The 96,014-nt window shown below is 42.4% G+C and carries 81 protein-coding genes and 1 pseudogene (1 of these 82 only partly in view); 23 read left to right on the top strand and 59 right to left on the bottom strand.

What is annotated here, in order from left to right; all coding sequences use genetic code 11:
• Positions 1 to 149: 149 nt before the first annotated feature.
• The 6 genes from ACYQ28_RS01835 to ACYQ28_RS01810 all read right to left on the bottom strand — a co-directional run bounded on the left by ACYQ28_RS01835 (position 150) and on the right by ACYQ28_RS01810 (position 4,147).
• Positions 150 to 863, bottom strand: a complete 714-nt coding sequence (locus ACYQ28_RS01835; RefSeq protein WP_460052655.1) for a leucine-rich repeat domain-containing protein — start codon at positions 861 to 863, stop codon at positions 150 to 152.
• A 748-nt stretch (positions 864 to 1,611) separates the two neighbouring features.
• A complete protein-coding gene (locus tag ACYQ28_RS01830; RefSeq protein ID WP_460052652.1) occupies positions 1,612 to 1,758 on the bottom strand; it encodes a hypothetical protein in 147 nt (48 codons plus the stop codon).
• Positions 1,759 to 2,088: a hypothetical protein gene (locus ACYQ28_RS01825; protein WP_460052651.1), complete on the bottom strand. Its 330-nt coding sequence runs from the start codon at positions 2,086 to 2,088 to the stop codon at positions 1,759 to 1,761.
• Positions 2,089 to 2,491: 403 nt separating this feature from the next.
• Entirely contained in the window at positions 2,492 to 2,824 is a 333-nt protein-coding gene (locus tag ACYQ28_RS01820; protein WP_460052648.1) for a heterodisulfide reductase-related iron-sulfur binding cluster, read from the bottom strand.
• Positions 2,825 to 2,910: 86 nt separating this feature from the next.
• On the bottom strand, positions 2,911 to 3,855 hold the full coding sequence (locus ACYQ28_RS01815) for a (Fe-S)-binding protein (protein ID WP_460052645.1): 945 nt from the start codon (positions 3,853 to 3,855) through the stop codon (positions 2,911 to 2,913).
• Between the two features lie 13 nt (positions 3,856 to 3,868).
• Complete coding sequence (locus ACYQ28_RS01810; RefSeq protein WP_460052642.1) at positions 3,869 to 4,147, bottom strand: DUF6156 family protein; 279 nt, start codon at positions 4,145 to 4,147, stop codon at positions 3,869 to 3,871.
• Between the two features lie 271 nt (positions 4,148 to 4,418).
• Between ACYQ28_RS01810 and ACYQ28_RS01805 the strand changes: the two are divergent.
• Positions 4,419 to 5,012: pseudogene (locus ACYQ28_RS01805) on the top strand (IS1595 family transposase).
• Positions 5,013 to 5,061: 49 nt separating this feature from the next.
• On the opposite strand, the gene ACYQ28_RS01800 reads toward ACYQ28_RS01805, so the two are convergent.
• Together ACYQ28_RS01800 and ACYQ28_RS01795 are read right to left on the bottom strand one after the other, a co-directional pair.
• Positions 5,062 to 6,216, bottom strand: coding sequence for a hypothetical protein (locus tag ACYQ28_RS01800; protein ID WP_460052640.1), 1,155 nt, complete (start codon positions 6,214 to 6,216; stop codon positions 5,062 to 5,064).
• A gap of 346 nt (positions 6,217 to 6,562) precedes the next feature.
• Positions 6,563 to 7,123 (bottom strand): YceI family protein, encoded by a 561-nt coding sequence (locus ACYQ28_RS01795; protein WP_460052638.1) that lies wholly within the window; start codon positions 7,121 to 7,123, stop codon positions 6,563 to 6,565.
• Between the two features lie 281 nt (positions 7,124 to 7,404).
• Here ACYQ28_RS01795 and ACYQ28_RS01790 point away from each other — a divergent pair, with 281 nt between their 5' ends.
• Positions 7,405 to 8,715, top strand: coding sequence for an MFS transporter (locus tag ACYQ28_RS01790; protein ID WP_460052635.1), 1,311 nt, complete (start codon positions 7,405 to 7,407; stop codon positions 8,713 to 8,715).
• 2 nt (positions 8,716 to 8,717) lie between these two features.
• Here ACYQ28_RS01790 and epmA read toward each other — a convergent pair whose 3' ends face one another.
• On the bottom strand, positions 8,718 to 9,662 hold the full coding sequence (gene epmA / locus ACYQ28_RS01785; RefSeq protein ID WP_460052633.1) for an EF-P lysine aminoacylase EpmA: 945 nt from the start codon (positions 9,660 to 9,662) through the stop codon (positions 8,718 to 8,720).
• A 149-nt stretch (positions 9,663 to 9,811) separates the two neighbouring features.
• Positions 9,812 to 10,387 carry an elongation factor P gene (gene efp, locus ACYQ28_RS01780; protein ID WP_460052630.1) on the bottom strand — a complete coding sequence of 192 codons (576 nt, stop codon included), beginning with the start codon at positions 10,385 to 10,387 and terminating at the stop codon, positions 9,812 to 9,814.
• A gap of 167 nt (positions 10,388 to 10,554) precedes the next feature.
• Here efp and epmB point away from each other — a divergent pair, with 167 nt between their 5' ends.
• The 3 genes from epmB (at position 10,555) to ACYQ28_RS01765 (ending at position 16,498) form a co-directional block, all read left to right on the top strand.
• The gene (gene epmB, locus ACYQ28_RS01775; protein ID WP_460052627.1) at positions 10,555 to 11,574 is read left to right on the top strand and encodes an EF-P beta-lysylation protein EpmB; all 1,020 of its coding nucleotides are present in this window, start codon (positions 10,555 to 10,557) and stop codon (positions 11,572 to 11,574) included.
• A gap of 609 nt (positions 11,575 to 12,183) precedes the next feature.
• Complete coding sequence (locus ACYQ28_RS01770) at positions 12,184 to 13,806, top strand: hypothetical protein (RefSeq protein ID WP_460052625.1); 1,623 nt, start codon at positions 12,184 to 12,186, stop codon at positions 13,804 to 13,806.
• A gap of 532 nt (positions 13,807 to 14,338) precedes the next feature.
• On the top strand, positions 14,339 to 16,498 hold the full coding sequence (locus ACYQ28_RS01765; RefSeq protein ID WP_460052622.1) for an EAL domain-containing protein: 2,160 nt from the start codon (positions 14,339 to 14,341) through the stop codon (positions 16,496 to 16,498).
• A 137-nt stretch (positions 16,499 to 16,635) separates the two neighbouring features.
• Here ACYQ28_RS01765 and serB read toward each other — a convergent pair whose 3' ends face one another.
• On the bottom strand, positions 16,636 to 17,823 hold the full coding sequence (serB, locus tag ACYQ28_RS01760) for a phosphoserine phosphatase SerB (protein WP_460052620.1): 1,188 nt from the start codon (positions 17,821 to 17,823) through the stop codon (positions 16,636 to 16,638).
• 155 nt (positions 17,824 to 17,978) lie between these two features.
• On the opposite strand from serB, the gene ACYQ28_RS01755 reads away from it, so the two are divergent.
• The 3 genes from ACYQ28_RS01755 (at position 17,979) to ACYQ28_RS01745 (ending at position 21,833) form a co-directional block, all read left to right on the top strand.
• Complete coding sequence (locus ACYQ28_RS01755; RefSeq protein WP_460052617.1) at positions 17,979 to 19,160, top strand: hypothetical protein; 1,182 nt, start codon at positions 17,979 to 17,981, stop codon at positions 19,158 to 19,160.
• A 227-nt stretch (positions 19,161 to 19,387) separates the two neighbouring features.
• Complete coding sequence (olsF, locus tag ACYQ28_RS01750) at positions 19,388 to 21,076, top strand: bifunctional ornithine lipid synthase OlsF (RefSeq protein WP_460052614.1); 1,689 nt, start codon at positions 19,388 to 19,390, stop codon at positions 21,074 to 21,076.
• A 226-nt stretch (positions 21,077 to 21,302) separates the two neighbouring features.
• Positions 21,303 to 21,833, top strand: coding sequence for a lipocalin family protein (locus tag ACYQ28_RS01745; RefSeq protein ID WP_460052612.1), 531 nt, complete (start codon positions 21,303 to 21,305; stop codon positions 21,831 to 21,833).
• A gap of 401 nt (positions 21,834 to 22,234) precedes the next feature.
• Here ACYQ28_RS01745 and ACYQ28_RS01740 read toward each other — a convergent pair whose 3' ends face one another.
• Both ACYQ28_RS01740 and ACYQ28_RS01735 read right to left on the bottom strand, forming a co-directional pair.
• Positions 22,235 to 23,428 carry a cytochrome b/b6 domain-containing protein gene (locus ACYQ28_RS01740; protein WP_460052610.1) on the bottom strand — a complete coding sequence of 398 codons (1,194 nt, stop codon included), beginning with the start codon at positions 23,426 to 23,428 and terminating at the stop codon, positions 22,235 to 22,237.
• 741 nt (positions 23,429 to 24,169) lie between these two features.
• Complete coding sequence (locus ACYQ28_RS01735; RefSeq protein WP_460052607.1) at positions 24,170 to 24,733, bottom strand: YceI family protein; 564 nt, start codon at positions 24,731 to 24,733, stop codon at positions 24,170 to 24,172.
• A 1,348-nt stretch (positions 24,734 to 26,081) separates the two neighbouring features.
• Here ACYQ28_RS01735 and ACYQ28_RS01730 point away from each other — a divergent pair.
• Positions 26,082 to 27,008, top strand: a complete 927-nt coding sequence (locus ACYQ28_RS01730; protein ID WP_460052606.1) for a LysR family transcriptional regulator — start codon at positions 26,082 to 26,084, stop codon at positions 27,006 to 27,008.
• On the opposite strand, the gene ACYQ28_RS01725 is transcribed toward ACYQ28_RS01730, so the two are convergent.
• The 4 genes from ACYQ28_RS01725 to ACYQ28_RS01710 form a co-directional block, all read right to left on the bottom strand.
• Positions 27,009 to 27,692: an alpha/beta hydrolase gene (locus tag ACYQ28_RS01725; RefSeq protein ID WP_460052603.1), complete on the bottom strand. Its 684-nt coding sequence runs from the start codon at positions 27,690 to 27,692 to the stop codon at positions 27,009 to 27,011.
• A gap of 195 nt (positions 27,693 to 27,887) precedes the next feature.
• On the bottom strand, positions 27,888 to 29,258 hold the full coding sequence (gene ppnN, locus ACYQ28_RS01720) for a nucleotide 5'-monophosphate nucleosidase PpnN (protein ID WP_460052601.1): 1,371 nt from the start codon (positions 29,256 to 29,258) through the stop codon (positions 27,888 to 27,890).
• 178 nt (positions 29,259 to 29,436) lie between these two features.
• On the bottom strand, positions 29,437 to 30,009 hold the full coding sequence (locus tag ACYQ28_RS01715; protein WP_460052599.1) for an NUDIX domain-containing protein: 573 nt from the start codon (positions 30,007 to 30,009) through the stop codon (positions 29,437 to 29,439).
• A gap of 121 nt (positions 30,010 to 30,130) precedes the next feature.
• Positions 30,131 to 30,727: a uracil-DNA glycosylase family protein gene (locus ACYQ28_RS01710; protein ID WP_460052596.1), complete on the bottom strand. Its 597-nt coding sequence runs from the start codon at positions 30,725 to 30,727 to the stop codon at positions 30,131 to 30,133.
• 1,920 nt (positions 30,728 to 32,647) lie between these two features.
• Here ACYQ28_RS01710 and ACYQ28_RS01705 point away from each other — a divergent pair.
• Positions 32,648 to 33,331 (top strand): cupin domain-containing protein, encoded by a 684-nt coding sequence (locus ACYQ28_RS01705; RefSeq protein ID WP_460047623.1) that lies wholly within the window; start codon positions 32,648 to 32,650, stop codon positions 33,329 to 33,331.
• A gap of 153 nt (positions 33,332 to 33,484) precedes the next feature.
• Here ACYQ28_RS01705 and ACYQ28_RS01700 read toward each other — a convergent pair whose 3' ends face one another.
• The 12 genes from ACYQ28_RS01700 to rpsF all read right to left on the bottom strand — a co-directional run bounded on the left by ACYQ28_RS01700 (position 33,485) and on the right by rpsF (position 43,814).
• Positions 33,485 to 34,273, bottom strand: coding sequence for a hypothetical protein (locus ACYQ28_RS01700; RefSeq protein WP_460047622.1), 789 nt, complete (start codon positions 34,271 to 34,273; stop codon positions 33,485 to 33,487).
• 82 nt (positions 34,274 to 34,355) lie between these two features.
• Positions 34,356 to 35,276, bottom strand: a complete 921-nt coding sequence (locus ACYQ28_RS01695) for a hypothetical protein (protein WP_460047620.1) — start codon at positions 35,274 to 35,276, stop codon at positions 34,356 to 34,358.
• Positions 35,277 to 35,347: 71 nt separating this feature from the next.
• Positions 35,348 to 35,590 carry a hypothetical protein gene (locus tag ACYQ28_RS01690; protein WP_460047619.1) on the bottom strand — a complete coding sequence of 81 codons (243 nt, stop codon included), beginning with the start codon at positions 35,588 to 35,590 and terminating at the stop codon, positions 35,348 to 35,350.
• A gap of 73 nt (positions 35,591 to 35,663) precedes the next feature.
• Positions 35,664 to 36,242 carry a DNA endonuclease SmrA gene (smrA, locus tag ACYQ28_RS01685; RefSeq protein WP_460047635.1) on the bottom strand — a complete coding sequence of 193 codons (579 nt, stop codon included), beginning with the start codon at positions 36,240 to 36,242 and terminating at the stop codon, positions 35,664 to 35,666.
• A 312-nt stretch (positions 36,243 to 36,554) separates the two neighbouring features.
• Positions 36,555 to 38,492 (bottom strand): acetate--CoA ligase, encoded by a 1,938-nt coding sequence (gene acs / locus ACYQ28_RS01680; RefSeq protein WP_460047617.1) that lies wholly within the window; start codon positions 38,490 to 38,492, stop codon positions 36,555 to 36,557.
• Between the two features lie 312 nt (positions 38,493 to 38,804).
• Complete coding sequence (gene panD, locus ACYQ28_RS01675) at positions 38,805 to 39,185, bottom strand: aspartate 1-decarboxylase (RefSeq protein WP_460047616.1); 381 nt, start codon at positions 39,183 to 39,185, stop codon at positions 38,805 to 38,807.
• 62 nt (positions 39,186 to 39,247) lie between these two features.
• Complete coding sequence (gene panC, locus ACYQ28_RS01670) at positions 39,248 to 40,111, bottom strand: pantoate--beta-alanine ligase (protein ID WP_460047615.1); 864 nt, start codon at positions 40,109 to 40,111, stop codon at positions 39,248 to 39,250.
• Positions 40,112 to 40,387: 276 nt separating this feature from the next.
• Positions 40,388 to 40,987, bottom strand: coding sequence for a glutathione S-transferase N-terminal domain-containing protein (locus ACYQ28_RS01665; RefSeq protein WP_460047614.1), 600 nt, complete (start codon positions 40,985 to 40,987; stop codon positions 40,388 to 40,390).
• Between the two features lie 103 nt (positions 40,988 to 41,090).
• Entirely contained in the window at positions 41,091 to 42,512 is a 1,422-nt protein-coding gene (dnaB, locus tag ACYQ28_RS01660) for a replicative DNA helicase (RefSeq protein WP_460047612.1), read from the bottom strand.
• 160 nt (positions 42,513 to 42,672) lie between these two features.
• Complete coding sequence (rplI, locus tag ACYQ28_RS01655; RefSeq protein WP_460047611.1) at positions 42,673 to 43,122, bottom strand: 50S ribosomal protein L9; 450 nt, start codon at positions 43,120 to 43,122, stop codon at positions 42,673 to 42,675.
• A 15-nt stretch (positions 43,123 to 43,137) separates the two neighbouring features.
• Positions 43,138 to 43,365, bottom strand: a complete 228-nt coding sequence (rpsR, locus tag ACYQ28_RS01650; protein ID WP_460047610.1) for a 30S ribosomal protein S18 — start codon at positions 43,363 to 43,365, stop codon at positions 43,138 to 43,140.
• Between the two features lie 11 nt (positions 43,366 to 43,376).
• Positions 43,377 to 43,814: a 30S ribosomal protein S6 gene (rpsF, locus tag ACYQ28_RS01645; protein ID WP_460047609.1), complete on the bottom strand. Its 438-nt coding sequence runs from the start codon at positions 43,812 to 43,814 to the stop codon at positions 43,377 to 43,379.
• A gap of 470 nt (positions 43,815 to 44,284) precedes the next feature.
• On the opposite strand from rpsF, the gene ACYQ28_RS01640 reads away from it, so the two are divergent.
• From ACYQ28_RS01640 to ACYQ28_RS01630, 3 genes are all read left to right on the top strand, one after another.
• Positions 44,285 to 44,731 (top strand): hypothetical protein, encoded by a 447-nt coding sequence (locus ACYQ28_RS01640; protein ID WP_460047608.1) that lies wholly within the window; start codon positions 44,285 to 44,287, stop codon positions 44,729 to 44,731.
• 101 nt (positions 44,732 to 44,832) lie between these two features.
• The gene (locus ACYQ28_RS01635; RefSeq protein WP_460047606.1) at positions 44,833 to 45,453 is read left to right on the top strand and encodes a hypothetical protein; all 621 of its coding nucleotides are present in this window, start codon (positions 44,833 to 44,835) and stop codon (positions 45,451 to 45,453) included.
• A 105-nt stretch (positions 45,454 to 45,558) separates the two neighbouring features.
• Positions 45,559 to 48,996, top strand: a complete 3,438-nt coding sequence (locus ACYQ28_RS01630) for a CHAT domain-containing protein (protein WP_460047605.1) — start codon at positions 45,559 to 45,561, stop codon at positions 48,994 to 48,996.
• 37 nt (positions 48,997 to 49,033) lie between these two features.
• Here ACYQ28_RS01630 and ACYQ28_RS01625 read toward each other — a convergent pair whose 3' ends face one another.
• Positions 49,034 to 49,930 carry a hypothetical protein gene (locus ACYQ28_RS01625; protein ID WP_460047603.1) on the bottom strand — a complete coding sequence of 299 codons (897 nt, stop codon included), beginning with the start codon at positions 49,928 to 49,930 and terminating at the stop codon, positions 49,034 to 49,036.
• Positions 49,931 to 50,759: 829 nt separating this feature from the next.
• Between ACYQ28_RS01625 and ACYQ28_RS01620 the strand changes: the two genes are divergently transcribed.
• Positions 50,760 to 50,969, top strand: coding sequence for a cold-shock protein (locus tag ACYQ28_RS01620; RefSeq protein ID WP_460047602.1), 210 nt, complete (start codon positions 50,760 to 50,762; stop codon positions 50,967 to 50,969).
• Positions 50,970 to 51,776: 807 nt separating this feature from the next.
• Here the strand turns inward: ACYQ28_RS01620 and ACYQ28_RS01615 are convergent.
• The 3 genes from ACYQ28_RS01615 to ACYQ28_RS01605 all read right to left on the bottom strand — a co-directional run bounded on the left by ACYQ28_RS01615 (position 51,777) and on the right by ACYQ28_RS01605 (position 55,891).
• Positions 51,777 to 52,691: a Dyp-type peroxidase gene (locus ACYQ28_RS01615; protein WP_460047600.1), complete on the bottom strand. Its 915-nt coding sequence runs from the start codon at positions 52,689 to 52,691 to the stop codon at positions 51,777 to 51,779.
• A 386-nt stretch (positions 52,692 to 53,077) separates the two neighbouring features.
• Positions 53,078 to 54,649: a methyl-accepting chemotaxis protein gene (locus ACYQ28_RS01610; RefSeq protein WP_460047599.1), complete on the bottom strand. Its 1,572-nt coding sequence runs from the start codon at positions 54,647 to 54,649 to the stop codon at positions 53,078 to 53,080.
• Between the two features lie 645 nt (positions 54,650 to 55,294).
• Positions 55,295 to 55,891: a rhomboid family intramembrane serine protease gene (locus tag ACYQ28_RS01605; RefSeq protein ID WP_460047597.1), complete on the bottom strand. Its 597-nt coding sequence runs from the start codon at positions 55,889 to 55,891 to the stop codon at positions 55,295 to 55,297.
• A 157-nt stretch (positions 55,892 to 56,048) separates the two neighbouring features.
• Between ACYQ28_RS01605 and ylqF the strand changes: the two genes are divergently transcribed.
• A complete protein-coding gene (ylqF, locus tag ACYQ28_RS01600) occupies positions 56,049 to 56,999 on the top strand; it encodes a ribosome biogenesis GTPase YlqF (RefSeq protein WP_460047596.1) in 951 nt (316 codons plus the stop codon).
• 250 nt (positions 57,000 to 57,249) lie between these two features.
• Here ylqF and ACYQ28_RS01595 read toward each other — a convergent pair whose 3' ends face one another.
• The 12 genes from ACYQ28_RS01595 to rlmE form a co-directional block, all read right to left on the bottom strand.
• Positions 57,250 to 57,714 carry a GNAT family N-acetyltransferase gene (locus ACYQ28_RS01595; protein ID WP_460047594.1) on the bottom strand — a complete coding sequence of 155 codons (465 nt, stop codon included), beginning with the start codon at positions 57,712 to 57,714 and terminating at the stop codon, positions 57,250 to 57,252.
• An 8-nt stretch (positions 57,715 to 57,722) separates the two neighbouring features.
• Positions 57,723 to 58,379, bottom strand: a complete 657-nt coding sequence (locus ACYQ28_RS01590; protein ID WP_460047593.1) for a hypothetical protein — start codon at positions 58,377 to 58,379, stop codon at positions 57,723 to 57,725.
• Positions 58,380 to 58,646: 267 nt separating this feature from the next.
• Complete coding sequence (locus ACYQ28_RS01585) at positions 58,647 to 59,171, bottom strand: Rid family detoxifying hydrolase (protein WP_460047591.1); 525 nt, start codon at positions 59,169 to 59,171, stop codon at positions 58,647 to 58,649.
• Positions 59,172 to 59,369: 198 nt separating this feature from the next.
• The gene (locus ACYQ28_RS01580) at positions 59,370 to 59,879 is read right to left on the bottom strand and encodes an O-acetyl-ADP-ribose deacetylase (RefSeq protein WP_460047589.1); all 510 of its coding nucleotides are present in this window, start codon (positions 59,877 to 59,879) and stop codon (positions 59,370 to 59,372) included.
• A 34-nt stretch (positions 59,880 to 59,913) separates the two neighbouring features.
• Positions 59,914 to 61,089 (bottom strand): glycosyltransferase family 2 protein, encoded by a 1,176-nt coding sequence (locus ACYQ28_RS01575; protein ID WP_460047587.1) that lies wholly within the window; start codon positions 61,087 to 61,089, stop codon positions 59,914 to 59,916.
• Positions 61,090 to 61,091: 2 nt separating this feature from the next.
• Positions 61,092 to 62,294: a glycosyltransferase family 4 protein gene (locus tag ACYQ28_RS01570; RefSeq protein ID WP_460047585.1), complete on the bottom strand. Its 1,203-nt coding sequence runs from the start codon at positions 62,292 to 62,294 to the stop codon at positions 61,092 to 61,094.
• A gap of 354 nt (positions 62,295 to 62,648) precedes the next feature.
• Positions 62,649 to 63,098: a preprotein translocase subunit SecG gene (gene secG / locus ACYQ28_RS01565; protein ID WP_460047584.1), complete on the bottom strand. Its 450-nt coding sequence runs from the start codon at positions 63,096 to 63,098 to the stop codon at positions 62,649 to 62,651.
• A 105-nt stretch (positions 63,099 to 63,203) separates the two neighbouring features.
• Positions 63,204 to 63,938, bottom strand: a complete 735-nt coding sequence (gene tpiA, locus ACYQ28_RS01560) for a triose-phosphate isomerase (RefSeq protein WP_460047582.1) — start codon at positions 63,936 to 63,938, stop codon at positions 63,204 to 63,206.
• A gap of 111 nt (positions 63,939 to 64,049) precedes the next feature.
• Entirely contained in the window at positions 64,050 to 65,396 is a 1,347-nt protein-coding gene (gene glmM / locus ACYQ28_RS01555) for a phosphoglucosamine mutase (RefSeq protein ID WP_460047580.1), read from the bottom strand.
• Between the two features lie 87 nt (positions 65,397 to 65,483).
• Positions 65,484 to 66,338: a dihydropteroate synthase gene (gene folP / locus ACYQ28_RS01550; RefSeq protein ID WP_460047578.1), complete on the bottom strand. Its 855-nt coding sequence runs from the start codon at positions 66,336 to 66,338 to the stop codon at positions 65,484 to 65,486.
• 105 nt (positions 66,339 to 66,443) lie between these two features.
• Positions 66,444 to 68,339: an ATP-dependent zinc metalloprotease FtsH gene (ftsH, locus tag ACYQ28_RS01545; protein WP_460047577.1), complete on the bottom strand. Its 1,896-nt coding sequence runs from the start codon at positions 68,337 to 68,339 to the stop codon at positions 66,444 to 66,446.
• A gap of 424 nt (positions 68,340 to 68,763) precedes the next feature.
• The gene (gene rlmE / locus ACYQ28_RS01540) at positions 68,764 to 69,393 is read right to left on the bottom strand and encodes a 23S rRNA (uridine(2552)-2'-O)-methyltransferase RlmE (RefSeq protein ID WP_460047575.1); all 630 of its coding nucleotides are present in this window, start codon (positions 69,391 to 69,393) and stop codon (positions 68,764 to 68,766) included.
• 166 nt (positions 69,394 to 69,559) lie between these two features.
• On the opposite strand from rlmE, the gene ACYQ28_RS01535 reads away from it, so the two are divergent.
• Both ACYQ28_RS01535 and ACYQ28_RS01530 read left to right on the top strand, forming a co-directional pair.
• A complete protein-coding gene (locus ACYQ28_RS01535; protein WP_460047573.1) occupies positions 69,560 to 71,020 on the top strand; it encodes an ATP-binding protein in 1,461 nt (486 codons plus the stop codon).
• A gap of 3 nt (positions 71,021 to 71,023) precedes the next feature.
• The gene (locus ACYQ28_RS01530) at positions 71,024 to 71,719 is read left to right on the top strand and encodes a response regulator (protein WP_460047572.1); all 696 of its coding nucleotides are present in this window, start codon (positions 71,024 to 71,026) and stop codon (positions 71,717 to 71,719) included.
• Between the two features lie 142 nt (positions 71,720 to 71,861).
• Here ACYQ28_RS01530 and ACYQ28_RS01525 read toward each other — a convergent pair whose 3' ends face one another.
• The 3 genes from ACYQ28_RS01525 to ACYQ28_RS01515 are packed head-to-tail and all read right to left on the bottom strand — an operon-like array spanning position 71,862 to position 74,590.
• Positions 71,862 to 72,368, bottom strand: coding sequence for a RidA family protein (locus ACYQ28_RS01525; protein ID WP_460047571.1), 507 nt, complete (start codon positions 72,366 to 72,368; stop codon positions 71,862 to 71,864).
• 25 nt (positions 72,369 to 72,393) lie between these two features.
• On the bottom strand, positions 72,394 to 73,002 hold the full coding sequence (locus ACYQ28_RS01520) for a c-type cytochrome (protein ID WP_460047570.1): 609 nt from the start codon (positions 73,000 to 73,002) through the stop codon (positions 72,394 to 72,396).
• Positions 73,003 to 73,027: 25 nt separating this feature from the next.
• Positions 73,028 to 74,590 carry a flavin monoamine oxidase family protein gene (locus tag ACYQ28_RS01515; RefSeq protein ID WP_460047569.1) on the bottom strand — a complete coding sequence of 521 codons (1,563 nt, stop codon included), beginning with the start codon at positions 74,588 to 74,590 and terminating at the stop codon, positions 73,028 to 73,030.
• Positions 74,591 to 75,183: 593 nt separating this feature from the next.
• Here ACYQ28_RS01515 and ACYQ28_RS01510 point away from each other — a divergent pair.
• Together ACYQ28_RS01510 and yhbY are read left to right on the top strand one after the other, a co-directional pair.
• Entirely contained in the window at positions 75,184 to 75,603 is a 420-nt protein-coding gene (locus ACYQ28_RS01510; protein WP_460047568.1) for a hypothetical protein, read from the top strand.
• A gap of 292 nt (positions 75,604 to 75,895) precedes the next feature.
• Positions 75,896 to 76,207: a ribosome assembly RNA-binding protein YhbY gene (gene yhbY / locus ACYQ28_RS01505; protein ID WP_460047566.1), complete on the top strand. Its 312-nt coding sequence runs from the start codon at positions 75,896 to 75,898 to the stop codon at positions 76,205 to 76,207.
• 145 nt (positions 76,208 to 76,352) lie between these two features.
• Here the strand turns inward: yhbY and greA are convergent, their stop codons facing one another.
• The 8 genes from greA to grpE form a co-directional block, all read right to left on the bottom strand.
• Entirely contained in the window at positions 76,353 to 76,829 is a 477-nt protein-coding gene (gene greA, locus ACYQ28_RS01500; RefSeq protein ID WP_460047564.1) for a transcription elongation factor GreA, read from the bottom strand.
• Positions 76,830 to 76,882: 53 nt separating this feature from the next.
• Positions 76,883 to 80,098, bottom strand: a complete 3,216-nt coding sequence (gene carB, locus ACYQ28_RS01495; protein WP_460047562.1) for a carbamoyl-phosphate synthase large subunit — start codon at positions 80,096 to 80,098, stop codon at positions 76,883 to 76,885.
• Positions 80,099 to 80,214: 116 nt separating this feature from the next.
• Positions 80,215 to 81,354, bottom strand: a complete 1,140-nt coding sequence (carA, locus tag ACYQ28_RS01490; protein ID WP_460047560.1) for a glutamine-hydrolyzing carbamoyl-phosphate synthase small subunit — start codon at positions 81,352 to 81,354, stop codon at positions 80,215 to 80,217.
• 620 nt (positions 81,355 to 81,974) lie between these two features.
• Positions 81,975 to 83,507 (bottom strand): methyl-accepting chemotaxis protein, encoded by a 1,533-nt coding sequence (locus ACYQ28_RS01485; RefSeq protein WP_460047558.1) that lies wholly within the window; start codon positions 83,505 to 83,507, stop codon positions 81,975 to 81,977.
• 787 nt (positions 83,508 to 84,294) lie between these two features.
• A complete protein-coding gene (gene dapB / locus ACYQ28_RS01480) occupies positions 84,295 to 85,110 on the bottom strand; it encodes a 4-hydroxy-tetrahydrodipicolinate reductase (RefSeq protein WP_460047556.1) in 816 nt (271 codons plus the stop codon).
• A gap of 15 nt (positions 85,111 to 85,125) precedes the next feature.
• On the bottom strand, positions 85,126 to 86,244 hold the full coding sequence (dnaJ, locus tag ACYQ28_RS01475) for a molecular chaperone DnaJ (protein WP_460047554.1): 1,119 nt from the start codon (positions 86,242 to 86,244) through the stop codon (positions 85,126 to 85,128).
• Between the two features lie 233 nt (positions 86,245 to 86,477).
• Positions 86,478 to 88,400, bottom strand: coding sequence for a molecular chaperone DnaK (dnaK, locus tag ACYQ28_RS01470; RefSeq protein WP_460047552.1), 1,923 nt, complete (start codon positions 88,398 to 88,400; stop codon positions 86,478 to 86,480).
• A gap of 318 nt (positions 88,401 to 88,718) precedes the next feature.
• Entirely contained in the window at positions 88,719 to 89,291 is a 573-nt protein-coding gene (gene grpE / locus ACYQ28_RS01465; protein WP_460047550.1) for a nucleotide exchange factor GrpE, read from the bottom strand.
• Positions 89,292 to 89,585: 294 nt separating this feature from the next.
• On the opposite strand from grpE, the gene recN reads away from it, so the two are divergent.
• Complete coding sequence (gene recN / locus ACYQ28_RS01460) at positions 89,586 to 91,253, top strand: DNA repair protein RecN (RefSeq protein WP_460047549.1); 1,668 nt, start codon at positions 89,586 to 89,588, stop codon at positions 91,251 to 91,253.
• Positions 91,254 to 91,280: 27 nt separating this feature from the next.
• On the opposite strand, the gene fur is transcribed toward recN, so the two are convergent.
• A complete protein-coding gene (fur, locus tag ACYQ28_RS01455) occupies positions 91,281 to 91,688 on the bottom strand; it encodes a ferric iron uptake transcriptional regulator (RefSeq protein WP_460047634.1) in 408 nt (135 codons plus the stop codon).
• 75 nt (positions 91,689 to 91,763) lie between these two features.
• Between fur and ACYQ28_RS01450 the strand changes: the two genes are divergently transcribed.
• On the top strand, positions 91,764 to 92,201 hold the full coding sequence (locus ACYQ28_RS01450) for an outer membrane protein assembly factor BamE (RefSeq protein WP_460047547.1): 438 nt from the start codon (positions 91,764 to 91,766) through the stop codon (positions 92,199 to 92,201).
• Positions 92,202 to 92,767: 566 nt separating this feature from the next.
• Here the strand turns inward: ACYQ28_RS01450 and ACYQ28_RS01445 are convergent.
• Together ACYQ28_RS01445 and ACYQ28_RS01440 are read right to left on the bottom strand one after the other, a co-directional pair.
• Positions 92,768 to 93,094, bottom strand: a complete 327-nt coding sequence (locus tag ACYQ28_RS01445) for an RnfH family protein (protein WP_460047545.1) — start codon at positions 93,092 to 93,094, stop codon at positions 92,768 to 92,770.
• Between the two features lie 62 nt (positions 93,095 to 93,156).
• A complete protein-coding gene (locus ACYQ28_RS01440) occupies positions 93,157 to 93,588 on the bottom strand; it encodes a type II toxin-antitoxin system RatA family toxin (RefSeq protein ID WP_460047543.1) in 432 nt (143 codons plus the stop codon).
• Positions 93,589 to 93,999: 411 nt separating this feature from the next.
• Here ACYQ28_RS01440 and ACYQ28_RS01435 point away from each other — a divergent pair, with 411 nt between their 5' ends.
• On the top strand, positions 94,000 to 95,421 hold the full coding sequence (locus ACYQ28_RS01435; RefSeq protein WP_460047542.1) for a sodium-dependent transporter: 1,422 nt from the start codon (positions 94,000 to 94,002) through the stop codon (positions 95,419 to 95,421).
• 55 nt (positions 95,422 to 95,476) lie between these two features.
• Positions 95,477 to 96,014: the 5' portion of a sodium-dependent transporter gene (locus ACYQ28_RS01430; RefSeq protein WP_460047541.1), read on the top strand. It continues 809 nt past the right edge of the window; 538 of the gene's 1,347 nt are visible here — the first part of the coding sequence; the start codon lies at positions 95,477 to 95,479; its stop codon lies off the right edge, out of view.

The following is a 96,014-nucleotide window of genomic DNA, read 5'->3' as shown; positions in this document are numbered from 1 at the left end:
TTCTCTTGGTCGGGAGAGGTGCTGACTCTACCAGCTGGCCTCTCAACTACCAATTGCACTTATTATCTGAAACCGCGAATTAATCAAAATTAATTACACAGCAGATATTTCTAGATAAATTAATTTTACGAACACCTAGCTGCTTTAACTTAACTTTTAACGAACTGAACATCACTTGAACTTAAATATTGCTTAGTAGACTCGGTAAACACTTGAGCCCTACCGATATTAACGAGCTTGAGATTTGGTAAATCTCTAGACGTAATGTCTAATTTTTCCAAACTTTTGACATTACCAAAATGCAACTCCTCCAACGAGTGCAACGTTAACAATGGTTTTAATTCATCAAATACCTGCTTTTTGTAATCACCACCAATCAATGACAAGTATTTAAGATTTCCACTTAGAGCTTCAATAAATTCGACATTATTAATTTTAGGAAAATTGCAAATAGTTAACCCTCTCAACTTTTTTAAATAACTGATCGACTCAAGGCTTTCTATTTTTGAACCATGCCCTAAACTCAAATGAGTTAAGTTAGTCAAGCACTTTAAATTTTCAACATTGTGCGCCGAAACAACATCGATAGCTAATCGTTCTAACGTAGTTAACGTACAAATAGCATCAAATAAATTTTGATTGGCCCTACCCTTCGCCCATAACAATTTTACGCGATTTAATTTTGGTAGAACTTTGGCCCAACGTTTTGGCCATTCACCCATCGCAGGAATATAAATGTATTCGGGCTGCTCCTCGATTGCTTTTTCTGGTTCTCCATATCCCATCCAAAAACTGTAATCAACTTCATTTTCCCACATAGTATAAGCGGCGGCATTACATTTATTATAAATTACATAAGTCATTCATATTTGCTCATAGTAAAAATTGTACATTGGCGGTTTTTTCTCAACAGACTGCTTGAGCTTTTAAACGATTATAGGAACCTCTGATTAACTCATCTTCGATTTAATCAGACGGCGGAAATTGACAAAGTGATTTCCAATTTCTTCACAATTTCAATCACTTACCGTTCTGGAAATTGGCGACACCTTCTTATGTCGCAAGAAATTCTAAGTTAATCAGAGTTTCCTATAATATGATATTTGAAAACCCATTGACCTATCATCTTCAGGCTAATCCCATCTTTAGGGCTGACTTTATCCACCACAGAAATATCATGAATAACATCCTCGCGCCGGTATAGCTCTGGAATGGTAACGCAAGGGCATACTTTTCGTTCATGGGCTATTTCGGTGATAACATTTGCTAAATTGTAGTAGTTTAAACGCTATACCGTCATAAAGAGATTTTTTATAAAAAAATATGCCATCACTACAATCTAATAGATCTAGATTTATCCTTATCAAGAAATTATCTCCCAGTAAGATTTTCAAAAAAATCGATAGGAGTAATTGAACTCCAAATTGAATGATCTTTTCAAGACAGAGATATAAGGAACGGATCAGAAAAGGAGAAAGAGTTAACAGACAGAGGAGAAGTTGGACGAAAATTATTCTAATTGTTATATCTTTATTTATCTGTTAAACGACTTAACAAGAAAACATCACACAGTTACTCGGCTCAGCCTGAATAACAAATCATTAAAAACAATTATTTACGGCTTTTTTGTTCAAATTCTGCTTTTTTCGCTGTTTCAATCTCAATTTTACGTCGAGCATTTTCTTCAGCTTGGCGTACAATTTCTGGATTGGTCCTTCTATCGAAATCTTCCAAGGGCTTGGCTAATTTCTTAACCATTTAATGACTCATACTAATCCTCATTAGCGAGGGGATTACCGGTGTATTTCTCACGTTTGGCTGACCATTAACGATGGAAAAAGCATGTTGGGGTTTAGGACAACCTGGTGTAAAACCTATTTTTGCAAGGTCTGCTAGAACCCGCTTTCGTCTCATTTTCGCGATAACAATATGCTCACCATCAGTAAGATACCCATCTGGGTTATCACTGATTTCTTGTTCACTCATAAAGTACTGATTTTCGGCCAATAAAGCTTGGTCAAAATCATCTATTTTTTCAAATTTAATTTTATATTTTTCATCAATAGTGAAAAGTACGCCACTACTCATAAATGTTCCTCTTACATTTTTACTGGCGATAGAATAGCGTTGGTTTTATATAAGGTGAATACCAAATTTTGACTCTAATCGGCTTTATAGCGATGAGCGTTATAAAAATAGACTTAAATCACACCCAAGATATACCAATCCAAATAATTGGGAAAATAAATCAGAAACTAAAGTGTTAAGCATCTCTCCAAAAGGAGAATTTTTCGAATTTATATCAATCAATTTGCTGAAATTTAGCTTTTACATTGTGTATAATTGATCCACCATTTATCAAAGTCGTTTAAAAAGTAGGTTTTTTAAAACCTACTTCCAACCTGTTTCAGCTGTTTACAAACACCTCTGTAACGTTAATGTGCTATTTAAAAATTAGCATCAACTAAAACATCTTTAATCCTAAAAATATTCACGAACACAAATGCCGCCGTAATACTTCGGCCAAATGCACGGGTTTATTGCGTGAATAATTTTTGATTTGTTGCCGACATGAAAATCCATTAGCAACCACCCATTGATCTGGATTTGTATCTAAGGCGGGAATTAATCTTTGCCGCGCCATTTTTTCGCTCAGTTCTTGATGTTCAGTTTCCAAGCCCAAAGTCCCGGCCATGCCGCAGCAACTGGAATCAATATTCGTAAATGTCTGCTGATCTAAAAGCTTTAACACCCGGCGCACAGACTTCATGGCGCCAGTAGCTTTTTGGTGACAATGCCCGTGAACAAAATAGTCACCAGCCAAATTATTACCTTGCAAACGAAAGCGTTTGGCTTTAATTTCGCGAGCAATAAATTCTTCTAATAAAAAGGTTTTTTCGGCTACGGTTTTTATTTTTTTTTAATATCAGCATCAGAAAATAACGCCAAGGCATCATCACGTAAACCTAATACGCAAGATGCTTCTAACCCAATAACAGAGATACCCGCATTCACTTTTTCGTACAAAGTAGCAACCAATGCAAGAGCCTTTGTTTGAGCCTCTTTAATCATGCCTTGCGCTAGGTAAGTTCTACCGCAACATAAATTCTCCTGTTTTGCAGCATTGACCAAACTGACTTTATAGCCCGCCTGCGATAAAACAATTACAGCGTCTAAAACAATATTAGGTTCAAAGTTTTTGCAAAAGGTATCAACAAATAAACAGACTTCAGCCACAACTGGCTCGACAGTTTTTATTGAATAACTGGACAATAAAATTTCTAAAGGTGAATCACTGCTTGAAACTGGTTCGGGTAAATTTATTTTGTGAGAAATACCCACTAGCTTCTCAGCCCAGAGAGCAATTAATTTCGATGAATTACGAAGCCGAACGGCCGAATTTAACCAGCGAGAAGAATTTATCAAATCAGGAATTTTCGCGAATACTTTAGAGCGAAAAGACATTTTTTTAAGTTGATTTCTTTGTGCCAAAAATTCGGATTTAATTAACGCCATATCAACGTTATTTTCACATTCGCGCTTGCAGCCTTTACAACTTACACAAAGCTCTATAGCGTCTTGTAAGTCAGTCTCTAAAAATTGAGCGTTATTTTCATCTAAATTATTCAACGCATGCTTTAAAAGCTGTACCCGCCCACCAGTTGATAAATGTTTATCGCCGGTAACGCGAAAGCTCGGGCACATTACCTGTTTGTCGTGTTCCTCACATTGTCGGCTATTAATACATACTGCAACAGCCTTAGCATAATCGCCGCCGTTTTTAGGAATATCCGCGTAGACATCGCCCATTCCCGCGTCTTTGTATGCCGACCAATCCAGTAAAGTTTTTAACATAAAACAACCTACATTAAACGCGAGGCTTCACTACCTGAACCTCACCATCAAGGTTGGTAATTTTCGCCTCTAATAACTGACCTTGATCGTCGTAGGAATATTCGTGCCGTAACTCAACCTCACCGTAAACCTTTTTAACCACCTGCAGCAAAAGACCGGAATCATTAAAGCTTGCCACAAAATAGGTATTTCGATTCTCGATACTTTCACTTTCAATGGGTGAAACCAACTTTAATGGCAGTCGAACACCGGAATAACTCAGAAAATACTTCTCTTCACACACTTCGCTCACAACCTGCTCCTAAGGGCTAATGTTAATAATCAAGAGCCCTCAGAAAGCTTTGTACCAAAAATGAAGCGTCTTAAAGATAATTGAAAAGAATTTGATTTTTATCAGAACATATCACCAACATGTTACTCAGCAGTCAATATTAGCGACGCATCTGGCAACAACAGTACTTTCAAAATAAGGGGCTGAAGTAGCTAAGAGTAGCCATAAAGGCTACTCTTAGCTCATGTACATAAGAAAAATCCGGTTAACACCTAGGCAATAAAGTAGACTTATTGAATATTTTGTCGTGGGTCGGCGGCTGAAATACTTGGAATACAACCCAATACAGCCATTCGCGTTTTTATGCGATTGAGACAGCTGATAGCCAATAAATTGCCGAGATACGATTTATCCGGTAAAGTCGAAATCGATGGAAGCCATTTTGGAGGAGTACGTAAAGGCAATAGAGGTCGAGGCGTAAAAGGTAAAATAACAGTTTTTAGCCTATTAAAAATAGGGCGAAAGGTTTTTTCCGTTATTATCCCCAATGCCAAAACTGAAACACTGTTGCCTATTATCAATGAGAAAGTTGCACCTGATAGCTTTATCTACACCGATACATTTAAATCTTACAACGCTTTGGATGTGAGTGATTTTCATCATCAGCGGATTAATCATTCGAAATTATTTGCTGATAATACAAATCACATTAATGAAATCGAGAATTTTTTGGAATCAGGCTAGACGCCGTTTACGAAAGTTTAATGGAATTAAACAAGATGATTTTTATTGATTTCTTAAAGAGAGCGAATGGCGCCTCAATGGAGGAGATCACCAAACGCTACTAAAACAGCTAAAATGCTGGTATAAAACTACAAAATACTAGTTCTTAGCTACTTCAGACCTTTAAATAAAGTAACGGCATTATATAATGCTTATTTTTTTAGTTTTTCTAACAAAGCGTCTTTTATATTCACCGATGGAGGCAACTCATCCAAAATACTAAGCATATGTTTATAAGCTTCTAATTGAACTTGAGGTACATCATAATCTTTGTACCCATCTTCGCCATGAAATCGTATGATCACTTTATCAAATTGCGTAATCAGTGGATTGATTTTAAGATAATAATCTTGATAGTTTATCAATGTTTCGTCCCAGATTAGACCACGCTTGGGTTTACTCCTTAAAAATAGAAGGTCAGGTGAATGCCAAGATTGATCCCCAGCTATAATTTCAAAAGATTTAACCAGTAAATCATTGTCCCCACCATACCCCACTTTTAATCTTGGTACATAGTTCTTACCTAACACACTCAAAGAGAGATCAATACCCCCATAAGAAGGCCTGTACTTTTCAGCTGAAATTCCATCTTCGCTGGTCTTAAAAAACAATGATTCATCTGCTTCTATGCTATATGTGCCGGATTTTCTTTCTCGTATACTTGTTTTAACAAGAAGATCTGCCAACTCAGTGTTCTCACCAAACAATTCATACGTATGTCTAATCTTATTCAAATGCTCTTGCACTAACCTATTACCATCGCTGAGGACATAGACTTCATACCCTGATTGAATCTCCACAGCTATCAGCATTATTTTAGAGCCTTTAACAAGTGGCTCAGGTTTAAATGCTTTTATATCAACGTAACGTTCCATGGGGATAATACTTGATAAGGAGTATTTATCTCTTTTACTTGCGCTCTCTAGAAAATAGTAGTTTTGGCCGTTTTCTAATACAACCAAATGAAATTTATTCCCGAATTTATCTGTGGTGGTTGGACTTTGCGACGAAAAATAGCCTTTAGCTTCTGAATACTGTTCATAGGGTAATTTTTTAGAACATTTCTTAATAGATGCTTTGGTACAAAATCCGTCAAAACCATATTCCTTTGTAAACTCTCTATCACTATATATTACAAATTGCTCTTTACCTTCAGGTTCATAGATTTCAGAGGCTAAAGATGTATTTCCTCCTGAAGCTAAAAAAACAGCAAGTAATGTCGAGTTCAATTTGCCAATCCGAGTCTTCATTAGGAACTTTTTCTCGAAATCCCATTTAATGAATAAATTATTTACATCTAGTTTCATTAGTCAAATCTTCTTCTAAAATATTATTAAAATAAAATACCTGTTAAAATCAAAAAAATGCCCCGCTTTTCCCTAAAACATTTTTAAAAACATCAAATTCAAAACTTCATAACATACCCCAAAAGCATCCAGTTAATATCGAATATAATTGACGTGTATTTAATCACCAATGTTACTCTGTAACCATAACTCCATTAATTACCATGGTATTGGTGCAGCCTACTCAACAATTATCTCGGACTAAATACTCTTCAATTTTTCTCAGAGACTAAAGCCATCATTACAAATTGTCCCTAATTACACGACCTCAGAACAATTTTTATACGACCAACAAATAACATTAAACCTAACCTTTTTGAAATTCCGCATAAACTTCTATATTCACTTGGTCACTTACAAAATCTTTGTATTTATCCATACCAAAATCGGAGCGATTAAACTGACCAACGGCACTTACGCCGATTGTGTATTTTCCGGTGAGCCAATTATTTGCACCGCCATTGAAGGTAACGATGAATTGAACCGGATTGGTGTAACCTCGCCAATTTAATTGGCCGTTAAATTGATATTTTTGGCTGGATGCTTCGGAGCTAGTAATTTTCTGGATACTTTTACTGGTAAATTCCGCTTGTGGGTATTCGTTCGAATTTAACCAACCCTTACCGGCAAGTTGTTCTTCAAAATTGGTGTTGTTGACATCAAGTGATGTCATATCAATTAATGCGTGCAGTTGTGTAGACTCAATATTATTAGGATCAAAATCCAGAGCAACAGAAAACCTATCAAAGCTGCCAACAAAATCCGATAAGCCCAAATGCTTAACTTTAAACAGTAGTGTGGCGTGGTCTGGGTCTAGCTCGTAGGCTCCAGGCTTGAGCTGCGCGACATTTTGTTCAACTTTGGGCACCAACCAACTCACACACCCTTGTAAAAATACAGAAATGGTTATTATAAAAGTGATAAGCAAAAGTTTTGTCTTTTTCAGGTTATAATTTATCAACATTGAATACGTCTCTTTTTTATGTTTTTGTTGTCTGGGGTTAAACCGCTTTAATTAGCTAGTATCAACCGGCAATACTATTTTTAAAGAAGCTCTTTTTAAAGAAGCTCTGATGATCTCATCCATGTTTTAATCGGAAGTTCTTAAAGTTACGCTAATTAGTACCTTAATCAGATGAAAATATTTACATGAAACCATCAAACACAAAATCTCTAGAAAGTTTGTATCAACGCCTGGCCGATGAAGAAGACGCGAGAGTTTGCAAAGATATTCCCGAGTCGGCCTGTAGGGTGGTTCCGGGTAATTTTTTCAAAATATTGATCGCTCAGTTTGTTAATTCTATCGCCGATACGCTCTCTAGCGCTAAGCTTATCTTACCTTGGCTTATGGCGAGTGCTGGAGTGCCTGCGTTTTTCAGTGGTTTGCTGGTTCCCATTCGTGAATCGGGCTCTTTATTACCTCAATTAATATTTGCAGGCTATATTCGCAAATTTGCAAAACGAAAATGGTTTTTCGCTTTCGGTGCCGCTGCGCAAGGGATTGGCGCCTTGTGTTTGGCTTGGGTGGCGTTTTCTCTGGACGGATTTAGTGCCGGTCTTGCCATCGTCAGTTTACTGGTTGTTATTAGCCTCGCGCGCGGCATCTGCTCGGTAGCGTCTAAAGATGTTCTAGGTAAAACCATTCCCAAAACCCGTCGCGGATTGGTGTCTGGTTACAGTTCTAGCAGTGCCGGATTTGTTACGCTTATTTTGGGTATTGTGCTCTATTTAAACTGGACGCAGCAATTAAATAACTACGCGATTTTATTATTTATAGCTGCCGTTCTTTATTTTCTTGCCGGTGTTTTTTACGGCACAATCGACGAGCAAGAAGGCGAAACCGATGGCGGCGCTAATGCCTTTAGTTCGGCAATGAAAAGCGCGAGCTTATTAAAAACCGACAAAAATTTCAGGCGCTTTGTTATTACGCGCGCATTAATGATGAGCTCGGGTTTAAGTGCACCGTTTTTTATTACCTTGGCACACAGCAGCATGGCCGAAGCCAATCAATCGGCTTTGGGTTTATTTATTTTGGTGGGCGGTTTGGCGAGCTTATTAAGCGCCGTGGTTTGGGGTAAGTTTGCCGATCGCTCCAGCCGAAAAGTCATGCTCACCACCGCCGGGCTTACGGCGTTATTTTGCACTGGTGCTTGTGTGGTTTCTCTAATGGCCGAATCTCCCAGTTTTTACATCATGTTAGTTTTGTACTTTTTATTAGCCATCACTCACGAAGGCGTGCGTTTGGGTCGCAAAACCTATGTTATTGATCTCGCCGGTGGCAACCGCCGAACCGATTACGTTGCCGTTAGCAATACCGCAATCGGAGTTTTACTGCTGGTTTGGGGATTAATTAGCGCGGCCATCGCGCAATTATCGATAAGTTTGGTATTGGGTTTATTTGCCGCTTCGGCAATTCTGGCGGTATTTATGAGCCTAAAATTGCCGGAAGCTCAAGATTAAAATTAGGCACCATCAAGTTTAAACGGCAAAACCTCAGCAATATTGCTAACGCCCAGTTTTAACATCAACATGCGATCAACACCCATGGCAATGCCCGAACATTCGGGTAAGCCATGCTCAATGGCGGCGAGAATACGTTCGTCGTAATTTAAGCTGCGAGCACCAATATTTTGGCGCTGAATTAAATCGGCTTCAAAGCGTTCACGCTGTTCTTTAGCGTCGGTTAATTCCCAGTAACCGTTACCGATTTCAATGCCATCGCAATAGAGTTCAAACCGTTTTGCGACCTTCTCGCCATGTTCGTTGTAGGCTTTTTTTGCTAAGGCACCTTGCGATTCTGGGTAGTCGTAAATAAATACCCAATGGCGCAAGTTAGGCTCAATTAGGTGCGTAAATAATACGTCCAGCCATAGGTCTTTATGATCGCTTTCGAAAGAACAATCGATATGTTGTCGGGCGAGGTGTTCTATTTGTTTTGCCGTTGCGGTGTGCGGATTAATTGCGAACGTTTCTAAAAATACATCTCGATAACTAACTTTACGCAGCGGCACATTTTTTACCTGCGAAAGAATCAGTTCGCTCACTTCATCCATTAAATCCTGATCGGTAAATCCTTCTCGATACCACTCCAGCATGGTGAATTCTGGGCTGTGTTTGCGTCCACGTTCGTTATCTCTAAACACTTTTCCCAGATAATAAATATCACCGCTACCAGCGGCTAATAATCGCTTCATAAAGTATTCGGGCGACGTTTGTAAATAGGCGTTGCCGTCGTTACAAATCACCTGCACCGATTCGATATTGGGATCGCTGACGGTCGTCGATGACAATACCGGTACATCAACTTCCAATACGTTTTTATCCGCAAAAAACCGTCGTAACTGCGCAAGAAATTCTGCACGCTCACGCAAAGAGGCAATGGATGCGCTTGGTCGCCAATCGGACATTTTTGTACTCATTTTTCAAAAAGATAAGATCTGTAAAAACAAAAAAACCAAGCATAAGCTTGGTTTTTTTGATCATTGAAATCAGCTGATTTATTCTGCTTTTTCAAGGAAATGTCGTTCAACATTGATTGAACGAATGCACTGGATGCTTATTTAGCGCCAGTAGCACGACCTAGGTATTCACCGGTACGAGTATCAACACGCACGATTTCACCAATCGACATAAATAAAGGCACTTTGATTACTGCACCAGTTACTAGAGTTGCTGGCTTAGTACCACCGGTGGCAGTGTCACCTTTGATACCTGGATCGGTTTCAACAATTTCTAGCTCCACGTGGTTAGGTGGGGTAACCGCAAGAGGTGAACCGTTGTACAAGGTTACGGTACAAAGGTCTTGCTCTTTTAACCATTTAATAGAATCACCTACGGTTTTCTGGTCAGCGGCGTGCTGCTCGAAGCTGGCAGGGTTCATGAAATGCCAAAACTCACCATCGGAGTAGAGGTATTCCATCTCTTGATCGACAACGTCTGCCGAATCCAATGAGTCCCCAGACTTGAAGGTTTTTTCTAGAACACGGCCAGTTGCCAAGTTACGTAATTTAACGCGGTTGAATGCTTGGCCTTTACCGGGCTTAACAAATTCGTTTTCTAGAATGGAACATGGGTCTCCGTCTAGCATTACCTTCATGCCGCCGCGAAACTCATTGGTGGAATAGCTTGCCATAAAATCCTCGAATCAAACTGACTGAACTAATAATCAACTGACACAGCCAGTATCGCGAGAATGTGACGCTGCTTTCACAAAAAGTTATTAATTTACAAACAATTTGCTACGAAAGTCAGTAGAATCACCGGCCCGTTAAAACTGGAACTGCGTTTGGTTTATAAAAAGTGCACATAATACCTCAGCTCGACCTTTCTGGGCAGACCGAAGACTGGCAAAGTGAATTCAATCATCTAATTACCAGCGGCCAGCAGCTCTTAGAGGCTGTTGGACTCGGCTGCGACACAGCACTTTTAGAACAAGCGGCCCAGGCCGAGAAATTATTTCCGGTGCGGGCACCTTGGCCTTTGGTGCGAAAAATCAAACCGGGCGATGCAAACGACCCTATTTTAAAGCAATTGTTGGCCAGTGGTCCTGAGCTTTTAGACGTTGCCGGTTATGTTGCCGATCCTTTGGAAGAGACCGCCGCAACCCAAACTCCGGGATTGATCCACAAATATCACGGCAGAGTGCTACTAACCTTTGCCAGCCAATGCGTCACTAATTGCCGCTACTGTTTTCGCCGACATTTTGATTACGAAAGTAATCGGCTCAACCAGCAGAAACTTCGACAGATTAGCGAATATCTCGCAAGTGACACTTCGATTAAAGAGATCATCCTAAGTGGAGGTGATCCGTTAAGTGTCGGTAATGGTCAGTTTCAGCGCTTTTTTGACGCTTTAGAAAAAATTGAACACATAGATAAAGTAAGGATTCACACACGTGTACCGGCTGTAATTCCGGCAAGAATCGACAAGGAATTCGTCAATATACTCGCCAGGAGTAAACACAAAATTGTGGTAGTGGTTCACGTTAATCACGCACAGGAGCTTGATGAGCACTTTGATTTTGCTATGCAACAACTGCGACAACAGGGTGTGACCTTGTTAAATCAAAGCGTTCTATTAAAAGGAGTCAATGACTCTGCCGACGCACTAATAAACTTAAGTGAGCGCTTATTTACGGCGGGAGTATTACCTTATTACCTGCACCTATTAGATCAGGTGAGCGGCGCTGCTCATTTTTACGTACCACAGAAATTGGCTACAAATCTGCATAAGCAGATGCAGTCAAAATTACCAGGATATCTAGTACCGCGCTTGGTTAGAGAGATTGCTCAAGAAAAATCCAAAACTTGGATACTTTGATAAGACTAAAACAAGCCCAACACACTATTTGCTGAATTTTAATCAATTCCGCAAAACCCAAACACGTTCTAGCCTTGTGGAATATGGCCACCCTGCTAGTGAGTGTAATAGAAATATCAAAAGCATTGTGGCATCTTTGTTTAGGTAAGACTTAAGTAGGTTTTACCTAAATTAAAAATATTGAAGAACCTAAAGCACCTTTGATTAACTGCATCATGATTTAGTCAGAGAACAGAAATTGACGGGAAGTTTCCAATTTCTTTGTAATTTCAATAACTTAACGTTATTGACATTGGCGACACACCCTTGTGCTTCAGCGGTTGGCGACTCTGAGTTAGTTGGAGTTTGGTTAACTCGAGCTCTATGTATAACGATTTCGTGAAATCCAACATCTAATTGATAAATTAAAGAAAATAATGTCGATCGGTTTGGTAAATCCAACCAGCGAAAGCAAGCAACTAGAGACTAAAATAACTATAGAGATCGAAGAAACTCACACAAGAGATGCAATCCCATAAAGCAGCGTTGGCTATAACAACGTTAGTCACTACGTATTTTGCATCTGAGAGTGATAACTACTAATTACGACTGATTCTTATTGAGTGATTTATGCTTTTTGGTCGCGCGTCATCCAAACTGACTACCTGCAACTACGTTAAAGCCCTTCAGCTGCCCGAAGCAAACGAAACCAAGTTTAGCTTTTGCGCATCCGCTAAGCCTGCTCGCGTGAAAATTTGGATTGATGAGCTGCCGGTCACGAATGCTGCGAACACCAGTGCCTTGTTGTACAAAGCCTTGCCAGAGTTTGCCAAAGTCCAGATGACCCCAGCAACCCGCGCGGAGCTATTGGAATATGTGCGTCAACCTATTGTTAACTGCAACGAAACCATTTTAACGCCGCTGGCGCAGTCTCCGCTTAATCTGTCGGAGACTCAAAAGAAAGCCGTGGTTATTGCTCAGGCACTGCAAAAATACATGGTCATAGCCTATTGCCGCTGCGCCATTGATTTAAGTCTTGAAAAGAAGCCCAACCCCGCAGTACTAGCGAGCTATCTGCATCGCGCCATGACGGGCCTGTGCGCGTTGATGAAAAGTAACTATCAGTTCTACACGCCGGTGCCATCAGAGCTTTGGGCCATGACCAATGCCTTGTTTCGCATAGCCATGAACGCACAAGTTAAAGATATCAATGTTGTTGATCCCATAAATCACAAGGCTTCCGGCACAGTCGCACACGCTTACGGCGCCACCTTGGCGCTGGCCTGCGCAAATCCATTCCAGTTACGCCCGGTTGAAATTAATCAGGTCTACAACATTCTTTTGGAATGGTCTAAGTTCATCGATATTCATGTCCACCAAGACGGTGAAAAATCGTTATTTTCGGTGCTGAGCTGTTCAGACCAGGAACCGGATTACAGCTCAACCTTTGATCCGCAAAACCTCAGCGACGACGGTTTGACCATTGATTTTTCAAACCTGATCAACTTACTGAATAAAAGTGATGACGCCGAGTTCTCGACCCAGCGCAACCGAACCCTTACCCTGCGCACAAGCCTGAAAGACCACCTCAGCCACTGTTGGGGGCAGCGCATTCAACGCCTGCAACAGCGGGAAGAATGCGATAAGAATATTGAGGTCTGCTTGGGCATTTCTCGTATTCATAGCCTGCTATTAAACGGCGCCAGTTTTGATTCGTTTATCTATGGATCGAACGACGAAGCCGATGTCTATTCAACCAGCTGGGTCGATAATCAAGATAAGGGCAATCGCTTTGAGACGCCCGATCTTTATCTTATGGAAATGACCAATACCGGCGATAACGGTTTTCAACTCAGGTGTAATGATTCAATCCCGCCCAATCTACAAGCGGGCGAACTGATTGCGTACCGAGAGCCCGGCAAGCGAAATTGGCACGTAGGTGCAGTGCGCTGGGTTAGACGTAGCGATAAAAGCGGTGTGCAGTTTGGTGTACAGACCTTAGCCGAAAAAGTAGAAGCTCTTGGAGCCTGTACCGTCACCGACAACGGTAACGAATCCGACTTTATGCGCGTGTTAATGGTTAGAAACTCACTGACCGATGGCACGGAAAGTCTCGTTATACCGCATCTGCCATTCAGTGAGCGCTACCCAATAACTCTGGCTAAACGTGGTCAGCAGCGCAAAGTACAGCTCGGTCAAATGGTTATGGCCACTGGCGCCTTTAGTCAATTCTTCTTTCGAGAACTTAAATAGCGACAAATTCTGTTGAATCTTCAAACAAATCTCTCAAATAAACACCGAATGTAGGGTTTTATGAGAGATTTCCTTTAAAAGCAGTTCACGGTCTCTACACTTTTGCCTAAAATAAACTTTCAAATGGAAAAAGTTGTAAAAACACCACCCTTTATACTTAATTTTCGTCATAACTTATTGTGCAATGACACCTTTTCGAGATCGCTCAAGGATAGCTTGTCTCAGTAGTTGATCAAACCTCGTCAAATAAGCACAAAAATGACAAGTTTTGTTAAATCTTGCTACGCATTTATTAGGTTTGAATCAATAAATCTATTAGGATTAAGACTTTACCGATACAGCTTAAAGCAAAACTCAAAGAGCAGTTGTCTTAGCAAAACGGCCGTTAGGATTCTGCCATCGCAGGTCAACGCATATGTAAGCACACTCTCTTTTTTGGTCTGCTTAATACCGTCGTAAAACACGACTTAAAATTAAACCCACGAATCTGACTCTGGGTTTACATTTACTCAAACTGCGCTACAAGATTTATATGAGCCGAAGCGATACCATAAAACTGTTAATACTGAACGATTCTCGATCTGAAGTTGAGCGTCTTGCCAGCATGTTAAGAAACTCAGGTGTCAGTGTTCGAGCTCAACACGCTGAATCCCAAGAAGCATTGTCTAAGTTGTTGCAAGAACAATCGTGGGATCTGCTTATCGGTCACGACCAAACTGCCAACCTTCCTCTGGTCAATGCAATCAAAGAAATTCGTAAACTCAATCTCGATCTTCCTGTCATTGCTGTTACCGAAGAAGAAGGATCAAAACCGGTAGTAGAAGGAATTAGAGCGGGTTGCCGGGACGTGATCTTACTCGACGACGACCAGCATTTACTGTTGATTATCGAACGTGAAGTTGCAAACCGTAATCACCGCCAATCCCAACGCCAGGCAGAGCGCAAGCGCCGCGAAGCAGAACAACGCGCCATGCGACTTTTAGATAGCTCACGCGATGCCATCGCCTATGTGCAAGACGGTATGTTCTTATACTGCAACGAGACTTTTGCCGAAATACTGGGTTACGAAGATAAAGATGACCTGGAGGCTATGCCGTTTATCGATGTCATTGCCGACGCCGACCAAACGCTTTGCAAAGAAGTTTTGAAAAAATTCAACTTCAAAGGTCAGCAAGCTCAGGCACAAAAAATCACTCTGAACATGCCCGGCCTTCAAGGCAATTCTCAACCCGTTGAGATCGAAGTTAGCCAGGCCACCTTTGAAAACGAAGCCTGCATTAATTTTCACGCGCCCTATCAAGCGCTTAAAAGTCTAATGACCGCAACCGCTCCGGCAGCAAGCACAGCAGCGGTTGCAGGTCCTTCGGCGGAAGAAGTTGCCGCGGAAAAAGCCAAGGACAACGCCGCCAAACTGCGCGACAGCACTACCGGCTTGTACAATCGTAATGCCCTTTATCAGCAAATCGAAAAAGCCTTAGATGGCTCCGCCGACCATCAATCAACCCATGCACTGTTGTTAATTCACATCGCCGACTTCAATCAACGCATTATTAATGTTTTAGGCTATCGCCAAGCCGATATGGCCATGCGCGAAATTTCCAACAACATACGTACTTGGTTGAATGGCAAAGAATTCTTCGCGCGCTTTAACGACTCAACCTTTGCGGTCTTGCTGCCAAATTGCTCAGCAACACCCGCGCAAGAACGCGCCGGTAAATTGGTTGAGCAGGTTAATGAGCACGTATTTGAGGTTAAAAGTAAGACTATTCTGGTGAGATTGCAGATTGGTGTCAGTTTGATTACCGAAACCAGCCAAAATAGCGACCAATGTATTGAACGAGCACGCATGGCCATGGAAGCGTTGCGTAATGAAGACATTGATAACGACGGCGGTTACAAACTGTATGAAGAAAAAGAGAAATCGTCTGTTGGCGACGCAACCATGGCGGCCAAGCTTTCTCAGGCTGTAGAAAACGACAACATTTATTTGCTGTATCAACCCATTATTGGCCTTCGCGGCTCGGAAGAAGAGCAGTACGAAGTGTTGGCGCGCATCAGGGACGAAGACGGCCACGAACTGGCCAATACCGATGTTTTCAAAGAAGTCTCCGATCCTGATGTATTGAACAAGTTTGATCGTTGGGTGGTGTTAGAGGCCGCTAAGCAATTGTCAAAACACCGTCAAAAAGGCAACAACACGCGTTTAGTCGTTAACCTTAGCCAAGCAATTTTTGAAGATACCAATATTTCATCTTGGTTAAAAATTGCACTCAAAGCCGCCGAGCTACCACCAGACGCAATTATTTTCCAATTGCGCGAGGTCGATGTAACCACGCACATTTCCAAAGCCAAGCTGTTTACCGAATCGGTTGCTGCTAATGGCACTCCTATTTCGCTCACTAACTTTGGCTGTGTGTTAAATCCGTTGAATACGCTCAAACATGTTCACGCCGATTATATTAAGTTGGATCGCTCCTATACCCAGGAGCTGCAAGAAAATCCTGAATCAACAAGCCTAACCAACTTAGTACGTGAGCTGCACAGTGTGAAAAAGATTACCATCGTGCCGTTTATTGAAAATGCCTCGGCGCTATCTAAGCTTTGGCAGGCCGGTGTGCACTACATTCAGGGCCACTATCTGCAAGAACCTCACGCCATGATGAACTACGACTTTAACGCTGATCCTAATTAACGTAATGACTCAGCCAGTAAAGTGCTTGATACCATCCTTCACGAAATCTAAGTCGCGATGCCAATAAACGTGATACCAATAAAAAAAGGGCGATTAATTCGCCCTTTTTTACGTCTTCAAATTTCGCTTCGCAAAGACTAATCACGATAACCAATCAAATACAGGATCGCATCTAAGCCGAGCGTTGAAATCGACTGCTTAGCTTTCTCGCGCACAATGGGTTTGGCTCTAAATGCCACCCCCAAACCGGCTGCCGATAACATAGGAATATCATTAGCCCCATCGCCAACAGCAATCACTTGCTCAGGCAGAATTCCTTCTTGTTGAGCCATCTGGCGCAACAAAAACTCTTTGCGCTCGCCGTTAACCACTTCGCCCACCACACGACCGGTAACCTTGCCATCTTCAATTTCAAGCTCGTTAGCATAAACGTAATCGAAACCCATTTTTTGCTGAAGATAACGAGCGAAATAGTTGAATCCACCCGAGAGAATCGCGGTTTTGTAACCCATTTTCTTCAGTGTGCTAACCAGTCTTTCAGCGCCTTCGGTAATGGGTAAGTTTGCAGCGATTTCGGCTAAAACGGATTCATCAAGACCCTTTAAGGTACCCAGGCGATTGGCAAAGCTTTCGTTGAAATCCAGCTCGCCACGCATTGCCGCTTCGGTGATTGCGGCAACCTGTTCACCAACACCGGCGGCTTTTGCGAGCTCATCAATGACCTCAACCTTGATTAGGGTTGAGTCCATATCAAAACACACGAGCTTGCGGGTACGGCGATAAATATCTTCGGCTTGCACGGCAATATCAATCGCTTGTTCATTGGCCAACGACAACAAATCTGAACGCAGCGTTGCTAGATCACTAACATCGCCAGAGGCAAGGATTTCAAGGGATTCAAAAGCGTCCGCAGCAGGCTCCTGCAACGAAATACGTCCACTTAAACGCTGCATGTTTTCGACGCTGAGATTATGACCTTGCAGAACAACACACACTTGGCTCAGTTGCTGAGCGGTGATTTCGCTGGCCAAAACGGTAACGACAAACTTAGGACGGCCCGCTTCGGCAACCCAGTTTTCGTAGTCGCCAGAAGCCAGTTCACTGGTGTTCACGGTGATACTCATTCCTAGACAGGTCTTCACCAGCGAATCTAGGTTTTTCGAATCGTCGTGCAAAGCAACAATGGCCAGTTGCAGCTGGTCGAGGGTCACCGAATGATCGACATCCAATATCTTCGAGGTAAGGTTAGCCATTTCTGCAAGAATTTTTGGCAAAGCGGAGGGATTGTCTTTTCCGACAAAAGAAAACAAACGTAAAGCAGACACGGCAGCCTCTTAACTTGGAGTGATTAAACGGGGTTGGGGCGCTGAGTTTTCGCAGTTGACAGAAATACTGAGCAATAAAACCGAGCGCTATTATAGCTTCTCAATGGGATTACTCTACAATACCCCTAAAGTAACCGGTGTTTAGACGTTCGTGCATGCAAGCTTTTCTGTCCAATTCATTTGCTAATATTTTACATCACTCCAGGCTTCACAACTTGCGGGTCGCCGCCGTCGCGACCGTGTTAGGCATTCTTATTGGATCGGCCATTTGCTATCTGCTTTTATTTCAATCTGTAACCTCAGAGCGCAGCCAATCGGCTCAAGACGTCACCAATGAAATCGCTTCATTAGCCGCCAAAGAAAGCTCCGGGCCACTGTTTAATAACGACCTCTTAAGTCTTAGAGTCACGCTTGCAAAAATCGCCGAATTAAAATCCATTCATGGAATTACCGTTCACGATGTGGAGAATCGCCTGTTAACTCAAGTGGGCGATGTCGAACCTCATCCACACTCGATTATTGCCACCACCGAAATCACCCAAAACAGCAATATTGCGGGCTACTTATCGGTATACGCTCTACCCATTAAATCCACTCAGCACCTCAATATTTGGATGGCGGTATTTTTGTGTTTGGTGTGCGTACCCTTGGTGATTATTCTCATCAAACAGGCACCGTCAGACTTTTTAGAGGTTTTAACCTACGATCCAAAATCCGAAGTTGAAGCCATTCTTGATGACGATTCCGAAGAGTATATCGAGCCGCAAAAACAGCTCAGTAACCAACACGCCGTGGCCCTGTCATTAAAATCTGCCGAACTCGATACCCTTGCCAGCGTATTGAGCGAAACCAGTTACCAAGCCATGATTGAGAATCTGTGCGAACAAATCGACTCGGTGGCAAAGCTTTATAATGCCGATGTGCTGTATTACGGCTCGTCGTTGCCGTCGCTGCTGTTTTGCCACGCGAGCCTCGAAGACAACAGCTTTTCGGCACTGTGTTGCGGACAATTGTTACTGTCCTTAGCCTTTCGCCACCAGAGCGAGCTGAACCTGCGCGCACAAGTCGATTATGCTTTTAAAAGTCCTGTGCTTGCCGACACTGTATCGAGAACACGCGACCAAAACCCCGGTGGTTACTTATTTGTGAACCAGAATCTTTTGCCAGTACTCGACGGCAAGGTGCATTTTAAAGACAGCGAAAATTATTGGCGTGAAGCCGATGATTTTGATGCAGGCTTACAAAAACTGCTTGATAACCAACTCGATCAGCTTTTAATAGCACGCAACAAAAAAACCGCACCCGAGCCGCAAGCCACTACCGAAGAAACGTCTTAAAATTTACAGATTTCTCATCCATTCTAGTTGCAATACAACTTAACCAAAATACGCCTCGACATAAGTCACGCTTATCGACCGTAAATTCAAACAATCTGAGTGCTTAATCAGAGCGTTTGATGATTTATTTTTGAATCATTTTTAGTCACACAACTGACACACTCTATTCACGTTAGTGTCACGAACCGGTTCTATTCTCCGTCAATTAACGAATGACCGAGCAGAACATGATCGATATAGAAAGAGCCGCCAACAACCAAATTCCGATGTTTGCCCAGCAACCCGAGATTTTGAAAAAGCCTGCTTTATCGCTGCTTCGCAAGCTCACCCACGAACAAGAGGTCAATCAATTTCTGCTCAGCCATAAAGAGCTGGGGGCGATTGATTTTATCGACCAAGTCTTTGACTATTTCAACATTACCTACCGAGTTTCTGCGAGAGATCGACGTAACATTCCGGCTCAAGGACGAGTGCTGATTATCGCCAATCACCCAATCGGCTCCATGGATGGCTTGGCCATTTTAAGCTTAATATTAGAAGTGCGCCGCGATGTGAAAATTGTCGCCGATGATTTTTTAGCGGGAATCGAGAACATCGCCTCTTACGTAATAATCTCGAACAATCAAAAAGAGTCTTCAGTACAAATCAAAAAAGCGCTGGAACAAGATCAAGCGGTGATTTTATTCCCTGCTCATCGCGTGTCTAAATCAAGACCCGGTGTTAAAGATTCTCGTTGGAAACCGTCGTTATTGAATTACGCTCGCACTGCCGAAGCGCCCATTCTGCCGGTGTTTATGCAAGCCAAAAATTCGCTGCTCTTAAAGTCGGCCCAACTGTTGTTAAAACCCTTGGCAGAAATTTTAGTTACGCGCAAAATTTACGATAAGCGCCCAAGTGTTATTGAATTTCGTATCGGTGAAGCTATCGATAGCCATGCGCTGCACAGCCCACAGCTTAACGACCGAGCGCTTCTCACTCGGTTGCGTAAACATCTGTACAAGTTAAAGCGTGATTACAAGCCGCAATTTGAAACCGTAAAAACCATCGCTCATCCCGAAGATCGCAGCGATCTAAAAGCCGAGTTGAAAAAAGCGCTGTTATTAGGCGAAACCCGTGATCAGAACTCGATTTTCTTAGCCAACTACGAACAACAAGCCTTAATGCGTGAAATTGGTCGGTTACGGGAATTCACCTTTCGCAAAGTGGGCGAAGGCACGGGTTCACGCAGAGATCTCGATAAATTCGACTGCGACTACGATCATTTGATTCTGTGGAATCACGATCAGCTCGAAATTGCTGGCAGTTACCGAATTGGTAACACCAAAGAAATTAGCGAACACAAAGGCAGCAAAGGCTTATACACATCCTCGTTGTTTGAATTTAGTGAGCACTTTGAAAAATTACTGTCGCAATCCATGGAATTAGGACGCAGCTTTGTGCACCCCAAATACTGGGGCAAAAATAGCTTAGATTACTTGTGGCAAGGCATTGGCGCTTACATTCGCCACAACCCAGATATTCGCTACGTATTTGGCCCGGTTACCATGAGCGCCACCTATTCTAAGGAATTAACCGAAGAATTGGTGTTTTATTACGAGCACTATTACGGCAGCGAACAAGTTTTGGCGACAGGAAAAATGCCGTTTATTATTCGCCCTGCAACCAAAACTCAGTTGCTTAAAAAATACCAAGGCCACGACAAAGAATCTGGCATTAAATTACTTCAGCAGGCTTTTAGCGACCAAAACTGCAAAATGCCAGTGCTGTTTCGACAATACGCCTCTTTGTACGAAGACGGCGGCTTTAAGCTGCTAGCGTTTAATGTGGACCCAGATTTCTCTGATTGCATTGATGGCTTGTTTATCGCCGATCTACACACGCTAAAAGAAGCGAAACGCAAACGCTATATCGGTTAACACAATCCCTCCTCAAAGACTTCAACGAGTAATCGTTTGGAGTCTTTTTGCCTCGCTAAATATCTCGTCTTAAATACCCTACTTTGTACACTTCCTAGATTTCTACCAGCACCCCAGTGAATATAGGAACTTCTGATTAATTTCCTATAATGATCTCAAGGGCTAGGCTTTAGCGTACACAGGCAAGCACTTCTCTATTTGAGGTCATGCAAGCAAGGATTTTTTCATGAAAACACGATTATCACGCTTTTTATTCACCGCACTGCTGGCAGCATTACTCAGTAGCTGTACCAACGTTCCTGAAAATGTTGTTCCGGTTAAAAACTTTAACGTCGATCGATATCTCGGAAAATGGTACGAAATCGCCCGACTTGATCATCCCTTCGAACGAGGCTTAGAAAAGATCCACGCCCAATACAGTCTTCGCGACGACGGCGGCATTAATGTCACCAATCGCGGTTTTAATGTTAAAGATCAAGAGTGGGACGAAGCCTTAGGCAAAGCCTATTTTGTTAAAGACAGCAACATAGGTTTTTTAAAAGTATCTTTTTTCGGGCCTTTTTACAGTTCGTACATCATTGCGTATTTAGACGATGACTACCAAACCGCATTGATTTCTGGGTCGAAAAAAAACTATTTTTGGATTCTATCGAGAACACCGAATATCGATGATGCAAAACTAAAATCACTTATCAGTCGCGGTAAAGAATTGGGATTTAAAACGGATGAACTGATCTTTGTTCGCCACGAATTATAAAAGCATAGAAGTTGAAGTACAGAAACGAAGTGAAAACTCTGATTAACCTAGAATCTGCTAAGACGCAGCAAGGATCGCTAATTTCAAGAGCTGTGAGTGATTGAGCGTGTGAAAAAATTAGAAACGTCAATTTTGTCACTGCGATTAATTCAAGGATAAGTTAATCAGAAGCTCCTACAAAAAACCCAAGTACTCACGCACTTGGGTTTTTAAATAAACAATAGGAAACTCTGATTAACCTAGAGTTTCTCGCGACACAAGGATGTGTCGCCAATTTCAAGAACGGTAAGTGATTGAAATTGTGAAGAAATTGGAAATCGCATTTTCAATTTCTGTCCTCTGATTAAATCATGGGTGAGTTAATCAGAGGTTCCAATAAGTTAATCAAAGTTTGTAAAAAGCTATTCGGCCTTTGGCGTTAATACCAAATCAACATTCACGTTTACCGCAAAGCCAATGGTTTCATCTTCTGCCCAAGATCCCGAGCCAATGCCAAACTGCGTACGATCAACAACCGCATCACCTTTCAAAGCAACTTGATTCTCATTGACGGGCTGCCATGTAAAGTTAAGATCCACAGGTTGCTTCATACCTTTTAAATCCAACTCACCTTTGGCAACAAAACCGTTTTCGGTTTTCTCAAAGTTAGATGCCGTGTAGTAGGCGTACGCATATTTTTTGTAACCAAACCACTGCAAACCCGCTAAAGAACCGTCCCAATCACTGTTAAACGTTGTTACCGAAGTAGCATCAATCACCACATCAAACGACGATTCCTGTAGATTATTAGGATCAAAATACAGGTTAGCGGTAAAGGTTTTAAATTCACCGTTAAAAGGCTCACCAGAATAAGCACCCACAAATTCTAACTTGCTGCTGTCGGCAACATTTACCCACGCAGGCAATGCACTGTTTACCACGGTAGCTTCACGAATCTCAGGTGCAGTCACGGCTGCGTCATCTTCGAAATCATCTTCACCACCACCGGATAACGCAAGTTTAACCGTAGGCACTAAGAGCGCTGCAAAAATTACCACAACCACTACCAAGCTCAGCAACGATTTACCCGGTAAAATTCTCGGTAAAACATTTAGATTGTGTTTACGCTTGTGAATACCAATCATGGCCACATGGCCCACAATCAATACGGCTAATGCATAAAAGAAAAAGCCATGAGCCGCCTCTGCGGGTTCTTTTAAAGCTTCACCGAGTGGTAACAAAGGAACAGAGAATAAATTCATCCAAGCAAAAGGATAATTAGCCGCAGACGTTAAAGCCCATCCCGAAAGCGGAACCAAAATCATCACAACATAGATTAACCAATGGCCGTGACTTGCTGCCTTAGCTTGTTTTTCGGTTAAGCCATCTTCTACTTTGGGATTGGTCAGCTTCCACAGTAAGCGCAAAATCACCAAAACCAGAACGGTTATACCAACCGACTTATGAAAAACAAACATAGAAATCTTAGCCGAAGACATACCCATTTCTTCCGCCATTTTACCCATCACAATGGCCAAGAAGATTAAAATTGCAATCAACCAATGGAGAATTTGTGCAACAAGGCCATAACTGTAATTTGTGTTTTTAATTTGCATTAAACTACCACCTGTTTCGAAAAATCACATTTTTCTAAATTTAATTTTGCTAAAATTTACTACGTTAGTCGGCAGTATCAAAGTGAAACTTTCCATAAACGCACTTAAACATCGTTCGAGCAGAGACATTGAGAATCGTTATCGTAAAAGAAGCCGTGATTAACCTAGAATTACCAGCGATACAAGAATGACTTAACCAGAGACGTTTCTTAACTACGCTTGCGACACAAATACGAAAGATTTCTCCGAACAACTGCACCTGAGAAGCTCAACAACCGCGGAAATCAAACAACATCAAAACCTCAACTAAATAAAGACCGTTTTGAACCCATAAACTCACAGGCTTTTTGTTGCCAGGTTTTATAAAAAGTGTATTTGAATAATTAATTACCGAATTACTTTTTTGCGATTTAGCTTGAAGAAAAATTGTTTTTAATCAAGTTTTAAAGGTTGAAAAAAGCGAAAAAAACTAAGAATCAGCGAACATAGAGACCGCCGCAAAGAATTTAATGACCGTAAAAGCCAGACTGATTGATCAAAATTGCCATCGACACCCTAAGGCCCGGTCTAGGACAATTACGATAACCAATTGAAATTATGACGAAATTGGAAATGACATTTTCAATTTCTATGTTTCGATTAAAACTTCAATCAGCAAATCGGCGATCGACTGAAGAAATAAAAAAGCCGCCTTTTTAAGGCGGCTATAAGCTTAGGTTGCTTTGGAAAATCTACTACGGATTATAGCTTGTCGCCTTCAACTTCAATGCGTAGATCAACCTCAGCACTTACACCAGGTGCATAGGTGTCCATACCAAACTCAGTACGGTCGAACACACCAGTGGCAGAGAAACCAGCTTTCTCTTTACCGCCGAACGCTTCGCCTGCTTTGTTAAAGGTTACTTTCAAAGTAACGGGCTTGGTGGTACCTAACAAAGTGAAGTCACCGGTAACGTCCATGGTTTTGTCGCCAGTTTTGGTTACTTTGGTGCTTTTGAAGGTTGCGGTTGGGAATTTTTCAGCATTGAAGAAATCTGCGCTCTTCATGTGCTCGTTCCACTTTGGGTTGTTAGCAAAGTCGATGCTGTCGGTTTTGATGGTTACATCTACTTTAGACTTTTCAATATTTTTCTCGTCAAAAGAGAAGCTACCGTCGAAATCGGTGAACTGGCCAGTTGAGTTACTGAAACCAAGGTGACTTACAGAGAAAAATACCATGGTGTGAGAAGCGTCAATTTTGTAGTCTGCGGCAAATGCAGGAATCGATGCGGCTAAAAGTGCAGCTGTAGCGAATAATTTTTTCATGTTCATCTCCAAAATTTATAGTGTTGTAATGCAGATTAAAGAACTCGCCCGTTTGATAGGTAAGCTCTCTAAGAATTCAAATAATTAAACTTTCTCTACGTCGTTAAAGATCTGTAAAAGAAATTCTTCTGTAATGGTTTTCCCGTTAATGTATAGACAAGGTCACCAAAGACAATTGTGCAATTTGTCAAAGTTTGTTCGTCGTTTGGCTTAATTTCTTCGTCAAATATATTGATCGAAGATTAGTACATTTAAACAGCGTTAAGTTCGGCGTTATTTTTTTCGAGTTCAAAATCATTGTTTGATTTACTGAAACGCCAAGCATCAACAAACAGAGACGAACAAAATTCAAATAACCTTGTAAGCACCTATTTTCGGTTGACAACATTAGCGATGAAAATAGATTTAGCAAATTCAAAAATTTAGACAAAGCCTGTGAAACAGCGATATTCTTGAGCAAAAATTCAAGCTTTTTGCCGCTATAAAATCAAAACAACAAGTAATGCTATAGCTCTGATAACTATTTTAAAAATGAGAGGCACGTCACGCAAATTCACCTCGAAATTTATGAGGTAATTTACGGGACTAAACCTCACTACGGCACTATCATGTTTATATACAAATACGAACAATAACTTATTTAAAAAAACAGCCCCAAAACTGAAAAAATATTCACGAAACGCCTTTATTTCATTCAATTAATTTGAATAATATTCCATGAATTTTTAATAGATTTTAGCTTTCTTCACCATTAATTCTTGATAAGCTATTACTAAACTGATTGGTACATTACCGTTTATATATTTTTTGCTGTTCTAGCCAGATATTAAATCGATTTCGCTAATAGAAAGACATCTACTAAGCGTTCAAAACGATTACACTGAGATCGGATGATTATTGTTAGTTTTAAGGAAATATTCCTAGATATCGATGAGAACCACATTTGAGTTGCTAATCGAGGCTACGCAGTACATTCAAAATCGTTTTTTTGATTTGGCGGTAATATAAAAATTTAAAATATGATCAACAGTTTTTGCTTGTGTTATTAATCTGATAAAAAAGATTGTATGTAACTCTTCTTTTTTAGAGAAAAAGATCAATTCGAAGACTAACAGCCTCATCGATTTAGCTGTGTATTCTTCTGAATTTTATTTTTTAAATAAATTAAGAATCTTCGTCCTCAAAAAAAGGCAATATTGTTTTATACGTTTTTTTAAGAAAGAAAACAGGCAGAGAGAATGAGACGCGAGAAGGCCTCTTCTATTTGAGGTTGATTAGTTTGTCTAAAACACGGCTATTGGCAGTAACTGCCGTAATGTTATCGTTTTAAATTCAACAAGGACGACCAATGCATTTCACTCTTCGCCAACTGCAGGTATTTTTAGCAACTGCAAAGCTCGAAAATATTACGCGCGCCGCCGAAAGTTTGTCGATGTCACAGTCGGCCGCGAGCAGCGCCTTAAAAGAACTTGAATCGCAATACGACATTCAACTGTTCGATCGCGCCGGTAAACGACTAAAACTCAATGAACTCGGTCGTATTCTTCGCCCTAAGGCCGAAGCGTTACTCGCTCAAGCCCAAGAGATGAGTACCGCATTGGCTCGGCATCAGCAGCCTGGCGCCCTAAAAGTTGGGGCAACACTCACCATTGGTAACTATTTGGCTGTTGGCCTAATGGCCAAATATATGGCCGAAGAACCCAGCGTTAAAGTTGAACTTGAAGTTGCCAATACCAAGCGAATTGTTGAACAGGTCTTACATTTTGAACTGGATCTTGGCTTGATTGAAGGTGAGTTAACACACAGTGATCTTGAAGTTGTGGAATGGATGGACGATGACCTTGTTATCTTCACTTCGCCCAAACATCCCGCCGCCCAACTGGGTACTTTAACCGACGAACAGCTAGTAAATTTACCTTGGATTGTTCGCGAAACCGGATCTGGTACTCGCCAAGGTTTTGAACGTGCCATGCACGGTTTGCTGAGTGAAATTAACGTAGTGTTAGAGTTGCAACACACCGAAGCCATTAAACGTGCCGTTGAGGCTGGCCTTGGTGTAGGTTGTTTATCTGAAATTACCTTGCGCGACGCCTTCCGCCGTGGTGATTTGGTACCTTTAAGCGCGCCGCAAAGAGATTGGTCACGCAAGTTCTATTGGATTTTGCACAAAAATAAATATCGCAGCGCCGGTGTTTCTCGCTGGCTTGATATCTGCTGCGAATACGCGGCAACACAAACAAAAATAGCAGAGTCGGCTTTAAGCTCGGTCGAATAATTAACTTTGCAAAACGCGACGCAACCAATTAGCAATATCAACGACTTCTGGTGGAGATACCGAGTGATCAATAGGATAACTCTGGTATTCGGGTTTAAAACCGAGCTCCGCCAAGTCTTTTAACGCTTTTTGCGCAAGAGATTCAGGCACAACGTTATCGTAAACACCGTGAAAAACATGTATCGGTAAATTACGATTAGCATCGTTAATCGTAATTGAATCCACTGTTGCAAAATAGCTCGATAAAATCATCAAACCCGCCAAAGGCTTTCCGTAACTCAACGCCGCCTCGTAAACGACCGCACCACCTTGAGAAAAACCCGCTAAAACAATATTTTTAGAATCCACACCGCGCGCAATTTCGCGCTCGATTAAATCGTGTGTTGCCGCAGCCGACGCACGCAGCTGATCAACATCGACCTTACGATTGAGCGTCATGGCTAAAATATCGTACCACGCCGGTATTACAAGACCATTGTTAATGGTCACCGGAATTTTCGGCGCGTGAGGAAAAATAAAACGCACGCCTAAATCTTTGGGTAAATTAAGCACCGGAACAATTGGCTCAAAGTCGTGACCACTAGCGCCTAAACCGTGTAACCAAATCACACTGGTGGTAACAGGCGCGTTAGTTTCAATTTCTATTGTTTCAAGATAAGTTTTCGCAGTTTCTTGCGCTGCCATAATTGCATCCATTAAACGCGTTCTTGTACGGGAAAATCTGAGTAAAACCTGGAGGAATTAATCAGAGTTTCCCATACAAACAACCGTGTATTACATTCTATTTAAAACACACAACCAAAGAAGTTTCTCTACTGATTATTATTCAGTAGAGTTTGCAAGAACATCCTCAAAATCTGATTAACTCATTGAATATCATCAATCAACAATTTCGTAACAGGGAACATATTGGCTGCCCGGTAATTTCATGCGTTTATTATCCACAAAACCGCGTAATAGTTTATCCAGCGGTGCCATAATGGTTTTATCACCGGATATTTTAAACGGTCCAAAATCTTTAATGGCTTTCACGCCCGAAGGCTTAACATTTCCGGCAACAATACCAGAAAACGCGCGTCGCAAATTGGCAGCCAGCTCATGCTTAGGCAAATCGGCGTGTAAATTTAATGTCGCCATATTTTCGTGATTAGCTTCAAAGGGAATTTGAAAATTGTAATCAATCGTTAACGCCCAGTTAAAATAAAACGCATCATTTTGTTTAACGCGAAAATCACGAACTTCTTCAATGCCCCTGGCCATTTCACGAGCCGCTTGTTCGGAATCACCAATAATAACCCGATATTTTTGCTGAGCTTCAATTCCTAGCGTTTGACCAATAAATTCATGCAGCTGGGTAAAATAAGACTCGGATTCTTTGGGACCAGTAAAAATTAATGGGAATGGAATATCACGATTGTTGGGATGTAATAAAATACCCAATAAATACAGAATTTCTTCGGCGGTACCTGCACCTCCGGGAAAAACAATAATACCGTGACCCACACGAACAAACGCCTCTAAACGTTTTTCGATATCCGGTAAAATAACCAATTCGTTAACGATTGGATTCGGCGCTTCGGCGGCAATAATTCCGGGCTCGGTAATTCCCAAATAACGACCATTTTGAATACGCTGTTTAGAGTGCGCAATGGTTGCACCTTTCATTGGCCCTTTCATAGCACCGGGGCCGCAACCGGTACAGACGTTTAACTTGCGCAAACCCAATTCGTGACCCACATCTTTGCTGTAGTCGTATTCGTATTCGGGAATGGAATGACCGCCCCAACACACCACCAAATTCGGTTTTTCACCAGCGTGCAAAGCCCGAGCATTGCGTAACAAATGAAAAGTGTAATCGGTAATACCAGAGCTGGTCTCTAAATCCATCCACTTGCTGTTGCGCTCGGTTTCAGAATAAAGAATATCGCGCAAGGCGCTAAAAATCATTTCACGACTTGAGGCAATCATTTCGCCATCAACAAAAGCATTGCCAGGCGCATTTTTTAACAATAAACGAATGCCACGATCTTGTTGAATAAGGTCAATATCAAAATCTTTAAAGGTTTCAAATAATGAATTCGCATCATCGCTGTTGCTGCCCGAATGCAAGATGGCTAGTGCACACTGGCGAAATAATGCGTATAAATTATGATCTGCCGTGCTACTTCTTTGTAATTGTTCAACTTCGCGCTGACTTAATAATTCCAAACTGCGTTTGGGTGAAATACTGGTGTTAACTTTTTCTGCCATAATCTTGCCTACTCTACAACTGGTTGCTTTTTTATTAACATTTAATAACGTCAAAAAAGCTTATAAATATATCATTTTTCAAAATGCTTCTATTTAGTCAGAATTATTCTATTTAATAGATACAACATATAAGAGCTAAGTTACTCGAACATTTCTTTTTTTAATATCTCTTACAATTCTAGTTGTTAAGTTCTTGTTTTTCTAACAGCGCAATTTTAAGCAAAGCAGCAACACTTAAAGAATCCGTAATTTCTCCATCCAACACTTTTTGAATGGCTTCTTTTAAAGGTATACGGATACTGGTGATATCTTCACTGTCTTCCAGCGCCGTTTCGCCAACGGTAATGCCTCGCGCAACAAACAGAAAACCTTCTTCATTGGTGACTGAATTAGACAAGTGCATACGCATCAGCGGCTGCCAATCGGTTGCCGTAAGACCAACTTCTTCTTTTAGCTCGCGTTTCGCGGTATCGAGCGGGTCTTCGCCTTTGGGAGAGCCTCCTTCGGGAATTTCCCAAGTGAATTCTTGTAATGGATAACGACTTTGGCGCACCAACCAGGTGTAGCCTTCGTCGTCGATAGCAACAACGCCAACCGCGGCGTTGTGAAAGTGAACCAGACCGTATATGCCGTCGGTGCCCGCAGGGGTTATAACCTCACTGTGGGTGACGGTGATCCAGGGATTTGAATAGACCTCTTTACGAGACTTCTCTTGCCAGCCGCCAATCTTGGCCTCGGGTTTATCTGCCATGTGCGTCGCCTTTTTATATCAACCACTGATAATAAGCAGTGTAACTCAAGCTGAGCACTAGCGCTCAGTTTAAAGCAAGGGCGGAATACGGATAAAATTTAACCTAATATCCGTTCCAACTTTAACCTAAAACATCCAAGACTTGGGCGCGTAAAGGTTCGAGTAATTCCTGTTCAAACCAAGGATTTTTTTGCAACCAAAGCTGGTTACGAGGTGAAGGATGTACCAATGGGAAATAGTTCGGTTGGAATTGTCGCCAATTTTGAACGGTCTGAGTCAAGGTCGCATTTTTAGAATAATGAGAATGATTTTTTAAATAATATTTTTGCGCGTAGCTGCCTACCAATATTTTTAATTGTAGGTTAGGTAATGCCGAAAAAATCCGCTCGTGCCACAGCGGCGCGCATTCTTTACGAGGTGGTAGATCGCCAGATTTACCGCGACCCGGATAACAAAAACCCATTGGAATCAGTGCAATTTTCGATTCGTCGTAAAAATCAGATTTATCCAACCCCAACCAAAATCGCAGGCGATCACCACTGGCATCGTCCCACGGAACACCACTGGCATGAACCTTAGTGCCGGGAGCCTGACCGATAATAACAATTTTGGCAGACTCGGCACCGCGAACCACTGGATTACAGCCAAGCGGTAAATGAGATTCACACTCTTTGCAATTGCGAACTTGCTTAAATATTTCAGCTAAAGAACAAATCATCACACAATCTTCAATATTTTTATCGACTATATATCAATAGAAACGATGACAGAAAAAGCTCGATATTAAAACAGCCTTTGTCTATCAAAATCTAGAAACAGACAATTACAGATCATTAATGAAACGATAACAATCTATAGGAACCTCTGATTAACTCATCCATGATTTAATCAGAGGACAGAAATTGAAAATGCGATTTCCAATTTCTTCACAATTTCAATCACTTACCGTTCTTGAAATTGGCGACACATCCTTGTGTCGCGAGAAACTCTAGGTTAATCAGAGTTTCCTATAACTGATTTAACGGCCATTTTGGATTTAAACTGAGAATTCCACAATGTTTGTCAGTACATTAATACCATCGTAAAACGATATTATTCAAATTTTCTGAAAAACGAGACTCTAGCGGCGTAATTAAACAAAAACGCTATACAAAAAAACCATCAATTAAAGGTAAATTATTCAACAAACTCATTGGTCATCGATAACACCAAAACCTCACAGCCACATCTTTACTAAGTTTAAAGTAAGCGACCACTACATTTAAAATATAAATACTTACGCGCGTAATATAAATGCGACCAAACTTATTTCTAATAAAATTCTAAACAATCTCACGCTATAGAATATTTGGTGACAACTTTACAAACCAAAAAAAATCGTTAACTCAGTCACAAAAAAATATAGTAGAAGAGATTAGCAATATAAAACATAAAAAAATTCGCAAAAAAGTACTCAGTTATTTTTTATTTTTGGCTCAAAAAATGTTAATTTTAATTAACATCAATAGCGTATAAATGAACTACGCAGGGCTTATAATCAAAATTATTTTGTTAAGCTAATAAAATCCACACTAAAAATAGACCAACTTAATTCCTTATAAAATCAGCATCTTAACGGTAAAAAATTTATCCACGAGACAACAACAAGAACTCTTTTTGTTAATCTAATAAACACAGAACAAAAACTGGCAAATCTGTTTAATAATTTATTAACCAAAAACTAAAACTCAAACTTATTGCGTAACCTTCTTTGCTGAGATATAAAGGTTACCAAATGCACTAACTGAACAAACATAAAACAAAATAGTGCAAATAAAACAGCAACGGGGAATTTCGAACACCTAGGATTTTCTGCGCTGCTAGAAAATGCCAGCAATTTTAATAATATTTGTCATGCGCAAAAATCTAAGATAAGCCCAAATACGGCTCAGCTTTTTATGTTAAACCGTTAAAATCACACGTCGCATTTTTAAAATTATTTAATACAAAGCATCAATTAACCTAAGGAAACTCTGATTAACTTAGAATTTCTCGCGACACAAGGATGTGTCGCCAATTTCAAGAACTGTAAGTAATTGAAATTGTGAAGAAATTGAAAATCGCATTTTCAATTTCTGTACTCTGATTAAATCATGGATGAGTTAATCAGAGGTTCCCTAAATAGATATAAGCAAAACCAGTCACACTTAAATTTTTAAAGCACGCTTTTATGTCGTAGGACCTACGAGATATTAACGCGCCAAGATAACAAACTTATAGAACGTTAAAAGATACGCCACAACTATATGCCAACAAACACTGGCAGGATCGCTATTAACTAAAATTTGCCGAATACATTTAAAGAACTAAAGAAGCTCTCATTTACCTAGAGTTTACGGCAATAAAAAATAACACTAAATTCAGGAACGACAAGTGATTGAAATTGTAAAGAAATTAGAAATCGCATTGCCAACTTCTGGATTACGATGAATACAACGAAAAAGGCCTGAGCCATTCTGAAATTTATAAAAAATACGTTATAAAAATCTCAGACAAAATCCCCAATAAATTAATGAGAAGTTCCTAGAGAATTTCCTAGAAAAGGCCCTAGAAAAATTCACGTAAAAAAATAAAACAACAAAAAAAGGAAACGGAAAGCATGAAAATCTCAAAACGTACTCTACTCGCGTTAACTACGGCCTCTTTGTTATCGTCGTTTGCAATGGCAGACAATGGCTTAGAGGTAACCTATGGACCAGAAGACGCGTTAGATGGTGAATTTATTACCGAAACCGGGCAATTATTTCAAGAAATTTTACCCGGACGGGAAGCCTACAACCTGCATCAAGCAAATCACGATTTTACACCTATTGTTCGAAGCTTGTTACCGCCTTACTACGATCTACCAGACACTGATAATATTGAAGACTCGGTAATTACCCAAAGTGAAATGGTGATTATTAATCCCGTGCCCGGTGAATATGTAAGGGTTGTAGAAGGGAAACGCCACGGTTTTTCTGAAATGACGGTTGCGCTAACTGTAACCCAACCCGGCAGTGGTGCACCGTTACACACCCACAATGTTGAAACCAGCCACACAGTAACCACCAATCACTTTGTTCGCTACCGTATTCGCGATGAAGAATTCGTGGTGCGCGGCCCATTTGTTATTAACATTCCAGCGTTAGTACCACACGCGTTTGCGAACCTTGGCAAAACACCGTTATCAATTGTATTAAGCTTTCCAACAAACGATTGGCAGGTGGATTTTCTCGATCATCCAAATGTTGAAGAATTTTTCTCTAAACCTTTATCAAAAGACGATCGTATTATTAGAAATTAATAATACAATACAGCAACCTTTTTAACACTGTGCAGAAATCGGAGAGACGGGCTCCTATTTCTGCACAATTTAAATCGCGTTAAAGGCTCACTGTATAACGGAGCTAAATAAAAAATTTAAGAAGCGGGAAAAATAACCGAGCGATCTATGCCTTCAGGATGAATAAATTCGGCAATATTCACCGCGTGATTTAATAAAAAAATCAAAAGCAACATCGCCGTGGTAATAAATTGGAGAACAAATACCGACAACAATCGCTAAAGAAGCAAACACAACAATGGGCTTACGATAAGTGGTGGCCCAGAATATTTTGTCGTTTAACTTTTTTGGTTTGAATTGTTTTAGTTCGATTAATTTATCTTTCGTTAACGGGCTTAATAGCGGCATTAATAAGCCAATTAAGGCAAAAATAAAATGTAAAAAAGTAGGCACTAAGGTGGATAGCATCATGAAATGTATCCAGAGATTATCTTGCCAGCTTTCACCGCTGTGTAAGTTTTTAAAAATAGCCGTTAGATCAAAAACAGACCCACCGGTAAAATTAAAGCTTAACTCATTGATCAAAGCAATCACTGTTACCACACCAGCAATTAACACCAACATAAAAAACAATGCTAACAACAAGTCTATAACGGCAAGGGCCACAGTTTGCCAACAAGAATCAGAGCCGTTATAGAGTTTAAATAAAAATACACGGGTAAAAACGAGAGAAATCCAGTCAAAAAAACTATTAACTACTGGTAGGACTCCAAAAAAAAGGGCAATACCAGCCCATTTAGAATTAACTTCGGCACCATGAACTTGTGCTGACAGGACTACAGCAGCAATAGAAAAAATAGCAAGAAAGCTGTACAAACCAACCCAGAAGAATTTATATCTTTTTCTATATACGCTATCAACTATGAATGTAATAACCACCGCACCCAAAAACGTCAATAACAAAGTAGAAAAACCGTGACCCCAGAAAGAATTTACTATAGCGATAGTCCCACTAAAAAAATTGATCCAACAAATCCAACCCGACCTATAAAAAAATAACTATAGATATAGCACCCACGAAAAATATAGGGCCGACAATCTCTCCAGCAAATACACCAACATATAAAATAGGGGCTACAAAAGCCAATACATTAAATATCCCTTGCAACGGATATTTAATCACATAAGCTGAAATTAATAAAAATAGAACTATAAATGCGGAAATTGAAATATTTGTAACGAAAGAACTACTTACATCTGTCATAGTAAAATAGAAAATAGCTTCTAATAAAAAAAGAGCACCAAATATATATATTTTTGATTTAACGCCATGATTGATATTGTTTTTATAAAAAATAATCCCACAAAAAAATATTATGACAAGAATCAACCAACGGTCAATTAATTGAACCTGTTGATCTAATATATTTTTCCCTGCCAGCTGACCTGAACCACCGAATAACCATGAAATCATTAGAAACAAGAGTGGGTAAACCAATGCCAATTTAAGGCACAACTCGAAGCTTTTTGAGGTAAAAGCGGACCTAGAAAAAATCCCGATGAATGGGTTTGGATTTTGTATGGCAGCAGAAAAATGAATTTTTTCTTTTGTGAGATATGTAATAAGCTTTAAAAAACGACTCAGGCTTTGGTGGTATAGCTCCCGAAATGTTCCATCTTGGAACTGCTCAACATAATCGGTATATTTAAGGTTAAGCTCGTGTTGAAATTGATCATCATTATTTATTTCATTTAATGGTGCGCGTTCATCCAGCTCTAAATAACGGCCTTTTAGAAAAATTTCTTTCGACTCTTTATAGTACTCTTTGAGCAACAAAAAAATCATTACTATTAAAACCAATGGCAAAACACCCACAAGGCCGTGTTCTAAAACTCCTTCGGGGACGCCCATAGCTTCCAGTAATGTTTGTATTAATCCTTTCTTTTCTTCAGCTTCTGCAGTCACAAAAAACATCCCTATTTTTATGTTTAAATTACGATTTCACTGTTTTTATTTTTTAAAAGCCTGCCAATAACCTACAAATATTCTTTGCTAAAATTCAGAATTTGTTCGCCAAATACATATACGGCTTTTTGTGACAAACTATCGTAAGGACCCGATATTTCAATGTAATCATTGCCCGCGTCTGCTGCTTCGTCTTCATCGTTTGACTCTGCATTAATCGCTTTTAATCTAGCCATTTCTTTTGAAAGAGATTCTAAAATATAACGTGTTTCCCAATCATTTAGGCTTACTGGTAATTCTCTAACGATTGCCACTTAAATAGTCCTTTTTAAATTAATTGGGAATTTCTGACTAACTCATCCGTAATTTATTTCAAATCAGCCAATATCACCCTCGCCTTTTTTGATGTCTTTCTAAATCATCTTGGCGTTTGCGGTCGGATTTTTTAAGCATGATGTAGGTAGCGCCGGTGCCGCCGTGGTGTTTTTGGGCGGTGTGAAAGGCTTGTACTTCGGCGAGTTGTGGTAGCCAGTGGGCGACGCAGCTTTTTAGCATGGGCGGTTGGGCGCGGCCTTCGCCTTTGCCGTGGGTGACAAGTGCGCAGCGTACTTCGTGTTGCAGGCAGTCTTGAATAAACTGGTACAGTTCGCGGCGGGCGGATTCTACGGTGTGGCGGTGCAGGTCTAGGCGTGCTTCGATGTTGTATTTGCCTAGGCGCAAATTGCGGTACACGCCGTTTTGTATGCCTGGGCGTTTAAATTCGAGAATATCCATGGGGTCGAGCATTTCGATATGCTCTTCGCTGCCGGTTAGGCCGCTGCGCTCGCTAATTTCTTCGGCAACGGCGGCCTTGCGGCGCGCTTCTACGTTGTTGGGCGCGAGAGTTTTGGTGAGGGCAACCTTGTGGTTGGTTTTGGTGTTGCGCTTTACGTCAGACATGGCCTTTTTAAAGGCGTCAAAATCCATGTTGCCGTTACCGGCTGGGTGAACAAAGTTTGAGTTAGGTGATTTGTCTGACATGTGGCACCTCTTACCAATGATATGAATGCTTTTTAGGCATTTTTTAGCAAATTTACTGCGTGTGGCGACAAGCGCCATGGTCTTTTTTATCCGATAGTTGCAAGTTTTAACACGGCCTGCGGTCATGGCAAGTGTTTTTGTACGCGAATGTGCTTGGCCGGGATTTATTCGCGATTAGCTTTATTGATTTGTGTGCAGCAGACATAAAAAAGCCCGCTATTGCGGGCTTTTTTTGCTTTAAACCAGTAAGAGGTGATCTTACTTGTTTAGGCGTGAGTCGATTAGATCGTCAACAACGCTTGGATCAGCCAAGGTTGAGGTATCGCCCAAGGCATCAATTTCGTTCGCAGCCACTTTACGCAGAATACGACGCATAATTTTACCAGAGCGAGTTTTTGGTAGACCCGGCGCCCATTGAATAAGATCTGGTTTAGCGATCGGGCCGATTTCGCGGTTACACAATGCCACCAATTCTTTCTTCAGTTCGTCGCTTGGCTCGGCACCATCGATAAGGGTTACGTAACAGTAAACGCCTTGACCTTTGATGTCGTGTGGGTAACCCACAACGGCTGCTTCGGTAACCTTCTCGTGTAATACAAGCGCGCTTTCGATTTCTGCGGTACCTAAACGGTGACCAGAAACGTTAAGCACGTCGTCTACACGGCCGGTGATCCAGTAGTAACCGTCTTCGTCGCGACGCGCACCGTCACCTGTGAAGTAGTAACCTGGGTAGGTAGAGAAGTAGGTGTCTACCAAACGTTGGTGATCGCCGTATACGGTACGGATTTGGCTCGGCCAAGACGCTTTAATACAAAGACTACCTTCGCCTGGGCCTTCAACTTCTTTGCCTTCTGCATCAAGCAATACAGGTTGTACACCAAAGAATGGCTTGGTTGCAGAGCCTGGTTTAAGTGCGGTCGCACCCGGTAATGGGGTAAGCATGTGCGCACCGGTTTCGGTTTGCCACCAGGTATCAACAATTGGGCAACGCTCGTCACCAACTACGCGGAAGTACCATTCCCAAGCTTCTGGGTTAATTGGCTCGCCCACGGTACCTAAAATACGTAGGCTTGCGCGTGAACATTTTTTCACCGGTTCTTCACCAGAGCCCATCAATGCACGAATTAAGGTGGGTGCAGTGTAGAAACTGGCAACGTTGTATTTGTCGATGATTTCCCAGCAGCGGCTTACGTCTGGGTAGGTTGGTACGCCTTCGTACATAACCGAGGTAGCACCGTTACACAATGGGCCGTAAACGATGTAGCTGTGGCCGGTAACCCAACCCACGTCAGCGGTACACCAGTAAACTTCACCTTCTTGGTAATCGAATACAACCTTGTGCGTAAACGCTGCTTGTAGAAGGTAACCTGCGGTGGTGTGCAATACGCCTTTTGGCTTGCCAGTAGAACCCGAGGTATACAGGATAAACAACGGATCTTCTGCACCCATAACTTCTGGTTCACAGGTATCTGGTTGCTCGGCTACAGCGGTGCGGTAATCAATGTCGCGACCTTCAACCATAAGGGTGTCGGTATCGGTATGTTTAACAACAACAACGGTGTGAACGCTAGGACAGCTTTTTAGAGCGGTATCAACGTTAACTTTAAGAGGGACTTTTTTACCGCCACGAAGACCTTCGTTAGAGGTAATAACCACTTGGCAATCACTGTCGCTGATGCGATCTTTTAGTGCGTCTGGTGAGAAGCCACCAAATACGATTGAGTGAACAGCACCGATACGAGCACACGCCAACATAGCGTAGGCGGCTTCTAAAATCATCGGTAGGTAAATACAAACGCGGTCGCCTTTTTTAACGCCTTTTGCACGTAGCAAGTTCGCTAACTTACATACTTCAGTATGAAGTTCAGAATATGTGACTTGTTTGCTTGAACTTGGGTGGTCGCCTTCCCACAAAAACGCTACTTGGTCAGCGCGCTCTGGCAAGTGACGATCGATACAGTTGTAGGATACGTTTAGGGTTGCGCCTTCAAACCAGCTTGCGTCACCTTTGAGGAAATCGAATTCACACACGGTTTTCCAAGGGCTGTAGAAGGTTAGGTATTTTTCCGCTTGTTCGGCCCAGAATCCGTTAGGGTCGTCTACAGAGCGCTGATAGTCTTTTTCGTAGGTTTCTGCGTCTATATGGCATTTCTCCGCAATATACGGAAATACCGGCCGTGTAGTGGATTCAGTCATGATTATTTAACTCCAGGATCGATAGTTGTTATAAGTTGATATTGCCGAGCGCTAATTAAAGAAAATCGCAAATTGATTGGAAAAGATCAAGCACGCAGAAGTGACAAAAACAGCTGTTTTAGCTGCACGTTCACCGATATTTGCGACTTTCGATGGAAATTTTCCTAAGCTGTTAGAACCGCAATCGAGACCAATCTTGGTTGGCTTTTCGATTAAAATTCTGGGCTTAAGCGCATGCCCTAGAAAACAAAAATGTGATTTGGCGACAAAGTTGGCAGCCGTTGAAACAATGTTGTTACGGCTGCCCACGATTTAGGCGACCTGCATTGGAATGGTGTTAGTGCTGCGCTCTACCTTGTTGGTTTCTGTTAGGTAGACAAGCTTTGGCTTAAAGCTATCGGCTTCGGCTTCGGTCATTTGAACGTAAGCACCAATGATTACGCGATCACCGACTTGAACTTTACGCGCTGCTGCACCATTCATGGAAATGGTTCCAGAACCAGGCTCGGCCAAGATGACATAGGTGGTAAAACGCTCACCGTTGTTTACGTTGTAGATGTCGATCTGTTCGAACTCACGAAGACCCGCAAGCCTTACTAAATCAGCATCGATTGCGCAGGAGCCGTCGTACCAAAGTTCGGCCTGAGTGACGCAAGCCATGTGTAGCTTGCCTTTGAGCAAGGTTACATTCATTACCAAATTACCTCTTAAGAGCGGTAGTGTCGCCGTGGGTTGAGTTGAAAAAGGGCGTAACTCTACTTTTTTTCGCTACTCAATGTAAATGTTAGGTTATCAATTAACCTAGCACCGGCGGTGTACATCGCACCTAAAATCGTAATATTTGTATCGTCGTTGGCGGCGGGCTCAAGGGTTTTGCTGTTGCAAATGTTGAAGTAATCAACCTTAAAACCGGCCTTAACGATGGTTTGTTTCGCCGTATCTTCTAACGCAAAAAAGTCTCTATCACCGGCTTGTATGGCAGATTTCGCGTCGTTTAAAGCGCGATTTAGCACATTGACCTTAGGTCTTTCTTCTTGGGTAATAAAGCTGTTGCGTGAGCTCATGGCGAGTCCGTCGGTCTCGCGGTAAATTTCACCGCCAATGATCTCTACAGGAATGCAGAGGTCTTCGACCATGCGACGGATGATCGCAAGTTGTTGGAAATCTTTTTTCCCAAAAACTGCGACGTCGGGCTGAATAATGTTAAAGAGCTTAGAGACTACCGTGGTGACACCCTCAAAGTGTCCCGGGCGACTGGCGCCACATAAAACGTCGGTCATGGTTGGCACGATTACACGAGTTTGTTCGGCCATGCCATTGGGGTAGATCTCTTTTTCATCTGGATAAAACAGATAATTACAGTCTACGGCACGAAGCTTTGCGGTATCGGCTTCGAAGGTGCGAGGATACTTATCCCAGTCTTCGTTCAGGCCAAATTGCAGAGGGTTTACGAAGATACTCACGACGGCAATATCGCAATGTTGCTGGGCAATTTTTACCAGCTCGATGTGCGCATCGTGCAGGTTTCCCATGGTAGGCACAAAGCCAATTGTCTTACCTGCGGCGCGCTCGGTTTTTAACGCGGCGCGAACCGACTCAACATGGTGAAAAATCTGCATAATAGGATTTTACTTCTCTCTGGCAAACTGATCCTAGCTTTGCACCTGTGGTTTTCAAATTTGCCTGAAAAACCACAACTGTGCGCTGGATAATACACAGGAACGGGAATTCTGTACACGCAAAAGCATTGGACTTTAGTCAAAAGTAGCAGTGACTTACGACCTTGGATTTGCGTCTACAGAGGTGATTTTGGGGTAATTTACGGATCGGTATCTTATGATTTTATTGGCTGCTTATTGTACCTGTTAATACGCTTATTTTCGGCAGTAATAGATTTACCATTGGCGCACCTCGGCGGCAACTTCTTGAAAAAGTTCCCATGTTAATAAACTCTTGGCGTAACGCTCGGCCTTAGGTGCGAGCTTAATACCGTACTGATCAAGACGCCACGCCATTACCGCTAAAAACGCGTCAACAATACTGGCCTTTTGAAAATAAAAAGCACCTTCGGCGGCGCTAAAAATTGTGTTTAAGCGATCCAGTTCTTTTTGCTCGCGCGCGGTTAATAATCCTGATTCTAAACTTGCATCGCATGAAAACGGATAACAACTGCGTATTGCGCTAAATCCGCTGTGAATTTCTGCGGAGAGGCTACGCGCCTTTGCACGTGTATTTAAATCGGCTGGATAAAGCGCGCCATTGGACAATTCATTAAAGTATTCCGCAATCGCCAAGGAATCGTGGACAACAACAGAATGATCGTCAGATGCTATTAATACCGGTACCAAACCAGTTTCTGACACATGCAAAAGCTCGGTTTTTGATGCTTCTGACGATAAATTTATGACTTTAATATCGACAGAAATACCGGCAATTTTTGCGCACAAAAGCGCGCGAATCGACCAAGTAGAACCGACGCCCACCCATAATTGCATGGTAAATTCCTTGTTAAAGCTAGAATAACTCGAATTGTTACAACGATTCGAATTGTTGAAATCAGAGTTGACTTGGTAAACCGAATGGTTGTTTGCTTAAAAATTAATAATCAGACGATGCCATGTAGTCGGCGGCTAAATCTTCAAAGCGCGTAAATTTACCCACAAAGGCGGCGCGGCAGGTACCAATTTCACCGTTACGCTGTTTACCAACAATCAATTCGGCTACGCCCTTATCGGGACTGTCTTCGTTGTAGTATTCGTCGCGATAAATAAACAAGATTACGTCGGCGTCCTGCTCGATGGCTCCAGATTCACGAAGATCCGAGTTCATGGGCCGCTTGTTGGGGCGTTGTTCTACACCACGGTTAAGCTGAGAAAGAGCCACAACCGGGCAATTAAACTCTTTAGCAATGGCTTTTAATGAGCGCGAAATCTCCGAGATTTCTTGGGTTCGCCCTTCACTTTTACCGGCCACCTGCATCAACTGTAAATAGTCGATCATAATCATGCCCGGATCACCGTGTTCACGGGCAATGCGTCGTGTACGGGCACGAACTTCTTGCGGCGTTAAACCGGCGGTATCATCAATAAATAAGGGCTTATCTTTAAGCTTGCCCATAGCCGCAGACAGTTTTGGCCAATCTTCTTCGGTCAACGAGCCGTTACGAATTTTACCCTGATCAATTCGACCCACCGATGACAGCATCCGCATCATCAAAGCGTTGGCCGGCATTTCCAGACTAAACACCAAAACAGGACGTGTCTGCGTGAATAAGGCAGCTTCGACAAAGTTGAGCGCCAGCGCGGTTTTACCCATAGAAGGACGCGCCGCCAGAATGATCATTTCTCCGTTTTGCCAGCCCGATGTACGCGTATTAAGGTCTCTTAAACCCGTGGATAGGCCTGTGATTTCTTTTTCAGAGCGAAACAGCTCGTCAATTTTTTCAACGGTTTGCTTCAACAAAGAATTCATCTGTTGAAAACCGCCCTCTTTGGGTCGATCTTCAACAATTTCAGCAACGCGTTTTTCAGCAAGCTGTAAAAGATCATCCGCACCCAATCCCGCCGGGTTAAAACTGGTTCGGCTGATCTCACTGGCGGTGGCAATCAGTTTTCTGAGTGTGGCGCGCTCGGCAATGATTTTTGAATAGGCGACAATGTTTGACGGCCCCGGCGTATTGGCGGCCAGTGCCGTTAAATAGGCCAAGCCACCCACTTGATGGAGCTGATTATGATTATCCAGCTCCTCGGCAAGAGTAATCACATCCAAAGGCATGTCGCGCTCTTGCAAGCTCCACATCAACTCATAGATGGTTCTGTGGTTAGCCGAATAAAAATCTTCAACTCTTAACACCTCGGCGACTGCATCAAACTTCTGATTGTCGAGCATCAAAGCGCCCAAAACCGCCTGCTCTGCCTCTATGGCGTGGGGCAGAACTTGCAAATCGTTTGCAGATCTCGGCGCTTCATCGTAGGCGGAATCTGGAATCGAGTCGTCGTAAGGGTAATCAGAATCGGACATGAACTTTCGGGTCAGGGCATTTTTGTTGCTGTCGAATATAAACGCTCAGCGACGATGCGCCAAGAACTTCCATGGTTGGTAAATTACAGACATAAAAAAAGCGAGCAACCGGTGCTCGCTTTTTCGAGACTCTCAAACCGTGTTTGAGAGACTTCACGCATTATTCTGCGCTAATTGCTACTTTGATTACTTGAGTAACTTCTGTGTGCAATTGGATATCGATTTCGAAAGTACCAACTTCACGTAAAGCACCTTCAGGTAACTTCACTTCAGATTTGCTTACTTCAACGCCAGCAGCAGTAATTGCATCAGCGATGTCGCGAGTACCGATAGAACCAAACAATCTGCCTTCATCACCAGCAATTGCAGTGATAGTAACGGTATCAAGCTCTACCAATTTCGCTGCACGCGCTTGTGCAGAAGCGGTTTTCTCAGCAGCAACAGCTTCAAGTTCAGCGCGGCGAGCTTCAAAATCTGCAACGTTTTTAGCAGTAGCTGCTAGAGCTTTACCTTGTGGAATTAAGAAGTTACGACCAAAGCCAGGCTTGACGTTAACTTTATCACCAATACCACCAAGTTTGCCTACTTTATCGAGTAGAATAACTTCCATCTCGTTAATCCTCTCTTATTCGTGACTGTCAGTGTAAGGCAACAAAGCAAGGTAACGAGCGCGCTTAATAGCAGTAGAAAGCTGACGCTGATACTTAGCTTGTGTACCGGTGATGCGACTTGGAACAATTTTGCCTGTTTCAGTAACATAGGCTTTTAAAGTTTCCAAATCTTTGTAATCGATTTGATCTACGCCTTCAGCGGTGAAGCGGCAGAACTTACGACGACGGAAAAAACGTGCCATGGGATATCTCCTTATTCGTCATCATCGCTAGAAAGGTTGTCATCAACTTCATCAGAATCATCTTCTTCAGAAGCAGCTTCTTCGCGAGCTTGACGCTCTTCACGACGCGCTTTGCGCTCACGGCCTTCTTGCTCAGCCTTCATGATTGGAGACTCGCCAGTGATAGCTTCATCACAGCGAACAACCATGTGACGCAATACTGCATCGTTGTAACGGAAAGTAGTGGTTAACTCATCCAAGATGTCTTGTGAACACTCAACATTCATAAGAATGTAGTGTGCTTTGTGAATCTTGTTGATTGAGTAAGCAAGTTGACGACGACCCCAGTCTTCCATGCGGTGAACTTGACCGCCAGACTCGTTGATAGACGCGGTGTAGCGCTCTACCATACCAGGTACTTGCTCGCTTTGGTCCGGGTGAACCAAAAAGATAATTTCGTAGTGACGCATGAATGCTCCTTACGGGTTAAGCTTCCCAAAAAAAATGGTGAAGCAAGGAGGACCGACAACCCAAAAAATCGACGGTCATTTAGGGGCGCGAATTGTATGAGAATTGAGCGGTTGAGGCAAGTATAATTTACAAAATTCTAAGAATGTCACACGGAATTAATCCGTAACGGAATAACCTCATCCAAAACCGAAAAGGAAGAGCAGGCAGATCATTATTTGCATGCTCAATACACTTTATAACTTCGTTCAAAATCCATTTACAAACAAATATTGCGAGTGTAGTCTCAAAATCTAGCCCATTAAGACAGTTCATAGCTCCATACTGTAAGCATCAAACAGGTATAGCTCTTTAGAGTTTTCAATAGTATTCGGTCGAAACAGCAGAATAAATTAACAACAACCTAAATAATTATTTGACACTCACAAAAGCCAAGAAAATTAAGATAACTCAACCTTTTTAGGGAGCAACAGTGGACTACAATAGATTATTTTTTAAAGTTATTACCCTAGTTAATACTAATAAAGTCACGCAGGGTATTATCGTAAAAAAAAACATTCAACAACCTACATCATTCCACACACAAAGCTATTTATCTTTCGTAGAAAAATCACAACGATTATTGTTAGCATTTTTTATTTTCTTCATTTACCAAACTTCAAAGGCTGATGAAATATTTAATTCTGAAAAATGTTTTTGCCTGATAAATAACGAAGACCAAATATGGTATGACTGCGTAATTCAAACAACTCTAAATGATAAATTTACAATGTGTAAAAGCGATTTAGAGAATCATAGAGAAAAAATAAATGAACCTCAATTTAAACAGCTTTCAGAGGGAACTGGGCTTTGCCAACCTTGTAGCCTAAAATCGCCACCTGCACAATCAGGAATTAGAGGAGAGAATGACAAACAATAAAATATTTATCAGCACCCAAAGCTGAATATACAGGCATCCAACATATTAAACCTACGAACTCTATTTTTAAGCAGACCGGCCTTCAGTCAGCAGTTATAGAAATGACAGCTCAAACATTAGTCAAGACAGCTTTTACTCATTTTGCAACCTTAGCCGCTCTCGCAGGTGCCTTTGTCTATCTTATTGGTTGGTCCTACGCTTCGAATTATTTCAGATATTTTGGCCTGAGCGCTATAGAGTTAAACATATCGGTGGATTTTTACATAATTTACGGACTGCATTCATTAATAAATTATTGGCCGGCGATTGTATTCTGCATATTTTTATATTCAGCTCCTCTTTTCTTTTTATGGAAAAAAAATAAAGACATTTTATTTGTTGCTTCGTTGTTTTTATTTTCAACGTCCTACATCGGTGCTTACGTGTTAGGCGCCAATGCCGCGAACAACGATTTATACAAACAAAAAAAAGAGTCATTTGGCGCATTTCCAAATATAAGAATTTGGTTAAAAAAAGATACTTCTGAATCAATACCAGAATCAATTTCATCAAACTTAAAAGATGCAAAATATAGACTTCTATTTAAAAACTCTGAGCACATATATTTAATTAACACAGAAAATCTAGGCAGCATACCGGTAACGATAATACCTGTTTCAGCAGTAGAACTATCAAGAATTATACCTCGCAATCCTGCGTATAGAAATATTTATAAATTATAGTCCATTTAAAATCGAGAATTGGTATTAATTTATGCAACAAACCGCACGCAAACCATATAAAAAATCTGGGCTAGATCCATATTGGCAATTTTGGGAAAAATCAAAATGAAAAACTATTTCGTTATTGTTTTTATTGCACTACTATCATTAAAGTCCCATGCGCAAAACAAAATACCCATCGATAAACATCCTGAGTACTTTTCGAAAGATATTACCACCGAAGAATTGCTTGACAAACTCAACAAAAATTTCGATAAGAATCCTAGAGAAAACTTTTTATTACTTTTTAAAATAGAACAAAAATATGGTCAATTATTAATAGAGAATAACTCCGATCTATTAAATGAACTAGAAGAAGCGTACTCAAGCTATCAAGAACACCACAATGAAAAATATACCACATTAAAGAATAAGCACTCAGAATTAATCAAACACATAAACTATACAAATGGGAACGATACGACCAACCTAATTAAAGATTTAAACAGCAAATTCGAAAAGAATCCTGATGAAAATTTTCTTTTCTTGATGACTGTATACATTCACTTTGGAAGTCTTCTTAGAGATAAAAAAGACTTCACATCAGCGATACAACTAAGTGAAGCATTAATTCAATATTTTCAACATCATGAAGGAAAATACAAGCAAACCAATTTAATAGCATTAAATGGAATTGCGGGAATATTCGACGCAAATCCAACACCAAGTAATCTTAAGGACATGTATGGTCAAGCTATTTCTTTAAGTGTCAGAATACACAACTCAAATAACTCAAATAACTCAGATAACTCAAATAACTCAAATAACTCAAATAACTCAAATAACTCAAATAACTCAAATAACTCAAATAACTCAAATAACTCAAATAATTCCATAGAACGCCTAATGGCAAAACTAGATTTGAATTTTAATAAAAAGCCAAATGAAAACATTGGTTTGTTATCAGAAATTTATCTCGTATTTGGACAAGCACTATATGAAAACAGAAACTTAGATTTGGCAGCAAAATTAGGGGAGAAATTATTTGACTACTCCGAATATCACCACGGACTACTCCACCCAAACACTTTAATAAGTTTACAAAATGTGTTAACTATTTATGTTTCAGGAGGACATTATTCATTAGCAGAGGCTAGATACAATCAGATATTAGATTTAATTGAAAAAAAATCAGCCCCCCTATCAAGAAATAATATTTTACTATATGACTCTCGCATTCACCTTTATAAAGAAATGGGGCGCTATGGTGAAGCAGAACTATTAGCATTAAAACTTTCTGATCTACTTAAACAAAAAAACCATTTAAGTACGGCTGAAATAAGTAATGCGCAATACTTTAATAAATTGATATTGGCTGACATTTATTTCGAACAAAACAGATCAAAAGAAGCAAATATTTTATACACTGAGATCAAAAATACAAAGAATATATCTCTGCAACCAATACAAGCTTGTAATTTCAATATGGGTTTGCTTGATGCTAAAAATGGCAATTTTGAAGAAGCCAAGTCATTTTATCTTACTGCTCGGGAGACTATAACGAATAGCAAGTATTCGAACAATGTTGTACACGAGGTACTTTGTAACTCCAAACTCGCATCAGTCTACATATTAGAAGGAAAGAATGATGAGGCAGAAAAAATCCATCAAAGAAATCTAGAAATATTAAAAAATCTACAATTGCCTGAAAACGATCCTTTTATATTGTACGAAAAACGGGATTTATTCAATTTACAAAAAAAATCAAGCCCAGATCAAATCTTCACCCAACAGTTCAATGATCTATCTGAAGATGCCTCGAATTTGTTTGGAGAAACGCACCCCTTCACACTATCTGTTCGTCAGGAATTAGCTGTCGAACTTATAAAAAACAATCAAATTAAAAAAGCTACAACCAATCTAAAATTATTGGAATCAGATTTACTAACTTACATAGATATTGAACTACCAGGCACGCTAAAAGAAAAAAGCAAAAGAGAACTACTTTCAACAAATTTAAAAACACAAAACATTATATTTACGCTCGCCACATCTTTAAACCAAACAAACTTTGACATAAAGCAGCTCGCCGCAAATACAATATTGCACTGGCGAGAAGTTACCAACGAACTTGAATCGCACATCGCAAAGAATGCCCGCAATAATTATGATTTAAAAACAAATCAGCTGCTGGATGAGATCTCCCTACTTCAATCGGACATAAGCTACTTACTAGCTTTAAATGAACCGGAAGCAGTGCTACTAAATAAAAAAATACGTGAACGTGATAGAGCGTACGTTGAATTGTCAAAGACTAGCTTTGATCAACACAAATACCTAAGTACAAAAGAGACACATTGGCTGGACGTTAAAAAAAGACTTCCTCTAAAATCCGCTTTAGTCGAAATTAGGACATACAACAGAATAGATTTCTCTACAGGTGAAGAAGCCGAACAGCGCTGGGCTGCATTAATAATAAAAAATAATTGCAACGAGGAAGAATGCCTGAAAATTACCGATCTAGGCCCTGTGGAAAATACAAAGTTATTAATAGAAGAATTCCGTAAGGCTCCTAATAACAAGCAGATTAGTAAGGAAATATATAATGTATTATTTCAGTCCATTGATGAAGAGCTGGCCGACCAGGAAGCTCTATATATTGCAACAGATGGAATTTTAAACCTTATACCACTAACAGCATTAATTTTACCGAATTCAACATATTGGATTCAACGACAGGAAATCCGTAGAGTTCGTACAGGAAGACATCTTCTCGATTCACATGGAGAAAAAGCAGGGAAAGGTATTGTGGCAGTAGGTGGCATCAATTTTAATACTTATAGCGAGAGCACCGTAACAGACTCAAACGAAAATATAGACGCATCAATTTTTGAGTATGATTATGAACCATATAAAGCTCTAAACTTTAGCGGCAGTGAAATAAATGAAATTTATAATTATTATGAAAATAGCCTAACTTCCGAAAATCACTTGAGCTACAGAGAGAAAAATATTTTAACTGAAGAACACTCGGTTAAATCACTCGTAACAAGTCCTGAAATATTACACTTTGCAACTCACGGCTTTTTCAAGGAGCCTAATCAAAACAAAACAGAAAACCCATTAACTCTGTCTGGACTTGCTCTCGCGGGAGCAAATTTAGGATCGAATGGAAAGCTCAGCACTACTGGCGAAGACGGAATTTTATACTCGTTCGAAATACAAGGCATTAATCTTGAAGACACCACACTGGTGGTACTTTCCGCCTGCGATACAGGCAAGGGAGAGCTAGATAACACCGAAAGTGTTTATGGTTTGGTTAGATCTTTTCAAATTGCAGGCGCAAAAGATGTTCTTATTAGTTTATGGTCATTAAACGATTACATAGCAAAGGAGTTTATAGTTGAATTTTACCGGAATTTATTCTCAGAAAACCCAATCCAACCTTATAAAGCATTAAGAATGACCCAACTTTCATGGATTAATAGTAACGGATCAACAGTTCGCAATAAAAATCCTCTTTATTGGGCACCTTATGAATTAATAGAACGTGGTAAACCATGAAAAATACCAATTATAATAGTATTAGTTCACAAAGCTGCTAATCCACCGCATAACCTTTTACGTCTTTTAAATCCGGCTCTGGATAAACTAGGTTGCAGCTAGAGCCGTTACAACTTACCAAAAACGGATCGCGTTTCCAGCAGTAGGCTTCGTATAATTCTTCAAAGCCGGTTTGTACTAGACGCAAACCGTCGTTAGGAAATTCGCAACCCGCATCGATAATGGCTCGTTCGGCAGAAAATTCATAACGGCCGTATTCGGTTTTATTGCGCAACTCTTTGGGCAACCAGTTGCGTGCAAGAGCACCGGTTTCGGTGTGTTTTTTCATTTCTTGATGCAATTTCCAAAAGGCATCTTCAAAGGCGTCTTCAACGGAATGAGACAAAACTCGGTTTGCAGCAAAGCTACTCACGACCGGAACACTTGCGGCGACAACACCAACACCAAAACGCTCCAAAGTCATAACCTTAGAATGACCCGCAATGGGCAAACTTAAAACCTCTGCACCTTCGCCATCGAAAATTTCAAAATTTAAAGCAACCTTGCTTTGCATGGTAATTTTATTGATATCAACGGCATCGATACGTGGCACAACTGCTAATGCACAGTCAGCGCAAGCACCACGTTTATAATTTTCTTGTCGCACTTCTACATTAGAAAAATAATTTTCAAAGAAATTTTTGGAGGACTCAGCAATGGCATCACCCGCCGCTAATTTCCAATCCAATAAGACGCCAACCGCCAAAACACCAACCTGACCGAATGATTCTTCGGCGACTTCCGAAGGCACAAAGATAACGACTTTGCTGTGCGACTGATGCGTGGGTTCGTCACCGGTTGATTCGTTGTAAGCATCAATAGGAACATTGACGGCACAGCCGGATAAAAATAATCCAAACCAGATTAAAACCAAATAACAAAGTCTATTAATCACATTCATCTCAGCAGCCAATCAACCACGTTCTATTTTTAATAGATACTAGCCGCCATATCTGTGGCTGAGCATGACTTGCTTAACACTTTTTCATGTAAAACCCTCCCAAAAGCGTTAACCAGATCACAATGATTTTAAAAAATCGGCCTTATAAACAGATGCTAGGAAAAGCCTAATATCTATAAGTGTTTCTTAAAAGTTTGTGATCAACTTATGAAAAAATTCACTTAAAACAGTTATATAGAAATAACGCAGAAAATCTGTTTAAACACAGGTCTGAACAGTATTGGTTTTTCGTGTTTCAATAAAAGCAGTTCTAATGTTTAAGACATTAACGAGATATCTTCGTATTGCAATAAATTCTCGCCCTACCAGAGCGTATTAGTCAGTAACGCTCAGTGTTTGCGGCTAATGATATTTTTGCTGATGATTTCACCTCATCTCAAGTAACGAAATTCAGATTCATCTATCTGGTTCATCTAGAAGTTCCGATGACCTGTCTCACAGGATTTTGGGAATTTTGAACAAACAATCATTCCGCTGTTGCTGTGCATAGTCTTGTTGTACAAACTAATTTGTACAGGGTTAATTTTGTACGGCGTTAAAGAGTTGGAGGAACTTAGCTATCATACATTTCAGAAATTGTTTGACTTTATACATAGAGGTCTATATAGTCATCACAGCTTGAAAGTAAGTCTGTTTTTATTACCTCCATTTCGTCGTGTCTTTGTAGTTCTTCGTCCTGTAGCGTGTAAATTTCAATTTATATTTCCCGCTTATATACGCCCATTTAGGGTACTCTTTTATTTTTCCTTACAGGATATTTATTATGTCTAATACAACTACTGGCACCGTAAAATGGTTTAACGAATCTAAAGGCTTTGGTTTTATCGAACAAAAGTCTGGCCCAGATGTATTTGCGCACTTCAGCGCTATTGCCAGTTCAGGATTTAAAACTTTGGCCGAAGGCCAACAAGTTCAGTTCACTGTTACTCAAGGCAAAAAAGGCCCACAGGCCGAGAACATCGTTGCTTTATAATAAGCTTTGATCAGTTCGCGATTAATTTAAAAAGCAGAAGTTAATAAAACGTTGTTAACGTATTAAAAACACAGAATAAGCTGGAGTTTTTAATAAATATTACTGAATGCTTTATAAAAGGCAAATCATAATGGTTTGCCTTTTTTTGTTCTTGAAAAAAATAAGCTCAGCAATTATTTTTCTTACATTCCTCTGTAAAATCTCCCGCTCAATACATTCTTCTCCACTTTAACTGTTTTTCACAAAAAATAATTCTGCACTGTTAACTCGCTGATAAACAATATTTTTTGTATAGCGTATAAAGAAGTTGGTACATTATTCAAATCTTATTTAAACGATTAACCTGATTAAATCAGTTTCTTATTGTTTAGAAATTCTTAGCGTAAACGTCAAACTAGCGATCTCGAAATACCAAAATTTTTCTGAACACAAATACAGCATGTAACCATCTGTAATAGATTAAATAGTCTTAGGTATTTATGATAAAAACAGTGGCGTTTGAACGTGAACACGTTCAAACGTTTAGGTAAATAATTAGGTAGATTCTTAACATAATGATCTCTGAATTATTTACCGCAACATTAGGAATCGCTGAAAAAGGGACTTTTCTGTAAACAAGGACGTGTTGATACGTTTATTAGCGACCGCTTGATTGCGTATCACCCACTGAAATTCGCACTTTCAGCTTTATTCTCTGATTAAATAAGGAAGATTTAATCAGAGAGCCCCTCAAATAAAAAACCTCGAAAGTTTAAGCGTTTTTATTTAATTAACGAGTTCTAAAAAACACTAATGCAATCGAAATTATTAACGCGCAATAATTGCAGATAAGTTTACTCTACCCTCACTCACCGGTGGACACCAGTAATAACCACCACCTTGCGGTTTGGTGAAGCTAAATAGATTGTCCACAAGTCCGTCTTCGACGCCTATCATTCGTTGCACAATGGCTTCAAAAGGGTCGAAGCTGGCGGCAAAGGCGGCGAATATTAGGCCGTTTTCATTACCATTTACCCAAGGCATGGAGCGGCGCAGTATAAATGCTTCTGGATCAAAGCTTTCTTGGGCAGTCCGCTTTACATGGGCCGATTCTGGCGCTTCATCAAACTCTTCGTTATCGCTTAATCGTCTACCGATGGTATCGTCTTGCTCGGCTTGGCTACGCTGCTTAAATTCTTTCAAATTGTGCAGCCAATTTTGTATGACCAAAAAACTGCTGCCATTTAATTCTGGGTTTTCGTGCTGTAAAAACGCGGTTTCGATGGCTTTGTCGCCTTCGGGGTTTTCGGTACCATCTTCATAACCGCTTAAATCTCGATTGTTATAATTAAAGCAATCAACACTGCTGTGTAGTGCAAAATTGGGTTGCAGTAATAAGTCGATAGACAAGGCTTTTTGAGCAAGATCGCCAATACTTGCCCCGTCACCATTACTGCGCAACCAAATCAATAAATCGGCCTGATCTTGGGTTAGCGATAAACCATTGTGAGAAAACTCGGGCATTGCCTTTAAACCCGGAATGTTCGCACCAGCGCTAATTTTCGCAACGAGATTAGCGCTCAATGCTAAGACCACGGATTCGCCATCACAACGCAAAGCGAGTTGAGCTAAACACTGACCTAGGTTATCGACGCTGGTTAGGGTATAGGTGATAAATTTAGCGAAGTTCGGCACCGGTGCCAAAATTCCTTTTTGATAGGATTGAGAGTGCTCGCAGCTCATTGATTCCACTTATTCTGTGTGAACTTATGCGTTTAAACCTTATTTTAAAGGTAGTTTTACGCATAAGAAACTCTGATTGGCTGAAATTTCCAGTGATACAGAAACGTATCAACAATTTCAAGAACAGCAATTAATTGAAATTGTGAAAAAATTAGCAGCCTCATCGTCTATTGTTACTCTCTGATGAGACCATGGCTGAGTTCATGAGGGATTCCTATAGAGACTAAACGCATCTTCATTTTCTTTGAGTAACAGTACCAAAAATATCATTAATAACTTTGCAGCAATTACGTACATGGCACCATTAGCACCTATGAAAAGAACGAGAAGCTCAGATTAATTCTTCGGTGATTTAATCCGAAATTCGTCCACACAGAGTAATTTTTTTATTTAAATCGCTCAACCAATAAAAATTGTCGCTCGGCTAATTCCGACATCTGTCCGCTCAAACTCGCGGCCACGGCCGCTTTGTCCTGCGTTACTTTGGCAATATCGGAAATATTACGAGTATTTGTGTTGACCTCACTGGCCGCTGCGGATTGCTCTTCGGCGGCAGCAGCGATTTGATGGGACATTTTTTCAATACCCATTACTGATTCGGCAATTCGTTTTAAGGCGTTATTCACATTTTCGATACGATCAACACTGCGGCTTGAAGACTCTTGGCAGGAATCCATACTCGATACGGCGGCCGTGGTGGCTTTCCCTAACTCTTCGATGATTATTTGAATATCTTGGGTGGATTCTTGAGTGCGTTGCGCCAACGAGCGAACCTCATCGGCAACCACGGAGAAACCTCGTCCCTGCTCGCCAGCACGAGCGGCTTCGATCGCGGCGTTTAACGCCAATAAATTGGTTTGATCTGCAATGGCACGAATTACGTCGATAACACTGGCGATTTTAGCGCTGCCGCCGGATAGGTTTTCCAGCACAGAAGACAGAGCAGTAACCGTGCTAGAAAGCTGGCCGATCTCTCGATTAGCCTCCACTAATACTTGTTCGCCATTTTTCACTTCTTTCATGGCGTCAACGGTGGCATTACTGGTTTGACTAACCCCGCTGGCAACTTCTTGAACGGCCTCGGCCATTTGACCCATTGATTCGGCAACCTGAGACGATTCTTTTTGCTGCGCATTCATATTTTCTAAACTGGCTTCTACTTCGGTCTGCGCCGCAGTGGATTTATCCAAAAGCTCCCGCGCGGCCTCGTTAAAACGGCCTAGCGCTGTGCGTAATCGAGCTTTTTGCGCGGCTGTTGCTAACAGTATTTCGCCGTAAATATCACTTCTGCCGGTATAAATATACGCAGCCAATGGATCGTAAATGGTTTCACGAGATTGTTTCAGCGTTCGTTTAAGCGGCACCGACAACAGCTTAACGGATATCGTGCCCGCAATAATACTGGCCACTAACGCCATCAAACCTGTGAGAAATTCTACGTCGTGAATAATAAGAAATCCGCAAATGAGAACCACGAAAATACTCAATGAAACCAAAATATAATTGCGTAATTTGCCCCATAAACTGGTGATCATAGGTACAGCAGGCTTACCCGAACGAAGGCGAGCATAAGCTAATTCTGCGCGATCTATTTGTTCTTGCGTTGGCGCCACACGCACCGATTCATACCCTAGGATTTCACCTTGATCACTGACTGGCGTGACATAAGCATCTACCCAGTAATGATCGCCGTTGGAGCAGCGATTTTTAACGAGCCCCATCCACGGATTTCCGGCCTTAAGATCTGACCACATTTTAGAAAATGCTTCTGGCGGCATATCGGGATGACGAACAATATTGTGCGCTTGGCCGAGAAGTTGCTCTCTAGAATAGCCAGCAACATCACAAAAGCGGTCGTTACAAAAGGTAATAACACCTTTTGTTGTGGTGGATGTGACCAGTTGATCGTCCGAATTCAGGGTAATCTGACGACCTGTAACAGGACCCGTTTTTCTCATAGAAACTTACCGTACAAAGTTGCAATACCGAATGTACATACTCACAAAAAACATTAACTCAATATATATCGACCCAGTCTTTTATTTGTTTACAGCTGCCATCGAAAAAAGTGAGCTTGATCGAATCGAAAAATTTGAGCCTTAAATTCTAAGAAACCCTAATTCACTCGGAGCTTCCTGCGATACATGAATGTATCGCTAATTACCAAAACTGTAAGTAATTGAAATTGTGAAGAATCTGGAAATCTTATTTTCAATTTTTATCATCCAATTAAATCAAGAACGCATTAATCAGAAGTTTTCTCTAATAATTAAGCATAGCAAGGATTAAAAACTATAAGATGGATGACACCAACCTGAGCATCATAGAAGGCAAGTTTAAGTTGAAATAAGAAATTATACGGCGCCCAATACGTTGGTTATATACTTTAACGGCTTTTAGCTAAAGTAACTTCGATTTAATCAGCGCCTCTTTTATGAGGATATATAGATAAAAATACAAAAGTCTTATTAACCAAGACTTTTCGGCAACACACGGATAAGCTGCCGACTTAAATCATAAATAAGGTGTTCAGAGGCGCCTTTCATTTTGGCATGACAAAATGGTTTTGTTGCTAAAAAAATTCAGCATTAAAAATAACGCTGTTATTCAGACGATAAAGAACGCTTGGGAACAAGGTTTCTAGCAGTTAATACTAAAACAATAAACACACCCACTAATTGACCAACCAGGTGAAAACTGGGTGTACTGCGCCAACGCGTTGATGAAAATAATGCACCACCGGTTTTAAACTCAACCAAATTTTTAATTAATGCACCAATAAATAATAACCACAATAATCCGTTACCGCGAAATAGCGATTGCGTATCGCGCAACGAATAAAGTGCAACCACTAAAAAGCAATTTAAAGCACCCGACAGACCTGCATAATAATTAAATTCGGTTTGATACCAAAACCAAATACCCATTGAAGAAAAGCCCAAAATCAAAGTCACCATCCACATGATGCGTGAATGGGATTCGATGCAATACCCCAAAATTAAAAAGGCGAAAACATCAAAAATAAAATGATTCCAATCCGTATGCAGAAACTGCCCACTGAGCCAACTAAAACCATCAAAGCCATTACTTCGGGAGAGCAACAGTGATTGATATAAAGGATCATCAAAGTCTACAACCAGAAAGAGAACGGTTGCTACGATTGTTAACGTTAGCGTGATCCACGGTAAGGCTTTTTTCATACAGGAAAACCGGAGTACATAGCAAGCGCAAATTGTACCGTCTGACACCACACAACCCAAGTTGTGATTTGCCAGAATGAAGCTGCCGTTAATCATTGCCCTAACAATAATGCTACAATCGCCCTAAATAGGTAAATCCACAAGATTAGAGCAATCCATGAGTATCAATTGGTACCCGGGCCATATGCATAAGGCCCGCAAAGAAATCCTAGAAGTTCTGCCCAAGATCGACGTTATTATCGAAATCGTCGACGCTCGTATCCCCTACAGCAGCGAAAACCCCGTTATTGCCGAATTAAAAGGCTCAAAACCGTGTATTAAGTTATTGAGCAAGGCAGATCTGGCTGATCCAGAAATGACGCAAGCCTGGAAGACACACCTGAACACCGAAAAGAACATTCAATCTCTTGCCATAAACTCACGCAATGCCGGAGAAACCAAGCAGGTTTTCGACCTGATTCGCAAATTAGCGCCAAATACCATTGCGAAAACCCGCAAAATTCAGGTACTGGTTATTGGTATTCCCAATGTAGGTAAATCGACTCTGATTAACGCTCTTGCCGGAAGATCTGCGGCAAAGGTTGGCAACGAACCCGCGGTTACCAAAGCTCAGCAGCAAATTCATATTGCCGATGACATAGTGCTTAACGATACGCCCGGAATTTTGTGGCCAAAGGTAGAAAATCCCAACAGTGGTTATCGTCTGGCGGTAACTGGTGCCATCAGAGACACAGCCATTGAGTATGAAGACATTGCGCTTTATGCCATTCGATTTTTTGCCCAAGCAATGCCCGATGTATTGGCTAAACGCTACCAAATGGAGGTTCAGGTTGATCTTGAAAATCCCGATTGGGATATTGCCTTATTAGAAGCCATTGGTAAAAAGCGCGGCGCAAAAGCAGCCGGTGGACGAGTTAACTTTCATAAGGCCGCAGAAATATTAATACACGATTACAGAAGCGGTGGCCTTGGTAATTTAACCTTGGAAACCCCGGAAATGAAAATAGCCGAAGAAATTGAAGTTGCAAGAGTCCGAGCAGAGAAAGCCGCGGCGCTGGCCGAAAAGAAAGCCCTAGAAAAACAAAAACGCAGCGGTAAGCGCCATTGATCTTTTACGGAACCGGTTATAGCAGCTCGTTCCGTAACATTGTCATCGACACAAAGTAGAGTGACCCCTGAGTAAATCACTTACCGTTTTAAAATAGGCGAAATATCCATGCTTCGCTGGAGACTCTAGATTAATCAGAGCTTCTCAGTGTTTGTTGCTTTAATAACACCTAATTAATGCTCACCGCTGAATCGATAACAGATTTAAAAATAGCTTAACAGCAGCGATTGTCACACTCGCCATCAAACAATTAATCAAGCTCTTTGGTGTAAAACCGACTATACAGGTCTAGCACATAATCGGCAAAGGGCTCGCATTCGTTAAAACCGTATTTTTCATAAAGCCCATGTGCGGGAAAAAATAACGGTTGCGTGCCGGTCTCTAAACTCAGCTTTTTATAGCCACGAGACTTTGCTTGCTCAATTAAAAACTCCAACATAATAGAACCAATTCCAGCTTTACGAGCTGAGGTTGCCGTTCGCATGGATTTTAATTCACCATGCTGCGCATCTAACTCTTTCATGGCACAACATCCTTTTAATTCTGCGTCGTACCAAGCACTCCAAAAGGTAACGCCGGTGGCTTTTAGTCCGTCTAAATTAAGCGCATGCCGACTTTCTGGCGGCGATGTAATTTCCATATCGTGTAAGTGTTCTTGCAGTAATTTAATAACGTCGGGATTTGTTAAATTACCTTCAATAAAAGTCAGCTTCATTATTTTTCCTAAAAATAACCACTATAAACTGCCGGATACGATGTTATAGATGCTACAACCAATAAACTAAAAACGTATTTTATAGATCTCGACCATCCAAAAGTCTTTGCATAAAAACACATGATCAACAGAGTTAGCAATAACATAAGTTCGTAAAAATATCGAACATTAAAATTGAATGGATGTAAAAACAATGTGTAAATTAAACGCCCCAACCCTGGAGGCAGCAATACCATCATCATCGACACTACCATATCGCGATGTTTTAGCGGTGCTTTTCTGAATAAAAAGACTCTCGTAAAAAGCACGATAAACATTGGTATTAAAAATAAATCCAACCAATACACTAAGTGAAAAATAGCGGGTTTATCGAATTTTTCATTGAGTCGGCTAAGAAATACCGCAACGGTAGAAATTGTAAAGGCTAATCCTGCAACCAGTGTCGCATAGCCAAAAAACCGATGAAATCTAAACATGTTTCGTTGTGCAGAATATGCCTGAACATTGACGAATGCTAACCATGCAAAAGCGGTTACGGCATGTACATGATAAAGAACGGGGACAAAACTAAAAGAAACCGTGTAACTGGGTATAAACCCTAAAACGATAATTGCAGAGAGGCAATGCACCCATTGCGAATGGTTTAATTCGAAAAGCTTGTACACAGTAAGCACATGGTTGAAAAATAAGTTTAGAATATTTGTAAGGTCATACGAATGAATCTGTTAGCCTCAGGAATTTTTTGGCTGAGCTTGTGAACGTACAAGTAGAAACGTAATTCCATTCATTAATTTAAGCAACGCTAAGATAATTCATCAATCTGAATAAAGACTGATAACTACCATTGTGATTTGGTAGAAATCACTGTCAATTTCCGCTTTCTGATTAACGCGTAGATACGTCAATCAGAGGCGTTTAAATATTGACGGCAATTACAAAACCGCGGCACCAATACATTCCACTTCTAACAAAGCGCCTAGGGCCAAGTCTTTAACACCCATAGCACTGCGTGCAGGATAAGGCGCGGAAAAATATTCTTTATAAATAGAATTAAACTTCGACCACTGAGAAATATCAGACAACATTACCGTACATTTAACGATATTTTTCATTGAATAACCGTTTGCTTCTAAAACAGCTTTTATATTGTTAAGTGTCTGATGACTCTGTTCAACAATTCCACCTTCAACCAACTCTAGGGTTCCTGGTTTTACCGGAATCATGCCCGCAAGATACAAAGTATTATCAACACGTACCAGCTCGGAAAACGGTGCGCCTTCAGGGTAGATAGCGGAGGTCTTTGAAAATTCGGTTTTTTCAGGAGTTTGTTGACGCTCGGCCAAACCAATAATTTTAACCTCGCTGGCAGGATTTGCGGGCGCTTGCGCGAAGACGATACTGGAGGAAAAAGCGATTAAAAGGGTAATAAATTTTATACAGATCAGCACGGTTTTCATATTCCAACTCCTAAAAATAGTCTTTTATGAAACGAGTAAGCGCCTTATTGTCTCAGCGAGCAATAGCCTTTAAAAGAATATAAGGTAAAGAAAAGCGACTTATTGAGAAATCAGTCAACAGCTGGATCTAGAAAAGGTTAAAAACACTATTCGCTAACATTTGTCTTCTAAATTGGATCAGGTTGAATAAATCCACTATTAACCGAGAGCTTCAAACGCTTGTTGCCAAATCAACAGTGTTTTTTTGTCGTACAAATAGAATTGAATGTCTAACACTATGAATGGCGTCGAGTTGCAAACATCAAGTGCGATGTCTGCTGCTTCTTGTAAGGGATAGCCATAAACACCACACGATACCGCAGGAAACGCAATTGATTGGCAACCGTTTTCTATCGCTAGGTTCAGAGAGTTGATATAACAACTTCGCAATAATTCCACAGGATTTGCGCAGCTGGAATAAATTGGACCAACGGTGTGAATTACGAATTTTGCCAATAAATCACCAGCAGGTGTAATCTTGGCTTGGCCAGTTTCGCAACGAACACCATTGCGCTTAGGAAATTGCCGACAGGCTTCTAGTAACGATGGGCCGGCGGCTTTGTGAATTGCACCATCAACACCGCCACCGCCCAATAAGCCTCCGTTAGCAGCATTCACGATAGCATCAACGTGAGCTTTAGTGATGTCACCTTGAATAAGCTGGATCACAAATACACCTCAGATAATAATTCTAAAACGTCGTTCAGTGTCTATCGGTTCGATTCCACGTGGTTTGTTTTTTCTCAACAAAACCTTTGTACACTCCAAGCTTGGATAATACATAAAGAGGAATATGAATTAATTCCGAAGGTTTTAAAATATGTTGTGCAGCGAGCAACCAAACAATAAATACGCTAGAAATTACAGCAAATACCAGCCATGCCACCGCTGATAATAATCCGTGTAAATCGATAAATATTTGCATAAAGGCGAAAAATAAAAACACGCCAACGGCAAACATTAACAGTAATGATAACGGCGGCACGGCTAAATCTAGGCCGAAAAGTAATAGTTTTGGGTTGGTTCGCGCAAGACTATTTTTAATTAATGGCAGCGCAAATTTTTGAATCATACCCATATGACCGTGTTCCCAACGCTCTCGCTGTTTCGCAAGAGCCGCTTCGGTTACCGGCAATTCACTTAATACAACCGCGCCGTCGTCGTATAGAGAACCCTGACCTTGGTCGGCCAATTCAATACCCAACTTCATGTCTTCAACAATTTCACCAGACGCTAAAGATACTGAGGTTACATCTCGCCACAAAAAACCCATGCCTGACCCCAGCAAAGGAATTGGCGCACCTAAAACACTTAAACCTTTGGTGCGAATTTTATTCTTAATAAAAACAGCAAATTCAGAGACCTTGGTTTTAATGCCTGCACCCTCTGGGCTTTGCAATAAATACCGTGCCTGCACCGGTTTTTGAAATTGTAAGGTTGCAGCTTTGATTCGAGCGATTGCTCTAGGCTGAACTTGGCAGTCGGCATCGACAATAATCACTACGTCGGGCGGGTTGGGCGTTAATACCTCTAATCCGTGTGATAACGCAAAACCTTTACCTCGGTCGGTTTCATGGAATCGTTCGGTAACATCGCATCCCAGTTCACGAACAATGTCGGCCGTTGAATCACTGCAATTATCAGCAATCACCAAAACTCGATCGGAATCGGCCAACTGAGGAATAATGGTGTTTAACGTATTTCGAATCACCTGCTCTTCATTATGAGCGGGAATTAAGATCACACTCGAATTTGTGTGAAATTGCTCTTCATGAACGATGGGTGCTTTATAAAAGACAGAGCAAATACACTCGATGACGAAAATCCCGAGCGGTATGGCGACAACAATAAAAATCAACCAGCATATAAGTGTTAACACCGCTAATCCTCCAATGATTTTATTGCATCCAATAATTTTTGCGCTTCTCGAACACTGTCATGCTCTTCACTAACTCGCTGAAAACCGTATTCACCTAACGCTGTAAGCTGCTCTAGAGAATGCTGAGTGATGTTTTCGATAGCGTCGGCGATTGCGTTTGCATCACCCGCAGGAATTAACCAACCACTGTTTTCATCAATTAATTCGGGTATGCCCGCAATATAGGTGGTTAAGATGGGCCGTTTACGTGCACAGGCTTCCATAATCGAAACCGGTAAACCCTCGGCAAAACTGGGTAACACCAAGGCAGAACCGTTATCAAGCTCTTCGATAATTTGCGCTGTTGAGCGCCAACCTAACAAGCTCACGTATTCTTCCAAACCGTGAACAGCAATAGTACGTTCAATTTCGGCTCTTAAGTCACCATCACCAATTAATGAAATATGTGCCGACACGCCCCGCTCTTTTAAAAGCGCCATGGCTTCAACCAATAACAGTTGGCCTTTTTGTTCACTCAACCGGCCGATATTAATAAAACGGTTTGTCGAGGTGATAGGCTTATGAGGTTTTGTAAGTAGCTCATCATCAACGGCACAGTGAACGATGGTTATTTTTTTCCAGTGTTCAAAACTGCACCAACGCATAAGCTGGCTGCGGCAAAAAGAGGTAATGGCAACAACGAACGCTGAATTTTCTATTTTTTTACCCAAAGACAGCTGAATGGGTTTATCAAACTCTTCCGGGCCATGCACGGTAAAACTGTACTTGGGGCCGCCCAATAAGCGACACAACATTACAACCGATGTGGAATTGGTTCCAAAATGGGCGTGAACATGATCGACTTGTTGCTCTTCGCAAATTCTTAAGAGTTCGCAGGCTTCGAGTAAATAAACGAAGTTATAGAGGTAGCGACTTTGATCATTAAAACCAAGCTTGATTGCTTCTATGGCAGCTTTAAAAAAACCAACAGGATCTTTAACAAGTTGTTTGAAACCGGACTTCAGTAATGATTTTTTGTTGCCCATGGCGATGCAACGGGTTTTGGCGAGTTCTCTTTTGTCGGTCTCGTCTACCAGCTCTTCTGGGGAATTACGCGCTGCAATACGAACTACGCTGGCACCGAGGGTTTCTAGCGCTAAAATTTCTCGACGAATAAACGTGTGACTGACTTTGGGGTATTGATTAACAAAATAACAAATCTTCACGTTGGAGTACTCTTATTGATCCATTGATGTTGGGGCGGGCAGTCCATTGATTTTAAATTCATGCTTAATAATACAAATGAGATACCAACTTTTATACAAGGTGTAATGCCAGAGCGCAAAACTTTTCGGAAAACTCCGAGAGTTTTTAACGAACTAAAACTGTTTGAACAATATCGACTGAAGTAAGCTGCTGAAAACAGTGTACCTAAAGCAAGTGAACTACTCTGAGCGCTCTTTAATCTCTATACTCGCTTTCATTTACAAAAAGTCGGCAGCTTGGAATTCTTTTGTAAATTTTAGACATAAAAAAAGCAGGTATTAACCTGCTTTTTCGGCAAACTATACAACTACATATCAGTTGTTTGGCGTAGACTCGGTAGAAGTCTCGTCTTCAATTACCGTTGGAATATCGGATTCAGAGGCTGTGTTTTCAGCATCATTCGCCGCATCTTCAACAACAGGAATATCAGAAGACTCTTCTTCTAACTCTACGCTTGGAATATCGGATTGTGGGATTGCTTCTAAGCTAGAACCGGCCTCTAAAAGACTTGGATCAATAAGATCTGCTGTAGATTGCTGCTTGGCTAAATAGGTTAAGCCAAATGCCAATACGAAAAATACTGCTGCCAACCAAGTGGTAAGGCGCGAAAAGAAATTACCACCGCCCTGGCTACCGAACACGGTTTGCGAAGCACCGCCACCAAAAGAAGCGCCTGCTTCGGCACCCTTGCCTTGTTGCAGCATAATTAGGCCGATAATCGCCAAGCAAATTAGGAGATAAACAACTAAAACTAAGGTTTGCATAATATTCCCATACAATTCTACAACCAAGCCAACTGCGAAATTACCATATCATCTGTATTAAACGATCAACTCAGCCCATGACTTAAAGTCACGATGGTTATTCAGTTAAAATGAGTTAGCAATTGCGCAAAAGTCGTCAGCATCTAGAGAGGCGCCGCCGACTAAAGCTCCGTCTATATCTTTTTGTGTAAATAGTTCTGCTGCATTCGCAGCTTTTACGCTTCCACCATACAACAGCGATACACTTGAACCAGCATCGGCCAGTTGTTCACGAATGGCTGCGTGCACTTCTTGTGCTTGCTCTGGGGTCGCCGTTAAACCTGTACCAATAGCCCAGATAGGCTCGTAGGCAATAACGATGCTTTTAAGCTGGTCTTCACTGAGTCGCTCAATCAAGGCTTGAATTTGTTCGGAAATTACCGATAAGGTCGCGCCTTGTTCTCGCTGCACCAAAGACTCACCCACACACGCTATTGGTGTAATGTTATTCTTCAAAGCCTGTAGGCATTTTTCAGCCACAGTTGTATTACTTTCGCGTTGATATTCGCGACGCTCAGAATGACCAACGATAACGTATTGGCAGGCAAATTCTTTGAGCATCTCAGCCGCGGTATCACCAGTGTAAGCACCATTTGCTTGGTGACTCACATCCTGAGCTCCCACACAAATACTGTCTTCATTAACGAGATCAGCCACTTGTGGCAGGTACACCGTAGGTGGACAAACAACAACTTCCACATTTGAAGGAAACGATTTTTGCTTGAGTGCACCAACAAGATCTTTGTTTTGCACTAAGCTGCCGTTCATCTTCCAATTGCCCACAACAAGAGATCTTCGCATTTTTATGGTTCCTTAAAATTGCTTATGGATCATCCAGGGCCGGCATAAAGCGGGCGCCAATACTATATGAGATAAGGTGAACTTACAATCATTGAGACTTGCGTGTGAGCCTCACGCGAGTTCGGATTCAACCACCTTGGCGAGTTTTTGTGCAACCTCGCGAACTAACATTTGGTTTTCGCCTTCAACCATTACCCGAACTAACGGCTCAGTGCCAGATGGCCTCAAGAGGACTCGGCCAGAACCCGCCAATTCGGTTTCGGCATTGGCGACGGCGAGTTTTATGTTTTCGCTGGTGTGCAACTTTTCACGCGATGGCGTTCGCACGTTGATCATCGTTTGCGGGAATTTTTTCATGCCGAGCTTGGCCTGATGCAAGCTTTTTTCCTGATGTACCAAAGCTTTTAATACTTGCAGAGCGGCGATAATTCCGTCGCCTGTGGTAGTTACGTCGTTGCAAATGATATGACCAGAAGACTCGCCACCGAGCATCCAATTTTTATCTTTCATGGCTTCGATGACGTAACGATCGCCAACCTTGGCGCGCACCAACTCTATGTTTTTTTCTTTTAGCGCAAGTTCGAGCCCTAGGTTACTCATTAAAGTACCTACCACGCCCTGACAATGGCTATTTTGTGATAATCGATGTTCAGCAATGATAAAGAGCAGTTCATCACCATCAACCAACTCGCCCTTATGATCGACCATGAGTACTCGGTCTCCATCGCCATCCAGCGCAATACCTAAATCTGCGCCGCGATTGAGCACTTCAGCTTGTAATCGCTGCGGGTGCGTAGATCCACAATCGGCGTTAATATTCAAACCATCCGGCTCTACTGCCAGTGAGATGACCTTAGCGCCGAGCTCGGTAAATACCTTTGGGGCAACGTGGTAGGTAGCACCGTTGGCACAATCTAGAACGATTTGTAGGCCCATGAGGCTGAAACCCCAAGGCACAGTACTTTTGCAATATTCAATATAACGTCCTGCGGCATCATTGATACGTCGAGCTTTACCTAGGCCCGATGCGGTCACCATGGTTTCGCTCAGCTTGTCTTCAATGGCCTGTTCAATTTCGTCATCAAGCTTGGTGCCTTCGCTATTGAAAAACTTAATACCGTTATCGTAGAAAGGATTATGCGAGGCACTGATAACAATACCTGCTTGCGCTTGCAATGTACGAGTGAGATACGCGATTGCCGGGGTTGGCATTGGCCCAAGTAACCCAACGTCGATACCTGCACTGATCAGCCCTGCCTGTAAAGCAGACTCAAACATGTAGCCGGAGATTCGAGTGTCTTTGCCGATAAGAATCTGGCGAGAACCGCCGGTCTTCGCACTTTGCTCTACCAGAACTTGACCGGCAGCCCAACCAAGGCGCAGCACAAACTCGGGCGTAATTGCACCCTCACCAACACGACCACGGATACCGTCGGTACCAAAATATTTTCTTGCCATAATAAATCAGTAGGATTAACGCTGTGTTCAGGAGTTGTCACAGCAAGCATAAAACTTAGTTAATGAACCTAATCAAAACCAGTGAAACTAGCCAGAATGCAGAGCAGTATAAATTTTAACGATATCTACCGTTTCTTTAACATCGTGCACACGCAATATTTTTGCGCCTTGGCATAAAGACTCGTAAGCCAACGCCAAGCTGCCATTCAAACGCTCACCCACCTCACAACCGGTGATTGTACCGATCATGGATTTTCGTGAAACCCCAACTAAATGAGCAAACGGTAGATCACAATACCTTTTTAGATTTCGCATCAATCGCAGGTTGTCGTCTAAGGTTTTTCCAAAGCCGAAGCCGACATCTAAAATAATCTGGCTCTTGGGTATTCCTGCCTCTGCGCAAACATCGACTCTTTTTAAAAGAAAAGTTTCGACTTCGGCTAATAAATCAAAGTATTGAGGATTAGCCTGCATAGATTGTGGCTCGCCTTGCATATGCATCAAACAAACCGCCAATCCGGTAGCTTTTGCTGCCACTACTGCACCCGGTCGTTGGAGTGCACGTACATCGTTGATTAAACCAGCACCCGCTTTTTGCGATTCGATCATAACTTCAGGTGTACTGGTATCCACGGAAATAATGGTATCAAAGTGCTGTCGAATCCAATCAACCGCCGTAACCACACGATCCAATTCTTGCTCAGTGGTTACCACATCCGATCCCGGACGGGTGGACTCACCACCGACGTCAATCAGATCAGCTCCGGCGTCAAGCATCGCTTCTACGCGCTTAAGCAACTTAGATTTATCTACAGATTGGCCTACAAATAGAGTACCACCATCGTAAAAAGAATCTGGGGTGACGTTCAAAATTCCCATGACACGCGGACATGATAAATCTAATAATTTATCGCCGCAGAGGATTGAAAGGTTCGCCTTCAAATCAGTTTCTCAGTTATGCAGAAAGTTGACTGGATTAAAAATGAAAAGCCGACGGCTGTTAACTCGTCGGCTTTTAGAGACTCTTACTCGTTATGAGAGAGTCGATTAGATGTCGGCAGGATCACCAATGGAATCCGACGAACCACCTTTAGAGGCACTTTCTTTGGGTGGTGGCGTAAAACCGCCGCCGTCACGCCAATCACGTGGAGGACGCATTTTTCGACGTGCCATCAAGTCATCAACTTGTTCGGCATCGATGGTTTCATATTCCATCAAAGCGTCTTTCATGGCTTCTAAAATATCGCGGTTATCGGTAAGAATTTGCTCAGCACGTTTGTAACATCTATCGATAATGTCACGAATTTCTTCGTCGATGGTTCTTTGAGTCCAGCCAGAATAGTGGGTATTACCCGCGCCAGGCATTCCGGCTTCGTCTTCACCATAGTGTAGCGGACCTAATTTTTCAGACAGGCCCCATTTGGTTACCATGTTCTGCGCTAGGCTGGTAGCTCGTTCGATATCGTTCGATGCACCAGTGGTAACACCTTCAAAACCAAGAGTGATTTCTTCGGCAATTCGACCACCAAACAAAGAGCAAATTTGGCTCTCGATGGCACGCTTGCTATAGCTGTATTTATCTGACTCTGGCAAGAATTGAGTCACACCCAACGCACGACCGCGAGGAATAATGGTCACTTTATGCACAGGATCATGTTCTGGAACTAAACGACCAACAATGGCATGGCCTGCTTCGTGATAGGCCGTATTTTCTTTCTCTTTTTCACTCATCACCATAGACTTACGCTCGGCACCCATAAGGATCTTGTCGCGAGCATTTTCGAATTCTTCCATGGTAACAACACGCTTGTTAGCACGAGCAGCAAAAAGAGCCGCTTCGTTAACAAGGTTGGCAAGATCGGCACCAGAGAAACCTGGAGTACCTCGCGCAACAACACTGGCTTGAACGCTTTCATCGATAGGTACTTTGCGCATATGCACTTTAAGTACTTGTTCACGACCACGAATATCTGGCAAGCCTACGAATACTTGACGGTCGAAACGACCCGGGCGCAACAGTGCTTTATCGAGTACATCAGGACGGTTGGTTGCGGCGATAACAATAACGCCTTCACTGCCTTCGAAACCGTCCATTTCAACCAATAATTGGTTCAAAGTTTGTTCACGCTCGTCGTGACCACCGCCGTGGCCGCCGCCACGATGACGACCTACCGCATCGATCTCATCGATGAAAATAATACACGGCGCTTGTTTTTTGGCTTGGTCAAACATATCGCGAACACGCGAAGCACCAACACCTACGAACATCTCGACAAAATCCGAACCTGATATCGAGAAGAAGGGCACTTTGGCTTCACCAGCGATGGCTTTGGCAAGCAAAGTCTTACCGGTTCCTGGAGGACCTGCCATCAGCACACCGCGCGGAATCATGCCGCCTAGACGCTGGAATTTAGAAGGATCGCGTAAAAACTCAACCAGTTCTTGCACATCTTCTTTGGCTTCATCCACACCGGCAACATCGGCAAAGGTGGTTTTAATTTGGTCTTCACCCAATAAGCGAGCTTTACTCTTACCAAAGCTCATTGGGCTACCACGACCGCCTGCTCCGCCCTGCATTTGGCGCATAAAGAACATGAACACAGCGATGATGATAAGAATTGGGAAGCTGGCAACTAGCAATTGCTGAAGCAAACTTGGAGAGTCCGGTTCACGGCCTTTCACAATCACGTCATGCTTGAGCAGATCGTCCATCAATTTTGGATCTTGAGCCGCTGGGCGAACAACCTTAAAAGGCTCGCCATTGGTTCTTTCACCAACGATGATTGCACCATCAAAAGTTACGGATCTGATTCGATCTGTCTGCACTTCATTAATGAATTGCGAGTAGTCGATTTCCGAACTATCGGTGGAGCTTTGAAAGCTATTGAATGTAAAAAGCAGAACGGCCGCAATAACAAGCCATAAAATCAGATTTTTAGCCATGTCGTTCAAGGATTAGCCCTCATTATAAGAATACTAATAGCCTCACTGTATGAGGTTCCAGCTGAGCTAGTGCCGTAGCGCAAGATTATAAGCATGGCATAACTAAAGCGGTTAATACCAGCGGTTTCCCGACGTTTTTTGAAATAAAAAGCTATAAGGGAAACAGTAAACACACTAAGGCGGTGTAGGTTGATACTCTAATTAGATATTCAAATTAGAGTATTTTATGATCGCTATTTCAGTGAAAACGAGCAAAGTTAGTTCACTAAAACAGTCTGTTCGGCAGATTATGTTTTCAATAGGTTTATAGCGTTTGAGTTCTACACTTCCATCGAAGCCATATTCAAGGCCTGTTACACTTTCCAGTATTTATGACCACTCTAATAAAGAAAAAGCTCCCGAGCACACGTAATTACTATCAGTTCTAAGACTTTCTACCTTTAGCCACCAGATAACATTCCCGAGAACGCGCCCGAGACGATTCTGGTTTGCGAGTGACTACGGTCTTAAAAGCGTCACGTAACTCTTTTAAATACTGATCAAAACCTTCGCCCTGAAACACTTTTACCGCGAAAGAGCCATTGGGTTTGAGAACTTGTAGTGCCATTTCAAGGGCAAGCTCGACCAAATGCATGGCTCTGGGCTGATCAATTTCGGGCATACCACTCATATTGGGCGCCATATCCGAAATTACAAGGTCTACACCTTCGTGACCATATTCACCAAGACGCTCCATAAGCTCGTCGTACACAGATTGCTCGGTAAAATCACCTTGTAAGAACTCAACACCCGCTATCGAATCCATCTCTAAGATATCTGAGGCAAAAACAACGCCGCTTTCACCGACTAACTCGACCGCTACCTGTGACCAACCGCCGGGGGCCGCGCCTAAATCGAGTACGCACATTCCAGGTTTGAACAATTTGTCTTTGCCGTGCAGTTCGAGCAGTTTGTAACTGGCCCTAGATCGGTAGCCGTCTTCTTTAGACTGCTTTACAAACTGATCGTTAAAGTGCTCTTGTAGCCACTGACCACTACTTTTTGAACGTGCCATTGTCAACTCTGTATATTTATTAGCCAATACTACAACCAATCATCGAACTACTCAATTTTTGCGTTATTGCCCTAAATGAGAAAAAAATAAGGACTCACACCTAATCCATTGGCGCAGATCACGATTCTTGTATGATGCTGTAATTGTTTCTGTGATCGTAAAGTATATGCAAATACCAAAATTCAACCTAGCGTTAAAACTCTGGCTGGTGCTGTTTTTTAGCTCAACCACGCTGGTTACCGGACTATTGTTTTGGGTTCAGTACAGCCTCGATCACGGTTTTAAGCACTATGTTGCCCGAGTTTCAGAAGCGCAAATCCAGCTTATTAAACCCAAGCTTGAGAAGATGTATAAGTATGACGATAGCTGGCAGACACTGATTGAAAATCCAAGGCGTTGGTGGAATCTACAACGCATCACTTGGTTTCAAGCATCGGGTTTAGCCAGTGAAGACGAGCTGGAAGAGCTCGAAGAAAGGCACCTTCCCCGCTCTCACAAAGATCACGATCAACGCAAGAAGCCACCTTTGCCTTTAGGTAATTTGGTGTTAGCGGATAAACACCACAATATTTTGGTCGGTAAAATTCGCGGCGATAGTGATGACAAAGATAATATTACTTGGCAAAACCTCAGCATCGATGGCAAGACCATTGGTTTCGTTGGCTTCGAAATTCCCAAGCGATTGAAATCACAATCAGAGCTGCATTTTTTACGCAATCAAACCAATAATTTTGTTGTCATTGGCTTATTAGCGTTAATTGCCTCTGCGGCCTTTGCATTTCCGTTGGCTGCCATTTTGGTAAAACCTGTTCAAAAACTGCAAAGAGCAACTGCGCGATTAATCGATGGCAAATACGACGCGCGTGTAGAAATTCGCGGCCAAGATGAAATCGCCACACTTGGAAAATATTTTAACGAGTTAGCGCAAACCCTAGAGGCAAATCGGGAGCAACGTAAACGCTGGGTGGCCGATATTTCCCACGAATTAAGAACTCCGGTTACATTTTTAAAAGGCCAAATTGAAGCCTTTATCGACGGCATTCGCAAGCCGAATAAAGACAATCTAGAAGCGCTCAATACCCATATTAATCAGCTCACACAATTAATTAATGATTTGTACCAGCTTTCTGTCTCCGAGCTAGGCGCATTAAATTATCAAAAACACGAGACCGATTTAAAAGCCTTGGTTGATCAAGTTCGAACGACGGTTGAACCCGCCTTTATAGAAAAAGGACTTAATTTGCGTTTTAGCAGTAACGTCGACTGCGTTTCAATGTTAATTGACCGTCAACGTTTCGAGCAACTGTTGCTAAATCTTTTGAATAACAGTTTGAATTATACCGACGCACCCGGACAAGTTGAGCTATTACTAGAAAGGAATGGTCGAAAACTCATGCTGGTTATCCAAGACAGTGCTCCAAGTGTTGACGCCATCCATCTGGGTAAATTATTCGATCCGCTTTATCGAGCAGAGAATTCTCGCAATCGAAATTCAGGCGGTGCAGGTATTGGTCTGGCCATTGTGAAAAATATTGTTATTGCTCACGACGGTACGATCAAAGCTGAGGTAAGCCCGCTTGGCGGTTTAAAAATTATCATTGAATTACCTTCTACTCCTGGCCAGTAATTTATGGATGAGATAAACGCGCAACATATTTTAATTGTGGAAGACGAAAAAAGTTTGTCTGGTCTTTTGCAAGACTATTTTAAAGCCTCTGGATTTAATACTGATACGATTGCGCGAGGCGATGAAGTATTAGCATGGCTTGAACACAACAAAACCAATGCGGTTATTCTTGATTTAATGCTACCAGGCCTTGATGGATTGGAAGTTTGCAAACGCATTCGCTCCAAGAGTCAATTGCCTATTTTAATAACCACCGCAAAAATTGAAGAAATTGATCGTCTATTAGGATTAGAACTGGGCGCAGATGATTATATCTGCAAGCCTTACAGCCCAAGAGAAGTTGTTGCACGAGTAAAAACCGTTTTACGCAGAACCAATCCAGACGCAAATACACAGAGCAAACCTGCAAACATTGAATTATTAACCGATCGTTGTCGAGTTCGTATTAAAGATCAAGAGATCGATTTAACGGCCACAGAGTTGGCGTTGCTTAAATTATTAATGCAAAGCCCTGGAAGAATTTATTCGCGTAACCAGATTATGGATAACATCTATTCCGATTATCGAATTGTTAGCGAAAGAACTATCGACAGTCATATTAAAAAATTACGCAAAAAACTCGATCAAGCTAACCCCGATCACAGCTATGTTCATTCGGTTTATGGCTTAGGTTATAAATTTGAACCCGATGGCGAATAGTGAACTCAGTGACAACAATTTGTGCTGAGATCAATCAGAAGAATAAGTATTTATCAAAACACTAGATTTTTATCAGTTTGCTAATCTTGAAACAAAAACGGCGACTGAAAAGTCGCCGTTTTAGCAAAAAATAGTTCGCCAATTATTTGCTGGGTTTTGCTAAAACCATTTCGATTTCAACCAACATACCAGGGCCACCGGCTAATCCAGCAATTTGAATAGCAGAGCGTGCAGGAAGGTTTGGCTGTTCTTTAGTGCCAAAGAATTGAGTGTAGGCTTTCATAAAACCTTGGAAATCCATTTTGCCGTCCATCTCTGGATCACCCACTAAAAACACGGTGAGTTTTACAGCATCGCCAAAACCTAAACCTAAATCAGCGAGTGATTGCTCGAATTTACCGAAAACACTCATCGCTTGAGTATAGGTATCACCGTAATACTCACGACTGCCTTTTTCAGCGTCTGGCTTTGCCGCAGCGGGTACTTGACCACTGTGATAAATCAATGTGGTGTCAGCGGTGACTTCTACCGCACGCGCAATGGGAAAAGTGCTGTTGTTTGGTAACGGATGACGAGTGACTTCCGCCGAGCTTAATTGCGCAAACGACAACAGTGCCGCAGAAAGTACTAGAGTCTTCTTAAGGTTCATAGAATAGATTCCTACATTATTGAATTTATAAGGTGGAAATGTACGCAACAATATTATCGATATCGTGTTCGCCACTAAGTCCTTTTGCTGCTTGTGCCATTGACGCCCCTTTTGAATCTTCGGGATGGCTACCGCGAATACCGTTTCGATAGTTAATTAATTGCTGCTTTAAATACCAATCATTTTGGATTGCCAAACTTGGCGCTCCCAGCAATTTATTGCCATCGGCTTTGCCGCCATGACAAGCCTTGCATGCAGAATAAAGCTTTTCGCCAGCTTCAACATCTCCGGTAACCGTAGCGCTGGTAGATGTTGGCACTGGTAACGATGCAACAAATTTTGCGGCTGCACTGATTTCTTTTTCAGACATTCCCGCTGCAACGGGATACATTTCGGTACCCGGTACGTCTTGCGGATGTTTACCACGCCATTCTTTTTTAAAGCTAGTGAGCTGTTTACTCACATACCAAGATTGCAAACCTGCAATTGCTGGAGCCTTGGTGCTACTGTTACCACGCAACATGGTACCGTGACAGACCGTACAAACTTGATACTGTTCAGGAATAACTTCTAATTTTTCTGCGCCTGCCATTGTCGATGCCGCTACCAATACCGCGCCAGATACTAATTTCATTACAAACTTCATTGAATCGACTCTCTTAAGCGTTTAGTTCGGTAACCAAATTACTGAAATGCGCTAGGGCATTGTGTGCAGAGGCCAAGGCGCCCTCTTGCCAACCAGAATGTCGAGACACCTGATCACCAATCATAAAGTGGCGACCAACTGGCTTGCCCAAAATGGCTAATACCTCGTCTTCTTTACCTTCAGGTAAACGCGCGCTGCATCCCATCATGTGATTCATTCGTGCCCACATAACGCTTGCACCGGCTTCAATGTAGCTGGAGTAATTTTTATGGATCTTGTCACCAGCTGCGGCTGCCATAGACAAACGATCTTCTAGATCCATGGCTTCGATTTCCATGGCCTCAGAATCTACCCAAGAGTAAGCACCCAGCATCACACCTTTTTCGGTATTGATATCGTGCGACGGATACCAAAGCTGGCGAACTTTTTGGTTGGTGTAGCTGATCCCACCGTAAATGCCTTCATCTTCCCAGAAACGTTTCTTCATTTGGAAAGCAATCTTAAACAAATGACCTCGACCAATACTGCCTAGAGCCTGCGCGTATTCAGACGGCAAATTGTTGTCGATACCATTCATCAGGTGAGCAGGAATATTATTGAAACAATAATCGGCTTCTAAGGTTTTAATTTGGCCTTCATGTTGGAAGCTAATTTTTACGCCGCTATCGGTAGTCTGCACAGACTGTACTTGTGCTTTCAATAAAATTGGCGATTTGATGGCTCGTTTGAAACCTTCCACCACTTGATCCATACCGCCAATGGGCTCCATAACAGGTGCCGCCCAATCATAGGGCTCACTTGCCATCACAGCCGAGCGCCACGTCTCAGATTGGAGCATTTCTTTGAAGTCTAAAACATCGTTGGTTTCAACATGTTCAAGCATTCGATCGCGCTTAGAGCCGGCACGCTCGGTACCTTGATAAATGCCGGTATCCGCTAGATCACCGTACATTTTTGAAAAGCCAGAAAGGCGTTCTATATCTTCTTTCGATAATTCTTTATCGAACGCACCTGCTTTAACGCCTTTTTCAACGAGCTCTGACATAAAGCCGCGAGTATCGGAAATAATTTGCCCAATACGAATAGGCTTACCGCCGAAGGCGTTGGTGTCGTGGCAGTAGGCCAAACGGCTTTCGTTGGCACGAACATGAAGAGGCACACCCAGCGTTTTACAGTAACCTAAAAGGCGTCGGTGATGCCCAGGAATCCTAGCGGGACCGGTGTTGAAATACAGATTAGGGTCTTTATCAAACTTACAGTAATTGGGACGACCCAATTCATCAATAAGATCGCCGGAACGAAGCGTTAAATTACGACCGCCAACACGGTGAGAGGCGTCTAAAATTGTGCACTCATAACCGGCTTTTTCGAGTTCGTAGGCACAACATAAACCCGCAATACCGCCGCCCAAAATCAATACTTTCTTTTTATTCCCGGTAGCCGGTTTTAAATTAAGTGGCGCGCCTTGCGCAGGAGCAGCCACCAAGCCAAGCGCATACGCCGTGTTATAAACTGCCGTAGTGCCGCCAATTGATGCCATCAAAAGCAGTAATTTCCGCCGAGACAAGTTTTTCATACTACCGCTACCTATCCATTTACTTACGATTATTCTGAGCGCGGTCTCAAGCAAATAACAGTCCGCATAAATTATGAATGACTGCGACAAAGCACCGCAGCCTTAAAATTAATTAACCTTGTGTAAAATTAAGTAATTATTCGAAAATTCATTGGGTGATTTAAACTAACTGTTTTTTTAAGGTTGCGTTTTTCTAGCCAATAAATACTTAAAAATTGCTGTATTTTAAAGCGATTACGGATTTTACCGCTGTCAAAATAATCAATTTTTTGGATTGCTAATTACAAACATTTAAAGCATTTATTTTTTACTAACTGCGCAACAAAAACAGTGTGTTTACAAATAGCACCGGAATTTTTACTGCTCGAATACAGTTATACTGTAAAGCTAGACGAACAGTACCCATCTTTCATGCTAATTTCTTGTGCATTTATCCAAAAGCTGTGAATTTCTCGTGTGCAAAAAAATCGCGTAACCGCTCATGACACTTTTTTATAGATGAAGGCAGATTGCACATTGTGTCCATATTTAGTCCTCATTTGTTCTTGATACTGCATCCTACAACTTAAGAGCAAATCCATGAGGAACCTACTATGAAAACATCGCTTAAAGTTCTAGTTGCTTCTGTAACCATCGCTATGACCGCAACGGTTTTTGCCAGCGGAAAAGATCATTTCTTCAAAAAACCAATGGGTGAAGAATTTACCGCGGAAAGACAAGCCCTAGTGGATGGTCTAGCCGTTGATGATTCAACCAAAACGGCATTAAAGACGCTTATTGAAAACCATGACCAACAGTTCTCTACGTTAATGACAGAACATCATGCGGCCATGAAAAATCTTCGTAATCAATACGACGCAGATTTGGATGCACTATTGACCGAAGAGCAAAAAGACCAGCTTCAACAGGCCATGCATGAATTGAAACGCGAAAAAATGCACGAATTCCGCAAGTCTCATCATAAGTTTAAGCACGGTGAAGACGAAGAAGGTGAGTATTCTGAAGAGCGTTAATCGCTCACTATTTTAGAGTTGCACGGCGTATTAGATCTGGATAGCAACATATTAGAAACAAGGGCTATCCAGCTCTACCAGCGATGGCTGGGCATTTAATCTAAATTCACATTTGATCCCAAGCTTAGTGTCTTTTCATTACACACTGCGGCATTCGTCGAAGGGATTCATACACGTTTAAATGTCGCAGACTTTTTCTTCTGAGATAGCATTTGGCAAACAGACTTTGATCGATTTATCGCGCATTTTCGGCTAAACTTCCGGCGTTGATACCGTCAGTTTGGAAAATTTCATGTCCTTAGACACAGATACAAAAAAACAATACCGTAGTATTGGTCACTCATTAAAACCGGTTGTTATTATTGCTGGAAACGGCATCAGTGAAGGTGTTCTTGATGAACTCTTTCGCGCACTTCGCGACCACGAATTGATTAAGGTGAAAATTGCCATTGAAGACCGAGAGGTTCGCAAGGCCGTCGCCCAAGAAATCATTGCACAAACCTCTGCTGAAATTGTGCAAGAAATTGGCAAGGTTGTGCTGTTATTCAAAAAAGCCAGCAAACCGAATCCAAAACTAACCAATTTACGCTTCAAAGTTCAGTAGACTTAAAGATCTCTCTCAAGAGACAGTAAAAAATTCGGATTTGAAAATTTGCAATCTGAATAAGTTTGCAACGCGGTTATGAGTTAAATAGCCTAAAACAAAAAAACCAGCTAAACGCTGGTTTTTTTAGGTTACATACAATTATTTATATATAACGTACGTCTTCAATTTCGTATTCAACGATACCACCAGGTGTGCGAATGGCAACGATATCGCCAACCTCTTTACCAATTAAACCACGCGCAATGGGTGAATTTACCGAAATCTTATTCGCTTTTACGTCGGCTTCGTCGTCACCAACAATTTTATAGGTTGTTACTGCGTCGTTATCGGTATTGATGATGTCTACCGTTACACCAAAAATGACCTTATCGCTTGCCGGTAGCTTGCTGATATCAATAATTTGCGCGTTACTTAATTTCGCTTCGATTTCTTGAATACGACCTTCACAAAAACCTTGCTGTTCGCGAGCAGCATGATATTCGGCATTTTCTTTTAAATCACCGTGTTCACGCGCTTCTGCGATTGCAGCGACAATTCGTGGGCGGTCAACTTTCTTTAACTGCTCAAGCTCGACTTCGAGGGCTTTTGCACCCTCGACAGTCATTGGAATTTTAATCATTGTTTTCCTTGCAAATAATTCTGTGTGAAATTTAGGTTACACCCAATAGCCACTTATATTTGTGCGTGGAGATCTTGAAGGCGGCGAACAACGGTTTCACGAGTGTTACGCAACGCATTACATACGGCCAAAGCACCCGCTAAGGTCGTGGTGTAATACACCGAATGAGCCTCAGCGTTGCGGCGTATATCGGCCGAATCACGGATGGCTTGTTTGCCTTCGGTGGTATTCACAATCAGATCTATTTCGTCGTTTTTAATAAGATCAACAATGTTAGGACGCGCTTGATTAACCTTATTAACTTTGGTTACTTCTAAGCCCTCTGCTTCAATTAAGCTTGCAGTTCCGGGCGTAGCAACCAATTTAAAACCAAGCTCAGACAGCTCTTTAGCAACCTGTGCAATTCTTGGTTTGTCGAAATCACGCACACTCAAAAATGCGGTACCGCTGCTTGGAATGGCATCGCCAGCGCCCTTTTGCGCTTTTGCGTAGGCTTCAGCGAAGGTATCACCCACACCCATAACTTCACCGGTGGATTTCATTTCTGGACCCAAGATTGGGTCTACCGCCGGGAATTTGTTGAACGGGAATACCGCTTCTTTAACGCTGTAATACGGAGGAATAATTTCCTCGGTAAAACCTTGCGATTCCAAACTTTGGCCCGCCTGACAACGAGCGGCAACCTTCGCTAACGAAACACCAATACACTTAGAAACAAACGGTACGGTTCTAGACGCGCGAGGGTTCACCTCGATGACATAAATCTCACCACCTTGATACGCAAGCTGCACGTTCATCAAACCAACAACGCCCAACTCTAGCGCCATGCGACGAACCTGTTCGCGCATTTGATCTTGTACATCGCTTGGCAATGAATAAGGTGGCAATGAGCACGCAGAATCACCGGAGTGAACGCCGCATTGCTCAATGTGCTGCATAATGGCTCCAATAACGACGACTTCGCCATCAGATACCGCATCGATATCTACTTCAATGGCTGCATTTAAGAAGTGATCTAAGAGTACTGGCGCATCATCGGAAACCTGCACCGCTTCGCGCATGTAGGTTTTCAGTTCGGATTCTTTGTAAACAATTTCCATCGCACGTCCGCCCAACACGTAAGAAGGGCGAACCACCAACGGATAACCCACAGCGTCTGCTTTGCGCAATGCTTCATCAAGAGTGCGCACAATTGCGTTGGAGGGCTGTTTTAAGCCTAAACGTTCGATCATTTGTTGGAATCGCTCACGATCTTCGGCGCGATCGATGGCCTCTGGTGGCGTACCGATAATAGGTACACCTTCCGCTTCAAGTGCGCAGGCTAACTTCAACGGTGTTTGACCACCAAACTGAACGATAACGCCTTTTGGCTTCTCTTTGTGAACGATTTCGAGAACATCTTCCAAAGTCACCGGCTCGAAATACAAGCGATCAGAAGTGTCGTAATCGGTAGAAACGGTTTCTGGATTACAGTTAACCATAATGGTTTCGTAACCATCATCGCGCATGGCCAGAGCTGCGTGAACACAACAATAGTCAAATTCGATACCCTGACCAATGCGGTTTGGACCGCCCCCAAGAACCATGATCTTGTCACGATCACTTGGGTTCGATTCACACTCTTCTTCGTAGGTGGAATACATGTAAGCGGTAGAAGTACTGAACTCGGCCGCGCAGGTATCAACACGTTTGTAGGTTGGCATTACGCCTAATTTACGACGTTGACCACGAATGGCTTTTTCGGTGACGCCAAGCAATCCTGCCAAACGTTTATCGGAGAAACCTTTACGCTTTAAATAAAGCATGGCTTGGGCGTCGATTTCCGCAAAAGGCTTGCTGGCAAGCTGCGCTTCAATTTGTACTAATTCTTCGATTTGCACTAAGAACCAAGGATCAATCTTAGATGCTTGATAAACCTCATCAACACTCATGCCCGCACGGAAGGCATCAGCCACTACCCAAATTCGGTTTGCGCCCGGTGAACTTAAATCACGGTTGATTTGCTCTTGCGCATCATCGGCTTCTAAATCGACACGCGGCTCAAACCCCGCTGAACCAACTTCAAGACCGCGTAAGGCTTTTTGTAAAGATTCTTGGAAGGTACGACCAATCGCCATAACCTCACCCACAGACTTCATCTGAGTGGTTAAACGCGCGTCGGCCTCGCCAAATTTCTCGAAGGTAAAACGTGGAATCTTAGTAACAACATAATCAATAGAAGGCTCGAACGATGCTGGAGTCGCACCGCCGGTGATGTCGTTTTTCAACTCATCTAGGGTGTAACCCACCGCCAATTTAGCGGCGATCTTAGCGATTGGGAAACCGGTCGCCTTAGACGCCAGTGCTGAAGATCGAGATACACGAGGGTTCATCTCGATAACCACCAAGCGGCCGTTTTCTGGGTTCACCGCAAACTGAACGTTAGAGCCGCCGGTTTCAACACCAATCTCACGCAGTACCGCCAGAGAGGCGTCACGCATGATTTGTAATTCTTTGTCGGTCAGGGTTTGCGCGGGTGCTACGGTAATGGAGTCACCGGTGTGCACACCCATTGGATCGAAGTTTTCGATGGAGCAAACGATAATGCAGTTGTCGTTCTTATCACGCACAACTTCCATTTCATATTCTTTCCAACCGAGCAATGATTCATCGATCAAAAGCTCGTTGGTGGGCGATAGGTCCAGACCACGCACACAAATCTGCTCGAACTCTTCCCAGTTGTAAGCGATACCGCCGCCGGAACCACCCATGGTGAAAGACGGGCGAATAATCACCGGAAAGCCTAAGCGCTTTGGTACGTGCATGGCTTCTTCTAAGGTGTGCACAATCTCTGCTTTGGCACACTCCAAACCAATTCGCTTCATGGCTTGGTCGAATAGATTGCGGTCTTCGGCCTTATGAATGGCTTCGTAGTTAGCGCCAATGAGCTCCACGCCAAACTCTTTCAGTACGCCGTTTTCATGTAGATCTAGCGCACAGTTCAACGCAGTTTGGCCACCCATGGTTGGCAGAATCGCATCTGGGCGCTCTTTTTCGACGATTTTCGCAACCGTTTGCCACTCAATCGGCTCAATATAGGTGGCGTCGGCCATGGATGGATCGGTCATGATGGTCGCAGGATTAGAGTTGACCAAAATAACGCGGTAGCCTTCTTCACGCAGCGCTTTACAGGCTTGAGCACCGGAATAGTCAAATTCACAGGCCTGACCGATTACGATAGGTCCGGCACCAATGATGAGAATACTTTGGAGGTCTGATCTTTTTGGCATGGCAAACGTCTTGTGTCTCTTAGCGCCGCCCACAAGGTGGGCAGCTTGGAATTCTAGTCTCAGAAAATACAAGCAGACTCATTGTCTACTTAGCTCAAGTCTTGGCAGTCTATGCCTCAACCCTTTGCAGCGTTCATCTTGTCGATGAACTGATCGAACAACGGTGCTAAATCGTGTGGGCCTGGACTGGCTTCTGGATGACCCTGGAAACTGAATGCGGGAAATTCAGTGCTGGCAATACCCTGTAAAGTGCCATCGAATAACGACTTATGCGTTACCGTCACATTGGCGGGCAAACTGGACTCGTCCACAGCAAAACCATGGTTTTGCGAGGTAATCATCACGCGCCCAGTTTTTAGATCTTGAACTGGATGGTTACCGCCGTGGTGGCCGAATTTCATTTTTACGGTTTTAGCGCCGCAGGCAAGACCTAATAATTGATGGCCTAAACAAATACCAAAAATTGGAACATTTTTGGTCAATAAGGTTTTGATCGCTTCAATGGCGTAATCGCAGGGTTCTGGATCACCGGGGCCGTTGGAAAGAAAAATGCCGTCTGGATTTAAGGCCAACACATCTTCAGCAGAAGTTTTGGCAGGCACTACGGTGATATCACAACCGCGCTCTGCCAACATGCGCAGAATATTGCGCTTCACACCAAAATCGTAGGCAACAACTTTAAAGGTCGATTCTGTATTTTGGTTGTGTCCTTCACCGAGAGTCCACACACCTTCACGCCACGGATAAGCGTTCTTGGTGGTGACTTCTTTTGCCAAATCCATTCCTTTAAGACCGGCAAATTCACGCGCTTGCGCTAAAGCGTGGTCTGCATCGATATCACCAGCCATTAAGCAGCCATTTTGGGCGCCTTTGTCGCGTAAAATACGGGTAAGTCTGCGAGTATCTATATCACAAATACCAAGAATATTACGTTCTTTTAGGTAGGTATCGAGGTTGGTTTGGTTTCGAAAATTGCTAGCCAACAAGGGCAAGTCACGAATCACTAAACCAGAACACCAAATCTGCTCACACTCTTCGTCTTCACTGTTGGTACCCACGTTGCCGATGTGTGGATAAGTCAAAGTGACAATTTGGCGAGCATAGGATGGATCAGTAAGAATCTCTTGATATCCAGTAATCGAAGTGTTGAAAACCACTTCCCCTACAGAAACACCTTCTGCACCGATGGATCTACCACGAAAAATACTGCCATCTTCGAGAACAAGAAGGGCGGGTTTTAATTCCCCAAAAAACAAAGCTGCCTCCTAACTTACTGAACTGTATTGAAGCCTGTTAAACATGGTGCCACCAATACAGAATTAGCACCGCGTATTTCTCTCATGTGCAATGGTCTAAACAGCTTTGTAACAACCGTTTATTTACCAAAATTTTAGATGTCTATTTTTTTGCCGAGCAATACCGCCACGCAAAAGCACGGTGATCGCAAAATGTCTGGGAAATCTTAGCTGGAAGTTGATGCCGTTGCCTCAGGTCCCATTGTGCTGCACAAACTGAAGTTTCGCAGAATGTGAAAAGCACTTACAAAAAAGCGAGATAAAGCCATTTGCTCCACCTCGCTTTTGATATTCAGGGCGATATCACTTCAACTAACCTTTAAGCTGCCAACTTTTACTGACTCCAGCTTATCAACCGTGTTTTGAAGGAGTTTGTTGGAGGTATTTCTACCTAAATTCGTTAACTCCAGCATTCAATAACAACTTTTTGATAAGCGATACACTCACGGTAACAAGCCACAGCATTCAACGCATCTCAATTAACGGCGCATTTTATTGAATCACCCGCGGGTTGTCCATGTTAGTGGACGGCTATTTTTTGACTTACTGTGCTAATTTTACGTAAAACGTAAATTCAAACACTAAATTCGAAACTGTTGAACGATCTTAGTCATGCTTGAAGACAAGCTGGCCAATTCCGCCGAACTTTCCGAAATTTGTCGCGCACCCCCTGCCGCCGATTTAATCACTGAAGATATATTTTGCATATTAGATTCAATTTCGCGCGTTGCGGCACTTTGTTCTTCTGCGGCACTGGCGACCTGCTCGGTCTTCGATTTGATAGAACTAACCCCGGCGGTAATGGCTTCCAGTGAACGTCCGGCGGCGTCGGCCTGTGAAACAGATTCCTTCGCTTGGTTAGTACCCTTGCTCATCATAGAAACCGCTTCACGAGCTCCTGTTTGCAAGCGTTCAATCATTTCTTGAATTTCTTGGGTAGAACTTTGTGTGCGTGATGCTAAGGTTCTGACCTCATCGGCTACAACGGCAAAACCTCGTCCTTGCTCACCAGCGCGGGCTGCCTCGATGGCCGCGTTTAGTGCCAAAAGATTGGTCTGCTCGGCAATACCACGAATAACATCAAGTACTGAACCTATGTTATCGGTCTCTTGACGCAACCGATCAATCACATCGGAAGCGTTGTTAATATCACTGGCAAGACTTTCAATTTGGCGCATGGCGTTAAATACCACTTGCCGACCGTTTGAGGCTTCTCTATCGGCCTGTTCAGCATTTTCGGCAGTCTCAGCCACATTTTGCGAAACGTCGGCGACTACGCTAGCCATTTCTCGAATGGCATTTGCCACCTGTTGCACTTCAGACTGCTGACGCCCAACACCACGTTCAGTTTCTGCGGTAGAGCTCATTAACATTTGCGAAGCTGACTCTAATCGGTTTGCGGTAGACGAAAAATCGCTAACGATACTGTGAATACGCTGGATAAAAATATTAAACCAATGACCAATTTCACCAATCTGATCGTTGGAATTAATCTCAATGCGTTTAGTAAGATCACCTTGCCCCTCGGCCATATCACGCAAGGCATCAACCACCTGAGAGAGAGTCCCCGCCACCGAGTTACTGACAAACATCGCCACACCCACGGAAATTGCAGCGATTACCGCCACCAAGATAAAACCTTGAGTAACTGACTCAGACAACAACTCTCCTAACTCAGAATGATCGAACGCAACATACAGGCTGCCAACGACATTACCGCCATTCAAGATCGATCGATTAATCACATACTCGCTATTACGCTGGAACACACCAAGCTCGTTGGACGCGCCTGGAGGCATTTGCGCCCCGAACCCATTCTTAGTTGACCAGTGGACCGGCTTACCAGAGGTATCGTATAAAACCACCGCGTTAACCGTTGGACTATTTGTCGCAGCAACGAATTCCTGTTTAATACCGTCAATGTCTCCTTCAGCTACCTCAAGAGAGAGTGCATCATTCAATATTTCGAATAAAGACTCACTGTCGGAAATAATCGCTTTTTCCAACACAGCATTATGAGACTGAACTTGTAACCACGCGGAGACAATGACTGCGAGCACGCTGGTGAGTGTAATACCAAGAGTGATTTTTAATTTTAGTGAGAGATTTCCCATATAACGATGCGCCTCTAACATGCCAAATACTCAAGAAATTTATCTTGAGCTCTAATCAAGCAATACAAGTAACTGGTTTATGCAATATGTATCGCCTACAAACGTAATTACTTGAGTGATTGCACACTTTAGATTAGTCGTGAAATAGAGAATCTCAAAAATTCCATGACAGAAATTTGAGTGACCAAGAAAACTTTAGGAAACCCTGATTAACACGCTGATGATTTAATCAGAGCACAGAAATAGAAAACTCGATGGCCAATTTCTTCACCATTTCAATCACTTAATGTTCTTGAAATTAGCGACGCTTCCTTAGATTGCAATAAACTCTGGTTTAATTAAAGTTTTCTCTCATTAAAAATTTGATGAGTTATTTACTGGGATCAGACAGACATCGACGATTTAAAAACGATGATTAAAGCAAGTTCTGACGATTTAAAGGCTTAAACGCGGTTACATCGGTGTTGAAGTCACTTTTCAGTTAGCGATATAAAACAGCTAGCGACAAACAAAATGAAGAGTAAAAAATATAAAAAGAATCTAAGAAAAAAATCGAGCGCATAAAGCAAAGCACTTATTACTAAAAAAACTTATTGCTAAAAATAAGTACTTTGCCAAATTACAAATGATTCTTGTCTAGGAACTTCTGATTAACTCATCCATAACTTAATCAGAAGACAGAAATGGATCATACAACTTCCAGCTTCTTAACAATTTCTATTGTTGACAGCCTTTGAAATGAACAACTCATCCTTGAGTAACAGGAGACTCTAAATTAATTGGAGGATTAATTAGAGTTTCTTATGCCTAAAACATCCTGCATGTTGTAAAGACCGGGAGGTTGCTTGGCAAGCCAAACAGCCGCTCGTACGGCGCCGTGCGCAAACGCCATTCGGCTCGATGCCTTATGCGTAATTTCAACACGTTCACCATCGGCTAAAAACATGACGGTGTGATCACCAATAATGTCGCCGCCACGAATGGTCGAAAAACCGATGGTATCTTTTCGTCTAGCTCCGGTAATACCTTCACGGGCAAATACCGCGAACTCGCTAAACTCTAAATTACGCGCTTTGGCGACTACTTGCCCCATAGCCAACGCCGTTCCCGAAGGCGCATCTACCTTGTGGCGGTGATGGGCTTCGACTATTTCGATATCAATGTCTTCGCCCATCGACTTAGAAGCCATTTCTAGCAACTTCAGCGTAATATTGAGTCCGGTACTGTAGTTGGCCGACAAGCAAATAGGCGCTCTCGTGGAAAGCTCTTTTAATACTTCGCGATCGGCATCACTAAATCCGGTAGTACCAATCACCATGGCTTTACCAAGATCGGCACAAACTTCTGCATTGGCAATGGTGGCGCTTGGCGTGGAGAAATCAATTAAGGCATTGGCTCTGCCCATGACCGAAATCAGCTCGCTCAACAGAGGTACACCCAACCGACCCAAACCGGCTATTTCACCTGCATCTTTGCCCATATCCGATGAACCCGGACGAACAATTGCCGCGGACAAATTAACGGTTTTGTCTGAATGTACAGCCTGTACCAGCATTTTACCCATGCGCCCGGTTGCACCGGTAATTGCGATATTTGTTGTCATAAACCCTCCGCGTACTTACAGCTTCATATCGCCGAAGAAATTTTTCATTCCTTCAAACCAGCTACTTTGTTTTGGGCTGTGTTTGTCGCCTTCGACTAGGCCCTGAAACTCACGCAGTAGCTCTTTTTGTTTGCTCGAAAGGTTTACGGGGGTTTCAACCAACACTCGGCACATCAAATCTCCGGTTGCACCACCGCGCACCGGAACAACACCTTTGCCACGCAAACGGAATAATTTTCCGGTTTGAGTGCCTTCGGGTATCTTCAATTTTACGCGCCCATCCAGAGTAGGAACTTCAATCTCACCACCCAATGCCGCATCCACAAAACCAATCGGTACTTCACAGTATAGATTGTTTCCTTCACGCTCGAAGATTGGATGTTGGCGAATCGACATTTGTACGTACAAATCGCCGGATGGACCACCATCAGCGCCCGCTTCGCCTTCACCGGCGAGACGAATTCGATCGCCAGAATCAACGCCAGCAGGCACTTTTACCGAGAGAGTTTTGGTTTCTTCAACGCGTCCCTGACCGTGACAGCTATTACAAGGATCTGAAATGATTTTGCCGCTGCCGCGACAGTTCGGACAGGTTTGCTGAACCGAGAAAAAGCCTTGCTGCATTCTCACCTGACCATGACCACCACAGGTGGTACAGGTTTTAGGCGAAGAACCTTTTTTGGCACCGGAACCATCACAAGTACTACAAGAAACCAAAGTTGGCACTTTGATCTTCACCGTAGTACCGCGCACGGCATCTTCCAAATCGAGATCTAGGGTATAGCGAAGGTCTGAGCCTCGCGCTGGACCTCCACGACCACCGCGCCCGCCACCAAAGATATCGCCAAAAACATCGCCAAAGATGTCACTGAAGTTACTGTAACCACCACCGGCGCCGCCAGCGCTATTATCCACACCGGCGTGTCCGTATTGATCGTAAGCAGCACGTTTTTGCGCATCCGAAAGCACTTCGTATGCTTCGGAAGCTTCTTTGAACTTGTCTTCAGCAGCAGCGTCGTCGGGATTGCGGTCCGGGTGGTATTTCATTGCCACGCGGCGGTAAGCTTTTTTCAGATCTTTTTCAGAGACGCTTTTGTCTACGCCAAGAATTTCGTAATAATCACGTTTAGACATGGAGTTTGTATTCTGCGTGGTGTTTGGGTTGGTAGATACCTCAGCAACCAGTGATCTCACTCAGATTACGTCGTTGAGGCGCTAAATATTAGGTTCTATCAGAACCTATCAAAACCAACGATTAGCATAGGCTGGCTTTGAGTAAAAAATAGAGGTCTTTTACAAACACCAAACGCGGGCATGCCCGCGTTGGTGAATAACTGCTGCGTCGAAGTTGGCTGTCGCCAAACGACTTACTTTTTGTCGTCTTTAACTTCTTCGAACTCAGCGTCAACAACGCCATCGTCGGCTTTGTTGTCAGTGGTGCCAGAACCTGACTGACCACCCTGCTGCGCCGTCTGCTCTGCGTACATTTTTTGAGCAAGAGAACCAGAGGCCTCGGTAAGCTTGGCCGTCGCCGCTTCCATTGCCGCTTTGTCATCACCTTTAACTGCGGTTTCTGCTTCAGCGATGGCTGCTTCGATGGCAGATTTTTCGTCTGCGGTCGCTTTATCACCGGCTTCGGTCAAAGTCTTACGCGTTGCACTGATCAAACCATCCAATTGGTTGCGAGCGGTGACCAAAGCTTCGAAGGCTTTATCAGCTTCGGCGTTAGCTTCAGCGTCGCGTACCATTTTTTCGATTTCATCATCGCTCAAGCCAGAAGACGCTTTAATAACGATCGATTGCTCTTTACCGGTTGCCTTGTCTTTCGCGCTTACGTTCAAAATACCGTTAGCGTCGATATCGAAAGTTACTTCGATTTGCGGCATACCACGTGGCGCAGGCGGAATGTCGGCCAAGTCGAAACGACCCAAGGATTTGTTCTGTGCCGCTTGCTTACGCTCACCTTGAACGACGTGAATGGTTACCGCAGTTTGGTTGTCATCCGCTGTTGAGAACACTTGTGATTTCTTGGTAGGAATCGTGGTGTTTTTCTCAATCAACGGTGTAGCAACGCCACCCATGGTTTCGATACCAAGAGTCAACGGAGTTACGTCAAGCAACAATACGTCTTTAACATCGCCAGACAGTACCGCACCTTGAATTGCCGCACCCATTGCAACGGCTTCGTCTGGGTTGACGTCACGACGCGCTTCTTTACCAAAGAACTCAGCAACTTTCGCTTGCACCAATGGCATACGAGTTTGACCACCCACCAGAATAACGTCGTCAATCTGAGAGGTTGAAAGGTCTGCGTCTTCAAGCGCTTGTTTTACCGGCGCAAGAGAATTGATCACAAGATCTTCTACCAAAGACTCAAGCTTGGCGCGAGTCAACTTAACCACCAAGTGTTTTGGACCGGTTGCATCAGCAGTGATGTACGGTAGGTTCACTTCGGTTTGTTGACTAGAAGACAATTCGATCTTAGCTTTCTCAGCCGCTTCTTTTAAACGTTGTAGCGCAAGCGGATCGTTGTGCAGATCAATGCCGTTAGACTTTTTAAACTCTGCGGCCAAATATTCGATCAAGCGTAGGTCGAAATCTTCACCACCTAAGAAAGTATCACCGTTAGTCGCCAATACTTCGAATTGATGCTCGCCGTCTACGTCGGCAATTTCAATGATCGAAATATCGAAGGTACCGCCACCCAAGTCGTAAACCGCAATGGTGCGATCACCTTTGGCTTTGTCCATACCATAAGCAAGTGCTGCCGCGGTTGGTTCGTTGATGATACGTTTTACTTCAAGGCCAGCAATTCTACCGGCGTCTTTAGTGGCTTGACGTTGGCTATCGTTAAAGTAAGCAGGAACGGTAATTACCGCTTCAGTTACAGTCTCACCCAAATAGTCTTCGGCGGTTTTTTTCATTTTTTTCAAAACTTCAGCCGAAATTTGTGGGGGTGCTTTTTTATCGCCTTTTACTTCTACCCACGCATCGCCATTGTCTGCCGCAACAATTTTGTAAGGCACCATGGAAATATCTTTTTGCACAACGCCATCGATAAATTTACGACCGATCAAACGTTTTACCGCAAACAAGGTATTGGTTGGGTTGGTTACGGCTTGGCGCTTAGCGCTTTGTCCTACTAAAACTTCGTTATCATCGGTAAATGCAACGATCGATGGTGTAGTGCGATCACCCTCGGAGTTTTCAATTACTTTTGCCTTGTCACCTTCAAGCACACACACACAAGAGTTGGTTGTACCCAGGTCGATACCAATAATTTTGGCCATCTGTTATCTCCAAAAAATTTTTTACTTTAACTTTTACAGTATTTGTTGGTTGAGCTTGTGTTTGCGCTCGGGCATTTTTGCTTGTTGTCTATATTGGCGCGGGCAAATTTATTTCAAGACTAAAAGCGCCAAGAAGTTTGTGTTTATTTACAGAAAACTCCAATCAACCCAGAGTTTTTAGCGGCGCTCATAGCTGCCGCCAACTTCAATAACGATAAGTGACTGAAATTGTGAAGAAATTAAAAATCGCAGTATCGGTATCAATTTCTACCCTCTCGCTCAATCGAGATTGAGTTGATGAGAGGGTTCTGTACACAGTTATGCTTTAGAAACTACAACCATGGCCGGGCGCACCAAACGACCATGCAGGGTGTAACCCTTTTGGAAGACATTAATAACGGTATTTGGCTCGACGTCTGGGTTTTCAACCATCGCCATTGCCTGGTGAAGATTCGGATCGAACGGCTGACCGTGCGGATCAACGATCTCAAGGTTATTATTTGCCAAAGCATCGGTTAGTGTTTTAAGCGTTAACTCAACACCTTCTAACAACGGCTTTGATGCTTCATCGTTGGATTCAAACGACTGCACCGCACGCTCTAAATTATCTGCAACGTTGAGCATGTCTTTAGCAAATTTCTCAACGGCAAATTTATGGGCTTTTTCAACATCTTGCTCACTGCGACGGCGAACATTGAGAATTTCTGCCTGCGCACGCAATACGTCGTCTTTTGCCATTGCCAATTGCGCTTCAAGTTCTTCGACACGCGCTTGCATTTCGTCACCTGAAGATTGTGCTGCGCTCTCTTCGGTTTGCTCAGAGGCGAGTTCAACTTCTGGGTTTAAGATTTCTTCTTGTTCTTGAGAAGTGGTTTTTTCTTCGTTAGACACCTGACACTCCGATATCTGAGAGGATTAAAGTTTTAATCGATGAATGCCCCTAATATGGGGACAGGGCTTGCCGCTTCAAGGGCAAATAGCCACGCAAAATGGATTTGTTTTGCGAAAATTTGCAGTCTTGTACATCGATGTTCTTCAATGCAGAAATATTGTTAAAACCTTTTAAGTCTTTGCGCTACGTTTAATAGCGGGGTCAATCGCTAGTAGCAAATCAGCAATTAAGGTATAAAACGCTCATCGTTTTTCGGGATTTTCCGAGTTCAATTCTTAAAGGAAGGTTGTTTTGTGTTAACGCACTTGAGCATCCAAAACTTCACCCTCGTCGATAAGCTCGATTTAGAGCTGCACGAAGGGATGACGGCATTAACCGGCGAAACCGGTGCAGGTAAATCCATTATGCTCGACGCCCTAGGCTTGGCTCTGGGCGACAGAGGCGACGGCGAAAAAGTACGCGAAGGTTCTGCTAAAGCTGAGATCACCGCAACGTTTGATGTGAGCAAAACGCCGGATGCTAAAGCGTGGCTAAAAGAGCTGGATATCGACAGCGACAACGAGTGTATTTTTCGTCGTGTTATCACCAGCGAAGGGCGTTCTCGCGGCTACATCAACGGTCAACCGGCCACCATGAGCCAGCTGCGTGAACTGGGCGATATGCTGATCGACATTCACAGCCAGCATGAGCACCAATCGCTACTGCGAAAAGATACTCACCGACTTTTGCTCGACGCCTACGGCGGTCACATCGCTCTAGCCGACCAAACCCAAGAAGCGTTTGGTCGCTGGAAAGCTCTGCGCGCCAAGCTCGATCAACTGTTACAAGCCAGCGAAGAAATCGCTAACCGACAACAACTGCTGCAATTTCAGGTTGAAGAGCTGGATCTTATTGACCTGAAAAGCGGTGAGCTTAAAGAATTAGAACAGCAACAAAAGCAACTCGCCAATGCCGAGTCGCATCTTCTCACCTGCCAACAGGTGATGGAGTTGTGCAGCGGTGACGAGCAAGGCTTAGAGACCCAAATTCACCACGCACTTACGCAGCTCAACAAGATTGATATCGACCACACTGCTATCAAAGAAGCGGTTGAGCTACTCACCAGCGCCGAAATTCAAATCCAAGAAGCGTCACACGCGGTATCGCATTTTGTCGATGCCACCGGTGTTGATCCGGCAAAGCTCGAAGAAATCGAACAGCGCCTTTCGGATATTTATCAATGTGCGCGAAAACATCGCGTGCACCCAACCGAACTCATCGAGCTGCATGAGAAGCTGCAAGAAGAACTGGATAACCTCGCCAGTATCGAAAAGCTCGCCGAACTCGAAACCCAAGAAATTCAACTGCGCGATACCTTTTTTGCCCTTGCCCAAGATCTTACCAAGGCACGTGAGCAAAGCTCAGCAAAACTGAGTAAAGCCGTTAACGCGCAACTCAAGAAGCTTTCCATGGCCAACGCGCGCTTTGCCGTCACGCTGCATGATCAGCACGAACAGCCATCCAGTCACGGATTAGAAAGCGTAGAGTTTTTAATCAGCACCAATCCCGGCAGCGAACCGAAATCTCTGGCCAAAATAGCCTCCGGTGGCGAACTGTCGCGCATCAGCTTGGCCATTGTGGTGGTTGCCGCGAAAACCTCGCGTATTCCAACCTTGGTATTTGACGAAGTGGACGTAGGCATTGGCGGCGCTACCGCCGATGTTGTCGGCGCACTATTAAGAACTTTAGGCAAACGCGGCCAAGTAATTTGCGTAACTCATCTTGGACAGGTTGCCGCTAAAGCACACCACCACCTACAAGTTGAGAAGCAATTAGGCAAAAAGCAGGTTTCGAGCCGATTGAGAACACTGGAAGGGGAAGAAAAGATTCTGGAGATTGCCAGAATGATTGGCGGCGAACTTACTGATCAATCACTCGCTCACGCCAAAGAAATGCTAGAGAGGTCTGAGGTCTTGAATTGATGCTCACTGAGCATCAATTTGTGTGACTCAGTTTTTCTTACGAACGTACAAAACTAAGCTGTGACCTGTTAACTCGTATCCGTACTTCTCAGCAATTTGCTCTTGGAGGTGTTCGATTTCTTCACTGTGGAATTCTAGAACCTCGCCGGTGTTTACACAGACCATGTGGTCGTGATGATCACCGCGATCCAATTCAAACACCGAATGACCGCCATCAAAGTTATGACGCTCAACAAGACCTGCGCTTTCGAATTGAGTTAACACACGGTATACCGTCGCCAAGCCAACGTCTTCGCCCGACTCCATTAAAGATTTGAACACATCTTCAGCACTTAGGTGACGTTGCTCAGAAGACTCTAAGATCTGTAGGATCTTCACCCTCGGCAAAGTGACTTTTAAGCCTGCCTTTCTAAGTTCGTGATTTTCCACGTTAATTTTATCTCCGAGTCTATCCAGATTTGCGACAAATCAGTATTATCCCCGTTCATTTTCCAATGGGGAAGCCCTGATATGCAAAAAACAATACGTCTGATTTTAATTACGTCACTGATTGGGGTTTTTAGCGGCTGCTCGTACTTAAAATTTCCTGGCGTATACAAAATTGTCATTCAACAAGGCAATGTAATTACCCAAGAGATGATCGACAAACTTGAGCCGGGCATGACCCGCCGACAAGTACGCTTTGTTATGGGCACACCATTAATTGATGACCCTTTCGCACAAGACCGATGGGATTACTTTTACAGCTACACCAACCAAAAAGGTAAAGTATTCACACGTAATGTGACAGTAATCTTTTTAGATGACAAATTAGAACACTTAATTGCCAGCGACGAATTTAACCTTCCTCCAGCTTTTGGCGGCGAACCAGCACCTGAAGAAGCCACAGAGGATACAGAAGTAACGTCTGAGACACAAAGTGAATTAGAAGAATCTGTTGACGAATAACCCTGTATTTACAGGGTTATTTATCGCTAACCCATAAAAATTCGTTATTTTTAGCCTTAGTTTTTCTCTGTTTATTAGCCGTTATTCATTTTCGCTTTGTCTAAAAGCCGCAATATAAATCACGTTACACAAACGTTCTTGCGGCTTTATAAAACGCCTGCCTTAGCGACCCTTTTCTGATTACTACAAAAAACTCCTTACAAAAAAACCTTAGCCAACAGAACTCAAAATACACGGCTAACAAATTTTTCCGAAAGACACAAAGAAAACTCCAGCTAATCTAGATTCTCTAACGACACTAAAAAGTACTACCAATCTCAAAAGCTGTAAGTGATTGAATTTGTGAAGAAATTAGAAATTGCGCGTTCAATACTAGCCCGCCGATTAAATCACGGTTGATTGAATGAGAGTTTCCCAGAAGTTATTAGAAATTCCGACTCAAACACCTTCACAATTTCAGTAACTATTGATTACCGAAATTGACGATATAAACAAATAGGCGAGATCGAATGCGTTTGCAGGGCAAAAATTTACGGTAAAGAAAACCCTGAGTTGCTCAGAGCTTTCTAATCTTTTTCGGCGTCGTTTTTAGCGGCGCGACGGCGGCGGGCTTCTTTAGGATCGGATTTTAGCGGGCGATAAATTTCAACGCGATCACCACTTTCTAACACTTGTTCTTGAGGTGATTTTAGTCCCTTAACACCCAGCGCCTGACCAAAAATACCCATTTTTGCCGTCGCTAAATCAATTTCGGGAAATTCATTAACAATACCCGAACGCACAACCGCTTCCATAGCAGTTGTACCCTGCTCAACATCAATCGCTATGATTTGCTGTTTGTGTGGCAGCGCATAAGCCACTTCTACCGTAATGGTATTTTTACCACCTTCCATCAAAATCTCCGCTGTACATAGATCAACCAAACAATGTTGATTAGCCAAACAATGTTTTGCTACTAACCATAAATCTGTTTGGCGCGCTTACACAAAGCATCTACCTGATCGTTGGCAACGCTTTCAAAAAACTTACCGGCGGCCATGGCGATCAGTTTATTTTTAAACTCAAATTCTAGACGTAAATGAACCTTACAAGCGTGAGCCTCTAAAGCTGTAAAGCTCCAAAAGCCGCGAAAATATTTAAACGGGCCATCCACCAATTCTAGGTTGATACTGTCTGGCTCAATCATGGTATTACGTGTTGTAAACGCTTGGCTGATTTTGCCTTTGCCCAATTCCAAACTGGCGACCACAAAATCTTCACCACTTTCGAGAATTTTTGCCGAACGACAGCCATCCATAAATTGTGGATAACTTTCGATGTTTTTAACCAAATCAAACATCTGGTGATTGGAATAACCGACCAAAGCCGACTTTTCTACCTTTGTCACAACACTTCCTGATTTTTAATTCGAATATCAAACCAAAGCTCACGCCAAACCAATAAGCAAGCACTCACTCAGCGGCAAATAACGATTAACCAGACAATACTGGCGGCTTTTGTGACTTCTTTCGTCACTTAGGGAGTCGCGATTGTAGAGACCCAAACCTTAAATGCCAAGCTCGACGCCAAAGTGGCATTTGGGCACGGTAAGCATAATAGGTTCGCAAACAGCGCTTAAAAATCTATAGCCTAATAATTGGTAGAAAGGTTTTTAAGCCTGAACAACTAGCTCGCAACGACAGAATACAACGACAGGAAAGCGCGCAATTTAACGGCTTTTGCACTACGACAAAACGGTGCAAAGTTGCTAGTATGCGCCGCTTTCTTATGCCATCCATTAAAATTTGAACAGATAACTATGGTTACAAACTCAAGGGAGCACTTCGGCTCACGCATTGGATTTATTCTCGCCGCCGCAGGCTCCGCTGTGGGCATTGGCAACTTGGTGGGTTTTCCCGTCAACGCTGCTAAGAATGGCGGTGCAGCGTTTTTGTTTATTTACGCCATCTTTGTATTTTTAATTTGTGTTCCAGTTATGATGGCAGAACTCTCTGCCGGACGCGCAAGCCAGCGCGGGCCAATAGGTACATACAAACACTTCGCGCCCAACAACAAACTTTGGCACCTGCCCGGCGTACTCGCGATTATCACACCGTTTATGATCACCGTTTTTTATACGGTGCTGACCATTTGGATTTTTGGTTATCTGGTCGAAATTCTAACCGGTAATCTCGCTGCCATGACCAACGGCGATTACTTTGGCAATTTTATTAATTCAAAAATACTGTTCGGCTATTTATTGGTTGTTGCCATATTTGTTGGCGTCACCTTATTTTCGGGTGTGCAAAACGGTATTGAACGCGGCGCAAAAATTATGATGCCGGCGCTATTTTTTATGCTCATCGCCCTGGTAATTTTTATCTTAACCCGCGATAACGCCTTGGCCGGTGTACGCTATTACCTAGTGCCTGATTTCTCAAAAATTAATGCCTCGGTCATCAACGGCGCCATGTCACAGGCGTTTTTCTCTTTGTCATTAGGCATGGGAATTCTAGTCACCTACGGCTCGTATATGGAGCGCTTCGAGAATATCGCCAATTCCGCCAAAATGGTGGCTTTTGCCGATACCGCCGTCGCTTTCACGGCGGGCTTATTGGTTCTACCGGCAATTTTCTCGTTTAACCCAAACACCAATACCGAAGAACTCTCTAGCTCATCTGTTTCGCTAATCTTCACCTTTTTGCCGCAAATCTTTTTAGCCATGCAAGATTCCATTGGCTACCTTGGCGCCAGTGCTGTCGCAGCGATATTTTTTACCTTGGTATTTTTCGCAGCGCTTACCTCACTCATTTCCATTATCGAAGTACCTGTTGCTGCTGCCATTGATCAACTTTGCGTAAGCCGTACCAAAGCCGTAACCAGTGTCGGTCTTGCGATTATTGTCGCCAGCATTAGCTGTTTCGTATCCTTTGGTATGGTGGAGTTTTTCACCAAATTCACCTACTACGGCGGCGCTGATAAATCCTTCTTCGATGTTATTCTAGACGTGTTCTACGATACCGTTTTACCACTCAACGGCTTCTTGATTTGTATTTTTGTGGTTTACAAGTGGGGCAAAAATAACCTTTCCAAAGAAATTAGCGATGGTGCACCCGAGTACGAAAACTCGTTCTTACAAAAGTACTTGAATCTTGCTTTGGGAACCTTTATTCCGTTGATTTTGATACTGGTATTTATCAATACCGTATTAACCAAATACTTTTCAATATCGCTGATATAAACCAAAGACCATAAAACATTCACCACATCAATAACCCTAAGATACGAGTATTTTCATGGCTTCACGGGAACAATTTTCATCCAAAACTGGTTTTATTATGGCAGCGGCAGGCTCTGCCATTGGCCTTGGAAATATTTGGGGGTTTCCAACTCAAACCGCCAGTAATGGCGGCGCGGCGTTTGTGGTGGTGTATTTTATTTTGGCTTACTGCATGGCCTATCCGGCCTTAATGGCAGAATTGGTGATTGGCCGTCACTCTAAAAGTAATATTGTTACCGCATTAAAAGGTATTTCCGGTGATCGCGGTGCACCTTGGTTTGGTGTATTGGTGGGTATTTATGGCGTTGTTGTTGCCAGCTTAATTTTAAGTTTTTACGCCATTGTTGCTGGATGGATGCTGTCTTATTTAAGCGAGTCTGTCTTCAATATTGTTGGTGTTACCCAGTACAACGCTTGGTTTACCGAGTTTTCTTTCTTGCGCAATTTTGTGTTTTTAGCAGTATTTATGGCACTGACCATGTTCGTGATTTCTCGCGGTGTAACCGCGGGTATTGAACGCTGGTCAACTCGTTTAATGCCGTTACTGTTTATTT

The organism is Sessilibacter sp. MAH1, assembly GCF_054658315.1.
This window is presented reverse-complemented; position numbering and strand designations above follow the sequence as displayed.

Coding starts and splice junctions, on each gene's coding strand:
- ACYQ28_RS01835 (WP_460052655.1), bottom strand. CDS start 863: ATGACTTATGTAATTTATAATAAATGTAATGCCGCCGCTTATACTATG.
- ACYQ28_RS01830 (WP_460052652.1), bottom strand. CDS start 1,758: ATGGTTAAGAAATTAGCCAAGCCCTTGGAAGATTTCGATAGAAGGACC.
- ACYQ28_RS01825 (WP_460052651.1), bottom strand. CDS start 2,088: ATGAGTAGTGGCGTACTTTTCACTATTGATGAAAAATATAAAATTAAA.
- ACYQ28_RS01815 (WP_460052645.1), bottom strand. CDS start 3,855: ATGTTAAAAACTTTACTGGATTGGTCGGCATACAAAGACGCGGGAATG.
- ACYQ28_RS01800 (WP_460052640.1), bottom strand. CDS start 6,216: ATGAAACTAGATGTAAATAATTTATTCATTAAATGGGATTTCGAGAAA.
- ACYQ28_RS01790 (WP_460052635.1), top strand. CDS start 7,405: ATGAAACCATCAAACACAAAATCTCTAGAAAGTTTGTATCAACGCCTG.
- epmA (WP_460052633.1), bottom strand. CDS start 9,662: ATGTCCGATTGGCGACCAAGCGCATCCATTGCCTCTTTGCGTGAGCGT.
- efp (WP_460052630.1), bottom strand. CDS start 10,387: ATGGCAAGCTATTCCACCAATGAGTTTCGCGGCGGCATGAAGGTAATG.
- ACYQ28_RS01770 (WP_460052625.1), top strand. CDS start 12,184: ATGCTTTTTGGTCGCGCGTCATCCAAACTGACTACCTGCAACTACGTT.
- ACYQ28_RS01765 (WP_460052622.1), top strand. CDS start 14,339: ATGAGCCGAAGCGATACCATAAAACTGTTAATACTGAACGATTCTCGA.
- ACYQ28_RS01755 (WP_460052617.1), top strand. CDS start 17,979: ATGCAAGCTTTTCTGTCCAATTCATTTGCTAATATTTTACATCACTCC.
- olsF (WP_460052614.1), top strand. CDS start 19,388: ATGATCGATATAGAAAGAGCCGCCAACAACCAAATTCCGATGTTTGCC.
- ACYQ28_RS01745 (WP_460052612.1), top strand. CDS start 21,303: ATGAAAACACGATTATCACGCTTTTTATTCACCGCACTGCTGGCAGCA.
- ACYQ28_RS01740 (WP_460052610.1), bottom strand. CDS start 23,428: ATGCAAATTAAAAACACAAATTACAGTTATGGCCTTGTTGCACAAATT.
- ACYQ28_RS01735 (WP_460052607.1), bottom strand. CDS start 24,733: ATGAAAAAATTATTCGCTACAGCTGCACTTTTAGCCGCATCGATTCCT.
- ACYQ28_RS01730 (WP_460052606.1), top strand. CDS start 26,082: ATGCATTTCACTCTTCGCCAACTGCAGGTATTTTTAGCAACTGCAAAG.
- ACYQ28_RS01725 (WP_460052603.1), bottom strand. CDS start 27,692: ATGGCAGCGCAAGAAACTGCGAAAACTTATCTTGAAACAATAGAAATT.
- ppnN (WP_460052601.1), bottom strand. CDS start 29,258: ATGGCAGAAAAAGTTAACACCAGTATTTCACCCAAACGCAGTTTGGAA.
- ACYQ28_RS01715 (WP_460052599.1), bottom strand. CDS start 30,009: ATGGCAGATAAACCCGAGGCCAAGATTGGCGGCTGGCAAGAGAAGTCT.
- ACYQ28_RS01710 (WP_460052596.1), bottom strand. CDS start 30,727: ATGATTTGTTCTTTAGCTGAAATATTTAAGCAAGTTCGCAATTGCAAA.
- ACYQ28_RS01705 (WP_460047623.1), top strand. CDS start 32,648: ATGAAAATCTCAAAACGTACTCTACTCGCGTTAACTACGGCCTCTTTG.
- smrA (WP_460047635.1), bottom strand. CDS start 36,242: ATGGATTTTGACGCCTTTAAAAAGGCCATGTCTGACGTAAAGCGCAAC.
- acs (WP_460047617.1), bottom strand. CDS start 38,492: ATGACTGAATCCACTACACGGCCGGTATTTCCGTATATTGCGGAGAAA.
- panD (WP_460047616.1), bottom strand. CDS start 39,185: ATGAATGTAACCTTGCTCAAAGGCAAGCTACACATGGCTTGCGTCACT.
- panC (WP_460047615.1), bottom strand. CDS start 40,111: ATGCAGATTTTTCACCATGTTGAGTCGGTTCGCGCCGCGTTAAAAACC.
- ACYQ28_RS01665 (WP_460047614.1), bottom strand. CDS start 40,987: ATGCAATTATGGGTGGGCGTCGGTTCTACTTGGTCGATTCGCGCGCTT.
- dnaB (WP_460047612.1), bottom strand. CDS start 42,512: ATGTCCGATTCTGATTACCCTTACGACGACTCGATTCCAGATTCCGCC.
- rplI (WP_460047611.1), bottom strand. CDS start 43,122: ATGGAAGTTATTCTACTCGATAAAGTAGGCAAACTTGGTGGTATTGGT.
- rpsR (WP_460047610.1), bottom strand. CDS start 43,365: ATGGCACGTTTTTTCCGTCGTCGTAAGTTCTGCCGCTTCACCGCTGAA.
- rpsF (WP_460047609.1), bottom strand. CDS start 43,814: ATGCGTCACTACGAAATTATCTTTTTGGTTCACCCGGACCAAAGCGAG.
- ACYQ28_RS01635 (WP_460047606.1), top strand. CDS start 44,833: ATGACAGCTCAAACATTAGTCAAGACAGCTTTTACTCATTTTGCAACC.
- ACYQ28_RS01630 (WP_460047605.1), top strand. CDS start 45,559: ATGAAAAACTATTTCGTTATTGTTTTTATTGCACTACTATCATTAAAG.
- ACYQ28_RS01620 (WP_460047602.1), top strand. CDS start 50,760: ATGTCTAATACAACTACTGGCACCGTAAAATGGTTTAACGAATCTAAA.
- ACYQ28_RS01615 (WP_460047600.1), bottom strand. CDS start 52,691: ATGAGCTGCGAGCACTCTCAATCCTATCAAAAAGGAATTTTGGCACCG.
- ACYQ28_RS01610 (WP_460047599.1), bottom strand. CDS start 54,649: ATGAGAAAAACGGGTCCTGTTACAGGTCGTCAGATTACCCTGAATTCG.
- ACYQ28_RS01605 (WP_460047597.1), bottom strand. CDS start 55,891: ATGAAAAAAGCCTTACCGTGGATCACGCTAACGTTAACAATCGTAGCA.
- ylqF (WP_460047596.1), top strand. CDS start 56,049: ATGAGTATCAATTGGTACCCGGGCCATATGCATAAGGCCCGCAAAGAA.
- ACYQ28_RS01595 (WP_460047594.1), bottom strand. CDS start 57,714: ATGAAGCTGACTTTTATTGAAGGTAATTTAACAAATCCCGACGTTATT.
- ACYQ28_RS01585 (WP_460047591.1), bottom strand. CDS start 59,171: ATGAAAACCGTGCTGATCTGTATAAAATTTATTACCCTTTTAATCGCT.
- secG (WP_460047584.1), bottom strand. CDS start 63,098: ATGCAAACCTTAGTTTTAGTTGTTTATCTCCTAATTTGCTTGGCGATT.
- tpiA (WP_460047582.1), bottom strand. CDS start 63,938: ATGCGAAGATCTCTTGTTGTGGGCAATTGGAAGATGAACGGCAGCTTA.
- glmM (WP_460047580.1), bottom strand. CDS start 65,396: ATGGCAAGAAAATATTTTGGTACCGACGGTATCCGTGGTCGTGTTGGT.
- ftsH (WP_460047577.1), bottom strand. CDS start 68,339: ATGGCTAAAAATCTGATTTTATGGCTTGTTATTGCGGCCGTTCTGCTT.
- rlmE (WP_460047575.1), bottom strand. CDS start 69,393: ATGGCACGTTCAAAAAGTAGTGGTCAGTGGCTACAAGAGCACTTTAAC.
- ACYQ28_RS01535 (WP_460047573.1), top strand. CDS start 69,560: ATGCAAATACCAAAATTCAACCTAGCGTTAAAACTCTGGCTGGTGCTG.
- ACYQ28_RS01530 (WP_460047572.1), top strand. CDS start 71,024: ATGGATGAGATAAACGCGCAACATATTTTAATTGTGGAAGACGAAAAA.
- ACYQ28_RS01525 (WP_460047571.1), bottom strand. CDS start 72,368: ATGAACCTTAAGAAGACTCTAGTACTTTCTGCGGCACTGTTGTCGTTT.
- ACYQ28_RS01520 (WP_460047570.1), bottom strand. CDS start 73,002: ATGAAATTAGTATCTGGCGCGGTATTGGTAGCGGCATCGACAATGGCA.
- ACYQ28_RS01515 (WP_460047569.1), bottom strand. CDS start 74,590: ATGAAAAACTTGTCTCGGCGGAAATTACTGCTTTTGATGGCATCAATT.
- ACYQ28_RS01510 (WP_460047568.1), top strand. CDS start 75,184: ATGAAAACATCGCTTAAAGTTCTAGTTGCTTCTGTAACCATCGCTATG.
- yhbY (WP_460047566.1), top strand. CDS start 75,896: ATGTCCTTAGACACAGATACAAAAAAACAATACCGTAGTATTGGTCAC.
- greA (WP_460047564.1), bottom strand. CDS start 76,829: ATGATTAAAATTCCAATGACTGTCGAGGGTGCAAAAGCCCTCGAAGTC.
- carB (WP_460047562.1), bottom strand. CDS start 80,098: ATGCCAAAAAGATCAGACCTCCAAAGTATTCTCATCATTGGTGCCGGA.
- ACYQ28_RS01485 (WP_460047558.1), bottom strand. CDS start 83,507: ATGGGAAATCTCTCACTAAAATTAAAAATCACTCTTGGTATTACACTC.
- dapB (WP_460047556.1), bottom strand. CDS start 85,110: ATGACAACAAATATCGCAATTACCGGTGCAACCGGGCGCATGGGTAAA.
- dnaJ (WP_460047554.1), bottom strand. CDS start 86,244: ATGTCTAAACGTGATTATTACGAAATTCTTGGCGTAGACAAAAGCGTC.
- dnaK (WP_460047552.1), bottom strand. CDS start 88,400: ATGGCCAAAATTATTGGTATCGACCTGGGTACAACCAACTCTTGTGTG.
- ACYQ28_RS01450 (WP_460047547.1), top strand. CDS start 91,764: ATGCAAAAAACAATACGTCTGATTTTAATTACGTCACTGATTGGGGTT.
- ACYQ28_RS01445 (WP_460047545.1), bottom strand. CDS start 93,094: ATGGAAGGTGGTAAAAATACCATTACGGTAGAAGTGGCTTATGCGCTG.
- ACYQ28_RS01435 (WP_460047542.1), top strand. CDS start 94,000: ATGGTTACAAACTCAAGGGAGCACTTCGGCTCACGCATTGGATTTATT.